This is a genomic window from Pinibacter soli (assembly GCF_029961145.1).
Taxonomy (GTDB): Bacteria; Bacteroidota; Bacteroidia; order Chitinophagales; family Chitinophagaceae; genus Pinibacter; species Pinibacter soli.
This window is the reverse complement of the sequence record NZ_JASBRG010000007.1, coordinates 288,582-403,924: the sequence shown is the minus strand read 5'-3', so window position 1 is coordinate 403,924 and position 115,343 is coordinate 288,582. Positions and strand designations below refer to the sequence as shown.

General features: G+C 42.1%; 89 protein-coding genes (2 of these 89 cut by a window edge). 58 read left to right on the top strand and 31 right to left on the bottom strand.

All coding sequences use genetic code 11. The features are described 5' to 3' along the window. The 7 genes from QJ048_RS12630 to QJ048_RS12600 form a co-directional block, all read left to right on the top strand. Positions 1 to 746, top strand: partial view of a hypothetical protein gene (locus QJ048_RS12630; protein WP_282334722.1) — the 3' portion only. 139 nt of this gene lie to the left of the window's left edge; 746 of the gene's 885 nt are visible here — the last part of the coding sequence; its start codon lies off the left edge, out of view; it ends in the stop codon at positions 744 to 746. Between the two features lie 169 nt (positions 747 to 915). Further along, on the top strand, positions 916 to 3,252 hold the full coding sequence (locus tag QJ048_RS12625; protein ID WP_282334721.1) for a beta-galactosidase: 2,337 nt from the start codon (positions 916 to 918) through the stop codon (positions 3,250 to 3,252). A gap of 45 nt (positions 3,253 to 3,297) precedes the next feature. After that, entirely contained in the window at positions 3,298 to 4,902 is a 1,605-nt protein-coding gene (locus tag QJ048_RS12620) for a glycoside hydrolase family 43 protein (RefSeq protein ID WP_282334720.1), read from the top strand. 8 nt (positions 4,903 to 4,910) lie between these two features. Beyond that, the gene (locus QJ048_RS12615; RefSeq protein ID WP_282334719.1) at positions 4,911 to 7,967 is read left to right on the top strand and encodes a glycoside hydrolase family 2 TIM barrel-domain containing protein; all 3,057 of its coding nucleotides are present in this window, start codon (positions 4,911 to 4,913) and stop codon (positions 7,965 to 7,967) included. 327 nt (positions 7,968 to 8,294) lie between these two features. Further along, positions 8,295 to 9,482: a pectate lyase gene (gene pelA / locus QJ048_RS12610; RefSeq protein ID WP_282334718.1), complete on the top strand. Its 1,188-nt coding sequence runs from the start codon at positions 8,295 to 8,297 to the stop codon at positions 9,480 to 9,482. 290 nt (positions 9,483 to 9,772) lie between these two features. After that, positions 9,773 to 10,357, top strand: coding sequence for a Crp/Fnr family transcriptional regulator (locus tag QJ048_RS12605; RefSeq protein WP_282334717.1), 585 nt, complete (start codon positions 9,773 to 9,775; stop codon positions 10,355 to 10,357). A 134-nt stretch (positions 10,358 to 10,491) separates the two neighbouring features. Then, positions 10,492 to 11,406, top strand: coding sequence for an NAD-dependent epimerase/dehydratase family protein (locus tag QJ048_RS12600; RefSeq protein WP_282334716.1), 915 nt, complete (start codon positions 10,492 to 10,494; stop codon positions 11,404 to 11,406). A gap of 276 nt (positions 11,407 to 11,682) precedes the next feature. Here QJ048_RS12600 and QJ048_RS12595 read toward each other — a convergent pair whose 3' ends face one another. Then, positions 11,683 to 11,838: an MmcQ/YjbR family DNA-binding protein gene (locus QJ048_RS12595; RefSeq protein ID WP_282334715.1), complete on the bottom strand. Its 156-nt coding sequence runs from the start codon at positions 11,836 to 11,838 to the stop codon at positions 11,683 to 11,685. A 6-nt stretch (positions 11,839 to 11,844) separates the two neighbouring features. Between QJ048_RS12595 and QJ048_RS12590 the strand changes: the two genes are divergently transcribed. Both QJ048_RS12590 and QJ048_RS12585 read left to right on the top strand, forming a co-directional pair. After that, on the top strand, positions 11,845 to 12,813 hold the full coding sequence (locus tag QJ048_RS12590) for a DUF6807 domain-containing protein (protein WP_282334714.1): 969 nt from the start codon (positions 11,845 to 11,847) through the stop codon (positions 12,811 to 12,813). 52 nt (positions 12,814 to 12,865) lie between these two features. Beyond that, positions 12,866 to 13,534: a Type 1 glutamine amidotransferase-like domain-containing protein gene (locus QJ048_RS12585; RefSeq protein ID WP_282334713.1), complete on the top strand. Its 669-nt coding sequence runs from the start codon at positions 12,866 to 12,868 to the stop codon at positions 13,532 to 13,534. A gap of 114 nt (positions 13,535 to 13,648) precedes the next feature. Here QJ048_RS12585 and QJ048_RS12580 read toward each other — a convergent pair whose 3' ends face one another. Beyond that, entirely contained in the window at positions 13,649 to 14,416 is a 768-nt protein-coding gene (locus tag QJ048_RS12580) for a DUF72 domain-containing protein (protein ID WP_282334712.1), read from the bottom strand. 75 nt (positions 14,417 to 14,491) lie between these two features. On the opposite strand from QJ048_RS12580, the gene QJ048_RS23465 reads away from it, so the two are divergent. Next, positions 14,492 to 14,848, top strand: coding sequence for a KTSC domain-containing protein (locus tag QJ048_RS23465; protein ID WP_425607790.1), 357 nt, complete (start codon positions 14,492 to 14,494; stop codon positions 14,846 to 14,848). Here QJ048_RS23465 and QJ048_RS12575 read toward each other — a convergent pair. Beyond that, a complete protein-coding gene (locus QJ048_RS12575) occupies positions 14,752 to 15,393 on the bottom strand; it encodes a hypothetical protein (protein ID WP_282334711.1) in 642 nt (213 codons plus the stop codon). The two genes, QJ048_RS23465 and QJ048_RS12575, sit on opposite strands and share 97 nt — an antisense overlap. 317 nt (positions 15,394 to 15,710) lie before the next feature. On the opposite strand from QJ048_RS12575, the gene QJ048_RS12570 reads away from it, so the two are divergent. From QJ048_RS12570 to QJ048_RS12560, 3 genes are all read left to right on the top strand, one after another. Further along, positions 15,711 to 16,286 carry a hypothetical protein gene (locus QJ048_RS12570; RefSeq protein WP_282334710.1) on the top strand — a complete coding sequence of 192 codons (576 nt, stop codon included), beginning with the start codon at positions 15,711 to 15,713 and terminating at the stop codon, positions 16,284 to 16,286. Between the two features lie 44 nt (positions 16,287 to 16,330). Next, entirely contained in the window at positions 16,331 to 16,576 is a 246-nt protein-coding gene (locus tag QJ048_RS12565; protein WP_282334709.1) for a hypothetical protein, read from the top strand. A gap of 125 nt (positions 16,577 to 16,701) precedes the next feature. Continuing rightward, positions 16,702 to 17,037, top strand: coding sequence for a zinc ribbon domain-containing protein YjdM (locus QJ048_RS12560; RefSeq protein ID WP_282334708.1), 336 nt, complete (start codon positions 16,702 to 16,704; stop codon positions 17,035 to 17,037). A gap of 85 nt (positions 17,038 to 17,122) precedes the next feature. Here QJ048_RS12560 and QJ048_RS12555 read toward each other — a convergent pair whose 3' ends face one another. Further along, positions 17,123 to 21,934, bottom strand: a complete 4,812-nt coding sequence (locus tag QJ048_RS12555) for a RecQ family ATP-dependent DNA helicase (RefSeq protein WP_282334707.1) — start codon at positions 21,932 to 21,934, stop codon at positions 17,123 to 17,125. Positions 21,935 to 22,071: 137 nt separating this feature from the next. Between QJ048_RS12555 and QJ048_RS12550 the strand changes: the two genes are divergently transcribed. Both QJ048_RS12550 and QJ048_RS12545 read left to right on the top strand, forming a co-directional pair. Beyond that, positions 22,072 to 22,428, top strand: coding sequence for a hypothetical protein (locus tag QJ048_RS12550; protein WP_282334706.1), 357 nt, complete (start codon positions 22,072 to 22,074; stop codon positions 22,426 to 22,428). Positions 22,429 to 22,620: 192 nt separating this feature from the next. Further along, a complete protein-coding gene (locus QJ048_RS12545) occupies positions 22,621 to 23,775 on the top strand; it encodes a TIGR03118 family protein (protein WP_282334705.1) in 1,155 nt (384 codons plus the stop codon). Positions 23,776 to 23,919: 144 nt separating this feature from the next. On the opposite strand, the gene QJ048_RS12540 is transcribed toward QJ048_RS12545, so the two are convergent. The 5 genes from QJ048_RS12540 to QJ048_RS12520 form a co-directional block, all read right to left on the bottom strand. Continuing rightward, complete coding sequence (locus QJ048_RS12540; protein ID WP_282334704.1) at positions 23,920 to 25,392, bottom strand: T9SS type A sorting domain-containing protein; 1,473 nt, start codon at positions 25,390 to 25,392, stop codon at positions 23,920 to 23,922. 352 nt (positions 25,393 to 25,744) lie between these two features. Then, positions 25,745 to 26,779, bottom strand: a complete 1,035-nt coding sequence (locus QJ048_RS12535) for an alpha/beta hydrolase family protein (RefSeq protein ID WP_282334703.1) — start codon at positions 26,777 to 26,779, stop codon at positions 25,745 to 25,747. 152 nt (positions 26,780 to 26,931) lie between these two features. Further along, on the bottom strand, positions 26,932 to 27,552 hold the full coding sequence (locus QJ048_RS12530) for an HAD family hydrolase (RefSeq protein ID WP_282334702.1): 621 nt from the start codon (positions 27,550 to 27,552) through the stop codon (positions 26,932 to 26,934). Positions 27,553 to 27,629: 77 nt separating this feature from the next. Further along, the gene (locus tag QJ048_RS12525) at positions 27,630 to 27,980 is read right to left on the bottom strand and encodes a hypothetical protein (protein ID WP_282334701.1); all 351 of its coding nucleotides are present in this window, start codon (positions 27,978 to 27,980) and stop codon (positions 27,630 to 27,632) included. Positions 27,981 to 27,995: 15 nt separating this feature from the next. Next, positions 27,996 to 28,391: a VOC family protein gene (locus tag QJ048_RS12520; protein WP_282334700.1), complete on the bottom strand. Its 396-nt coding sequence runs from the start codon at positions 28,389 to 28,391 to the stop codon at positions 27,996 to 27,998. A gap of 18 nt (positions 28,392 to 28,409) precedes the next feature. Here QJ048_RS12520 and QJ048_RS12515 point away from each other — a divergent pair, with 18 nt between their 5' ends. Further along, positions 28,410 to 28,565 carry a hypothetical protein gene (locus tag QJ048_RS12515; protein ID WP_282334699.1) on the top strand — a complete coding sequence of 52 codons (156 nt, stop codon included), beginning with the start codon at positions 28,410 to 28,412 and terminating at the stop codon, positions 28,563 to 28,565. Between the two features lie 34 nt (positions 28,566 to 28,599). On the opposite strand, the gene QJ048_RS12510 is transcribed toward QJ048_RS12515, so the two are convergent. Continuing rightward, on the bottom strand, positions 28,600 to 28,947 hold the full coding sequence (locus QJ048_RS12510) for a hypothetical protein (RefSeq protein ID WP_282334698.1): 348 nt from the start codon (positions 28,945 to 28,947) through the stop codon (positions 28,600 to 28,602). Positions 28,948 to 29,227: 280 nt separating this feature from the next. Further along, positions 29,228 to 29,353, bottom strand: coding sequence for a sigma factor-like helix-turn-helix DNA-binding protein (locus tag QJ048_RS12505; RefSeq protein ID WP_282334697.1), 126 nt, complete (start codon positions 29,351 to 29,353; stop codon positions 29,228 to 29,230). Between the two features lie 204 nt (positions 29,354 to 29,557). On the opposite strand from QJ048_RS12505, the gene QJ048_RS12500 reads away from it, so the two are divergent. The 4 genes from QJ048_RS12500 to QJ048_RS12485 all read left to right on the top strand — a co-directional run bounded on the left by QJ048_RS12500 (position 29,558) and on the right by QJ048_RS12485 (position 37,539). Beyond that, a complete protein-coding gene (locus QJ048_RS12500) occupies positions 29,558 to 32,071 on the top strand; it encodes a ligand-binding sensor domain-containing protein (RefSeq protein WP_282334696.1) in 2,514 nt (837 codons plus the stop codon). After that, complete coding sequence (locus QJ048_RS12495; protein ID WP_282334695.1) at positions 32,068 to 33,639, top strand: hybrid sensor histidine kinase/response regulator transcription factor; 1,572 nt, start codon at positions 32,068 to 32,070, stop codon at positions 33,637 to 33,639. Before QJ048_RS12500 ends, QJ048_RS12495 begins: the two co-directional genes overlap by 4 nt. A 443-nt stretch (positions 33,640 to 34,082) precedes the next feature. After that, entirely contained in the window at positions 34,083 to 35,603 is a 1,521-nt protein-coding gene (locus QJ048_RS12490) for a glycoside hydrolase (RefSeq protein ID WP_282334694.1), read from the top strand. A gap of 55 nt (positions 35,604 to 35,658) precedes the next feature. Then, on the top strand, positions 35,659 to 37,539 hold the full coding sequence (locus QJ048_RS12485; protein ID WP_282334693.1) for a glycoside hydrolase family 35 protein: 1,881 nt from the start codon (positions 35,659 to 35,661) through the stop codon (positions 37,537 to 37,539). Positions 37,540 to 37,977: 438 nt separating this feature from the next. On the opposite strand, the gene QJ048_RS12480 is transcribed toward QJ048_RS12485, so the two are convergent. Both QJ048_RS12480 and QJ048_RS12475 read right to left on the bottom strand, forming a co-directional pair. Then, positions 37,978 to 38,541 carry a hypothetical protein gene (locus QJ048_RS12480; protein ID WP_282334692.1) on the bottom strand — a complete coding sequence of 188 codons (564 nt, stop codon included), beginning with the start codon at positions 38,539 to 38,541 and terminating at the stop codon, positions 37,978 to 37,980. 255 nt (positions 38,542 to 38,796) lie between these two features. Next, the gene (locus QJ048_RS12475) at positions 38,797 to 39,291 is read right to left on the bottom strand and encodes an Lrp/AsnC family transcriptional regulator (RefSeq protein WP_282334691.1); all 495 of its coding nucleotides are present in this window, start codon (positions 39,289 to 39,291) and stop codon (positions 38,797 to 38,799) included. A 157-nt stretch (positions 39,292 to 39,448) separates the two neighbouring features. On the opposite strand from QJ048_RS12475, the gene QJ048_RS12470 reads away from it, so the two are divergent. Both QJ048_RS12470 and ppsA read left to right on the top strand, forming a co-directional pair. Beyond that, positions 39,449 to 40,447, top strand: coding sequence for an NAD-dependent epimerase/dehydratase family protein (locus tag QJ048_RS12470; protein ID WP_282334690.1), 999 nt, complete (start codon positions 39,449 to 39,451; stop codon positions 40,445 to 40,447). Positions 40,448 to 40,476: 29 nt separating this feature from the next. Then, positions 40,477 to 42,918 (top strand): phosphoenolpyruvate synthase, encoded by a 2,442-nt coding sequence (gene ppsA / locus QJ048_RS12465; RefSeq protein WP_282334689.1) that lies wholly within the window; start codon positions 40,477 to 40,479, stop codon positions 42,916 to 42,918. A gap of 275 nt (positions 42,919 to 43,193) precedes the next feature. Here ppsA and katG read toward each other — a convergent pair whose 3' ends face one another. After that, positions 43,194 to 45,461: a catalase/peroxidase HPI gene (gene katG / locus QJ048_RS12460; RefSeq protein WP_282334688.1), complete on the bottom strand. Its 2,268-nt coding sequence runs from the start codon at positions 45,459 to 45,461 to the stop codon at positions 43,194 to 43,196. Positions 45,462 to 45,904: 443 nt separating this feature from the next. Between katG and QJ048_RS12455 the strand changes: the two genes are divergently transcribed. After that, positions 45,905 to 47,101 (top strand): OprO/OprP family phosphate-selective porin, encoded by a 1,197-nt coding sequence (locus QJ048_RS12455; protein WP_282334687.1) that lies wholly within the window; start codon positions 45,905 to 45,907, stop codon positions 47,099 to 47,101. A gap of 91 nt (positions 47,102 to 47,192) precedes the next feature. On the opposite strand, the gene QJ048_RS12450 is transcribed toward QJ048_RS12455, so the two are convergent. Beyond that, entirely contained in the window at positions 47,193 to 49,439 is a 2,247-nt protein-coding gene (locus QJ048_RS12450) for a DUF5703 domain-containing protein (RefSeq protein WP_282334686.1), read from the bottom strand. Positions 49,440 to 49,668: 229 nt separating this feature from the next. On the opposite strand from QJ048_RS12450, the gene QJ048_RS12445 reads away from it, so the two are divergent. Together QJ048_RS12445 and QJ048_RS12440 are read left to right on the top strand one after the other, a co-directional pair. After that, positions 49,669 to 51,726, top strand: coding sequence for an alpha-glucuronidase (locus tag QJ048_RS12445; protein WP_282334685.1), 2,058 nt, complete (start codon positions 49,669 to 49,671; stop codon positions 51,724 to 51,726). A 109-nt stretch (positions 51,727 to 51,835) separates the two neighbouring features. Further along, positions 51,836 to 53,119 (top strand): family 8 glycosyl hydrolase, encoded by a 1,284-nt coding sequence (locus QJ048_RS12440; RefSeq protein WP_282334684.1) that lies wholly within the window; start codon positions 51,836 to 51,838, stop codon positions 53,117 to 53,119. Positions 53,120 to 53,346: 227 nt separating this feature from the next. Here the strand turns inward: QJ048_RS12440 and QJ048_RS12435 are convergent, their stop codons facing one another. Further along, positions 53,347 to 55,269: a sialate O-acetylesterase gene (locus tag QJ048_RS12435; protein WP_282334683.1), complete on the bottom strand. Its 1,923-nt coding sequence runs from the start codon at positions 55,267 to 55,269 to the stop codon at positions 53,347 to 53,349. Between the two features lie 347 nt (positions 55,270 to 55,616). On the opposite strand from QJ048_RS12435, the gene galB reads away from it, so the two are divergent. Beyond that, a complete protein-coding gene (gene galB, locus QJ048_RS12430; RefSeq protein WP_282334682.1) occupies positions 55,617 to 58,325 on the top strand; it encodes a beta-galactosidase GalB in 2,709 nt (902 codons plus the stop codon). Between the two features lie 309 nt (positions 58,326 to 58,634). Here galB and QJ048_RS12425 read toward each other — a convergent pair whose 3' ends face one another. Next, entirely contained in the window at positions 58,635 to 60,968 is a 2,334-nt protein-coding gene (locus QJ048_RS12425) for a S9 family peptidase (RefSeq protein WP_282334681.1), read from the bottom strand. Positions 60,969 to 61,181: 213 nt separating this feature from the next. On the opposite strand from QJ048_RS12425, the gene QJ048_RS12420 reads away from it, so the two are divergent. The 23 genes from QJ048_RS12420 to QJ048_RS12310 all read left to right on the top strand — a co-directional run bounded on the left by QJ048_RS12420 (position 61,182) and on the right by QJ048_RS12310 (position 91,903). Continuing rightward, positions 61,182 to 61,790 carry a TlpA family protein disulfide reductase gene (locus tag QJ048_RS12420; protein ID WP_282334680.1) on the top strand — a complete coding sequence of 203 codons (609 nt, stop codon included), beginning with the start codon at positions 61,182 to 61,184 and terminating at the stop codon, positions 61,788 to 61,790. Between the two features lie 181 nt (positions 61,791 to 61,971). Then, a complete protein-coding gene (locus QJ048_RS12415) occupies positions 61,972 to 63,348 on the top strand; it encodes a TlpA family protein disulfide reductase (RefSeq protein WP_282334679.1) in 1,377 nt (458 codons plus the stop codon). A 214-nt stretch (positions 63,349 to 63,562) separates the two neighbouring features. After that, entirely contained in the window at positions 63,563 to 64,153 is a 591-nt protein-coding gene (locus tag QJ048_RS12410; protein ID WP_282334678.1) for an RNA polymerase sigma factor, read from the top strand. Positions 64,154 to 64,264: 111 nt separating this feature from the next. Continuing rightward, positions 64,265 to 65,275: a FecR family protein gene (locus QJ048_RS12405; RefSeq protein WP_282334677.1), complete on the top strand. Its 1,011-nt coding sequence runs from the start codon at positions 64,265 to 64,267 to the stop codon at positions 65,273 to 65,275. A 44-nt stretch (positions 65,276 to 65,319) separates the two neighbouring features. After that, positions 65,320 to 68,838, top strand: coding sequence for a SusC/RagA family TonB-linked outer membrane protein (locus QJ048_RS12400; protein WP_282334676.1), 3,519 nt, complete (start codon positions 65,320 to 65,322; stop codon positions 68,836 to 68,838). 19 nt (positions 68,839 to 68,857) lie between these two features. After that, complete coding sequence (locus QJ048_RS12395; protein ID WP_282334675.1) at positions 68,858 to 70,303, top strand: RagB/SusD family nutrient uptake outer membrane protein; 1,446 nt, start codon at positions 68,858 to 68,860, stop codon at positions 70,301 to 70,303. 17 nt (positions 70,304 to 70,320) lie between these two features. Continuing rightward, positions 70,321 to 71,082: a DUF4843 domain-containing protein gene (locus QJ048_RS12390; protein WP_282334674.1), complete on the top strand. Its 762-nt coding sequence runs from the start codon at positions 70,321 to 70,323 to the stop codon at positions 71,080 to 71,082. Positions 71,083 to 71,171: 89 nt separating this feature from the next. Next, positions 71,172 to 72,707, top strand: a complete 1,536-nt coding sequence (locus QJ048_RS12385) for a PKD-like family lipoprotein (protein ID WP_282334673.1) — start codon at positions 71,172 to 71,174, stop codon at positions 72,705 to 72,707. A 230-nt stretch (positions 72,708 to 72,937) separates the two neighbouring features. Then, on the top strand, positions 72,938 to 73,432 hold the full coding sequence (locus QJ048_RS12380) for a hypothetical protein (protein WP_282334672.1): 495 nt from the start codon (positions 72,938 to 72,940) through the stop codon (positions 73,430 to 73,432). Beyond that, a complete protein-coding gene (locus QJ048_RS12375; protein ID WP_282334671.1) occupies positions 73,429 to 75,006 on the top strand; it encodes a Na+/H+ antiporter in 1,578 nt (525 codons plus the stop codon). The genes QJ048_RS12380 and QJ048_RS12375 overlap by 4 nt, the downstream gene beginning before the upstream one ends. Positions 75,007 to 75,409: 403 nt before the next feature. Further along, complete coding sequence (locus QJ048_RS12370; protein ID WP_282334670.1) at positions 75,410 to 75,973, top strand: RNA polymerase sigma-70 factor; 564 nt, start codon at positions 75,410 to 75,412, stop codon at positions 75,971 to 75,973. Between the two features lie 156 nt (positions 75,974 to 76,129). Further along, positions 76,130 to 77,260 carry a TlpA disulfide reductase family protein gene (locus QJ048_RS12365; protein ID WP_282334669.1) on the top strand — a complete coding sequence of 377 codons (1,131 nt, stop codon included), beginning with the start codon at positions 76,130 to 76,132 and terminating at the stop codon, positions 77,258 to 77,260. Between the two features lie 473 nt (positions 77,261 to 77,733). Beyond that, positions 77,734 to 78,936 (top strand): FecR family protein, encoded by a 1,203-nt coding sequence (locus tag QJ048_RS12360; RefSeq protein ID WP_282334668.1) that lies wholly within the window; start codon positions 77,734 to 77,736, stop codon positions 78,934 to 78,936. Between the two features lie 313 nt (positions 78,937 to 79,249). Beyond that, complete coding sequence (locus tag QJ048_RS12355) at positions 79,250 to 82,576, top strand: SusC/RagA family TonB-linked outer membrane protein (protein WP_282334667.1); 3,327 nt, start codon at positions 79,250 to 79,252, stop codon at positions 82,574 to 82,576. A 37-nt stretch (positions 82,577 to 82,613) separates the two neighbouring features. Next, entirely contained in the window at positions 82,614 to 84,116 is a 1,503-nt protein-coding gene (locus QJ048_RS12350; RefSeq protein ID WP_282334666.1) for a RagB/SusD family nutrient uptake outer membrane protein, read from the top strand. A gap of 27 nt (positions 84,117 to 84,143) precedes the next feature. Next, positions 84,144 to 84,968, top strand: coding sequence for a DUF4843 domain-containing protein (locus QJ048_RS12345; protein ID WP_282334665.1), 825 nt, complete (start codon positions 84,144 to 84,146; stop codon positions 84,966 to 84,968). A 97-nt stretch (positions 84,969 to 85,065) separates the two neighbouring features. Further along, on the top strand, positions 85,066 to 86,478 hold the full coding sequence (locus QJ048_RS12340; protein WP_282334664.1) for a PKD-like family lipoprotein: 1,413 nt from the start codon (positions 85,066 to 85,068) through the stop codon (positions 86,476 to 86,478). A 402-nt stretch (positions 86,479 to 86,880) separates the two neighbouring features. Continuing rightward, positions 86,881 to 87,396 (top strand): hypothetical protein, encoded by a 516-nt coding sequence (locus QJ048_RS12335; RefSeq protein ID WP_282334663.1) that lies wholly within the window; start codon positions 86,881 to 86,883, stop codon positions 87,394 to 87,396. A 71-nt stretch (positions 87,397 to 87,467) separates the two neighbouring features. Further along, entirely contained in the window at positions 87,468 to 87,734 is a 267-nt protein-coding gene (locus QJ048_RS12330) for a hypothetical protein (RefSeq protein WP_282334662.1), read from the top strand. Then, positions 87,712 to 88,068 (top strand): hypothetical protein, encoded by a 357-nt coding sequence (locus QJ048_RS12325; protein WP_282334661.1) that lies wholly within the window; start codon positions 87,712 to 87,714, stop codon positions 88,066 to 88,068. Before QJ048_RS12330 ends, QJ048_RS12325 begins: the two co-directional genes overlap by 23 nt. Positions 88,069 to 88,276: 208 nt before the next feature. After that, entirely contained in the window at positions 88,277 to 88,978 is a 702-nt protein-coding gene (locus tag QJ048_RS12320) for a sugar transferase (RefSeq protein WP_282334660.1), read from the top strand. Positions 88,979 to 88,996: 18 nt separating this feature from the next. Then, positions 88,997 to 90,661 carry an ATP-binding cassette domain-containing protein gene (locus QJ048_RS12315; protein WP_282334659.1) on the top strand — a complete coding sequence of 555 codons (1,665 nt, stop codon included), beginning with the start codon at positions 88,997 to 88,999 and terminating at the stop codon, positions 90,659 to 90,661. Between the two features lie 186 nt (positions 90,662 to 90,847). Next, positions 90,848 to 91,903 carry a glycosyltransferase family 4 protein gene (locus QJ048_RS12310; protein ID WP_282334658.1) on the top strand — a complete coding sequence of 352 codons (1,056 nt, stop codon included), beginning with the start codon at positions 90,848 to 90,850 and terminating at the stop codon, positions 91,901 to 91,903. Here QJ048_RS12310 and QJ048_RS12305 read toward each other — a convergent pair. From QJ048_RS12305 to QJ048_RS12295, 3 genes are read right to left on the bottom strand one after another with little or no spacing between them, the layout of a single operon-like run. Beyond that, on the bottom strand, positions 91,835 to 93,010 hold the full coding sequence (locus QJ048_RS12305; protein WP_282334657.1) for a glycosyltransferase family 4 protein: 1,176 nt from the start codon (positions 93,008 to 93,010) through the stop codon (positions 91,835 to 91,837). The two genes, QJ048_RS12310 and QJ048_RS12305, sit on opposite strands and share 69 nt — an antisense overlap. Continuing rightward, positions 92,994 to 94,184, bottom strand: coding sequence for an amidohydrolase family protein (locus tag QJ048_RS12300; protein ID WP_282334656.1), 1,191 nt, complete (start codon positions 94,182 to 94,184; stop codon positions 92,994 to 92,996). Before QJ048_RS12300 ends, QJ048_RS12305 begins: the two co-directional genes overlap by 17 nt. Next, positions 94,171 to 94,914, bottom strand: coding sequence for a class I SAM-dependent methyltransferase (locus QJ048_RS12295; protein WP_282334655.1), 744 nt, complete (start codon positions 94,912 to 94,914; stop codon positions 94,171 to 94,173). Before QJ048_RS12295 ends, QJ048_RS12300 begins: the two co-directional genes overlap by 14 nt. Before the next feature lie 235 nt (positions 94,915 to 95,149). Between QJ048_RS12295 and QJ048_RS12290 the strand changes: the two genes are divergently transcribed. The 4 genes from QJ048_RS12290 (at position 95,150) to QJ048_RS12275 (ending at position 100,249) form a co-directional block, all read left to right on the top strand. Continuing rightward, entirely contained in the window at positions 95,150 to 96,658 is a 1,509-nt protein-coding gene (locus tag QJ048_RS12290; RefSeq protein WP_282334654.1) for a B12-binding domain-containing radical SAM protein, read from the top strand. A 129-nt stretch (positions 96,659 to 96,787) separates the two neighbouring features. Then, a complete protein-coding gene (locus QJ048_RS12285; protein WP_282334653.1) occupies positions 96,788 to 97,840 on the top strand; it encodes a radical SAM protein in 1,053 nt (350 codons plus the stop codon). A gap of 136 nt (positions 97,841 to 97,976) precedes the next feature. Continuing rightward, complete coding sequence (locus QJ048_RS12280) at positions 97,977 to 99,434, top strand: B12-binding domain-containing radical SAM protein (protein ID WP_282334652.1); 1,458 nt, start codon at positions 97,977 to 97,979, stop codon at positions 99,432 to 99,434. Further along, positions 99,431 to 100,249 carry a class I SAM-dependent methyltransferase gene (locus tag QJ048_RS12275; protein WP_282334651.1) on the top strand — a complete coding sequence of 273 codons (819 nt, stop codon included), beginning with the start codon at positions 99,431 to 99,433 and terminating at the stop codon, positions 100,247 to 100,249. Before QJ048_RS12280 ends, QJ048_RS12275 begins: the two co-directional genes overlap by 4 nt. A gap of 256 nt (positions 100,250 to 100,505) precedes the next feature. Here QJ048_RS12275 and QJ048_RS12270 read toward each other — a convergent pair whose 3' ends face one another. From QJ048_RS12270 to QJ048_RS12255, 4 genes are all read right to left on the bottom strand, one after another. Next, positions 100,506 to 101,438, bottom strand: a complete 933-nt coding sequence (locus tag QJ048_RS12270) for a hypothetical protein (RefSeq protein WP_282334650.1) — start codon at positions 101,436 to 101,438, stop codon at positions 100,506 to 100,508. Positions 101,439 to 101,622: 184 nt separating this feature from the next. After that, entirely contained in the window at positions 101,623 to 103,983 is a 2,361-nt protein-coding gene (locus QJ048_RS12265; RefSeq protein ID WP_282334649.1) for an eCIS core domain-containing protein, read from the bottom strand. A gap of 144 nt (positions 103,984 to 104,127) precedes the next feature. Next, entirely contained in the window at positions 104,128 to 105,228 is a 1,101-nt protein-coding gene (locus QJ048_RS12260) for an AI-2E family transporter (protein WP_282334648.1), read from the bottom strand. A gap of 183 nt (positions 105,229 to 105,411) precedes the next feature. Continuing rightward, positions 105,412 to 105,615: a hypothetical protein gene (locus QJ048_RS12255; RefSeq protein WP_282334647.1), complete on the bottom strand. Its 204-nt coding sequence runs from the start codon at positions 105,613 to 105,615 to the stop codon at positions 105,412 to 105,414. A 539-nt stretch (positions 105,616 to 106,154) separates the two neighbouring features. On the opposite strand from QJ048_RS12255, the gene QJ048_RS12250 reads away from it, so the two are divergent. From QJ048_RS12250 to QJ048_RS12230, 5 genes are all read left to right on the top strand, one after another. Continuing rightward, positions 106,155 to 106,634, top strand: coding sequence for a GtrA family protein (locus tag QJ048_RS12250; protein WP_282334646.1), 480 nt, complete (start codon positions 106,155 to 106,157; stop codon positions 106,632 to 106,634). Between the two features lie 64 nt (positions 106,635 to 106,698). Continuing rightward, the gene (locus QJ048_RS12245; protein WP_282334645.1) at positions 106,699 to 107,880 is read left to right on the top strand and encodes a BamA/TamA family outer membrane protein; all 1,182 of its coding nucleotides are present in this window, start codon (positions 106,699 to 106,701) and stop codon (positions 107,878 to 107,880) included. Between the two features lie 223 nt (positions 107,881 to 108,103). Further along, positions 108,104 to 108,643 carry a YbhB/YbcL family Raf kinase inhibitor-like protein gene (locus tag QJ048_RS12240; RefSeq protein WP_282334644.1) on the top strand — a complete coding sequence of 180 codons (540 nt, stop codon included), beginning with the start codon at positions 108,104 to 108,106 and terminating at the stop codon, positions 108,641 to 108,643. A gap of 138 nt (positions 108,644 to 108,781) precedes the next feature. After that, the gene (locus QJ048_RS12235; protein WP_282334643.1) at positions 108,782 to 109,369 is read left to right on the top strand and encodes a TetR/AcrR family transcriptional regulator; all 588 of its coding nucleotides are present in this window, start codon (positions 108,782 to 108,784) and stop codon (positions 109,367 to 109,369) included. 61 nt (positions 109,370 to 109,430) lie between these two features. Continuing rightward, complete coding sequence (locus QJ048_RS12230) at positions 109,431 to 110,171, top strand: SDR family oxidoreductase (protein WP_282334642.1); 741 nt, start codon at positions 109,431 to 109,433, stop codon at positions 110,169 to 110,171. A 198-nt stretch (positions 110,172 to 110,369) separates the two neighbouring features. Here QJ048_RS12230 and moaCB read toward each other — a convergent pair whose 3' ends face one another. The 7 genes from moaCB to QJ048_RS12195 all read right to left on the bottom strand — a co-directional run. Then, on the bottom strand, positions 110,370 to 111,281 hold the full coding sequence (gene moaCB / locus QJ048_RS12225; RefSeq protein ID WP_282334641.1) for a bifunctional molybdenum cofactor biosynthesis protein MoaC/MoaB: 912 nt from the start codon (positions 111,279 to 111,281) through the stop codon (positions 110,370 to 110,372). Between the two features lie 2 nt (positions 111,282 to 111,283). After that, positions 111,284 to 111,721: a molybdenum cofactor biosynthesis protein MoaE gene (locus QJ048_RS12220; RefSeq protein ID WP_282334640.1), complete on the bottom strand. Its 438-nt coding sequence runs from the start codon at positions 111,719 to 111,721 to the stop codon at positions 111,284 to 111,286. Beyond that, complete coding sequence (moeB, locus tag QJ048_RS12215; protein WP_282334639.1) at positions 111,714 to 112,799, bottom strand: HesA/MoeB/ThiF family protein; 1,086 nt, start codon at positions 112,797 to 112,799, stop codon at positions 111,714 to 111,716. Before moeB ends, QJ048_RS12220 begins: the two co-directional genes overlap by 8 nt. A gap of 159 nt (positions 112,800 to 112,958) precedes the next feature. Continuing rightward, positions 112,959 to 113,189 carry a MoaD/ThiS family protein gene (locus tag QJ048_RS12210; protein WP_282334638.1) on the bottom strand — a complete coding sequence of 77 codons (231 nt, stop codon included), beginning with the start codon at positions 113,187 to 113,189 and terminating at the stop codon, positions 112,959 to 112,961. Positions 113,190 to 113,199: 10 nt separating this feature from the next. Continuing rightward, entirely contained in the window at positions 113,200 to 113,721 is a 522-nt protein-coding gene (locus QJ048_RS12205; RefSeq protein ID WP_282334637.1) for a molybdopterin-binding protein, read from the bottom strand. Positions 113,722 to 113,756: 35 nt separating this feature from the next. After that, the gene (locus QJ048_RS12200) at positions 113,757 to 114,500 is read right to left on the bottom strand and encodes a sulfite exporter TauE/SafE family protein (RefSeq protein WP_282334636.1); all 744 of its coding nucleotides are present in this window, start codon (positions 114,498 to 114,500) and stop codon (positions 113,757 to 113,759) included. 16 nt (positions 114,501 to 114,516) lie between these two features. Beyond that, positions 114,517 to 115,343, bottom strand: partial view of a molybdopterin molybdotransferase MoeA gene (locus tag QJ048_RS12195; RefSeq protein WP_282334635.1) — the 3' portion only. 358 nt of this gene lie beyond the right edge of the window; the window shows 827 of its 1,185 coding nt (coding positions 359–1,185); the start codon falls outside the window, past its right edge — the gene reads right to left on this strand; its stop codon occupies positions 114,517 to 114,519.

The following is a 115,343-nucleotide window of genomic DNA, read 5'->3' as shown; positions in this document are numbered from 1 at the left end:
CGATCAGCCTGGTAAATAAGGCTATACAACAGGACATCTCATGGAACGAAGACGCCGATGCTTACCTGGCGCAGGTTGCAGCAGACTATAAAGCAGGCTTGATCACTAAAGAAGAATTTGAAAAAGAAACCGACCTTGTAACAAAAGGAAAAAGAACTGTAACGACTCAGTTTGTCGGATCAAAGCAACTACCTTGGTTCCTTCAGCTGAAATTTCACGTGGTGGTAAAAGATACAATTGAACAGAACAACTGGAAACCATCCGTCCTTGGCGACCCCGGAACTGATTCCATAGCTGTTTTAGATGAAAAAGGATATTATTCCATCAACTATCATCTTAGTCCTGAACAGGTATCGAAACTAAGAGCAGGAACTTATAAAGTAGAAGTGGAGCTAGAGGGTGTAACATCGAATGAAGTAACCGTTAAAATAAAACCCGAAGACATTCCACCCGGAAAACTGAACAAAAGAGACATGCAGCTTCGATTGGGAAATTATTACCTGGAAAGAAAAGATGCAAAAAAAACACTGTACTATGCAAATCTTATACTGCAAGAGAATCCTTCCGATATTAGTGGCCTGATCCTGAAAGGAGAGGCCTACATATTGCAGCAACAATACAAACTTGCACTCTCCGCATTTACAAAAGCACAACAGCAGTATAACAAAAATAACAAGCGCTCGCCTGTTAATGAACCTCCACTGTACCTCATTGCTACGATTGCGTGGCTACAGAAAAAAGTATAAAAGAGTCAGGTAAAAAATCAACAATAAAAAGTTTGGGGTGATGTCACTCCAAACTTTTTATTTACACAAACGTTTGCGTAGCACTTTCTTAATACATGTTTATACATTTAGAGTTTGACAACTTAATGTCGCAAAAGATTGAAATAGAATAATTGATTTAACTAGTAAAATGAAAAAGATACACCTATTGTTGCTGGCATGCTTGTGCGGTACACTTGTTTTTGCGCAGCCGTCACAAGTGAAAAATGCCAATACATTTGCCATTGGTAAAGAAAGTTTTCTGCTGAATGGAAAACCATTTGTAATAAGATGCGGTGAAATGCACTTTGCCCGTGTGCCGCGTGAATACTGGCTCCACAGACTGCAAATGGCAAAAGCAATGGGTCTCAACACTATTTGTGCTTATTTGTTCTGGAACGTACACGAACCAAAACCCAATGAATTTAACTGGAGTGACATGGCAGATGCAGCCGCATTTTGCAAACTTGCACAACAGGCAGGATTATATGTTATTCTTCGTCCGGGCCCATACTCCTGCGCGGAGTGGGAGTTTGGCGGCTTCCCATGGTGGCTGTTAAAAAAGAAAGACATCAAACTCAGAACACAGGACCCATATTACCTTGAGCGTTGCAAAATTTATTTGAAAGAAGTTGGTCGCGTGTTAGCTCCATTGCAAATTTCAAATGGTGGTAACATCATCATGACACAAGTAGAAAATGAATATGGTTCTTATGGAAACGATAAAGAGTATATTGGAAAGATCAGGGATTACCTGGTGGAAGCAGGTTTCACCATTACTTTGTTTACATGTGACGGCCCGAGCCAATTAAAGAGCGATGTGCGTGACGATATATTTAGTGTAGTAAATTTTGGCGGCAACCCAGAAGCGAGCTTCAAATACCTACGTAACATCCGCGCAGAAGGACCATTGATGTGTGGCGAATTCTATCCCGGCTGGTTCGATTCATGGGGCAACAAACACCACATGGGTTCAACGGGTGGCGTGATAAAAGATATCAAATATATGCTCGACAACAAAGCTTCTTTCAGCATTTACATGGCACATGGAGGCACCAGCTTTGGTTTATGGTCAGGAGCGAACTGTCCGCCTTTTCTGCCACAAACATCAAGCTATGATTATGATGCACCGATCAGTGAAGCTGGCTGGACGACAGATAAATTTTATGCGTTAAGAAAACTGTTCGGGCAATACCTTCAGGAAGGAGAAACATTACCAGAAGTACCGGCGGCAAATCCGATGATCTCCATTGCTCCGTTTAAAACAACGGAAGTTGCGCCAATATTTTCGAATCTCCCCAAGGCCATCAATTCTGTTGAGATAAAAAATATGGAGGAATTTGACCAGGGTTTTGGCGCCATTTTATACAGAACAAAATTAACGGCAGATGCAAAGAATGTAGACTTGAACATCAAAGAAGTGCATGACCTTGCCTATATTTTTCTTAACGGGAAAAAAATTGCAACGCTTGACAGAAGAAGAAATGAAAGCGTATGCAAACTAGCCTCTGTGAAAAACGGCGATGTGCTCGACATACTTGTTGAAGCCATGGGCAGAGTAAACTACGGCGGCTATTTACATGACAGGAAAGGCATCACGCAAGGTGTAAACATTGTCGATGCAAACGGCAAAAGCAAAACCGTTGAGAACTGGCAGGTGTTCCCAATTGAGCTGCAGAACAATAGCATACCAGCGAATCTGAAATTCACGAAGGGTAGCAGTAACATGCCTGCTTTTCACAAAGGCACTTTTACTGTTAGCAAACCTGGAGATACCTATTTAGACGTGAGCCAGTGGGGCAAGGGACTTATTTGGGTAAATGGTCATTGCCTCGGAAGGTTCTGGAATATAGGTCCAACCCAAACCATGTACCTGCCAGGACCCTGGTTGAAAGAAGGGGCGAACGAAGTAGTAGTGCTGGATTACATCGGCGGCAAGAATGGTTTACAGGGTCTTGAAAAACCAATTCTTGACAGCCTGACTGAAAAAGTAGAAAACAAAAAACACAGGAAAGAGGGCCAGACACTGGATGTCAGTAATGTACCAACAACTTACGAAGGCTCTTTTGCAAACGGTATTAATCAGCAGACTATAGAATTCAATTCAAGTACAGAAGGAAGATTCTTTTGCATTGAAGCATTGAATTCGCAAAATGGCCGACCTTATGCATCCATTGCAGAATTGTACTTGCTGGATGAAAAAGGTAAAGAATTGCCACGTTCAAAATGGAAGGTTGCTTATGCTGACAGCGAAGAATTATCAGGCGAAGACGGCAAAGCAGATAATGTTTTCGATCTTCAAAGTACCTCGATCTGGCATACACAGTGGCAGGGATCTGCTCCTAAATATCCGCACTACCTTGTTATTGATCTCGGTACTGTTCAAAAAATAAGTGGTTTCAAATACCTGCCAAGACAAGATGCAGATAACGGTAGAATAAAAGATTACAAAATATTCATCAGTAACACAAAGTTTAAAGGTCTGTAGCAGTAAATGCTACAGACTTCACTCACATAACACTCCTTCGTTGTTATGAACAGAAAGCTATTAGTGGTAATGGCCTCTATTATCATGTCGCCTTTGTTCGCGAAAATTGTTGCCCAGCAGAAATCACTACAAAAATGGACCGCAGATAATGGTAATGGCACCTATAGAAATCCTATACTTTGGGGTGATTGGCCGGACCCTGATATCATTCGTGTAGACGATGATTTTTATTTCATTTCAACCAGCATGCATTATGTGCCGGGCTGTCCCATACTGCATTCCAAAGATCTTGTGAACTGGGACATAGCGGGCTATGCAGTCGATCATTACACAGAGGATGAGCGTTACAATATGCAGGGAGGGAATATGTATTTGCGTGGTTCCTGGGCGGCAACCATCAGGCATCACAACGGCTTATTTTATGTTGGCTTTTGCACCCCAAACTGGGGTAAGGAAAAGAGTAATTTCTCTATTTGTACTGCAAAAAATATTAAAGGACCATGGACAAGAACCATATTTCCCGAATATCTCTACGATCCTGGATTGTTCTTTGATGATGATGGCAAAGTATATGTGGTGCACGGGCAGGGAACGTTGTATTTGACGGAATTAAATGCAGATGCACTTTCAACAAAATCAAAACCTGTAAAAGTATGGGACAAGCGATTCAACTTAGATGCTACATCGGGTGGCGGCTATGGTATAGAAGGCTCTCACATGTACAAGATCAATGGTAAATACTACATCACTTGTGCTGGCGGTGGCACCGAAGGCTGGCAGGTATGTTTGCGTTCAGATAGTTTGCATGGACCTTACGAACATAAGATCATTGCAAAAGATGATTGTGGCTATCCCGGTAACGGCCTGCACCAGGGCGGGTTGGTACAATTGAAAGATGGAAGCTGGTGGTTCATTATCATGCAGGACAGAGGTGCCATAGGACGAGTACCGCACCTTGAACCTGTTGAGTGGAAAGATGGATGGCCAATGATTGGCAAGAACGGAAATGGCAAAGGCGTTACCACTTATCAAAAAACAATTGAAGGAAATAAAAACAAGATAATTCCTGCCACCACAGATGAGTTTCACAAATCGCAACTCGGTTTGCAATGGCAGTGGAACCACAATCCGGATAATGCATTATGGTCCTTAACAGAAAGAAAAGGGTATATGCGGTTACATGCATCACTTGCAACTGATCTCACCAACGCACGCAACACGCTCACGCAAAGAGTGCAGGGGCCTTACTCGGAAGCTACAGTAGAATTGGATGTGACAGGTTTGAAAGACGGTGATGTCGCGGGGTTTGGCATTTTTCAATCGCCTTATGCATACATCGCTGTCAGAAAACTGGGAGCGGAAAATAGTTTGATCATGGTGAACAATGGAACAGTGATCGATAGCATCACACATTTCTCGCCAAAAAAAATATGGCTGAAAGCAACTGCCACAGACAAAGGATTCGAAGGAAAATTTTTCTACAGTATAGATGGAAAGAAGTTTTCCCCATTTGGCAACACGCTCAAAATGGCACTGGGCTATGACTGGACAGCCAATCGCTTTGCACTGCTGAATTTCAGCACAACACAAAATGGTTTGCATGGCTACGCAGACTTTAACTGGTTCAGGTTTCAAGGTATTAATGAATAATGTATAAAGTGAAAAACAGCTTTCTCGCAAAAGAAATTCGTGACGCCATGGCTCGTGTCTTCACGAACCGTACATTTTCGCAGTTCGTGAAGACACGAGTCGCGACACCTGGCATTCTTGCAAAAATAATTTCAGCCTGTACATTATGTGTGCTGAACTTCAGCTTAGCAATTGGCCAAGTCAACACAACTGACTCCAAAAAAGATGCAGGCATAAGAACTGTGTTAAACTTTAACACACATTGGGCATTTTACAGAAACGATGTGCCGCAAGCAGAAGCCGTTGACTATAATGATAAAGATTGGTATGCTGTAACTGTGCCGCATGTAATGAGACTTGAAAAAAAACACAACGGTGGTAACCAGACATATCAGGGTATTGGCTGGTATCGCAGATATTTCAAAATACCTTCTTCTTTCAAAGACAAGAGACTGACCATTTGCTTCGACGGTGTACAAATGAACTGCGAAGTGTTTTTGAATGGAGAAAAAGTAGGCACACATAATGGCGGCTACATAGGATTTGTAGTGGACATTACCAACAAGATAAAATTTGATCGTGATAATGTGTTAGCTGTTCGCGTCAGCAATATAAACGATCCCAAAACGCCCCCGGGAAGGCCACAGGAAAAGCTCGACTTCATTTATTACGGCGGCATTTATCGCGATGTAAAACTGATTGCAACCAATAAGATGTATATATCAGATCCTTGGGAAGCAAATAAAATTGCCGGTGGAGGATTGTTTGTTACTTATCCAAAAGTGACGAAACAATTTGCCGAAGTAAATATAAAAACACACGTTGTAAATGACTTCGATACAACGCAACAGGTAAAGCTTGTCACTATTATAAAAGATAAAAACAACAAGACGGTTGCACAAAGTATTGTATCAAATACTGTTCAGCACGAGCAGGAATTTGTTCAGACACTTTCTATGAACAACCCATCACTCTGGCACCCTGACCATCCCTATTTGTACCACATTGTTTCCAATGTGTATATTGATAACAAACTAGTGGATGATAAAATTACCAACATCGGGATCCGTACCATTTCTTTTACCTCATCTTCCGGGAAAGCTGACGGATTTTATATCAACGGCGAAAAGCTTTACCTGCGCGGGGCAAACAGGCACCAGTGTTATCAAACCATTGGCGACGCAGCATCCAACTCCATGCAGTACCGCGATGCTTTGCAATTGAAGCGTGGTGGTTTCAATGCGGTAAGAGCTGCGCACTATCCGCAGTCACCTGCTTTCTTAAATGCATGTGATGAGTTGGGGTTGATGGTCATAGAGTGTGAACCAAGCTGGCAATTTTTCAGCAAAGATTCTGTTTTCATTAATAGAACATTCAGAGATATAAGAGAAATGGTCCGCAGAGATCGTAACCGGCCGTCCGTTTTCTTGTGGGAAACGTCATTGAATGAGTCGCCGACGCCCGCTTCATGGGCAAAGCAGGCAGTAGCCATCGCTCATGAAGAAATGCAAAATGATCAAATGTTTACGGCAGATGATTTTTTCGCCAACGGCAAGAAATATTATGATGTGTCTTACAAAGTGATCAATCAAGATGGCTCGGACCCTATGCCGCAAATGCCTGTTATTACCCGTGAATGGGGCGATACATGGACTGCGAATCCCGCTAAGGAAAATGGATTGCGTGCATCCAGAATGTTCACAGAAAAAGGACTGATCAAACAATGTATACTGCGACAAAATGCATTAGACGGAATAGTAGGGGAAGACGCTGGTTATTGGGATCACGCAAAACTGGACGCCAACAATCGTATGGCGGGATATTTTGTTTGGAGCTATAACGATGTTACAAGGGGCTCAGATCGTGTAACTGCTTTTTGCGGTGTGGTGGATGTTGATCGCTCTGAGAAATTTGGGTATTATCAATTGATGGCCATGCAAAGCGCACGCAATGTCAACTATGGCCCAATGGTTTTTGTTGCCAGTTTCAACAATCGCCCGGACATTGATACCAGCATCATTGTTTTTTCCAATTGCGATAAAGTAAGGCTTTACAGGAACAAACATTTCATCAAAGAATTATCACGTGAAGAAAATGCAGCAACAGCGCCGTTTGTAGCAGCTAAAGGAGGAAGCCCTTATTTCCGCTTCGATGTAAAAACATATGAAGCAGGCGAACTCAAAGCCGAAGGCTGGATGGATGGGAAATGTGTTGCCACACATATCATTGCGACGCCGGGTGTTGCCGATCATTTGGAGATTGTGTTGGACGACAGCGGTATAAAACCGGTGGCAGATGCCGTGGACATGATTCCATTTCATGTAAAAGTTTGTGACAAGAATGGAACACTTATATCAAACAGCAAACCGTTCAATACATATTCAATTCACCTTGCTGTGAGCGGTGCCGGATCACTAATCGGCGCTGATATTGCAAGGGTAGAAGCGGCTATACAACATACTGAAGGCGGTATTGGATATGGCATCATTCGCACAACCGGTAATGCCGGAAATATTATCATAACGGCAACATCGGATAGTTTAAAGTCCGCCAAAAGAGTAATCACAACCATCAAAAGCAACGAGCAGTTTGCGCAAGACGGCAAGCACTATGTATGGCAGACAGAAAAGGAAAACGATACGGTGAAGGAAGAAAATAGTGTCGCAAATGAGCAGCTCGTTAAACTTACACCTTCAATGCTTAAATTGAATGATAATAAACTTTCTGCAGGCATCGAAAAAATAATAGATGGAAACTATTCAACCGTATGGATCGACGAAAGCAATATCTCTCCGGTCGAACTGACAATTGATCTCGCAAAACTGCATCCTGTAAAAGGCTGCAGAATAGTGTGGGGAAAAGACAGCGACTGGTATACCTATAGCTTACAGGTTTCTGCAGATGGCAAAGAATGGCAAACAGAAGTTGACAACTTGAAAAGTTCAGGACAGGAATACAAACCTTTGCCATTCAAACATCACAACGTCAGGTATGTCCGGCTAATACTTTCGGACGTCCAATCTTCGCAAAGCAAGATAGCGATCAAAGAGTTCGAGCTAATTGCCGATGAAAGTAAAAAGGATTGAAAAGAGCAGAGGATGCATGAAAAACGGGTCATCAGCAATCATAGTGACTTCATGGAAATTGGAAAAGCGATCAAGGAATTATTTGGTTAAAGTGCCGGGGAAAAGTTGTTGGTTGTTAGTTATTAGTTGTCAGAGTTCAATTTCAAATATTTATTACTAAGGACTAACACCTAACAACTAACAACTTTCTACATAATAACTATTGGATAACAACCGAACAGGACAGATCAAGACGCAGAATTGATTCGAGGTCGTAATTTTAGCTGACCGGGAGGTACATATCATACCATCCGGTAAAGATTTGCACATCAAATACGATCAAAACATATGAAATTCCCGATAGTCCTGATTGGCTTTCTTGCTTGGTTGAACCCATACAATTGCAGTGCGCAAAACAGTTCGCAAAAAACTCCAGATAGCATTGCGCCTGGCCCTTTTGCAGATAATTCAAATCACTGGTACATGGGTCCTGATAAAAGCCGCATGATCAACCCGTTGCCTGGAAAGCCGCGCTATCAGCCAACACAGCTCACTGAGATAGGGGACAATATTTTGCTTTTTCAGAAAACCAACGGCGGATGGGCAAAGAACTATGACGTGTTCGCCATTCTTACGGAGGCACAAAAAGACTCCATTCGTGAGCGTCGCAATGAGTTAAACACCACTTTCGACAACGGCACGTGCTTCACACAGATCGCCGCACTTTCCATTGTTTATAAATCTACCGGAATAAATAAATACAAAGAAGCTGCTGTGAGAGGCATCGACTATTTGCTGTCTGCTCAATATGCCAACGGCGGCTGGCCGCAATACTATCCGCTGGAAAAAGGTTACAGCAGGGAAATCACCTACAACGACGGAGCTTTCGAGGGCATCATGCAGTTGTTGAAAACCATTCTTGATGGTTCTCCGCAATACGATTACCTCGATGTAAAATACCGCAAAAAGATTGGCGAAGCTTTTACCAAAGGACTTGATTGCATTGTAAAAACACAGATCAATGATGCCGGTGCTCCAACCGCATGGTGTCAGCAATACGATGAACACACCCTTCAACCGGCATGGGCAAGGAAGTTTGAACCAGCCAGCATAAGCAATGGCGAAAGTTCCGGGATCGTTCTTTTCCTTATGAGCATTGATCATCCCGATGCGCATGTGGTAGACGCCGTGCAGAACGCAGTAAAATGGTTCCAGGATTCTAAAATCTATAACACGAAAGTTGTGACGATTCCTGCACCAACAATGCAAACGCCTTTTCGCACATCTACATCTGATCGCGTAGTGGTGGCAGATTCAACTGCTCCTCCGATCTGGACACGTTATTATGAACTTAAAACGCACAGACCTTTATTCTGTAATCGCGATAGTAAAGTTGTATACTCGCTGGCTGAAGTAGATCGCGAAAGGCGCGACGGCTATGCGTGGTACACCTACGCGCCGCAAAAAGTATTGGACAAATATGCAGCATGGCAAAAGAAATGGGCTCCGGGAAAAGATGTGCTGGAACATAAGTAAGAGATGTTTCGCATCTCAAGAACTACCACTAAGACACGCAGGACTCTAAGGTTCACTAAGAGTTTTTTTAACCACGGAGTTCGCAGAGTTTTTTTTCAAAGGGGAAAGGAGGATGACCTTCGAAAGAGATACAGGGTTACGAAAACACAAGGAAACAGAGGAGTGCACTGGATTCATTTTTCCCCTTTTAAAAGCAACTATTTGTTTCCTAAGTACTTCTCCTTACCTCTGTGAAAAAGAACTCCATTCCTCTGTGGTTAATAACTGCCGGCTATTGCTTATTTTAGTATATGGATTCATTTCTACAGACCATCCGGTCATATGCTCCGATCTCTCAGGCTGAGGGAGAATATTTTTATTCATTCTTTCGTAAAGTAAAGTACAAGAAGAACACATTATTGCTTGAAGAAGGCAATGTTGCTCATGAAGTATTTTTTGTAGAGAAAGGAAGCCTGCGACAATTTTTCTTTACTGAAAAAGGAGTGGAGAAAACCTGCAACTTTGTATTCGAACAGGAATTCATCACCGACCTTGAAAGCTTTTCGCGCCAAACCAGGGCTACCACCAACATCATCGCACTGGAACCTACGGAGTGCCTCGTAACAACCTGCAAAGACCTTGTTGAATGCATGGCGGCTTCACCCGCCGTTGCATCTTTCTTCAATGTTATTGTTGAAAATGTAGCGACTGCCAATATCAGGCGTATTCAATCATTGTTATCACAATCTCCTGAGCAGCAGTTCGAAGTATTGCTCCAGAACAATCCAAGAATATTACAACGTGTACCGCAACGTTATATCGCGCAATACCTGGGCATCGCTCCCGAAAGCCTTAGCCGCATCCGCAAGCGTGCATTGGTAGCGGCAAAATCTTAACCCGTGTTATCGTTTTTTGCACAGTTGGGTATTAGTTTTGAGTTATGAGTTTTAAGTACTGAGTCGGTTGAAAATTCAACCAGACCGATTAATGCACGCAGCGCTAAACTCATAACTCAAAACTCATAACTATCATGACACAGGTAATTCTCGGCGTTGGTGGTGACATCGGCAAGCCTCTGGCAAAAGAACTAAAACAATATACGGACAAAGTAAGATTGGTATCGCGCCATCCCGAACAGATAAATGGAGACGATGAACTTGTGTCCGCAAATCTATTGTCAGCTGAACAGGCGGACAAAGCCGTTGCAGGTGCTTCGGTAGCTTACCTTATTGTGGGCCTGAAATACGATCTGCGTGTATGGCAAAAAGATTGGCCCGTTATTATCAACAATGTAATTAATGCGTGCCTTAAACATGGAACCAAACTGGTTTTCTTTGATAACATTTATATGTATGACAAGAATGCCATTCCACACATGACCGAAGAAAGTCCATTGAATCCTCCATCTAAAAAAGGCAAAGTGAGATTGCAGATTGTGCAGGCAATACAGAGCGCCATTTCACAAAAAGGTCTGAAGGCATTGATCGCCAGAAGTGCTGATTTTTATGGCCCCGAAGCAAAGCACGGCCTTCTTAACGTTCTGGTATTGGACCCGCTTTCGAATAGCAAAAAAATGAGCTGGCAATCCAATGTACATAAGACGCATTCCTTTACTTACACGCCCGATGCAGCAAAAGCAACAGCGATTTTGGGCAATACAGACAGCGCCTATAATCAAACATGGCACCTGCCAACTTCTTCACAGCGATGGACAGGCGAAAAGTTTATTACATATGCCGCTTCCATGAAAGGAGCAAAAGCGTCTTATAATTTGTACACCCCATTGCTTCTTTCTTTAGCAGGATTATTCGACAGAACAATCAAAGAACTGGTTGAAATGCAGTACCAGAACAACCAGGACTATTTTTTCGACAGCCAAAAATTTTGCAAAGCGTTCAATTTTACGCCAACCAGTTATGAAAAGGGGATGAAGGCAATAATTTGAAAATTTGACGATTTGAAAATTTGAAAATATGGGGCGCAGATGCTGAGCCGATGATTTGTTGAATTATTGAAGAAAATCGCGTCGTCATTGCGAAGCCTGCAGAGCTTGTTGCTTGAGTTTGTAAAACGGCTTAAAGTTCGGAAATCGGCAGAAGCAATCTCCACACGCAGCCCGCATAGATTGCTTCGCCCCGCTCTCTGCGATTTTGAAATTGTTTTGATATTACAACCATTCGTTTTCAGCCGGGTCTCGCAATGACGGTCTGGACTTCTTCAGTTATTCAATTGTTTCCTTGACCTTCTTCGCCACCAACGCGTAGGAATGATCAATCATTTCGCACAGCTGATCAAAATTAATTACTACTTTTCTAAAGACGCTTTTTTTGCTTTGCCCCGGCAATCTTTCCTTATCATTGTGAAACATTCTACTCATTTTGTTATGCGAATAATTTACCTTTCTTATTGCCTTGTGCTGGCTCTGTCAATGTTAAACAATGCCACGGCACAGAAAATTTCGTTGCGAAAGGATACATTGGCAAAAGAGCTAAAAGTATTTGCCGGAGACAAATTATTCACTAGCTTTTGTTACAGCGATACACTTACAAAGCCCATTCTGTATCCGGTGTGCAATGCTGATGGTACAACTATAACGCGTGGCTTCCCTTTTCAGCCGCGAGCCGGAGAACCAACAGATCATCCCCATCACCAGGGGATCTGGTTCAATTATGAGAATGTAAACGGCATAGATTTCTGGAACAACTCATATGCTATTCCTGAAGCGAAAAAACATTTGTATGGATCTGTTAAAACGGAAAGTTTTACCTCGCAGATGCAAAACAAAAGTGCGGTTATCAATTACACTGCTAGTTGGAATGACATTAACCAACAGGCTTTGATAAAAGAAAAAACGATATTGATATTTTCTGCAAGAAACAATATCCGCATCATCGATCGTACCACAATATTGCAGGCAGAAAAAGACGTTGCATTTAATGATACCAAGGATGGATTGATCGCTATGCGTGTTGCCCATGAATTGCAAATACCGGTAAAGGGCGACACGATAGCCAATGGCAACTATATTACCAGCGAAGGAAAGACCGGCGATTCTGTTTGGTCAACACGTGCAGCATGGTGCATGTTGTATGGAAAAATAGGTGGCCACGTTACAAGCATTGTGATGTTTGATCAAAAAAACAATCCGGGTTATCCTACATACTGGCATGCAAGAGGTTATGGTTTGTTTGCCGCAAATCCTTTAGGACAAAAGGTTTTCAGCAATGGCAAAACTGCATTGAACCTTCGTCTTGCAAAAGGAGAGAGCGCGACGTTTCGATACAGAATTGCGATCGCGGCGGACGAAAAACCTTTGAGCCGCGAACAGATTGAGCACCTGTCGGATTTTTAACAAAGTCTGGTGTACACCAGACAACTTGATACACTAATTAAAGAAACAGATCATGAAACTTCTTCTTACTTCAGCTGGCATCAGCAATACAAGCATACACAATGCGCTGGTTGAACTAATGGGTAAACCTGTAGCGGAAGCTAATGCCCTTTTTGTTCCCACGGGTTTATATGGTGTTGCCAACGGCGGAAACGTTGCACGAAGAGTGATCTGCGGAACATTAGGAGATCCATATTGCGACATGGGTTGGAAGTCTTTGGGATTGCTGGAACTCTCTGCATTGCAAACGCTCAGGCAATCGCATTGGCTTTCTGCATTGCAGCAAGCAGACGCTTTGCTTGTTGGCGGCGGCGATTGTCAGTATCTTACTTACTGGATGCAGCAATCCGGCCTGGCAGATCTTTTGCCGTCACTGCTGCAAAAGATCGTTTATGTTGGCTTAAGCGCCGGTAGCATGATAATGACAACGTATGGCACTACTTATGGAAATCATACGCTTCCGCAAGAAAGTAAGAAGTCGTTGGGGTTTGTTGACATTGCGATACACCCTCATTTGGATTACCATGCCTTTCCACAAAATTCTATGGAGAATCTTGAACAGTTAGCAGCTACGTTATCAATGCCGTCGTATTTGATCGACGATCAGACCGCTCTTAAAATTATTGATGGAGAAATTGAAGTTATTACAGAAGGCAACTGGAAGCTGGTGGAACTAATGTGAAAGTATGGGAATTTGAAAATGGAAAATGCGGCACCCAAAAAAAAAGGAAACAATCCTGACGTTAGCGAACCATTTCCCGAAGGGAATTAACAGCAAAACCAGATGCCAGTGCAGCTATACTTCACGCACATACTTATTAAGTGTAAGCGCATTGTGAATGGCAGCTCCTATGGTATTGTTGAAGTATGCAAACACAGGTATTTTTTCATCCAGCCATTCGCGTATAGCTACTGCATGTTCGCGAAGAAAATCATCAGAATATCCGCCGCGATAATCTCCTTTTTCTCCGTGAAAGCGGAGATAAACAAAACTTCGCTCCATGTCAATTATTGGAGTGTGTGACTTTGGCATATCGTGCATAACAACACCGGCTTTATAATACTCCAACATTTTATAGACCTTGTCGTTATACCACGACATATCGCGAAACTCTATGGCGAAGTGCCAGCCATTCAACTTTTCTGTTGACCTCATAATTTCAAACAATCGACGGACCTTTTGAATATAAACCACAGTAATGCTTGCGGGGAATTGTACAATTATGCAGCCTTTTTTGTTACCAGCCATTTCTATAACATCCATAAAACGATGAACATCTGCAACTTCGTAATGTAGCTCCCTTACGTGAGTTACGGTTTTAGAAAGTTTGAATGTAAACCGGAATGCATCAGGGACTTCATTCACCCATTTTTCAACCGTGCGTGGCATTGGTAGTTTGTAGAATGTGCTGTTTATTTCAACACTGTTTAGAAGCGATGAGTAATAATTCAATCTTGATTTTGCCTGAAATTCCTGCGGAAAAAATGATTTGTTAGATACAGGAAGAACAACATTACTTGTCCCGCAATAAAATAGGTTTTTCTTGTCGGGTTTTAACTTCATTGCGGCACATTTTTTTAGCAATTTTCCTTACAAAGAAATTGACGAATTATTCTTTCAGGAGCAAATGCAATTGTCATGCCTTCAACTGTTACCTCACATTTTACTTATAATGCCGCGATAAAAGCCCTGCGCATTACATTCGTTTCAGGAATCGTTTATGAATATGAAAACGTGCCGGAGTTTGTTTATACAAATATGAAAGAGACAGGAGCGAAATGTTTTTTTTCAATAAAGGGATTAAAAACAAATACAGGTTTAAGAAAGTTATTGTTTGATAACTCTACTATTGGAAAACAAACAAAAAGCGCCACAAGGCGCTTCCGTTATATTTCAGCTTATTTCAACTTAAATGTCAAACCGCCGCCAAGACCAAACTGGTACATGGTGGAATATGTAGAGACACCTGCGCCCGCGCCGCCTGTACCGAAATAAAAGCCGCCGCCAGCTGCCTGAACGTTTGAAAGTAATTGCGCCTGCAGCTTAATTCCCACTTTATGCGATGCCCAGAAATTTCCTCCCAGGCGAAGTCCCCATGCAAAGAAAGTTTTGTCGCCGCTCTTGTTACCATTAGGATTTTCAAGGTGCATGAAATTCGCGCCAAGTAATAAACCTCCATAACCTTCTATTTTCTCATTGTGCCCACGAAAATAGCGTGTGCCGCCAATCATTGCGTAGTTCATTTGCAGGTCAAATTCGGTGTGCTGAGCTTCAGAGGTATAATAATTCATTGGAGCTTTCGTATCCTGGTGCAGGTATAACAATTCAATCCCATTCTCCTGATGTACGGCAAACTCCACGCCCGCGCCCCATACCAAACCGCCCTTAATGGTTCCATTATAGTAGTTGGTAGTGCTGTAGTATGAGTCAACACCATCGTCGAATGCACCTATGGCATAACCATTTAACCTGACACTTTGCCCAAAAGAACAAATAGTAAGCAGGGTAACGATTGAAAGCAATGTAAGTTTCTTCTTCATATTGTATTTGAGTTTTTGGAAAAGGATAAGGCCATAATAAGACAAATCGCCGCAGACGAAATGACCTCTTGTGATTACATTGTGAATTTACAGGTAAACCTTAGTAGCTTTTTAGGGCAAACAGGTTTTACGGATAAACGGACAATGCATTTAACCGTTTACTCAAGGGCGTTTCGAACAATCCTGGCATGTTATGCTCTCCTTTTTTAATACGTGACGATACCCATGAAAAACTTCAGTTTTCCGGATGTCGTTAGTCATAACAACAGCTGTCCTGAATCTTCATTTTTGCACAGTGAACATTACTGGATAAAAAAATGAAATACTACCAACTACTAATAATCAGGGGCATAGTGTCCCTTGCCTTTCTATTGCCAGGTTTTATTGCCTTTACTCAAGAAAAAGAATCGCCGTTCAAACCCAGGCACAGCGTTGGAATCAACATCGGCCATGAGCATTCATTCGGTGGCATCGATGAAAATGGCAATAAAGAATCGATCATATTACCTTATTGGGGAATTGATTACAACTTTCAGTTCTCACGAAAATTTGCAATAGGACTACATACGGATTTTATCACGGAATCCTTCAAAGTGGAGAGAACAGTCGAAGGCGATGAACAGGAAATAGTCGAACGTTCCTCGCCCATAGCACCTGCAGTGATGGGGTTCTACAAACCCACTGAGCACTGGAGCTTTGGAGTAGGAATGGGCGGAGAATTTGCCAAAGGGGAAAATTATGTCCTCAATAGAATTGCAGTTGAGTATGGGGTAGAAATAAAAAAGGCCTGGGAAGTTTTCGGCGCTCTGCAATATGATGTGCGATGGAAGGCTTATGATACGTGGACGATAGGCTTGGGTATCTCAAAAAGTTTCGGCGGACAACCAAAATAGATTAGATTTTTTTTAAATTTCATTTCTCCATTATTTTTGCAGTAATGGAACACTATTTTGAACTACCTGTAAATTATGAGGGAAATGAACAATCGTTCAAGGGGCGTTTGGTAACATTCGGCTATGATTATAAATTTTATATTGTGGTAAATGGACACGAGGTCGTTTTCGAAAGCGATGAAGACGGTTCGTACCGCGCCGTGACCAAGCCATCCGAACATATCAAGCCCATTGACACGAAATTGTTGGAAGCGATTATTTTTGCCCTGCATCAAATCTCACTCTCTTAAAATCTTAACCCTTTCCAGCAAACAAACAGAAGTCTTAATAGAACAGGGTTGCCACTGTGGTTAAAATTTATGGACCGGTTGCTTTGTTATATTTTTTACCTTTGCAGCCAATAAATTTCAAAGAAATGAGTGAATTCGCTCCATGTCCTCAGTGCAAATCAACTTATACGTACCAGATGGAAAATCTACTTGTATGCCCGGAATGCGGACATGAGTGGAATCCTGAGGAACAAAATACTGAAGATGCATTTGTTGTGAAAGACGCCAATGGCAACATACTTCAAAATGGCGACACCGTAGTCACGATCAAAAATCTTCCCGTAAGAGGCTCATCACAAAGCATTAAAGCAGGAACCAAAGTAAAAAATATCCGCCTCGTAGACAGCGACCACAATATAGATTGCAAGATAGATGGGTTTGGCGCAATGGCGCTGAAGTCGGAGTTTGTGAAGAAGGCCTAGGCAATTCACAGTGGTGTAATGATAGTTTTTTTCAAAGCTGCTAAAGGCAGCTTTTTTCTTTCTGCTATTTGTCTGAAAACAGACTTTATATCTGACTATTCTTTTCAAAATAAACCTCAGGAAGAAATATTTTAATTTCCTGACCTGTTTCTTCTTTCTTCCAATAAAGCACAAAATTTACGCAGGCGCCCGTTACTATAAAATTCTGAGCTTTTCTTGACTCAATTTTCTCTTGAAAAGATTTCGAGAATTTCAAAACGGATTTTCCGTTGGACGTAAAGCATTCCTGTCCATTTACAATGAGCCGATCTCCGCTCACTAATTGATCTATTAAATCCTGCTTATAGATAAAATAGTCGAGCCATACATCCGAATGCGTCAAATGCATGCTCAACCTGTTTGGCGCCATAAAAGTGCGATCGTCCGTTAACCGTTCTAGATTTTCTGTTGTAATGCTATCAAGAAAATTTGTATTCACATGAATTGCAAGGTGTTGTTTTGCCCTGGTCATTGCTACATACAATTGCCGCTTAGCTTCTTCTGTTGCGAGAAAAAAATTATCAAGGATCAGGAATACATTGTCAAACTCTTTTCCTTTGCTTTTGTGGATCGTTGAGACCAAGATGGCATTACCATTACCCCTGAAAAAATCTTCGATCTTTGATTCTCGAATAAAAATTTCAAGGTCAGATTTATATTTCTTTTTTTGATTAATCTCTTGAAAATCTCTGATTAGATTTTTGCAAACCTCCAACTTCGAACTTCTGCCAAATTTGTCAACCAGTTGGCGCTTAGCATGCGCCCAACTGTCTTCACTAATAATGCAGACGTCGTCTTCCAAATTCAATTCATTAAGAAAGAACCTGATTTCTAACAGATCGTACAAGTTAAACTTATCATTTGCTTGGATCAGCTTTGCAGGAGTGCCATTTGTTCGAAGCAGTCCCACAATCTGTGCGGCTTCATCATTTGTGCTTGTAAGAATACAAGTCGTTCCTGTCAGCATAGAACTGCAGACACTATGAACAACTGGAGAAATAAGGTGATCACTGTGATATCGCACTAATTTTAAGGATCCTGTGTCCTGTTGCATCGCGACTATCGGCGTTTGTTTCATGCGATGTGAAATCGTTTTAACAAACTGATTGGTAAAATCAACAAGGTTACTTTTACTTCGATAATTTTCTACCAATTCATATTTGGTAGCATTGTTGTTTGAAATAAAATTTTCAAGATATTTTGAATTTGCTCCTCTAAATTCAAAAATGTTTTGATCATCATCTCCAACGGCAATTACCCTCATATCTTCGTTCTGCTCCATCAACGCATTTATCAATTTGTATTCGTCTGCATTCATATCCTGAGCTTCATCTATCACAAGTACAGTTTTTGTGATACGGCTAGCTTCAACTTCTTTGTTCTCTATTTTTCGGATCGTTTCTTTCAGAATACTGTCTGCCTTTTCAAGAGTTCCAACTCTACCCAGCAAGTCAAAACAATAAGCGTGAAACGTTTTTATTTCAACGAAACTGGCGGTGTTATCAATGAGCGCAATCAGTCGTTTTTTAAATTCAGTAGCCGCTGCCCTCGAAAAAGTAAGCATCAATAGTTGCTCTGTTTTTACATCTTCCATTAAAAGCAACGAAGCCAATTTATGAACCAGCACCCTTGTTTTTCCACTGCCTGGGCCTGCCGCAACAACGATGTTTTTGGACTCACTGTCTTTTATAATTTTAAGTTGGGCAGGCGAGAGGTCGCCAAAAAGCTGCCTGAACTTTGCAGGCGTCACCATTCGTTTGATTTCATCTTGCCGACTGCCTTTGAAATATTTGTTTAAAAAAGAAGAGTAAGTCAGTCGGAAATAATCATCGACAAATTGGAGGGAATCTTTATAATCGTCAATCATTTTCTTCGCATATTCACCCACAATATGAATCTGCTGTACCTTGTTTTCATAGTACTGATTTAGCTTTTCATAATCTTCAACCTTGTATTTTTTTCTATTATCCTGTTCAATCCGTTCAATAGTTAGGCGGTTGTATAAAACCAGGAAGCCTCCTTCTATTTTTATTGCTTCTATCCTTGACAGATAAAATAAAGTGTCCTCAATATCCTCAATCGTAATATTCAATTTAAACAGATCTGCGCTGTTTTCATAAGCTTGCTTCAACTCATGAACAGAAAATTCGACCAATACCTCTTCTTTATTTTGTTCATCATTTATCGAAGTAGCTTCACTTTTTTCATACAAAAGTGAAACAACAAACTTTGCCAGGGCATGTCGTTTTTCCAATTTCTTTTTGAGTGCTTCTTTGGTTTCAAGGCAAAACACAGCAAAATGATTTTTAGAATACGCCAGGTTTTGTCGTTTGATCCAATTTTTGATCACCCAAAAATTAATGATTGTTCTTATCCGGTTAGGCGTTACATCATCACAGCCTTTCTCTTCGGCTTCTTCGTTCAGCTCTTTGATGTGAAAGTTTTTTTCCAGTTCTCCGAAAGCCGACAGCAGAAAGTTCTCAATTTTGCTAAATGCTTCAACAATACCGAGAGAGCGGTTTTTATTTCCTCCCTTCTTTATAAAAGCCATTAAATCCTGAGTATCAGCCAAAATTTTTTCTTCTCTGAGAAGGTTAATAATATTGATGACTTCTTCCCTTGCAACACCCAAATGATCGCTGATATAATCCACTCTGGATTCAGCAGAATCGTCGCCTGCCCGTTTCTTGTTTTTACTGGAAACGAGTTTCTTAATAATCCGAGCAGCTTGTTCCTTTTGCATTTCAGAAAACAGAACTGATGTATTTATCTTATCAATTGCCTCCTGCGCGTTTTTTGTCAAAATACTGTTGGCATATACCCTTGGCATATTCTGTTTTCGTTTTACATAGCCAGCATCTTCCAGGGCATTGATCGCTGTTTTTACTCTTGTTTCTATTTCAACAACATTATCATCCCACCCAGCTTTTCTTGCAATCTCCAATGCGGAATGAGAAACTGTGGAGCGGAACTTTGTGATGTCTTTAATGGCTTTCCAGATCTGTTGGACTTCTTTGATGGACAATTTGGTTTGATTCAGCATGATAAAGTGCTTGCTCAGATCATCTTCATTAAACAAAATGAAGCAATCAGCTACAATATTTTCGTCACGCCCAGCTCTGCCAGCCTCCTGGATGTAATTTTCAAGTGAGTCAGAAATTTCGTAATGAATCACCAACCCTACGTCTTTCTTATCTACCCCCATGCCAAATGCGGACGTCGCAACCATAATTTGAATTTCTCCGGAAGTAAATGCATTCTGATTTGCCATCTTCTCTTTAATGTCCATCTTTCCATGATATGGCTTTGCATTGAAACCGTCTTTTGACAACCTTTCCGCGAGCTTGTATGCACTATTGGTTCTTGAAGTATAAATGATAACCGGACAATCTTTCTGCGTTATCAAATCTCTTATGGCCTGATATTTTTCTTCTTTATCTCCTTTTTGAAAAACACGGTATTGAAGATTTGTCCTTGTTGCTTTTGAAGAAAACAGTTCCATTTTGATGGAAAGTTTTTCGTAAAAATAATTCTGGATATCTTCAATTACCTTTTGTTTTGCGGTGGCTGTAAAACAAGACACAGGAATCGTCTCTTCCATATTTTTCTTTTCCTGTATCAATCTGATAAAATCACCAATGTATAAATAATCTACTCTGAAATCCTGCCCCCACGCAGAAAAGCAGTGCGCTTCGTCTATTACAAAACGGACGATCTTTCTGCCCAGTAAAAGCCGTTCGATTGTGCGTGAACGCAAAGATTCAGGAGATATATAAAGAAGACTTGCTAAACCATTTTCAACCCTTTCGAGACTTTTGGCTCTCTCAATGGGATCAAGCATGCCATTAATAGTTACAGCCTCTGTAATACTTAGTTTTTCCAGATTATCAACCTGATCCTTCATCAACGATTGCAGAGGCGAAATCACAACCGTCAAACCTTTAACGCTTTCACCGCTGATCAAAGCCGGCACCTGGAAAGTAATGGATTTGCCACCGCCGGTCGGGAACACTGCTAAAAGTGACTTATTGTCAATAGCGGCTTTAACCGCGAGCTCCTGCAATGGCTCATCTCCATATTTTCTAAAACTGTTGTAGCCAAAAAAACGCTTTAACCCTTTGTGTATATCCAGCGCGTTGCTGCAATATCTGCAGCCTTTAATACAAGGGTTGTTTCGCAATTTGTACATGATGCGCTCGACTTCAGGATAATTCATTAGCACCCATGGAGGAGTTATTGAGTAGCGACTATTCGCATTTATCAGTACCAAACAATAAGACAACTCGACGGGATGCTCAGAAATCAGCTTTGTAAGACCAACATCTTCGCAAATTCTTTCCGCAAATTTTTGACGAATAAGAGGCTCGACATCGACCGCCTCAGCATTGTACCCGACAAAGCGAAAAAATGCCTGAAACTCCTTTTGATTACCTAATAATGAATAAAGAATAACTTTGAGTACTTCATCGAGGTGCCGGAACTGTGCCACTTCATCATAGAACAAATCCCTTGCTTTTATCGAATCGTTTAAAGGATTGTTTAATTCGTCAGTTTGTAATTTGTCGTCTTTAAGTAAGGAATGATATGGTGTGGTTGGAAACAAAAGGGGAGACAGTTGCAAAGTGTCAATGATATTTTTAGAATCCACATCTGCTTGATCAACAACATGCCGGATATACTTTAAGTCATGGTTAAAAATATTGTGTCCACAAATAAACCAGGTTCCCTTAATAAACCGGGAAAACTCCCCAAGCGAGGCACTATGATAAGTACTTCCATCATCTTTGATACCGCCAATATCAAGAATCTGCAAGCTGCTTGGATCAATTTCTGTATCAATGAAGGTGATAAGGTTCATCTTATTGAATGATAGCAAACGAATTTTAGTTACTTAGGTTCAGGCTTCGTTTCTATTAAGATAGGAAAAATTTTATAAACACCCACATAAGAACTTGGCAGGGGTTAGGCTCACTTGCAGGTAGAAGAATTCTACTCATGGGTATGGTATTATCCCGACGAAAAATCTGCTTTAATGATGATTACACAGTGCCATTTTCAAAAGCAGTTGCTTTACAAAACAGCGACCTAGATAAATACACTGGCACTTATTCTTCAAACGATCTGCCATTTAAAGTGGTTTGCAAAAAAGTCAACAACAGAATAATTTTCGATGCCGCCGGAAAAACAATGGAAGCAGAACCTATGGGCACAACTTATTTCATGAATTTAAAAACAGGTACTTTCTTTGAATTTGTTCCCGATAAAGATGAGCTGCAAATCAAGGAAACAGACAATGTCTATTATTTGCATAAGAAAAGTAACTCTGCTGTCTACGCGAACATGCTCGTTTGACAATTCAAGCCGTTTCAAGCATTGCTTTTTCTATCCTTATTATTTACCTTTATAGGCCTCGTGTTTTATGTGATTTTAAGTACAATTCCCCACCACATCATTTCCCTGAAATACCGACTTACACACCAATTCCTAATGCAGGCCTCTTCCGATACCTCTGAGGATTTTTTTCATCAATTAAACACACCTTGTATGAAACAGACATCTTACTTTCACAGTCTATTTTTTTTAAAAGGACTGTTTCCGCTTGCTTTTGTTACCTTATTCCTACTAACTGGCTGTAAAAAAAATGAGTTTATTACCGCGAAGAATGATCTGAAAGATTTTGGACAAACAAACCTTGTTGCGAATAACAACGAGTACAATGCGGCAAGAGTTGCCCCCAAATTTCAAAACGCATGGGGGCTGGCGTTTGCAACTTCCGGTGTACCCTGGGTAAACACAGAAGCCACCGGCCTTAGCTATGTATTAACTGCTGCCGGCGCCGATGCAAGACCACCTGTGTTGATTCCTTCACCTACAGACACCATGGGTGGTGCGCCTTCAGGAATTATTTTCAACGGAACCACAGGTTTTAAACTCACCAACAAGAATCCTGCAAGATTCATTTTTGTGGGTACGGACGGAGTTATTTCAGGATGGAACGGCGGTAATAAAGCTGAACGGGTTATGAACAATTCAGCCTCTGCTTCTTATACCGGCCTCGCTATAGGCGCCAGCAACGGCAAGAATTACATTTATGCTGCTAACTTCAGGAAGGCAATGATTGAAGTGTACGACAGCGTTTGGGGCAAAGTATCGATGGCCTTCAAAGACCCCGCGTTACCTTCAGGATATTCTCCTTTCAATATCCAGGCAATTGACAAATGGCTGTTCGTTATGTATGCAGCGCAGGATCCTACATCTCCGGATGATGAACTACATGGTGCAGGTAAAGGCTTCGTAGATATTTTCGCCACCGATGGTTCGTTTGTGGCACGCTTTATTTCAAGGGGCGAACTAAATGCGCCATGGGGAATTGCATTGGCACCTGAAGCATTTTTTGAAGACATGAAGGACATGAAAAATGACAACAACGGTAATGACATGGACAAAAACATGAAGAACACCCAGATCATATTGGTCGGCAACTTTGGCGATGGCCGTATCAACGCATACAACATGGCGGGCGTATTTCTAAAGGCGCTTCAAACACATAATAAAGCCATTGTGATTGAAGGTCTGTGGGCCATTGCTTTTCCACCTTCCACATCTACAAATGGTGTTGATCCGAATGCGCTTTATTTCACTGCAGGTCCTGACGACGAAAAGGATGGACTATATGGATATATTAAGAAAACCAATTAGAATGATGCAGGCACATGTATTCAAAGTATTGTAATTGTAAATTCCATAATACACAGAGCACAAATCATAAAGTCCGCAAACAGTATGTTTCGCGGACTTTATGATGCTTATAAGATAACATCAGACTCGCGCATGCTGTTGATCTCACTCCTTCAACACCCGGAAGACCGTATTTTCATTAATGATCAGGAAATATATTCCTGAAGGATATCTGCTCAAATCAATTGATGCCTCATTTTTATTTCGCCATACTGCCAAAGTATTGCCAAGGCTGCCAACAAGTTTAATTGTATTTGAATTGGTCCTTATGCCATCAATATGAAGCAGTTGTTTAACTGGGTTTGGATAAACATTAATAACAGTAGCTCCTTCGCAAGCACTCTCAATTTTTATAGTAACAGAATAAACATAATTACCGTCAATGTCAATCTGCTTAAGCCTGTAAAAGTAGTTGCCTGAAACTCCAACCTTATCTTCAAAATTGTATTGCTGAATATTGGCGTTGTTGTTTTTCGCAAAAACAAAACCTACTTTCTCAAAACTTGTTCTGTCTTTGCTTCTTTGCACTTCACATCCTTTGTTGTTCGATTCATCAGCCGTTTTCCATTCCAGTACATTGTAATTGCATTGCAACGATTTGCCTGTAAAACTTACTATTTTCACAGGCAATGGATTAAAAATAGCGTTTAGTTCGCTTACTGCTTTTGTCGATACCGGCCAGCGCCAGCTGGTAAAGAGATCAGAGAGATTGGAATTCGCAGCCTGGGAAGACGCTACGATAAAATTATCAACAGCATCCTGCGTAGTAGCCGCATCGGGCCTGAGACCCGCATATCTCCAAACGTTCTGCACCCAGTTTTGACCACCATAATTTTCTTTCAGATAAAAACAAAATGACGCAAACAGATCCGTTGCACCCCAGTTGTTAGGAACACCTTGCCCTACACCAAGGGTATTGTTCCAGTTTAACGATGTATTATTCAGGTAGGTATTGAGCAACGCTTTGATTTGAGTTTGAAAATCGGTAAAGGGTAAAGATCCGTTGAACGGGGCGCCGTTCACACCTATGTATTCCATCGACATGAATCGCATAAACACCGCGTATCCGGTAACGATTGGGTCATTGCTCTTGTAGGCCAATTGTGGAGAATAGAACCAAAAGTTTCTTCCAAATTCATAAAAGACTTCCTGATCATATTGGTTGTTACCCAAAATAAAATTGTAAGTGTTATTGAAATAGGTCGTCTGCATCTCTATTCCCGTGAAGCCCAGGTAACCACAGCCGGCCCCGCATGTAGATGGAACCTGTGCAATAGTGCTCTTGTTATTAATATAGGTAGGCGGCCAGAATGAGGGTTCTTTACCCGTGCATAACGCATAGTAGTTATAAGTTTCGTCCATTTTCTGCAACCAGTTTGTCATTGTGGTTTGATCGAGTGTAGAGGAAGAAGACAGCAACATAACCTTGTTGCCTTCCCATTTGTACAGATTGTACAGCGTGCCATCAATGGCTGTATATGATTGCGGTGTCTGCGCTTTGCAAATGCTTATAAACAATAAAAAAATGGCAACCAAAATTTTCCTCACCGGTAATTTTACGGGTAAATATGTCTTCATCAATACTTGTTTTTTGCAATGACGACGAAAATTATTTGTGGCAAAAAGTTGCTACTGAAAAGAATGCCGGAGCTTTTAAAGGGGTGGGAGCGTTAACGGTGTTAGTTTTATAAACCTAAATAAAATATTTAGAAAATTCAACAGAAAGATATTTGCTGTGTTGCGATTACATTGAGAAAGATGTACGATGTTGAAAAGCGGAAGCAACTGCGTCTTCAAACTTTCCTGATAAAAGCATGACTGATAACAACAATCCAAAAAATAAATTTTGTAAATAAAAGAGACTTAATAAGGGAGGCAAGATTTAGCTGGGCCAAATAAAATACCAATAGCAGAATATTCTCCAAAAAAATCAATCTGGTTTTTTACTCAAAAAATGATCATATACCCAGTCATGAATCTCTTGCTTCGCTTGCATGGATAGCGGAATATCATTGAATGAACCGTGATAACATTTGTCGGCCAATTTAAATGGATGAATTGCGCCTTTAATTATCGTTGTTTGAATGTTTGAAGGAACATTATTGTCGTAAAGTTTGTCAAGCGCAGCCATACTTTTCTGTGGTGATACCAATGGATCGTTTTCACAAAACATCAACAGCAGCGGTTTCTTTAGATTCTTCAGGTAAGCCGAAGGTTCGAAGTCCTTGATAATGCTAAGTTGCTTCCAATCTTGCTGAAAAGGAAAAAGACTGGTAATCCAAAAACCAACCCGCACTTGTTTCGCGGCTTTGGTATACGCGTCCGGTTCGGATAGATTCTCCCTACACTTAAAATTGCTGGTGTAATCGTTGATTACCTGCTCCCTTACACCAAAAGTAGGTCCCGCCATAGAAATAGCGCCGGCAAAGCTTTGCGGATATTTCGAGAGGCAAATCTGCGCGATCCAGCCGCCCTGGCTATGACCCACGACTATGATCTCGTTTGTATCAATAAAAGAAAGCGAACGCAAATAATCGGCAGCAGCCTTTACATCATCTGCTCTGTCTTCAAATGAAGCGGAATACCAGTTGCCCTCAGATTCTCCAACGCCACGTTTATCAAAATATAAAAACACCATACTGTCCTTAGCAAAATTCTGTTCATACAATGTATCCAAAAACGAAGCGTAGTAATAATCGGAGTAGGATGATTGCCCACCGGAACCGGGACTAAAAATAATTGCAGGCAGTTTCTTTGAAGAATTTGCCGGAGCTTTTAACCTGCCGTACAAAGTATTTGAACCGCTTTTGAATGATATTTTTTTACCACTGTTAAGTGCACTGCTATTTAACCATTTGATGGGCTGTTTGAAAAAAAACAATGTAGGGTGCAGGAAATTCGCATACAAAGAAAGTGCAATAAAAAACAGTACGGTGTAAAGAAAAATTCGACCGGTAAATTTCATAACGGGTAATAGGGTTAGTGTAGTATTGAAACACCAAAGATACATTTCTCGTACATACAATAACGTTAGTTGTATAAAATTGACTACAAGGTTCAAAAAGTATTAACCTTGATTTGTATCTAAATTGAGATTCACATCTTCCTTGCGATCATCTACAAATAGTCGTTCAATTCCTCATAGTGCGAAATAATGTTATAGCCGGCAGGTTCGTTGGCACCATTAAAATTATAGACAACCGCGTCAATACCTAAGTCTTTCGCGGCCTGTATTTCAGAATGAATATCATCCCCCACAACCAAAATATCTTCAGGCATTAAATTATATTTCTTCATGATATCGTTGAACACATCTTTCTTTGAAAGATCAGAAACCGCGGGATCAACAATATAGTAGGCTTCAAAATCATTTTGCAAACTCAATCGCCTTATTTTGCTTTCCTGCAGCTTCTTAAATCCTTTGGTCACCAGAAATTTCAGGCAATCAATATTTCTCGTCAGTAAATAATCATCAAATGGTTTGATCACATCATTGTATTCTATGTCGGAGAGCAGCTCCAGTCCGGCCTTTGTAAGATCATCGCTGAAATGAAATGCTTTTGCCACGTCCTGAAAAGGTTTCCGCTGTATGGCGCCTTTAACATCTTCGATAGATCCCTGAAAACCTTTGTCTTTTTCCACTAATTGAAACAATCCGTCAAAAAGTTTAACACCAATAGATGCAACGGGATAAATCGTATTGTCTAAATCAAATATGATCGCTTTCTTTCGTTTCATGCGTTTAGTACAAATTTTTAAAGGGAAAATTTTAAAAGTAAAAAATAGTGCGCCGTCGTGAACGTCTTTTTGAATTTTTACTTTTGACTTTTATATCGAAAATACGCGGAAGATACAGGCAGGAAAAGCAACACAGTCACAACTATCAAAAGGCCAATATGCACAAACATCTCAGACTTTGAATGCAATGCGCCAATTATCACGTGGTAAAGTAACCAGATAACGGCGAGCCACCTGGCCCAGTCAACCCTTAAAAACAAAAGAACGCCGCACATTACGCCCAGCAGGCGAATAACTAGCACCCAAATCAATTCCGACAATTTGGAATCGGGTTGGGAGAAATCCTTTACATGATATGCAATTCCCAGGCAGCCGGCCAGTATAAACAGCATGCCAACAATAACCACTGTGATAGGACGATGCACCATGTTTTTCAATTTAGATTATATACGCGTTTCAATTAGCCACTGATGCCCAAACGGATCCTGTATTGTTCCCTGCCGATAACCATGCTCGTAATCCTGCGTTGGAGTTATTGGCATGGCACCGGCATGCAGCGCTTTGTCCATCACCTCATGAACATCTTCAACAAACAAACCTACAATGGCCGTAATGCCTTTTGTTCTAGTTGGTTCAAATTGTCCTTTTTCGGAGTGTTCTTCATGCAAGTGAAAAACGGCTCCGTGAATGGAAAGCTCAGCAACGTGAATGCTGCCATCATCGTTTCGCCATGACCGGAGTTCTACGGCATCAAATGCTTTTGCATAAAATGAAATATCAGTAACACCGTGTGGAATGAAAAGTTGCGGCGCAAAAAAGGTTGTTTTGTTTGATGCCATAGGAGAGTTGTTTAAATCATGAAAAACAGAAGTGAGGTAAAGTTCGCAAAAGTTTTTCCTATAAAAAAACGCAGGTTGTTGGTACCCCACACACGTTATACAGCCTTACACGCCAACATCGCCTACTTCCGCTGCCTCGGCGAAAATAGTTTTGCGCCATCGCTTCACCAGTAATTGTTGCTTTATGAGATACTCATTTTTACTTCTTCTATTTTATCCTGCCATCCACAACCCGAAACCTTTTTTCCACCACGGCAAGCTTTTCTGTTTGTGTCGCATTTAGATTGGCATACTTCTTTTTTAAACCATCCAGTTCTATTACAATGGATTCTTTTGTTGCAGTTAACTTTTTCATAGCCTCCACATCGCCAGCAAGCGTTTTGTCAATTAGCACTTCATACTTTGTAATGGAAGCATGACAGTTATCTATTTCCTGTTCAAGTGTCACAAGAGAACGATTACTAAGAGAAGTGAAGGCCGCATCGGCCTGATTGCTTTTTGATTGATAATTACATGAGGCGAATAGCAATACGGCAATAACTAATTTTCTTTTCATAGAGGTTTTTTAAACGTAGCATCACACAGACGCCCGATCATTGCCGCAAAAATATAGTCATGCCGAGCATCTTCAGATTTGAAAAAGGCTAAATAATATTCTATAAAGGACAGTTTTAAAATAAGAAAAAGGGCATTACCGCATGTCTGCAATAACACCCTGAAAACTCAAGATATATTCATAGGTTTTTATCCGCGTAAATCACGCATTACCCGCTCCTCCATCTTATCACAATACACCAGGTTAAATTCAAAAATTTCTCCAGGCTGGTAATGTTTTTCTATTTCTTTTCGAAGCATGCCTTTGGTACGACTGAGCCGGTTTTCACGTTGGCTTCGCTGATGTTGAGCGTCTCCGCAGTTTCCTCAACGCTAAACCCATTGATCTCGCGAAGAGAAAATACCATGCGGTAATCGCGGCTGAGATGTGTTAATGCATTCTCTACAATGTCGACTACAATTGCGAACGCCCCGGTTAATTATTAATTTATTAATTGTTAATTCTTATTTGTATTCAGAAATCTACTCCAAAAAACCGCTATCATCCCAAAATCCCTTATTTTTAATTGTTATTTTGACAGTTAATATTTTGATGTTAACAAACGCTTGCTATGCTGCTTAGAAAAACATTGCTTATAATTCTTGCTGCTATTGTATCGTTAGTAGCAGATGCAAAAGACTTTCCTGTTCATTACCTCGGTATAGAACAGGGACTTTCCAATAATGCGGTCACAGCCATTTACCAGGATTATCGGGGATTTATGTGGGTTGGCACCTATGATGGATTGAACCGTTTTGATGGTTATTCCTTCCGTGTTTTTAGAAATATTATCGGCGACAGTACTTCTTTATCTACCAATATGATCAGCAGCATCGACGGTGATGCGCAACACAATACCTGGATCGGCACGGACAATGGCGTGAACGTTTTTGATCCTGTTACTGAAACTTTTTACAAACCTGGTTATCGCTCGTCAAACGGTTCAATACAACCAATACAAGGTGAAATTCCGGTGATCAAATCCATTGATGGAAGCACTCTATTGATCGGTACAAGACGCAGTGGCCTATTGGTTTTCACTAATAGTATCCGCGAAGGCATTCAGATCCCGCTGGAAACATCAAACGGAAAGATATTCAACTACCACATACACACCATTGAATACGACGCGGTTAGAAAAAGGGCATGGATATTTGTTGAAGATCATGGTTTGTTTCTGTACGACTTGCAGCTACAACGTTTGCAAAAAATAAACGGCGACATCCTGCAGGCATATAGCATGAAGGCTGATATACAGGGTAACCTGTGGATCGGCACTGAAAAGGAGCTGGTTCATTACAATGTAGCCAACAACAGTTTTACAAGAAATTATTTACCCGTAAAAGGAACAGTTGTTACACTATGTATTGACGCACAGCAAACACTTTGGATAGGTTGCGATGGGGCTGGAGTGTTCAGGCTTTCTCCGGGATCCAATCTGGCAGCGCCTTTCAGATCGACAGATGGGGCGGCGTCACCAATTAACAGTAATGCCGTTTATGCAATTTATGGCGACAAAGAAGATCGCAAATGGATCGGAACCATGCGCGGCGGATTGAATATCGTAGAGCCGCATCCGCTATTGTTTCAGCATGTTTGGTATGAGGACAAAAAGAATGATCCCACGGAAAATTTTATTCTCTCTTTTTGCGAAGATGGTGACCATAATATTTTCATTGGTACGGATGGAGCCGGCTTACGTTATTGGAACCAGCACAACAATTCTTACATTTCCTACAAACATGATCCCGCGAACAACGCATCCATCAGCAGTAATTTTATTACCAATATTACCAAAGATGAATTTGGCGACATATGGATCTCTACATGGTTTGGCGGTGTCAACAGGTTGAAAAAGAACAGTCGTTCATTCGAACATTTCTCTTTGGTCAACGGTAAAACAAAATCGCCGGAAGTCAATTCCTGGCTGGTATTTGAAGATGAACAAAAAAATATTTGGGCCAGTACTTCCAATGATGGAAGTCTTTATTTGTTCAACAGATCACTAAATAAATTTGAAAATATCGACCCCGCTATTGTCAACTTACAAAGCATTGCAGAAGATCACAACGGCAATTTGTGGGGAGGAAACTATACTTCACTTATAAACATTGATAAGAAAAACAAACAACATCGTTTCTTTAATATCGGCCACACGATCCGCTACATTTACGAAGATAAAAAGCAGCGTTTCTGGTTGGGCACACAAGATGCCGGTCTTTTGTTGTTCGACAGAAAGAATGGCACTTACAAACAGTTCACAACTTCTAACGGATTGCCGAGCAACACTGTGTTACGCATGCTCGAAGACAAACAGGGCTATCTCTGGTTAAGCACTTATAATGGTATAGCAAAATTTGACCCTGAAAGCGCCACCTGTACAAACTTCACCCATTCAGATGGTCTGCAAAGCAACCAGTTCAGTTTCAATGCAGCGCTGGCGCTAAGTTCCGGCGAGTTTTTATTTGGGGGAATAAAGGGCTTCAATATTTTTTATCCAGATAGCATATTATACCAGCAACCTAAAAAGAACATCTTTCTTACAGGTATAAAAGTTGACAACAGGCCCATTGAAAAAGAACAATCGCTGATCACGGGAAGGGACTTGGAAACAATAAAAATAATTACGCTTCCGTTCGACAAAGCCACTATTTCGCTTGACTTTGTAGGTCTTGATTATTCTGATGCAGAGAAAATAAAGTACGCTTATTTTTTGCAAGGCTGGGATAAAACATGGAATTATTTAAAAGGAAGCAGAACCGCCAATTACTCACGCTTGCAGGAAGGCAAATATATTTTCAAAGTAAGAACTTCGAGGGCAGATGGAAGCTGGAGCGTGGAAACGCAACTGTTGGAGATAATTGTTCTGCCACCGTGGTATCGAACGTGGTGGGCATACATCGCATACCTCGTACTGGTGTCAACGCTCATTTACGCATACATTCGTCATACACGCAGGCAGGAACGTTTGAAGTACGAAGTAAGCTGGCGCATCTTGAAAACGAAAAAGACAAAGAACTCACTGAAAAGAAGCTGTCATTTTTTACCAACATTTCACATGAATTCAGAACACCTCTTTCGTTGATTATTGATCCTTTGAAAAAAGTGATTGAGAACCATGATGAAAATCCATACAAAGATGAAGTGAATGTTGCCTATAGAAATTCAAGACGCTTGCTAAGCCTCGTTGATCAGCTATTATTATTTAGAAAAGCAGACAGCGGCGCCGATGTGTTGAAGATTGCTAAACTTGACACCAAAGAGCTTTGCACCGATGTGTTCCAATGTTTCTGTCAGCAGGCAAAGGCCCGCAATATTGATTACAAATTAACAATGGACGACGATATTGACCCCTTATATGCAGATCAGGAAAAGATAGAAATTGCCTTATTCAATTTGTTGTCAAATGCATTTAAGTTTACACCCGACGGAGGCTCCATTGAATTCGCCGTTGCTCAAACAGCAGACGAAATAAAAATGACAATCAGCGATTCCGGCTGCGGCGTTGCGGAGTCCGATGTTTCCCGAATATTCAACAAGTTTCAGCAGGCAGTTACTTCGCATAATCAAAAGACCGGTTTTGGCATCGGTTTGTTTTTGGTGAAACACTTCATTGAAAATCATCACGGTAGCGTGACACTAAAAAGTGAGTTGCAAAAAGGTTCAATCTTTTCCATAACGTTAAAAAAAGGAACCGCGCATTTAAATGGTCACATCATTTTAGAGCAGAACAATCGCAGTCATCAATTGCTCGACGAACTCTCTGTAGAAACACCGGCAGTTTTCCAAAAAGAACCGCCTGTGCCGGTTGAAAAAGGCAAAACCGCGGAAGAGGTAATCACCGACAAAAAAACTATTCTCATTGTAGACGATAACACTGAGATCGCAGAATATCTGAGTCACATTTTCGAAGACAAGTATTGCTTGTATGTTGCGCAAAACGGACTCTCAGGTTATGATATGGCAGTTGAGCATCGCCCGGATTTGGTAATCAGCGACATTAACATGGAAGGAATGGATGGCCTTGAACTTTGCGCTAAAATTAAACAGTCGGAATCACTCGGACACATCCCTGTAATTCTGTTAACCGCAGCCTCTTCCCCCGAAACCAGGTTGAAAGGCATTGAAGGCGGCGCGGATGATTACATTACCAAGCCATTTGACAGCCAGTTATTACTGGCCAAAGTGGAAACGATGCTGAAGAACCGCAGCCAGCTGCAGAAATACTTTTTTGACAATATTACCCTTCATGAATCTAATGTTAAAGTGCCCGCCGAGTACAGGGATTTTCTTCGTGAATGCATAAAAGTAGTAGAAGAAAATCTCGACGACGATGATTTCAATGTACTGAAATTTGCAAAATGCATGGGCATGAGCCGTTCCTCATTATATGATAAAGTGAAACTAATTTCCGGCCAGTCGCTAAACGCTTTCGTTCGCTCGATCCGTCTGCGACGAGCGGCCGTTTTAATGATCAAGCACAACATGAATGTGAACCAGGCCGCGTACCAGGTTGGCATTGCTGACTCCCGCTATTTCCGCGAGCAATTCAATAAATTGTTTGGCATGGTTCCATCGGAATACATCAAAAAATACCGGACGGCCTTTACCGGAGATATGAATTTGCTGAAGCCCAAGGCAAAGAAAGCGTAGAGAGGCATTGAATGCGTCTCCCGCAGCCCATCTTTTTTAGAATGGATGGGCTTTAGTATTTTTTATGTCCCCGGCGATAGAACTACTATTTAGCTTTTGTTGCGTCGCACACTTGTACTTTTAGTTCTTTATTCAGCCGCTCGCTTTGAGTCATCACAATAGCGGTCAGCATGGCGACCATTGGTGCAGATATGCAGCCCGGCCCGTGCGAGCAGTGTATCTTGCGCCCACAATGCAATCAACAACTGTATTTGTAGCAATTTGCCCCCTATATTTCATTTATTTGTCCCCCATCGCACCAGCGTTTTCACTACTAACTTAGCACAACAACAAATAGACAAAGGAATCGAACACAACGACAGATTTAATCAAAGCACGGATTAACCAAGTACAAAACAAGGTCCTGCTGTTGGCAAGTCAGCAGGACCTTAAAAAAATAACCAATGATGCTAAGAACGATATTGCTGGCCGGCTTACTCTTGTGCTGTTTGCACAACAACGCTCAATCTACGAGTGACATAATATTTGTTTTCAATACTAAAAAAACGCATCAAACCATTGACAACTTTGCGGCCTCGGACGCATGGTCGTGTCAGTTTGTGGGCAGTTGGCCAGCTGCCAAAAAGAATGAAATAGCCGATTGGCTATTCAGCATGGATACCGCTGCAAATGGTACCCCGAAAGGAATCGGGCTTTCCATGTGGCGCAATAACCTTGGCGCAGGAACCGCACAGCAAGGTAATGAAAGTGGCATACGCGATGAATGGAGAAGAGCGGTATCTTTCCTGGAAGCAAACGGCACATACAACTTCAACAACGCAGCCGGGCAGCAATGGTTCCTTACTGCCGCAAAACAACGAGGTGTTGCAAAATTTCTCGCATTTGTAAACAGTCCCAACGTGCAGTTTACAAAGAACAAAAAAGCGTATGCAGAAAAAGGGATAAGTAACCTTGACAGCACTCAATACCAAAATTTTGCAAAAGACATTTGCCAATCTTTGGAAGGTTTGCGCAAAAAAACAGGCATTACATTTGACTACATCAGTCCCGTAAATGAGCCACAGTGGGACTGGAGCGACGGCGGGCAGGAAGGCACGCCTTACAGCAACAAAGAAGTATCGGCACTAACAAAAGTATTGGGCAACACGTTGACAGCACAAAAGCTTTCAACAAAAATATTGTTGGCAGAAGCGGGAATGATCACCTACCTGTTTGCCGACAATGACAAACCGGGACGGGGCAACCAGGTGCACGACTTCATGGAAGCATCTTCACCATTGTACGTTGGCAACCTAACATCTGTTGCTCCTGTATTGTGCGCCCACAGCTATTTCACAACATCTCCCTTTGCAAAATCTATTGAGTTAAGAAAACAACTCGCCGCTAAAATTGATTCTATAAACGGCTTGTCTTACTGGCAAAGTGAATACTGCATCTTGGGAGATAATCATGGAGAAATAAACGGCAACAAACGCGACACAGGCATGACAGCGGCATTGTACCTCGCCAGGGTAATACACACAGATCTCGCGGTTGCGAATGCTGCAGCATGGCAATGGTGGCTTGCCATTTCCCCCTACGATTACAAAGACGGACTTATTTACATCGATAAAAACAAAGCAGACGGCAACTACTGCGACAGCAAAATGTTGTGGGTATTCGGCAACTACAGCCGCTTTGTGAGACCCGGCATGAAACGAATAGAACTTGCGTCTTCAATCACAGATAGTAGCTTGCTCGCATCAGCGTATATCGATCAGAAGCAAAAAACAATTGTTGCTGTGATAATAAACAGCAGTAAAGAAAAACGAAACATTAACATTCAAGGGCTTTCAACCAATAAAAAGAAAGCGCAGATGGAAACATACACAACAGATGCAACGCGAAAACTCACAAAGCAAACAACAACGGGTGCTGTAACAATCGATCCCCAAAGTGTTACCACATTGGTGATTCATTTGTAAACACATCCGCGTCTGACGTCTTTTAAAAAATTTTCTGACAAAATAGACCACAAAAATGAAATTAGTTCGCTACGGAAAACGAACCCTGCAAGCATTGTTGCTGATGACATTGTTGTCATCCGGACGCGATGTAATGGCACAAAAATCAACACATACATTCGCGATCGGAGATTCCACATTTTTACTCGATGGAAAACCGTTTCAACTCATCTCGGGTGAAATACATTACCCGCGTGTGCCCCGTGAAGCATGGCGCCAAAGAATGAAAATGGCGAAAGCAATGGGCCTGAACACCATTGGTACTTACGTATTCTGGAATGTGCATGAACCACAAAAAGGTCAATACGATTTCAAAGGCAATAACGACATAGGCGAGTTTGTACAAATGGCGCAGGAAGAAGGATTGTGGGTGGTATTGCGCCCAAGCCCTTATGTGTGTGCGGAGTGGGAGTTTGGCGGCTATCCGTACTGGCTGCAAAACGAACAGGGATTAATCGTTCGCAGCAAGAACCCGCAATACCTGCAGGCATATAGAAACTACATCATGCAGGTTGGCAAACAATTACAACCACATTTGATAACGCATGGCGGTAATATTATTTTGGTGCAGGTGGAGAACGAATACGGTTCTTATGCAGCAGACAAAGAGTATTTGGACATCAATAAAAAAATGTTCCGGGATGCGGGTTTTGATTGCGACCTGTACACTTGCGATCCGGCAAAAGATGTTGCAAAGGGAAGTCTGCCCGGCTTAATGCCTGCTGTCAACGGTCTTGATGAACCTGCACAGATAAAGGCTTTGGTGAGAAAATACAACAATGGCAAGGGTCCGTTCTATGTGGCTGAATGGTATCCTGCATGGTTCGACTGGTGGGGACAAACGCATCACACTGTTGCAGCGGAGGATTATGCAGGCAAACTCGACACGATGCTTGCTGGCGGCATTTCCATCAACATGTATATGTTTCATGGTGGCACTTCCCGCGACTTTATGAACGGCGCCAACTGCTACGACTCATCTTTCTACGAGCCGCAAACGAGCAGCTATGACTACGATGCACCGCTTGATGAAGCCGGCAACGCGACAAGAAAATTCATGATGTTCAGGCAAGCAATTCAAAAGAATTTACCCGCAGGAAAAACATTGCCTGAAGTACCTGCTGCAAAACCAACGATCATCTTACCATCTATACATTTTGCGCAGTCAACAGATGTATTTTCCATTTTGCCTGCCGGAAAGCAATCACCAACACCGCTTACATTCGAAGCATTGAAACAACCTTATGGATTTGTGTTGTATCGCACCAAACAAAAAGGTGGTACAAAAGGTATGTTGTCTGTAAAAGAATTGCGTGACTACGGCATTGTATTCATAAACGGCAAAAGAGTAGGAGTGCTTGACAGAAGATTAAAGCGGGATAGTCTTGAAGTAACGTTACCGGCGGGTACTGCAACAATCGACATCCTTGTTGAAAACATGGGCCGCATCAACTTCGGGCCAAATCTATTAAAGAACAATAAAGGCATAACGTCGCATGTTTCGTTAAATGGAAAAGAATTGAAAGATTGGACAATGTATTCATTGCCGTTCCAAAACGTAAATAACATCTCATTTGCGCAAAAGCAAAATGCAACTGCATCACCTGTTGTAAAGAAAGCCACATTTGATCTTGCCACCACGGGCGACACTTACCTAGACATGCGCGACTGGGGCAAAGGCTCCGTTTGGATAAACGGCCACAACCTCGGCCGTTACTGGTCCATCGGCCCGCAACAAACATTGTATGTTCCGGTTGAGTGGTTGAAAAAAGGGAAGAATGAAATCGTAGTACTGGAACTTTTAAAACCTGATCAGGAAAATTTACAAAGCTTAGATAAACCGATTTTAAGTGAGTTGAAACCTGTGGGGTCTGATTTGTCGAGTGTGAAAAAATAGTCGCATGTTGCAAAGACCTGACAGGTTTTAAAAAACCTGTCAGGTCTTTGCAGTCCCCAAACATTTAGACTACCGCTGTTGACGTGTAGGGCAGTTCTGTGAGTTGGCTCACTTTGTAGAAAAAAAATGAAAAAAACAAGATTGGTTTTAATCTTCACCTGACGACGGCATTACAACATAATCAATAAGCTTGTAGCCATCAAATACATTTGCCAGCTTACGATCAAGCGCTTTGATGAACGACCCATCACCAATGTTAGATGCCGGTTCATACCAGTCAAAATATTAACACGGCATTTTCCAATTGTAGTGCGCTTGTCGACGGATGCTTATTTTTTGGGAAGCAAGTTCTATTTCTGATGAATAAGTATAAACGTCTGTGGGTGATATTTTTGGTCTCTGTTGAATATATTATCCTTAACAATTGCCGTTTCCCCCTCAAAAAAACTTCACCTTCGGCAGCACCTCCAACTTATTCCCCGCAATTCTTTTCAGATCATCATAGTTATCAATTCCTAGTTCCGATTTAGAATAATAGATTGCTTCATAAATATCCTTCTCCGGAATTATAAACAAAGAGTCTTTGTTTTCCGCCCAATACTTGTAATACTCCCATTTTATTTCAGATGTATGGGATTCAGTTTTGAATAGAAGTCTTTTTTCGTCGAAGTAAAATTTAATGGCGCTATTTACTTGAGAAAGTTTGCGAATAGTGCGTGTTTTCCAATGATCTCTTTTTTGTTTTTTAACAAGAAAAACAAAAAACATTATGACTAAAAAAAGAAGCAGCATAGAAAGCATTCCGATTGTTACTACTCTCGCATTGACGACAGTTTGAGTTTCTCTCAGAAATAACAATTCAACAAAAATCAGGAGGAGTGCTGCGATCATATAGATCAGGTTTCTGTAGCGGAAGTATTTCACATACATTTCCCTTCGTATCAAAAAGGAAAGCTGGTCGTTCAGCTCCGGAGTTACGCGGGGTAATTCGAGTGGTTTCATAGTGATATGGAATTGGAAATTGAACTTAAGAAATTTTGTTGAAACTTGAAAGCAAGTACATAGAAACACTTATGTAATTGAAAATGGAAAATGAACAAGATACAGGAACGCAGATTTTCATAATTGTGATGATTATCATGATCTCTAAATCGTTCAGGTAAGATCATAAAAAGTCATAAACAATTATGAAAATCTGCGTTCCATTTTAGCTTTGCCCCTACAACCCATTTTCAATTTTCAACTTTCAATTTTCAATTATTTCTTCGTTTTCGTCTTCGCTGGTTGCCTCAGCGGAAATGCCGTCTCTACTTTACCTTCCGATAAAACAAACACCGATTGAACTGTGCTAACATTCGGAAGGGTTGCGAGTTTGTTTATCAAAAATTCATTGTACTCCTGCATGTCGCGGATAGCGATTTTCAAAATAAAATCAAACTCCCCCGTCATGTGGTAACACTCCATCACTTCGGCAAAATTGCTTGACTCTTTTTTGAAGTTGTTCAGCATCGTTTGCGAGTGCTCCTTTAGGTGAACAAGCGTAAAGCCGATCAGGCCCCTGTCGACCTTTGTGCGATCAAGCAGTGCTACATAGCCCTTAATAATTCCTTCTTTTTCCATGCGGCGAATGCGTTCATAAACGGGAGTGGGAGTCTTGCCTATTTTATCGGCTATTTCCTTGGTGGTCAACCTCGCATCGTGTTGCAATAACTGCAAAATCCGGATATCATCATCCTGGAGTACGTATGACATAACAGATATTTTTTCTACAAATATGAGAAATGATGGAAAATAAAATTGGTTTTATCTAAAATAATTGACCTTTTTAGATTTATATGCTGCCAAATCATACTTAAAAAGTTAATTCATCCAAATGTCTAAAATTTGAGGTTCTAACGAGATTCAAATTATGAAACAGGAAAAGATCCTTGTAATTGGTGCTTTTGGTCAGCTTGGAACCGAGCTTGTGCCTGCACTCCGTGCCCTTTATGGTGAAGCTAACGTAATCGCTTCAGATGTTCGCGAACCATCGCCTTTGAATTCCATTCAGGGGCCATACGTATCCTTTGATGTACTGGATAAAAAAGCACTGGAAACAGTGGTAAGACGTCATCACATCACTCAAATATATTTGCTGGCAGCCATGCTCTCAGCAACGGGCGAACAGTTCCCCACAAAAGCCTGGGATCTGAACATGCAGAGCCTCATCAACGTACTTGAAGTGGCCAAGGATCAACATCTCAACAAAGTTTTCTGGCCAAGTTCAATCGCTGTTTTTGGAAAGAGTTCTCCTAAAAAAGATTGTCCGCAGGATGGTCCATTCGACCCAACAACTGTTTATGGAATCAGCAAAATTGCAGGCGAACACTGGTGCAATTACTACTTCCAGAAATATGGTGTAGACGTTCGCTCCATTCGTTATCCGGGCCTCATCAGCTACACTGCAATGCCAGGTGGAGGAACAACCGATTATGCTGTTGATATTTTCCACCAGGCACTCGCTAAAAATGAGTACACCTGTTTTCTCCATCATCAAACGGCATTGCCTATGATGTATATGCCGGATGCCGTTCGTGCAACACTAGAACTCATGGAAGCACCTGCCTATTTAATTAAGAACCGTCATTCATACAATATCGCAGGCGTCAGCTTTACCCCGGCTGAACTTGCAGAAGCTATCCGTACCTACCTGCCTGATTTCGTCATGAATTATCGTCCGGACAGCCGCCAATCCATTGCAGATTCGTGGCCGGATTCCATCGATGATACTGCCGCTTTCAGGGATTGGGGATGGGAGGCCCGTTATGGAATTTCAGCCATGACAAGGGAAATGCTTCAGCACCTTGCGGCGCGTTATCCCTCAACCGGTGAACGTTCAGAGCTCCTACACCCAGCCGTATTCGCGTAGCTTTTCTTTCACCTATAAATTGCTTGCTTATGATGGATCAACGCATCATCCTGCCGCTTGAACAGGTTGGCGTGCAGGATATCGCTATCGCCGGTGGCAAATGTGCCTCTCTCGGCGAAATGATTAAAAATCTTTCCGGTCTCGGCGTTGAAATTCCCGGAGGTTTTGTGATCACGACGGACGCCTATTACCAGTTCCTTGCACAAAGCGGATTGGGAGTTATGATCAAAGAGGAAATTGCACGAATTAATTTCGACAGCGTAGAATCATTGAGACGCAGCGGTTCACGCATCAGGCATGCGATCAGCAACGCGAAGTTTCCGCATGAACTGAGCCATCGCATTATTGCAGCGTATGAAGAATTGTCGCATCGTTATGACCAGTTAGGTACAGACGTGGCCGTTCGTTCTTCCGCCACTGCAGAGGATTTGCCGGATGCATCTTTTGCCGGTCAGCAGGAAAGTTTCCTTAACGTCCGTGGCCCTGCCGCATTGATCGACGCCGTGCGTAATTGTTTCGCATCGCTCTTTACTGACCGTGCGATCAGCTATCGTCATCAGTTCAATTTCGACATTTTAGAAGTGGGCCTTTCTGTGTGCGTACAAAAAATGGTGCGTTCAGATCTGGCTTCATCAGGTGTTGCATTTTCCATTGATACGGAGTCAGGCTTCAAAGATGTGGTATTGATCAACGGCGCGTTTGGTCTTGGCGAGCCAATTGTACAAGGTGCCATTTCACCGGACGAGTTCCTTGTTTTTAAACCAACACGTCGCGCAGGCAAAGCGTCTATCATAGATAAAAAACTGGGCGTGAAAGATCAACTCATGATCTATGGTGATGACACCGATTCACGCACACGCATGATCCCGACAGATAAAACGCAACAGCAAACCTTCTGCTTAAAAGATGAACAAGTACTTCAACTGGCAGACTGGGTAATGTTGATCGAAGACTACTATACAAAACTAAAGGGCCACTGGAGCCCGATGGATGTGGAGTGGGCAGTGGACGGCCTTTCAGGCAAATTATATATTGTACAGGCAAGACCAGAAACGATCCATTCACGCAAAGCCGCAGGAAAATTCACCAGGTACGAAGCAGATACTTCATCCGCAAAATTGCTTTGCAAAGGCATTGCAGTTGGAGACGGCATTGCTTCCGGACGAGTGAACATTATGTACTCGCTAGACAAAAGAGTAGAAGGACATGAATTCCAGGCGGGCGATGTGCTGGTGACCGATATGACAGATCCTGACTGGGAGCCGATCATGAAAAAAGCGGCGGCCATTATTACTAACAAAGGTGGTCGTACATGCCACGCGGCTATTGTGGCTCGTGAAATGGGCGTGCCGGCAATCGTGGGTTGTGGCAACGCAACTGATTTGCTGCAAGCACAACAACTCGTTACCGCAAGCTGTGCCGAAGGCGATGAAGGTTTTGTGTACGATGGCGAAGTGCCTGTTACTACAACAGTTTCAGATATCAACGATCTTCCGTCAATTGAAACACCTTTGATGCTGAACATCGGTTCTCCTTCAATGGCATTTAAATATGCGCACCTACCGCATCGCGGTGTGGGTCTGGCCCGCGAAGAATTTATCATCAATAATTTTATACAGGCGCATCCTTTGGCATTGCTCAATCATCAAACCTTGAATGATGTAAATCTGAGTAATTCCATTCGTAAGCTAACCCGTGGCTTTGCAAGTGAAAAAGAATATTTCATTCAGAAATTATCTTTCGGTATCGCGAAAATTGCTTCTGCATTTTATCCCGAAAAAGTGATCGTTCGTTTCTCCGATTTCAAGAGCAACGAATATTATAACCTACTCGGCGGACACTATTATGAACCATCCGAAGAAAATCCGATGATCGGTTGGAGAGGAGCGTCACGTTATTATTCGAAGGACTACAAACCTGCGTTCGGACTCGAATGCGAAGCCATTCGCTACGTTCGCGAAGTAATGGGATTGGATAATGTAATCGTGATGATTCCGTTCTGCCGCACCGTTGAGGAGTTAATGAAAGTGCAGGAAGTAATGAAAGAATATGGTCTTGAAAGAGGCAAACATGGTTTGCAACTTTACCTCATGGCAGAGATTCCAAGCAACATCATTCTCGCACGCGAGTTTGCAAAACACATCGATGGTTTCTCCATTGGTTCAAATGACCTAACGCAGCTTACACTCGGGCTTGATCGCGACTCTTCGCTGGTAGCGCATCTTTACAACGAACGCAATCCTGCGGTAAAAGAGTTGTTGCGCATGCTCATTCGCACGGCAAAGGAATGTGGCGTAAAAGTGGGCATTTGCGGACAAGGTCCTTCCGATTTCCCTGATTTTGCCCAGTTCCTCGTGGAAGAAGGCATCGACAGTATTTCCGTAACACCGGACTCTGTTTTTAAAACCATCCAGGCGATCCATAACATAGAAAAAGCACCAGACAAGCAAAAAGTCAGGTTGTTTGTTTGAGTTTCAGTTCGGCCCCATTTTGGGGCCATTTTTTTTGAGAGAAGGAACGCAGATTTTTATGATTATGATGATTTGAAGGATTTTTTGATTTGAGATTTGGAAATAATCGATGCTCTCCGAAGCTTCCAGCTTCGGAGTACTATTTTGTTGCCTCTGGCAACAACTTCATCGCCGGAGGCGATAGAGTAACCATCCGAAGCTGGAAGCTTCGGAGAGCACTAAATCATAAAAAATCATGACAATCATGAAAATCTGCGTTCCGTTTTTATCAATTCCTAAAACCTATCCGCATTCATCACTTTCGTCCACGCTGCTACAAAATCATTTACAAATTTTTCGTTTCCATCAACGCTTCCGTACACTTCTGCAATTGCTCTCAATTCAGCATGCGAGCCGAATACAAGATCTGCACGTGTTGCTGTCCATTTCACTTCACCCGTTACACGATCGCTGCCTTCAAACAATTCTTTATCTGCAGAAACCGCTTTCCATGCAGTGTTCATGTCCAGCAGATTTGCAAAGAAATCGTTAGTAAGCTGACCGGGACGCTTTGTAAAAACACCATCTTTTGAGCCATCAAAATTTGTATCAAGCACTCGCATACCACCTAACAAGGCTGTTAACTCCGGAGCTGTAAGCGTTAATAAATTTGCTTTATCAATCAGCAAAGCTTCAGTAGTTGCAGGAATTTTTGCCTTGCGATAATTGCGAAATCCATCCGCGATTGGTTCAAGGAAACCAACTGATTCAACATCTGTTTTGTCCTGCGATGCATCCATACGACCTGCAGTAAAAGGCACGGTAACATTTTGTCCCGCATCTTTAGCTGCCTTTTCAATAGCTGCATTGCCACCAATCACAATCACATCAGCAATAGAAACTTTCTTACCACCAGATTGAGCACTGTTAAAGTCTGACTGAATTTTTTCCAATACATCCAACACTTTTTGTAACTGTACAGGATTGTTCGCTTTCCAATATTTCTGCGGAGCCAAACGGACACGTGCGCCGTTTGCACCGCCACGTTTATCAGAACCCCGGAAAGTTGACGCAGAAGCCCACGCGGTAGAAACCAATTCCGATACGGTTAACCCAGATGCAAGAATTTTTCCTTTCAGATCAGCAATATCATTTTCATTTACCAATGCGTGATCGACTGCGGGAATCGGATCTTGCCACAACAATTCTTCCGCAGGAACATCGGCGCCCAGGTAACGTGCACGTGGTCCCATATCACGATGCGTCAGCTTGAACCATGCGCGGGCAAAAGCATCTGCGAATGCATCGGGGTTTTCCAAAAAGTGTCTTGATATTTTTTCATACACCGGATCAAATCTTAACGACAGATCAGTTGTAAGCATTCTTGGCAGATGCTTTTTTGAATTATCGTAAGCATCGGGAATAAACGCGTCTGCATTTTTTGCTACCCATTGGTGCGCACCTCCCGGACTCTTTGTAAGTTCCCACTCAAAGCCAAATAAGTTCTCGAAAAAGTTATTGCTCCATTGCGTTGGCGTCTTCGTCCATATTACTTCAAGACCGCTTGTAATAGTATCAGCACCTTTACCGGAACCATAACTATTGCTCCAGCCAAATCCCTGCATGTGGACATCAACTGCTTCAGGTTCTTTGCCCACGTTTGTTGCAGGAGCCGCGCCATGTGTTTTTCCAAAGCTGTGACCACCCGCTATCAGCGCTACTGTTTCTTCATCATTCATGGCCATGCGGCCAAATGTATCGCGTATATCTTTAGCCGCAGCAATAGGATCGGGGTTGCCATCAGGTCCCTCAGGATTTACATAGATTAAACCCATTTGCACTGCAGCGAGCGGATTCTCCAAATCGCGTGAATGAATATCGCCATCTGCGTTATCATCAGAAACCGTAACGCCATGCGCCTCTACTACACCCTGCGAGCCATGCGCATAGCGAATATCTCCGCCGAGCCATGTTGTTTCTGCCCCCCAATACACAGACTCATCCGCTTCCCATGCATCTTCGCGACCACCGGCAAATCCGAAAGTTTTAAAACCCATTGATTCCAATGCAATATTACCAGCGAGGATCATCAGATCAGCCCAGGAAATTTTGCGACCATATTTTTGTTTTATTGGCCAAAGTAGCCGGCGAGCTTTATCGAGACTCACATTGTCGGGCCAGCTGTTAAGTGGAGCAAAACGTTGCTGACCAGCACCAGCGCCTCCACGACCATCTTGTACACGATAGGTTCCGGCACTGTGCCATGCCATGCGTATGAACAAACCTCCATAGTGACCAAAATCTGCCGGCCACCAATCCTGGGAGTCGGTCATAAGCGCATGTAAATCTTTTTTCAATGCTTCAAGATCAAGCGTCTTAAATTCTTCGGCATAGTTGAAATCGTTAGCCATTGGATTTGATAACGACGAATGTTGGCGCAGTATATTTAATCTTAGTTGATTCGGCCACCAATCACGATTGCGTGTACCACCACCGCCAGTACTGTTTTTCAAACTGCCATTGTGAAATGGGCATTTACTGATGTCGTTTGTTTCTTTTTCCATTAGTAGAATTTTATGGTATTAAATGACTTTTGATTGAGTGTCACACATTGTACAGGTTGTAAAAGTATGGTTTTGAGCATATAGTCAAAATCGATTGATTCTATATTCAGATAGCCAAAAACTATATCAATTTGAAAATTTGAAGATTGACAATTTGACAATTACGGGTGCGTCCGGCTAATAACAGTTGAGGCAGGGAAAGTGTTCTGTTAATTTGAAAATTTGAAAACCAGGGGAACACAGATTGTGATGATAACTCATTATTTGTGTTGTAAATCCTAGTACGTTTTATCCGGCATTGTCTTGCATCACCCTTGTAAAAGATCATAACAAATCTTCACAGTCATAACAATCAGTGTTTCTTCTTCATTTCTCAAAAATTATCATTTTTTCAATTTTTCAAAATACGCAACAATTTGCTGGTGCCAGACGTATTGCAAGCAATGAATAAAATCCTGTATTTTTTTACATTTCTTTTACTCTGCAATTGCTCGGTCGCTCAAAAAATCCTGAACGATACAAGCAAAGCAGTATCAATAAAGTATGGCGAAAAGGGCTTCGAATTCAACACAAAAGATGACAAGTTTCAATTGCAGATACAAGGCCGTTTGCAGTTTCGCTTTGCAACTCCTGAAGATCAGGACCCGGTAACTTTTGACGACTTTAGTGGTGAAAAAAAACCGTCACTTAAAATCAACCGGGCCCGCCTGAAGGTAGGAGGTCACGCATTTCAGCCGTGGATAAAATATTACTGGGAGTATGAGTTGAGCCAGTCAAACCTGTTGAACTTTACAATTGCCATCGAAAAGTGGGAATGGCTAAAATTTCAAATAGGACAATTTAAAGTAGAGTACAGCCGCGAAAGAAGAATAAGCAGCGGAGAACAACAAATGGTGGACCGTTCCGTGATCAATCGCGCTTTTACACTTGACAGACAACAAGGCGCTGAAGTTTATGGACACTTGAAAGGTAAGGGCCTGACCGATTTTAATTACTGGTTCGGCGTTTTTACCGGTACTGGTCGCGGCAATACCGCAAATGATGACAGCCACCTGATGTACTTTGGGAGACTGCAGTGGAACTTCATGGGTCGCTCTCTCGATTTTGAAGGAAGTGATCTTGAGATTCATGAAAAGCCCGCAGGAGTGCTTGCCATTAATGGAGTTACCAATCAAAGCCCTTACACACGTTTTTCACAAGCAGGAGGCGGATCACTTGAAGGATATGAAAACGGACAGCCCGGACAGTACAGAGTGAACCAGGCAAATATTGAAACGGCTTTTATGTACAAAGGTTTTAGCTGGCAAAACGAGATACATTGGAAACAGATCATTGATAAATTTAACAACGACCACACCGACAACCTGCGGGGTTATTATGTGCAAGCCGGTTATTTTTTTCATGAAGTTTTTGACTGGTGGCCCAAGCCGCTTGAAGCCGCGTATCGCAATGCCGGCTACTTTCCTAATAGCGAAGAGGACCAGACAAAGAAAAGAGAAAATTCACTCGCGTTCAACTGGTTCTTTAACGGACACAAAAACAAGTTAACAGCAGAGACAAGTTATTTCAACTACGATAAAACGGGAAACATTCCTGCGGATGAGTGGAGGTTTAGGCTGCAGTGGGATATCTCTTTTTAATTTAAAAAGAGGGAACGCAGATTTTCATGATTGTCATGATTTGTCATGATATTTTCTGAATCATAATAATTATGAAAATCTGCGTTCCTCTTTATTTTGTTTTCAAGAGAATATCTTTCTTCCTCGCCGCGGGCAATACGTCAAGCGTTGAAATAGTTTCTTCTTTGCTTACTATTCGAACGGTTGTATTGTCAAACGCATGGAGTTTACAATCGACATTCCATGACTTTGGAAGAGCGGGTAATACAAGTATCTGCTGATTTACATTTTGCAACAACATGTTTTGTAAGCCCATAGCCAGAGCGCCGCCATTATCGAAATCAGGAACGTAGTCACTGCCTGGTTTCCAGAACGCAGGGAAGCGCACATCTTTTTCAAGCGAGTTTACATTCTTCAACAAATATTCTTTCGTTTCATCAGCAAGTCCCAAAAGTGGTGCCTGTATTACATCCTGTGTCCAGCAGTTGGATTGTTTGAAAATACGTTCGTTGAATGTGTTCAAAGCCACATCAAGATCAGGACGTCCAAGTCCATATAATTTAAAAGGAAAAATTACATAGCATTCAGGGTTCTCGAAGTTGTGTCCTTTGCCGTATTCTTCAGCAGGTAAAATTTTCTTTTTGTCATGCGTCATTGGTATCGGAGGTAGAGAAGCGAGACAGTTGTTCCATTCTTTTTTTAATGCTGGTGAAACAAAGTTTGCTGGCAAAGAATCGAGCTTTGTAATTGTATATTTCAATCCGGCGATATAATCAACCGGATTCAAACAATCCCAAAATTGTTCGGTTGCATTTGCGGGAATAAAGCGTAAGCTTTGATTAATGCGCGGCCAGTGCTGGTCAAAGAAACGGATTGCCTGCGTGGCAAATGGCACGATGTATTGTTGAGCAAATGCGGCATCCTTTGTGTAATCGTAATAGTCCAGCATTTCAGAGAGCATTTCCAATGCACCGGAGTAATGGTAACGTATCCATCTAGTGTCCGACGCTTTGCCGGGATTGTCCCATCCCCAGTCATCCTGGATATACATGCCGAAAAAATTATAGGTCTCGGGGAAAAAAGCACCGCCATGTCCGTAGTAAGCATTCGTGATATCGGTCTGCAGCGGCAACATTTTCATGTACATATCAAACCACGGTTTCTTCAAATCAAAATCTCCGGATGCGGTGAGCGGCCAATAGAACAGACGCGTGTTTTGGTACCAGTAACCCGGCCCCCAATTGCGGTAATCACCATTTTTTCCTTTATAGTCAAATGTAAAATTGCCACCGTTGAATTTCGCAGGATAAGCGCCACGACTCTGACAGGCAATCATAAAACGTTGCAGCAAATAAGCTCTCGTAACTTTCGTAGCATCTTCATCTCCGCTAAGAAATATCCAGCTTCTGTTCCAGAATGCATCCCACCACGCATAGTGATTGCTGTGCGCTGATGGAAGACTTTCTTTGTCGATATTCGAAATGAGTTGCTCAAGTTGCATGCTCCATTCATCGATTGTTTGCGTTTGCGCTGTATAAGGATAAACCGCAATCGTAAAATTTTTTCCTTGCTTAACAGACGCCAGCGTGCTGTCGTCTTGCGGCTGCATGTTGCTTCCTTTTATAACTCCACCGAATGTGCGATGCATGTAAGGATCGGCATATTTGCTGATAAGGGAAGAGACATTTTGCTTCGCCAGAATCGTTTCGAAAAAAGACGTTTCATTGCGATGGTACCATTGGATCCTGTCAGATTTTTTAACCAGCACATCAGCACTTTCTGAAGGTTTAACCGGACTACCCAGCAATCCTCTGAAGCTCGAAGCAATCGGATCATCCGGAGAAGTTAATGTAAAAGGCTGTGGACGCATCAGCTCTGTTGTACAGCTTATCGAAATATGTTTATCGGAAGATGTTTCTATGCGAACCACCGGCTGATTGGCATCAATCCATATTTTCAACTTCAACCTGTTTCCTTTTTTACCTGCAGAAATTTCGATTTCACCCTTGTATAGATTTAGTGTCTGTTCAAAATTTGTGTCCGTGGTAAATGGATTCGGCGACATTTTCACTCTTATCCTTCCCACTTTCAGCAAACGTGTTGCTTCACTCCATGTGTCAGATTTTCCGATATACAACATCAGGTCGCCGCCTTTTTCCACCCACACATTCGCAGTAATATCCCCGTTACCGAGAGGCATCGACTCCATTGAACCCATCGTACTAAGCGTGTTCCATGTCTCATTGTACCCATTCAGTTTTTTCAATACATCATCAGGAAGTTGTTTTCTAGGAGCAGTGTTTGCAAAAGAAAAGTTTACAATCGTAACGAGCATTAAAAGGACCTGCAGTTTTTTCATATCAGCATTTAAAAGTGAATGCCGCGAAAATAGCGTTTGCTTCTTAACAGGGCAGTTAATTAACGCTTAACCGGGGAATTAACTGAAAGTTGTTAGTTAATTGTTGTTAATTGTTAGGTGATAAATGTAAAAAACCAATCAAAGTGCTGGCCCGTCACTAGTAAAGAATATTTGAATTTCAAGTCAAACAACTAACAACTATCGACCAACAACTATTAAATTGCAACATATGAAATTTCTATTTTCCTGCATTCTTCTTCTTGCCACATTGACACTTCGTGCACAGGACGGACATTCACTTTGGCTGCAACATAAGACACCAAAATCAGTGACGATTATTTGCGCTAAAAAATCCCCCACATTATCTATAGCCATTCAGGAATTGAAAGAAGGCTGGCAAGGTAAAGCAGACGCAACAGTTACGTTGACGATTCCAAAAAATAAAACGATCGGGTTCGACGGATTTAAACTAACTGAGAACACCATCGAGGCTAATTCGGACAATGGCATTTTATATGGCGTGTATGAATTGCTGCGAAGACAACAAACACAGGAAGCGATTACCGGCGAAGTGAATAACCCTTCTTATGAAATGCGCATACTAAATCATTGGGACAATCCCGATGGCTCAGTGGAGCGCGGATATGCGGGCAATTCTATTTTCTGGCGAAATAATGATGCGCTGGTTGTAACGGAACAAGACAAAAAACTTTGGCAGGAATACGCCCGTGCAAATGCAAGCATTGGTATTAATGGCACTGTGCTGAACAATGTAAACGCATCACCATTGATACTAACTGCAGACTATCTTAATCGTGTAAAAGCCATCGCAGAAGTTTTGCGCCCTTACGGTATTAAAGTTTATCTCTCTGTAAAATTTTCGTCCCCTGCTTTGTTGGCCAAATTAAAAACATCCGATCCTTTAAACACAGAAGTGATTGAATGGTGGAAGGCCAAAGTAAAAGAAATATACAGCATCATTCCTGACTTCGGCGGATTACTGGTAAAAGCCAGCAGCGAAGGACAGCCGGGCCCGCAAGACTTTGGCCGTACGCATGCTGACGGCGCAAACATGCTGGCTGATGCGTTGAAACCATTTGGTGGCATTGTAATGTGGCGTGCATTTGTGTACAGCCCAAATGATAAAGACCGTGCAAAGCAGGCCTACAACGAGTTTATACCACTCGATGGAAAGTTTAGAGACAATGTGATCATACAAGTAAAAAATGGTCCGATCGATTTTCAACCAAGGGAGCCATTCAGTGCATTGTTTGGTGCCATGAAGAACACTTCTGTGATGCCTGAGTTCCAGATAACGCAGGAATATCTTGGACATGCTATTCATCTCGTATTCTTATCACCGATGTGGGAAGAATGTTTGCAAAGCGACACTTACCAGGAAGGCGAGGGCAGTACTGTCGCACGTTGTACAGACGGTAGTATTTTCAAACAAAAACATACAGCAATTGCAGGCGTTGCCAATATTGGTCTGGACTCAAACTGGTGCGGAAATGATTTTGCGCAGGCAAACTGGTACGCATTCGGACGCCTCGCATGGAACGTAAATTTGAAAAGCCAACAGATCGCAGACGAGTGGCTGAAGCTAACATTTTACAATGCAGCTTCTAATGAAACATCTGCAACAAATTATGCAACAGAATGGGCCAACAATTTCCTTTTGCCTGTCCGGCAAATGATGCTCGACAGCAGAGAGGCTGCCGTGAATTATATGACCCCGCTTGGTTTGCATCACATCATGGCGGCCAACGAACATTACGGCCCGCAGCCGTGGTGGGCGCCCAAAGATTGGAGACCGGACTGGACACCACCGTATTATCACCAGGCTTCAAAAGATGGCATAGGGTTTAATCGCACAACAACAGGCAGCGATGCAGTTGGCCAATACCACGAACCACTTGCTTCACAGTTGAATAATCCCAAAAACTGTCCTGAAAAATTCTTACTATGGTTCCATCATTTACCATGGAACTATTCCATGAAAAATGGTCGTACACTGTGGGATGAATTGTGTTATCGATACGACAGTGGAGTGCAACAGGTTCGTTCATTTCAAAAGACATGGGACAAGGCGCAACCTTATGTTGACAGCGTTCGCTTCATAGCGGTGCAACAAAATCTGCGTATGCAATGTCGCAATGCAATCTTGTGGAAAGATGCATGTTTACTATATTTTCAGCAGTTTAGCCAAATGCCGATCCCCTTTCACATTGAGCGTCCCGTTCACAATCTTGATGATATTATAAAGAACGACAGGCGCAACTATTGATGAACGAAAAGAAGAAAAACAGAGCCTGTTTTTGATTTAAAAATTCTGCGTATTAATTTAACCTGTATAAAATTATCAACCTAAACGTTCTTCAATAAACGAAGCCATTATGATAAAGTATGCAGTTCTTTTGTATGCGCTGACTGTCTTTTGTGTTACAGGCAAATTATTTGCCCAAAAACAAAAAACCAAAAAATCACACCAATCAACCACCGGAGCATTTTATACCGGCACTTATCCCAATCTTTTTAAGCAGGCAGGCTACAGTCAAACGGACATTGATAACAAACTTGCAAAAGCATATCACGACGTTTTCGAAGGACCAAACAAAGTCTATTTTGAAGTAGGCGATTCCATGCCATATGTATCCGACGTAAAGAACCATGATGCCCGCACAGAAGGACTTTCCTACGGAATGATGGTCGCAGTGCAGCTAAATAAAAAAGAAGTTTTTGATCGCATATGGCGGTGGACAAAAAAATACTTGCAACACCAGGATGGTCCGAGAAAGGGGTATTTTGCATGGAGCATTGAACCAAAATCGCTGAAAAAAAATTCTGATGGAACTGCTTCCGATGGAGAGCTATATTTTGTTACCGATCTTCTATTTGCTTCCAATCGTTGGGGTAATAACACCGGTATCGACTACTATCATGAAGCAAGAATTATTCTCGATGCGATGTGGAGCAAAGAGGGAACAGGTGGTATATACAATATCCTCAATACCGCTCACAAACAAATCACTTTTACACCTGAAGAAAAGAATTATGGCTGGACAGATCCATCTTATCACTTGCCTGCATTCTTTGAAATATGGGCCATGTATGCAAAGGATGGTCACGAACAATTTTATAGAGACTGCGCTGATACGTCAAGAGTATTCCTGCACAAAGCTTGCAAAGCCGCTACCGCATTGAATTACGACTATACTGGATTTAGCGGCGAAGCCCATGCCACACCCTGGATGCCACCAGCATTTCGTTTTGATTCATGGCGGGTGCCAATGAACATCACGATGGATTATGTTTGGTTTGGAAAAGATAAAGAATGGCAGCAAGACTACGCCAAACGCTTTCAAAACTTCTTACGGTCAAAAGGCATTGAGAAGTTTGATGATCAATTCAACATTGATGGATCAGCGCCTGAGTTTATTCTTCCAGCGGGTGGTATAAAAAAATTACGTCACTCGCTTGGCCTTGTTGCTACATCTGCAGCCGCTTCCTATATGGGGCAAGATAAAGACTTCGATTTTGTTCATGCATTATGGAACGCAAAACTGGAGCCATATGAAGATGGCTATTTCGATCCTTATTATGATGGCTTGTTGTACTTGTTTAGCATCATGCAATTGAGTGGAAATTATAGGGTCATTAAGCCAGGAGGAAATAACTGAATTATTGAGTGAAGATCGCCCCGTCATTGCGAGGCCTGTGGAGTTTGCATATCAAATATAATAAACAAAGGCCCACGCTTATGAACGGCCGAAGCAATATCCGTTGCGCAGTTGAGATTGCTTCGCCGACCCCCAAATTAACAAAGTTTCATTTTGTATTGCAGTCATCTTTCTCCGCCCGGCTCGCAATAATGAGGCAGCACTCACTCAGCAATGCAGTTATTCAGTTATTCGACCCCTCCCTCAAACGGCGATGCGGGCAACCCTTCCTTGTTATATAAGTTCGGATTCACCGGATTGTCTGCCCATGCATAGCGAACATATTTGGGATCTTTAACATCATCACTCCAAACAATTATTTTATCACCTTCTATTTTTGCATTTGCCCAAACAAATTTCTTATCTGCTCCTGCTATCGCAAATTCCTGCAAAGCCTCGCCATCATTGGTTGTGAGGCCGCTTCCAATATTGGTAAAAGAAATAATCATCTTGTTGCTTTCAACATGTGCCGACTGATACAGCGGTCCGGAATAAACGATATTTTCATTGTATGCAATCTTCTCCGCGGCGAGTGCAAGTCTATCGCCAACTTCTTTTTTGTGATCAGGATGAATATCGTTCCATTCACCAAGATCAACAGTCACGGCCATTGCAGTGTTTGGAACAACCAGCGATTTGCGCTGCATATTACGAAATGCCGCCCATTGACTTTCCGAAGGAAGATAACTCATATCCATAAATCCCGGTAACTGCACATACAAAAATGGTGCGTTGAGACTGTTCCATTTTGTCCGCCAATCATTGATCATTGAAGGCAACAACTTTGCATACTGCGCTGCATTCCCCGTATTTGCTTCTCCCTGGTACCACACAAATCCTTTGATGGAATAACCAATGGCAGGAGCTATCATCGCATTGAAGAGTGCAGCAGGTTGATAGTGCAATGCAATGCCGCCACCAAGACCTTTGGTTGGCAAAAACACTTGCCCCACTTTGTATTGCCAATAACCCTTAAGATCAATCGTATCACTGCCTGCAATCAACTGGTAAGGCTTGTCAGGCACAAAACCTCCTTTGTCAGAATTGTTTGTCACCTTTATGACAAACAAATTTTTGCCGGGTTTCAAAACGTCTGCAGGTACAGCATAGCGGCGCTGCGGATACATGTAAGACGTACTGCCAACTTGTTTGCCGTTGATGTATAAAACATCTGCATCCACAATTCTGCCAAGAAAAACTTTCGCAGGTTTGCCGGCCATCGAAGCAGGCACGTCAATTTCTTTTCTGTACCAAACGACACCATCAAGATTTTTCACACCCTGGTCTTCCCAATAGCCCGGAATGTTAATCGTGCGCCAGCCCTTTGGTTCATATGCAGGATCGTACCATTTCGCCTGCCCGGTAACTCCTTTATCTTCAGAAAGCGTCGCCACTTTTGTTTGTACCTTTCTGTTTGCTTCATTCACATAAGCCGTGTCCTTATTTTTTTCCAATGTTGAAAGGGTAGAAGGAAATTCCCTGAAGCCATCTTCGCTGATCCACGCTTCAATAGGAGTACCACCCCAGCTAGCATTGATCAAACCTATGGGCACATGATATTTGTCGTATAACTTTTTAGCAAAGAAGTATGCAACAGCTGAAAATTGCAACACATCACTAGGGTTGGCAGACTTCCAATGTGCTTCCGGAAAATCTTTTTGCTGAGCCTGTAAGTTAGTTACAGAAGGCACCAAAAATTGTCTTATTTCCGGATAGTTTGCCGAGGCAATTTCATTCGCGTACAGTACGCTGTGCAGGCTCATCTGATGTACCATATTCGATTGTCCGGAACAGAGCCACACATCGCCAATCAGAATATTGTTGAGCAAAAGATGATTGGTGGCATCAATGTTCATCGTGTAGGGGCCGCCTGCTTTCATTGGTGGCAGAAGTAAAGACCAATTGCCGGCCGCATCTGCTTTGGCGTTAAACTTTTTCTTGTTAAAAGAAATGCTGATTTTTTCATTTGGCGATGCCCAACCCCATATTTTAATTTTAGCGTCCCGTTGCAGCACCATGCTGTCTTTAATCAATTGAGGCAGTCGAACCTGCGCCTGTGTGTACAGGCAGCACAATAAAACAAAAGCAATCGTATTGGTAAGTCTTTTCATTCTAATGAATTGGCTTTGAGTGAAATTACCCATTGTTAGGTTCAAAAATATAAAAAATCATAATCATTGCAATCGGTTGCATATATTTGTTGAAAATAGTTTTTAGGTGTCGCAAGTACACTTAATTTTAAATACCACGACGTTACTACAGCTGGGAGGCAAATAAATTAACAGCGACGTTTTTGTCACCCCGAGGAACGCGGGATCTGCGACGAACACTGCCAAACGCTTTGCGCAATACTCAGATCCCTCGTTCCTCGGGATGACAAACGACCTTGTTGATTGGTTTCAGACATCTGAATAACTCTTCCTTTCTGAATTTGTAATGTCGGCACAATACACGGCCTATGTACATTAATCAACGATTCTTGCGTCTTGCAGCTTGCCTGTTACTGGCAGCACTTTCAGCTGCTTCCAACGCCCAAATCCGCCAGCGCATCAGCCTCAACGATGGTTGGAAGTTCATGCGTTATGACACAGAGCCTGACAAATTAATATACGACGAGCGTCCTGTTGTAACAGATAAAAATGATAACAAAGTTGCCGATACAAGAGCCGCAGAATCAGGTGTGGCAATCACTTCAAAGGATGCATTAAAAGCCTGGATATTGCCTACGGCAAATGATTTCATCAAAGATGCGTCTAAACATCATCAACGTCCGCAGAACGATCCCGGCAAAGATTTTCCTTTTGTGCAAAATAACTTCAACGATGCACAATGGCAAAGCGTAACGCTTCCACATGATTGGGCCATAGACAAACCGTTTTATAAAGAAGAAAATGCGATAGTTGGCGGTGGCATGGGACGCCTGCCTATACAGGGTGTTGCGTGGTATCGCAGAAAACTAAACATCTCTTCGGCAGATCTCAACAAATCCATTTACCTCGATATTGACGGAGCGATGTCTTACGCAATGGTGTGGTTAAATGGAAAGCTCGTCGGTGGCTGGCCCTATGGTTATAATTCATTTCGACTTGATCTTACACCTTACATAAAACAAGGAGAAAATCAACTGGCGATCCGTTTGGACAACCCCGCGAATTCATCACGCTGGTATCCCGGAGCCGGCTTGTATCGCAACGTGTGGCTCACCAAAGTTGATCCGGTGCATGTGGCACAGTGGGGCACGTTTGTCAGTACGAAAAATATTTCAACAAGCGCCGCAACTGTTGATCTTTCTGTTTGCGTAACAAATACTTCGACAACCGATCAGCGCTTGAAAGTATCAACAGACATCTATTCGCTGAACAACTCGTTTGTAAAAACAGGAAATGCAACCGCTTCCTTTCAATCAACAGACATAACTGTAAAAGCAGGGGAGAAGCAAACGATAGAAAAATCTATTTTACTAAATAATCCAAAACTCTGGCAGCCGCTACCGGCAAAGGATCGCAATATGTATGTCGCGGTTACGCGTGTGTATAGAAATGGAAAAATTATTGACGAGTACGAAACACGTTTCGGCATTCGCACATTGCAATTTGATCCTGTAAAAGGTTTATCCGTAAACGGAAAACCGGTTCGCATCCAGGGCGTAAACCAGCACCACGATCTTGGCGCATTGGGCGCAGCATTCAATGTACGTGCGGCAGAACGACAGTTGGAAATGTTGCGTGACATGGGTTGCAACGCGATTCGCCTTGCACACAATCCTCCGGCTCCTGAATTACTCGATCTGGCGGATCGCATGGGGTTTCTCGTGATTGATGAAGTGTTTGATTGCTGGGAAAGAGGAAAAACACCGCTCGACTTTCATTTAATATTCAGCGATTGGCACGAGGCAGATATCCGTTCGTTCATCAGACGAGATCGCAATCATCCTTCTGTTATGGCGTGGAGCTTTGGCAATGAGGTGGGCGAACAATACACCAGCGATGAAGGTGCGGCCCTGGCCAAACAACTACACGATATTGTAAGAGATGAAGACAGCACACGCCCGGCAACTGCATCGATGAACTATGCAAAGCCCGACATGCCGTTTCCAAAACAAGTTGACATCATTAGTTTGAACTACCAGGGAGAAGGCATTCGTGATGCACCGGCCTACAGTCATTTGAAAGGCATACGCACATCACCTTTGTATCCGGCATTTCAAAAACAGTTCTCCAATAAAATGATCGTTAGCAGTGAAACGGCCTCTGCGCTTAGCACACGCGGCACTTATATATTTCCTGTGACCGATGGCATCAGCGCACCGGTGAGCGATTCAACTGGTGGCGATCCGGTAAATAAAGCAGTGAGTGCTTATGATTTGTACTCTGCGGCATTTGGCGCTTCACCCGACAAAGTATTTTTCGCACAGGATCACAACCCTTATGTGGCTGGTGAGTTTGTTTGGTCGGGCTGGGATTATATCGGCGAACCTACGCCTTATTATTCTGCACGCAGTTCGTACTCAGGCATCATTGATTTGGCAGGTTTTAAGAAGGATAGATTTTACCTGTACCAATCACGCTGGTGCCCGGAGCTGGCAATGGCGCATATCCTGCCGCATTGGACATGGCCCAATCGCATAGGTAAGATAACGCCTGTGCATGTGTACTCATCAGGAGATGAAGCTGAATTGTTTTTGAATGGCAAATCATTGGGTAGAAAAAAGAGAGGGCAATATGAATATCGTTTCCGCTGGGATGAAGTGGTGTATGAACCGGGGACATTAAAAGTAATCACTTACAGGAATGGAAAAAAATGGGCAACCGATGAAGTGAAAACTGCCGGTGCGGCATATAAACTTTTATTGACTGCAGACAGAAAAAATACAAATGCAAATGGAAAAGATCTTTCATTCATTACCGTTTGCGTTGTTGACAAAAACGGAGTAGTAGTTCCTGAAGCCGGCAACAGCATTAAGTTTGAAGTATCCGGTGCCGGTGAAATTGTAGCAACAGATAACGGCGACCCGGCAAATCTAGTTTCGTTTGCATCAAAAGAAAGAGCTGCATATAGTGGTTATGCGTTGGCAATTGTAAAAGCAAATGCGAAGGCAGGAACGATAAAAGTGAAAGCAAGTGCAGAAGGTTTGCAGAGTGCGGAAATTGTTGTTACAACCAAATGAGATGGCACGCATATGACGCAGATTAGACTGAGTTACGCTGATGTTGTGCTGAATCTTTGATTATAAAAAAGTGGTTGATTGACGGAAGTTTGCAACATGCATCGGCGACTAAGACCTGACAGGTTTTCAAAACCTGTCAGGTCTGGTGCAATAGCGAACGAGTTGCGGTAAAAGATTTACGCAGATGTTGCGTTGAATCTTTTCATTAAAAAACATCGTTGATTGATGGAAGTTTGCCACATCATCGGCGACTAAGACCTGACAGGTTTTGAAAACCTGTCAGGTCTTAGTCGCAACACCTAATAAACGCTACATCACACGTCTGTCGCCAGTTACCTGCAACTTATATTCCTTTGGATGCTCGGCACCCAGGAGATTTGTTACAAAATAATCCCAGCGGCGACGCATCATGTAATATGAATTTTCACCATAGCCGTGGTGGGCCTGCGGAAATACGATCAGATCAAAATCTTTTCCTGCTTTTTCCAAAGCATCTATCACCAGCATCGTGTTATACGGAGGCACGTTGTCATCCATCATGCCATGTGCCAGCAACAATTTTCCCTTTAATTTTCTTGCATAAAGTTGATTGGCCTGCGCAGCATAATTGTCGCTGCCATCTGCATTTTTCTTAAGCAAACCAATATAGCGTTCACCCCAGTCATCTTCGTAATTCCGATTTTCATGATTTCCACTTTCGCTGATGCCTACTTTAAAGAAGTCAGGATAGTTGAACATTGCTGCCGCCGTTGCAAAACCGCCACCAGAATGTCCCCAGATACCAATTCGTGTAGTATCCAAATATGAATAACGCTGAGCCAACTGACGAATACCGCTAACCTGGTCGGGTAATGTGTTGATGCTTAGATCAGGGAAGTACATGTCTTGGAAACTCTTGCTGCGCAAGGGATTGCCGGTTCCTTCAATTAAAACAACACAAAATCCTAATTCTGCCAGCGCCTGGTTATCGCCGCGGGCCGATGAAAATTCCCACGTTCCGTTCATGCTGCCTCCCTGCGGACCAGGGTATACATAATCAATAACAGGATATTTTTTGGAAGGGTCCAAATGCGTTGGAGTAAACATCAAACCATATAGATCAGTTACTCCATCATGTGCCTTCACAGTGATTGGTGTTGGCGCTTTCCAGCCAATCGCATCTTTCAAACGTGACACATCGGTGCGTTCCACCTCCATCATTTGCTTACCATTTTGATCAAGCAAAACGGTAACAGGAGGGACGTCAAGTTTGGAATAAGTATCCACCATATATTTTCCGGACTTGGCAAAGAATACGGTGTGGTAACCTTCGGCCGGACTAAGTACGGTCATACCTTTTCCATCAAAACCAATTTTATACAATTGTCTGTAGTAGGGGTTTTCTTTTTCCAAACCGCGTGCGTAGAAATAAATAACGCGGCTTTTTTCATCCACTTTCAGCAAATCGCTCACCATGAAATTGCCTTTGGTAATCTGGTTTTTCACTTTCCCGGTAGCCGCATCGTATAAATATAAATGGCCCCAGCTATCTCTTTCAGAGAACCAAATGAGTTCATTTGTTTTTGGCAAAAATTTCCAGTTGATAGTTCCCCAGCCGGATTGATACTGCGTAGTCACATTTTCTTCAAACACTTCACGCACCTCGCCTGTATTTGCATTGGCAATACGGACCTTTTCATTTTTGTGGTCACGCGAAGTAGAAACAAACGCAAGCCAGTTGCCGTCTGTGCTCCAATCTACATCATCAAAAGTTCCGCTGCTGGCAACGTCATCACTTAGCGTGGCGCGGTGTGGATCCGGTGCAACATTTAACGTAATAACTTTTGGATTTTCTACTTCAATAACCACTCTTGTGATCATAGGAATATGTTCATCGCCTGGCAACGGATATTTCCATTGTTCCAATTTAGGATGTCCAACATTGGTAGAAACGAGATACATTTCGCCAACTTGCCTTTGATCCTGTTTAAAGGTGGCGATCTTTTTGGAGTCAGGCGACCAGCGAAGAATGGCATTGTTGCTATGTTTCCAGCCCGCATTATCGGTTGAGTATCCAAAGTCTTTGATACCATCTTTAGTAAGTTGCGTTTCTTTCCCTGTTTTGGTGTCACGCATCCAAAGGTTCCAGTCTTTAATGTACGCGGCTTTGCTTCCATCAGGTGAAACTACCTCGGGAACATTATTTGCACTGGCACTGTTCTGATCCGCTGACTTTTCTGCAGCGATGCTATAATCCTGCAAATTTACTTTCCATTGTTGCCTGAATGCATAGAAAGAAATAAAACGGTTGTCATCAGAATAGGTGAAATAGTTGAACGGCAAAGCATCTGGCAAAACACCAATAGGTGCAACGGATGATAATGCCGCCGCCAATCGCGCCGCATCAAAGGCCGGTGCTTTTGTTTTTTTAACCGGATCAACCAATATAAATTCACTTCCCTTTGGAGTAAGCGTGCGATACCAGAAGCGATCGCCGGATATCCAGTTGGGAGATGAAAAAGTACGGTCAAGATACTTGTGGGTGCTATAACCTAAAAAACTTTCCGCACGCTGATAGTCTTGCAACGTAACAGCGTTTTGAGCAGAGCTTGTTAGAAAAGAGCCGCATACAAACGATGCAGCAATGAAATGCTTTATAGTCATATTTAATCGTATAGAAGGCCGCAAAATAAGGAAAGTTTGAATCCTGAATTCGTTTTTTGGATGAACATGCGTTATTGCCTGATGCTTGACGAAATGCCTAACGCAGAACGTGTTTCCACGGGCCGTAAGCGTTGGTTTTCAGCGTTAAGCAAAAAAAATGATTTCCGTGGGGTAAAATGTCACCGTATATTCGTCTACAACAAAACCCTTGACATGAAAAAATACCTAAAACCCTTACTGCTTTGCGTACTCTTTCTCTTGCTTTTCTTCTTTGGCCGCAGTCTATATCTTTCTAAAACAAACAATCAACCTTCGCAGCCGGCAAGTGAAGCAATTTTGAAGCATGTGGGAGAAAAGTTTGATCCGTCTATATTTACAGACATTGAAGGTCATAAAACTACATTACAACCAACCACACCAATAACCATTGTTGACTTCTGGTTTAAAGACTGCCCGCCTTGTATCAATGAAATGAATCAATTTGACAACTTGCTAAAGCAAAATGACAATTCGAAAAAAATTTCGATTGTCAGTGTTTCAGTAAATAGTTACCCGGTTTGGAGAGATTTATTTAAAAGTGAAAACCCGCGATTTGCGTCACTTAAAATAAAAAATTCTAATTGGCAGCACCTTACACTAACATCAGCGATAGATACTGCTCTTCATAATGAAGTACCCTCAGACAATCTAGCATTGATGGAAAGAAAATTCAACTCTCATACCTTTCCAACTTATGTTGTAATTGATAAGGAGTTCAATATTATCGCCATGCCACAAAGTGCGGTAGAATATATTCAATCGAACGCAGGAGCGAAGAAATAGAATTGCATAGTCGAAGCGCAATCACTAAACAGACATTGCAGTATTATCGCGGAGCCAGACCTGACAGGTTTTCAAAACCTGTCAGGTCTGGTGCGACACAGAAAAAAAATAAAGCCACCGTGGGGTAAAATGGTTTCATGGTTTCGTCTTTGAAAATGTCATGAAACATAAAAGCTTTATAATGAAGAAATGCTCTGCTTTATTGCTGCTGTTGATAGCAGCTTGCTACACAACTGTACACGCAACAGTACCGCCTGCGAAACTATTTGTACTGACTGGCACTTTTCAAAAAAGTTACACAACCGATTTGATGCTCATGAAAGTGCATGAAGGCAAACGTATTCCTATTGCCACTGCAAAACCCGGCAAGGACAAAGATTTCGCCTTCGCACTCTCGAATCCAGAAGAAGGTTTTTATTACATTGCTGAGGGCAAAGGCAATAACCCTATAAGAATCTACATCAAAAGTGGAGATGCTTTGTCTGTCGAAATAAACAACGAAGGGTACAAAATGCTAAGTGGCTCTCAGGAAAACAAACTGTTGGCAGATTGGGCCACAGCATCTTCCGTTATTGCCCGACCTGCGTTTCAGTTTTTAAATGTTAACATGGAGTACCAGGAGTACTTTAAAAATCTGAATGGTTTTCTACCTGAGGCAAAAAAATTCAATCAAAAGATCACAACGCCCAACAAAAAATTCAACACGCTAATGAAGATGGCGGTTGACATGGATGTGGAACTCGACGCGATGCATTACTTGCTGGTACCACATTCCAAGCATCCAACAAAAGCTGAATACCCTGAATTTTACTCTCAAATCATAAAAAGTCCAAAATACACTTCTGCTTCAATATTGCAGATAGGAGAAACCGTTGAATACATGGGTAACTACTCAACCTTCTTCATCCTCATGGGCGACAGAAACGGGCCGGCACCTGCAAACCGCACTGAATGGGCCGCTAACCTTTTTGGCAACGACACCTTGAAAGGCGCTTATGTTGCCAACAATATGAGTCGCTTCAAATCATACGAAGAATTTACCAGCAACATTGATCCTTTAAAAAAATACCTGGTAACAGATTCGATGAAAGCCGCCTATTTCAACACCATGAAGGCGATGAACAATTTCAAGAAAGGAAGCGCTTCTTATAATTTTTCCTATGAAGACATCAATGGCAAAAAAGTAAGCATGAACGATCTTAAAGGAAAAGTAGTGCTGATCGATGTTTGGGCCACCTGGTGCGGCCCGTGCAAAAAGGAGTTGCCTTTCCTGAAAACATTGGAGGAAGAAATGAAGGGCAAGAATGTGGAGTTTGTAAGTATCTCTGTGGATGAATTGAAAGACAAAGAGAAATGGCAAACCTTTGTGCAAACCCAACAACTGGGCGGCACACAGCTGTTTGCAGCAGGCTGGAGTGATATCGCTAAATTCTACGACATCACCGGTATTCCGCGTTTCATGGTGTTTGACAAAGAAGGAAAGATCGTGACAGTAGATGCGCCGAGGCCTTCGGATGCGGCGTTGAAGACGTTGCTGAATGAAACACTTGCCAATTAATAATTAATAATTAAAAATTAACAGGTGTTGCATTCGCGGAAGAATGTCGTGCTATGTTAAACATAAAACAAGCGGTCCTCATATTTCTTTGCTGCACCTATTAATTTTTAATTATTAATTATTAATTACTTCAAAAGCGCTGGCTCACCGCCAGTGCTTTTTTTGATATAAAGCAACTATATGCTATCTTCATTTGCTAACTGCTGAGAATCCAATGAACGACTCTGGTATGGAACAGCCGCAGGAGATGTGGGCTGCATTTTTAAAGGGCGATGATGGTGGTCTGGAAAAGCTTTACCAGCTTTACTTTGATCAATTGTACGCATATGGATTCAGATACTGCGCCGACGCAGTATTTGTTGAAGACGCCATCCAGGACTTGTTCATAAAATTTATCAACACCCGCCACAAACTCACCACTCCTTCCTCTGTTAAAAATTATTTATTCGGCTCATTTAAAAATCTCTTGATCGATAAGCTGCGGGCAGAAAAAAGACAAAGCGCCTACGATTCTCCGTTTGAGTTTTCCCTTGCAATAGATGATAAAGTAATGGAAAAAGAACAGGCCATGTTGTTGCATAAAAAGTTGCAAAGAGCAATGGAACAACTCACGGCCCGCCAGCGGGAAGCCATCTATTTAAGGTTCTATGAAAATTTTTCCTACCAGGAAATTTCCTCTATCCTTGATCTCTCACCCAAGGCCACTTATAAGCTAATGGCCAGAGCCATTGAGGCTTTGCGGGCCATTTACAAAATAGGAGCAGCCTTTATTTTATGGACGCTGCAGTCTGCCTTTTTATCTTAAGTAGCGGCAGAGTTGGGAAAGGAAAAAATATTTTTAAAAAAAGTTGTGAGCCCGTGGGGTAAAATAATAACTGTAAACCGTCTTTATAACAATTACACTCCTTTGAAACGTATGAAGCAATACCGGAACTATACTGTAGAAGATATTTTGCTGGATGATGATTTTCTTTCCTGGGTGCATGGCCAACAAAATGCACAGGAGCAAACATGGGCAAGGGCAATGGAGGAACATCCGCAATTGAAAGCGTTCTCAGAGGAAGCGAAGGCTTTACTTGGATCATTACAACCATCAAACATACAAGCTGCACCAGGAGCGAAGTCCAGGGTTTGGAACAATGTCGTGGCAATGGGAGGCAAACAACCTGCCAAACTAGTAGGAATGAATAAATGGTGGAAATATGCAGCTGCTGCCGCAGTTGTCATAACAGCGGGAGCAGGCTACTGGTGGGGATCTAATCGCGATGTGACGGTGACGACGAAATATGCGGAGAAGAAAAAAATCGAGTTACCGGATCATTCCATCGTTACACTGAATGCAAATTCGACACTACGTTATTCAAATAAATGGAACGCCGGAAAGCCGCGTGAAGTGTGGATTGATGGAGAGGCTTTCTTTGAGGTAAATCACCCAAATGGATTTGATGTTACAAAAGAAAGCAGCCGGTTCATAGTACATACAGACCAGTTAAATGTACAGGTACTGGGCACTTCCTTTAACGTAGACAACAGGCACCAGGTAACCACTGTGGCGCTGAACAACGGTAAAGTGCAACTCGATCTAAAAAACGATGAAGGCTCAAAAATCGTTCTGGCACCTGGCGATGTGGTAACATTTTCTGCCGCAAAAAAAATACTGCTGAACCAAAAAGCAGTGCCGGATAAAATAAGTGCCTGGAAAAACAACAGGCTCGAGTTCGACAAAACACCAATGAAGGAAGTGATTACAATGCTTGAAGATAATTATGGTTTTAAAGTGAGAGTGGAAGACGATGAGGTGTATAATAAAACCATATCAGGTGCTGTTTCCACGGAAAATGATACGATATTGCTTGCTTCCATCAGCGCTGCCATCAACATGCAGCTTGAGAGGAAAGGAAAAGAGATCGTGATTCGCAACGAATAACCTTACCTGCTTTTTACATACCTTTTTTCAAACCAAAAACTGACATGAGAAAACATCTTCTGTGTTTTATCGCATCCGCATGCGTTGCGGTGTCACCCGGGTACATACCAGCCCAAAACATAGCCTACACCCTGAACATGAACAGCCGCCTGCAAACAGTGACAGCTGGGACGGACAGTTCTCTCAGGGATATGTTGCAACTTGTGCAAAAACGCTATCACATCAACTTACTGTTTGAAGATAAATTAGTGAATGGCATTTCCGCCAGCTATGACCTTGCTTCATCAAACGAACCTGTGGAAACCGTTTTAAAGAAATTGGTACAACCACATGGATTAAAAGTCATTAAAATTAATGAGACCAATTACAGCATTGTGTCTGGCAGAAAGAAAACAACATATGCCAAACCGACAACGCTCTACAATGTTGCAGACACAGGCGGAGAAAGGGTTATCGTAAGATACCCCAGCACCAGCGATATTGTTACAGTTCAATCTATTGCCGCCAAAGTCAACGGCGAAAAGATCTTAATAACGGGAACAGTTGTGAATGAAAACAACGAACCATTGGCTGGGGCTTCAGTTTTTGTGAAGGGCCGCTCAAACAATGTTACAAGCCCCAGTGGAGCAATAACGGTCGCTAATGCAAGAGCGTTTGGCGGCATCACAAATGAAGCCGGGGAATTTAAAGTATACGTTCCCGATGATACCAAAACCATTTATGTGCAGTATGTAGGGTATGAAACGAAAACCATTGAAGTAGGCGGCAAAACGCATTTCGTAGTTGCGTTGAAGAAAGCAGGCAAAAAACTTGACGATGTTGTTGTAACAGGGATGTACGCCCGCAAGAAAGAAAGCTTTACCGGAGCTACAGCAACATTTACCGGTGAGCAATTAAAAGTAGTAGGAAACCAAAATCTTATTCAAAGCCTCAAAACCCTTGACCCGTCCTTCATTGTAATGGACAACAACCTGCAAGGTTCTAACCCCAACTCTCTACCAAACATTGAAATCCGCGGCCAAAGCAGCCTTAGCAGCAATGCACTAAAAGACGAATTCAACTCAGACCCCAACCAGCCATTGTTTGTTCTTGATGGCTTCAGAGTTTCCCTCCAGATAATCAACAACCTCGATATCAACAGAATTGGAAGTGTTACCATCCTTAAAGATGCAGCCTCTACCGCATTGTATGGTGCACAGGCAGCAAACGGTGTTGTAGTTATAGAAACAAAAAAGCCTCGTCCGGGCAAAATGCGTCTTTCTTACTCAGGCGATTTCAATGTGCAGGCACCCGATCTTACGGGCTACAACATGATGAACTCTACGGAGGAATTGCAGTTCGAAAAACTGGCGGGCCGTTATACCATGGGACCAAACACCGCATCCTGGGCGAACCAATACTATCTTGATGATCTGTACAGTAAGCACCTGGCTTTGGTACAAAAGGGCACAGACACTTACTGGTTAAACGAACCTGTTCAAACAGGCTTTACTTCAAACACGAATTTGTATGCGGATGGCGGAGACGCTACAACCCGCTATGGCCTTGGGTTCAACTATAAAAATATTTCCGGCGTAATGAAAGGTTCCGGAAGACAAAACTATGGTGGTAGCTTTGATTTCAGCTATCGCAAAGGAAAATTCAACCTTTCCAACAAACTCTACCTTAACGGCTACAATGCCACAGAGTCGCCTTATGGTTCTTTCTCGAGCTACGTAAAAGCTCCTGCCTATTTTCAAAAAAGAGATTCATTGGGCATCGCGCAAAAATACCTGGAAATAAGCAAGGACTATCTGGGATCGACATTCTATGTGTTCAACCCATTGTACAATGCATTGCAACCCAGCATCAACACTACAAAGTCGTTTGGATACAATGAAAACCTGCAACTCATTTACACCATTCTTCCTGAGTTGCAATTACAGGGAGCCATTTCGATCAACCAAAATACAAGTACCGGAGTTACTTTTATTTCTCCTGAAAATACAATGTTCCAGGACAGCAGCATTTTCACCAAAGGAAAATACACCAATAAAAAGATCAACGGATTTAGTTACCAGACAAACGTGATGCTTACCTACGGTAAACTATTTGCCGGGGTGCACCAGGTAACAGCCAATCTTCGTGCAGAGGCCGAACAGTCAAGAAATGAAATGATTGCTTTTACTGCAGTAGGTTTTCCTGCAGGAAGCAAAGGGAACCCGGCGTTTGCTTTCAGCTATCAGAACAATTCAAAACCAAGTTCCACAACCTCTGTTTTCCGTCGTAACAACCTGCTTGGAAGTTTAAACTATTCGTTTGACAACAGGTATTTTGCAGACTTTACGTATCGTCTCGATGGGTCGACTGCTTTCGGTTCCGAGAACAAATACAGTCCTTTCTGGTCAGTGGGAGCGGGATGGAACATTCATAATGAAGCATTCCTGAAAAAAGCAACCTGGCTGAATACATTGCGTTTAAGGGCCTCTGTGGGAACAAGCGGTAACCAAAGTTTTGGAAGCATTACTTCAATAGCTACGTATGTTTATGACAGTTATATCAACCTTTACGGTCAAGGTGTTGATCTTGCAACGTTGGCAAATCCAAATCTTACATGGCCACTTACAACTTCTAAGAATTTGGGTCTCGACATACAGGCATTTGAATCCAGATTGTCATTAACGGGTAACGTCTATACCAAAGTAACCGAACCGATGATCGTTCTGGCGCCGTTGCCTTCTTCCACAGGTATCAACTCCTATCCACTGAACACCGGCACATTAGTCACAAAAGGAATGGATCTGGGTGTTGGTTATAAGATTATCAACAACCTTAATAAAAGGATCATGTGGACGCTTGGTGGAACGATTGGTATGCTGGAAAGCAAATATCAAAACTTCAACAACACACTGGCTGGCCTGAACAAACAGAACCAATTGAGCAAATCGCTGGAAAGATATTATGATGGCTACAGCCCGACAGACTTATGGACCGTGCGTTCTGCAGGTATTGATCCCGCAACAGGACAGGAAGTATTTATTAAAAAAGATGGACAGTACACATTTACTTACGATGTAAACGACGTGGTAAAAGTAGGCAACTCTCAGCCGAAAGCGCAAGGTGTTCTAAGTACCTCCTTCCGTTATAAAGGTCTTACGTTTAGCGCAGCGATACGTTACAGCGTAGGTGCAAGCGTGTTGAATTCTGCGCTGTACAACAAAGTTGAAAACATCAGTTATCTCTCTGTTGGTACCAACCAGGACAAACGTGCATTATATGACCGCTGGCAAAAACCTGGAGACAACGCTTCGTTCAAAGGAATTTACCTGGTTACTATAAAAGGAGAAGGTGCTACTGCTATGTCATCCCGCTTTGTACAAAAAGAAAATTACATCTCCGGAGAGTCATTCAGTCTTGGATACGATTTCCTTGGTCAGAAATGGATTCAAAAACTGGGCATGGAAAGTTTCAGGATCACTGCTTACGCAAATGACATTTTCCGCATATCGACGATACAAAGAGAAAGAGGCATTGACTATCCTTTCGCCAATACATTTTCCTTCAGTTTAAACGCAGCATTTTAACCCTTAAACAATTGTAAGAATGAAAAAACTAACACTATATATTTCAGTTCTGCTGCTGATGATAGCGTCACTATCTTCCTGCAAAAAATGGTTGGATGTAAAACCTGAGAATGTGTTTACGGAAGAGCAAATATTCAGCACGCCACAAAGTGCGTATCAGGCACTAAATGGCATCTACCTGAGCATGTCAAAGTCCAGCCTGTATGGCGGCAACCTTACCATGTTCTTTACCGATGTAATGGCGCAATACTACAACGTTGGCTCCAGCCATAAATACTATAACTATTCGTCGTACGGCTTTACCCAGGATGTAGTAAAAGCAACAGCCGACGACATTTGGTCTAACGCTTATGTGTGCATCACCAACGTTAATAGTTTTGTTTCACAGCTTGACAAATACAAAGGCGTGGTTACACCTTCGCAGGATTCAATACTAAGAGGTGAGGCGATAGCGCTGAGAGCATTTTTTCACTTTGATCTGTTCCGTTTATTCGGGCCAATGTACAGCACAGCAGATTCTATTTTACCATCAATACCTTATTACAAAAAAACAGGTTCCTCTTACAATGCTTATCTGCCGGGAAACAATGTATTGGACAGTGTGATGGATGATCTAAAAACAGCCGAGGCCCTTTTATCAAACGATCCTGTTATAAACTTCGGTACAGCGGGAAATCCTGATCCCAACGTTGATGCATTTTTCAAAAACAGGAACTACCGCATGAATTATTATGCAGTGAAAGGGTTACAAGCGAGAGTGTACATGTATAGAAACGATAAGACCAATGCTTACCTGGCTTCACAGTTTGTAATCACCAATGCACAGAAATATTTCCCCTGGGTAACTTCCACAGCAGTGATTTCAAACAAGGACAATCCGGACAGAATGTTTTCTACCGAATTGCTCTTCGCTGTTCAAACGCTTGATATGTATGGTAACTACAGCAAATATTTTGGACCGTCAAATACAGACGCTTCGATACTTGCACCGTTGGATGGACGTCTCACTACCATGATGGAATCTGCAACCTATCCAAATGATTACAGGCTGAACCCTTGCTGGATCTATCCCACAGCGACTGCCAAAAGCTACAGAACTTTTTACAAGTTCGCCGATGTAGCCAATATCAACATGACTTTCCGTTATATGATGCCATTGATCCGCATGAGCGAAATGTACTATATCGCAGCAGAAACGACTCCAGATAATACCACTGCATTTAACTTGTTGAACACAGTGCGCTATAACAGGGGAGATGCTAACATTCCAACCACTGCGGTACTGGCAACAGAAATAAAGAAAGAATATCAAAAAGAATTTTACGGAGAGGGACAGCTGTTCTATTACTATAAAAGAACAAAGACTACATCAATTCCGAATGGCTCTGCCACTTCAGGCAATGTCACAATGGATAAAACAAAGTATGTAGTGCCAATTCCTCAGTCTGAAACAAATTTTCATTGATCTTTTAAAACAGAAATATGCAATTGCTAAAATATACAGGCGCTTTAACGTTACTCTTGCTGATGTTTGCAAGTTGTAAAAAAGAAGGCATCATGACCTACGAAGGTACAAATGATGTTTACTTCAGAGCCAACTATCTAAACAGTGTAGATACCGGTGTAGTATCATTTGGTTTCACACTCTCAAGTATAAAAGACTCCATTGTAAGAATTCCTGTTGCTATTATGGGACAGGTTTCCAACCAACCACGTTCAGTGAAAGTGATCATTTCTGACAGCTCTACAGCAATTGCAGGAACGCATTACGATGCACTGGCAGATTCATTCAAAATAAGAGCAGGCAGAACGGTCGATACATTATACCTGAAAGTGCACCGCACCGCAGATATTCAACAGAAAGGCGTTAGCATCATTCTGTTGTTGCAGGACAACAGCAATTTTTCAACAGCGATGAAAACGAAGATCACTAATAGCATAACAGGCGCAAGTTTCAGCTATGTTAAGTACAGGATCGTTCTCAATGATATTTTAGAAAAACCAACACAATGGCTCACCACGTACCTGGGTACATTCAGCCGTGCAAAAGTATATCTGATGTCGCAGGTACTCGGTTTAACGCCAAAAGAGATCAGTGATGTAATAGGCCTAAGCACTTCCATACCCGTGCAAAACTATTACGGCCGTACGGTGCAAATATATCTCAACCAACAAAAAGCAGCAGGAACGCCTGTTTACGAAGACGACGGTACATTGATGGCAATGGGCGCATCTGTACAATAGAAGTAAGGAATTAGAAATTAGAAATTAAGAGCCGGGATGCAAGGCAACCTTAACTTAAAACTCAGAACTCAAAACTTCAAAACGAGCTTATGTATATATATAAGAAAACCTATTGGCTGATTGCTATAACAATGCTCACAATGCTGGGCGCATGCTACAAAGACAAAGGCAATTATTCGTACCATGATATCAATGAGATTTCCGTAACGCTGGATAGCAGCTACATCGCTACATATGGCGATAAGCTTAGCATCAAGCCAATTCTGAAATTAACAATGGACACAGAAGCCAACACTTACGATACAACAAGATATTCGTACGAGTGGTCAACACTGGATGCCGCAGCATTGTATGCCAGTCAAAGAAAAATACTGGCAACAACGCGTGACCTTAACGCTACCGTTGTTATTCCGCCGGCATCAAGTTATACGTTGTACTACAGGATCACCGATAAGAAGACTGGCGTTCAGGCGCAAGGTACTGCAAAACTTTCCGTTGTAACGAGCATATATGAAGGCTTTCTGGCCCTGTGCGACGTGAACGGACAAAGCCGTCTCGACATGGCTTCATATGCTAAAAGCGCCTACACTGTTATCCCGGATGTTTTAGGGTACACCGGGTCTCAGCTACCGATGACTGCGAAACCTGTTGGTGTGACGTATTTCTTCCTGGCACCCCTGACCAATTCCTCTGCCACAAAAGGCATCTATATCAGCACGAACGATGGTACAAACCGCATAGACCCTGAAACTTTCAAATGGGATCTAACAATGAATATCCAAACTGATATGTTGTCAAAAGTGCCGTCAAATTTTACTGCAGATTCATTTATGCCAGCCAGTGACTGCAGCTTCATGCACAGCACTGCGGGAAATATTTATTATTACTACCGCACTTATCAATTGTATTTTTCCAGTATTATCAACATTGTAACCGGAGAAACTGATCCATTTACGGCGTCGCCGTTTATGGCCGCAGCACCTACACAAACCAGCCTATACGGGATGGTACTATACGATACAAAAAACAAAAGATTTTTGCGTCATGTTCCGGGAGCTACAAGCTGCTCACCAATGCCAACAAGCATGCCGTTGTTTAACTACAAAACAGGAATGGACCTGGTTTACATGGAATGGACACCTTACAATGGTGGTGAAGTAATGGCGGTATTGCGCAATGTGGAAGCTGGCAAAACGTACATCGCTAAATTTACATTGGCATCAGCTGTCAATCAAACTTATTATGCAGAAATCACTGCAACAGATTTTGACAAAGCAGAAAAATTTGCGGTAAGCCCTGACTTCAGTTATTTGTTTTATAACGTAGGAGGAAAAGTGTATGAATATGATTTGGGATTGAAACAAAGCATCCTGATGATCAATCAGGCAAAGCCTGTAACACTTTTAAAGTTCCAGCATTTTTTCAGTGGTGCCTATACTTCAGGAACCGCAGGCAAACAAGTACTGTATAACAAGCTGATCGTTGCTAGTCATGACGGCGTGAGCGCTACATCCGGTGGTACACTCGACTTCTACAACGTGCCACAAGCAAATGGACAGTTAACATTGTTCCAAAGCCTGACAGGATTTGGAAAGATTAAAGATCTGACGTACAGGGAAAGGTAGACAACACTGAAAGCTTAACGCTTAACGCAGAACGCGTAGGCAGAATGTAAGGCTGAGCTTGTCGAAGCCTTATTCAACCAAAGGATTAATTGCCTCAAATATCTCTCGTGTGTGTAAGCCCGCTGCAAAGCGGGCTTTTTGTTTTGCAATAAAAACAAGACCGCATCGTCTTTGCGAGGCCTGCAGAGAAAGAATGGCCGAATCTAGAATGAAACTCAAACAGTCGGCGAGTGGCCGAAGCAATCTCTGGTGGCGACTCGCAGGAGATTGCTTCGCCCCGCTCGCTGCTATTTGCAATTGTTGTAATCATTCAACCATGCGCTCCGGGCAGGGGTCTCGCAATGACGTGCGGCATTTATATGTTGCCAGGCCCGCTGCAAAGCGGGCTTTTTGTTATTTTACCAAACGTAAATGGAGCAGTGAGTTTACAATTTGTAATAACGGTCTGCTCATTAAAAACACAACAAAACCGCAACGTCATTGCGAGGCCTGTGGAGAAATGTGGCATGCGTTTAGAATGTAACTCAAACAGTCGACAAGTGGCCGAAGCAATCTCTGGTTGCGAGTCGCAGGAGATTGCTTCGCCCCGCTCGCTGCTATTTCCGATTGTTGTAATCATTCAACCATGCGCTCTCGGCAGGGGACTCGCAATGACGTGCGGCATTTATATATTACATAAAAGACATTCCTTAAATTTACTCCAAACAACAAAACAACACCCGTGATTGAATATTTTCCTTTTTACCTGCTTATGATCCTTGCGATTGTGCTGATCATCATGCTGGCAAACAAATTGAAAGTGGCTTATCCTGTACTGCTTGTGGTTGCCGGTTTGCTGACAAGCTTCGTACCGGGCATTCCGGCAGTTCACATAGATCCATCTTTGATCTTCATAATTTTTCTGCCGCCACTTTTATATGAAGTTGCATGGGCAATATCGTGGAAAGAGCTGTGGCACTGGCGCCGCATCATCACCAGCTTTGCGTTCATCGTCGTGTTTCTCACTGCACTTACCGTTGCATTCGCGGCGAATGCATTCATACCCGGATTCTCCCTGGCTCTCGGCTTTTTGCTTGGCGGCATCGTTTCGCCACCCGATGCAGTAAGTGCCAGCGCCATTTTAAAGTTTGTGAAAGTTCCCAAGCGCATGGTCTCCATACTGGAAGGCGAGAGTTTGCTGAACGACGCATCATCATTGCTGATCTTTCGCTTTGCATTAATTGCTGTAGGCACAGGGCAATTCATCTGGTACCATGCAGCGTTGAGTTTTAGCTGGATGCTGGTTGGCGGCATAGGCGTTGGTTTATTGATAGGTTTTATTTTCATGAAAGTGCATAAATACCTGCCCACAGATGCCAACATGGATATTGTACTAACCATCATCACACCATATATAATGTACATGGTTGCAGAGGAGGTGCATAGCTCCGGCGTGCTGGCTGTTGTAAGCGGAGGGTTGTTACTGTCAAACAAAAGACATCACTTTTTAAGCAGCGTGTCGCGACTGCGTGGTGCCAATGTTTGGGAAAGTTTTGTGTTTGTATTGAACGGAATCGTGTTCTTGCTCATCGGCCTCGACCTGCCGGAAATCGTAGCAGGTTTGAAACAAGAGGGAATAAGTGTTGGTTCCGCATTAGGGTACGGATTGTTAATTACTGCCGTTCTGATTGTCATACGATTCGTTTCTACGTTTGGTGCAGTCTTCACCACACTGATTGCCCGCAATTACATTACAGTTGCAGATCGCCGGCATCCCGGTTGGAAAGCGCCGATACTGCTTGGCTGGACGGGCATGCGCGGAGTGGTTTCGCTCGCCGCCGCATTGTCTATTCCGGTGGAAATAAACGACGCTCCGTTTCCTCAAAGAAACCTGATCCTCTTTATTACTTTCATAGTCATCTTAACCACATTGGTAGTACAGGGCTTAACGCTTCCATATCTGATCAACAAAATGAAACTGCCTTCGTTTGACGATTACATTCCGGAAGAAGAAGAAGAAATTATCATCAAAAAAGAATTGGCAAAGCATTCATTGAATCACTTAACCACCAACTACGATGGGCAAATAGACAACCATAGCATGCTCCGGCAAATGGCCCTAAAGTGGAAAGAGAAAAGCACAGAAGATTACGACGAAGTCATTAACGCTGAAAGCAAAGCGATCTATCTCGACGTACTGAACCAACAACGAAAATGGTTGCTCAATAAAAACCACACCGACACACGCTTCGACGAAGACGTGATCCGTAAGTTTTTACACCAGATAGACATAGAAGAGGAGAAGCTGAAATTAATTTGAAAATTTGAAAATGGGAGAGAACGCCCGCCCGAACGACTTCAGTCGGGCAGGCAGATTTTCATGACTATCATGATTTATTATGAGTTCAAAAACGGGGGTCGCATTCCCATTTTACAGTCCTAAAATTTGGGCAGAAGTTTTTTGTAGTCGACTGTGTTAATGCTATTGGGCTTTGCTTGCGTCGCACACTTCAGCAGTTGTTTTTTAAATCAACAAAGGAAAGTCTATTGATTATATAGACATTTACACACAAAGAATTTTCAAATTTTCAAATCCTCAAATTTTCAAATGGTTAATTATCAGTAAATTATCATACTAACCGAATCGGCTTCTGCAATCGATTACTCAAATTGACGAATTTTGGCTTATTTTAGATTCCTGAATTATCACCATGTAAACTGCTATGGCTCAAGAAACTAACATGCAAATGGAGGAAAGTGCGTTCCGTGAACTTTTTGATCAATACAACAAAAGAGTTTACGGTTATGTGCTGGCCATAGCGAAATCACATATTGCTGCAGAAGAACTCACACAGGATATTTTCATCAAACTCTGGTTAAGCGCACATCTCTTACAAAACGTTACCAATCTTGACAACTACATTTTTACGTTAGCAAGGAACAGGACACTAAATTATTTGCGTGCCGTTGCCAACAATGATAAACTAATCAGCGAACTGCAATCGTACCTGGAACCTAACCACTACAGGAACAACGTTGACGATCATATCACCAGCAGTGAATATCTCCGCATTTTGCAAGAAGCCTTGTCGCAACTGCCTCCGCAGCAAAGGCGTGTATATGAATACAGTCGTAATAAAGGTATGAACACGCAGGAAATTGCACTTGAAATGGGCATAGCTCCAAACACTGTAAAAAAGCATCTTACAGAAGCCCTGCGTTTTATCCGCACAAAAATGCCACTCAGCAAAGCCGCTATTATTCTAGCGATCTTCCTAATTTCTTAGAACAGGATTTCAAATTTGAGATTGTAAACCCAGTTCACGAAGTTGCACACCAATTTTCAAATTTTCAAATTCCCAAATTTTCAAATTTCTTCCTTCTGACTACTACCTCCGTCGCTTTCACGTGTCTGGCTATAACAAACAAATTTTTAACACAACATGATCAACGCGAAACAAGCTGCATATACACTATTGCTGGCCGGCGTATTTTGCTCCACAAATTTTACTGCAGATGCGCAGAAAAAGGACTTCACACTTACTGGACACATAACGGGACTGCCGGATGGTGAATTGTACCTCGCATACGGCACCATGAAAACGATGAAAGCTGATACAGCAGTAACAAAAAATGGCGATTTCGTTTTTAAAGGAAAAGTTTCTGAGCCAAGCTACGCCATGCTTTTCAACAAAACTTATACGGTGAAGATTGATTTGTATGTAGATGCCACGGCACCGGTTATTATCGAAGCAAACATCGACTCATTATACGATGCAAAGGTGCAGGGTTCGCCAGTGGTGAATGAATATGCAAAATACAACCAGGCGCAAAATGACACACGCAAGCCAGTGCAGGTGATATACGAGCAATGGATGAAAGCCTATAATGACAAGGATTCTGTATCTGTTGAAAAATATAAGTCACAGTTCAACAGAGCCAGAAACGAGCAAAGCGATATGTCAAGGAAGATGCAATTGGACTTCATTCAGGAGCATCCAAATCACCCGGGAGCCGCATGGGAACTGATGCATTACCTCGATGGAAAAACCTTGGAAAAGAGCAAAGGATTGTTTGGAAATTTAAGCAAATCAGTACAAGCATCCGAGCAAGGCAAAGAAGTTTCTGCACGCATTGCCACCTTAAGCAGAATCGCTGTAGGTCAGATGGCGCCTAACTTCCAGCAACTGACGACCGAAAGTGCGCCGGTTACTTTAGCTTCTTACAAAGGCAAATATGTGTTGCTTGAATTTTGGGCAAGCTGGTGCGGACCTTGCAGAGCAGAGAGCCCGAATTTATTAAAAGAATACAAGCACTATAAAGACAAAGGCTTTGATGTATTAGCGGTATCTCTCGATGACAAGAAAGACAAATGGGTTGAAGCGATCCAAAAAGATGGCATGCCGTGGACACAGGTTTCTGATCTCAAAGGTTGGAAAAACGAAGTGGCCGGATTGTATGGCATCAACGCCGTTCCTGCAAATTTCCTTATCGACCCAACAGGCAAAATAGTTGCACGCGACTTAAGAGGCGAGGAGCTGGGTAAAGCGCTGGCAAAGATTTTCCCAATGTAGAAGAGAAAGAAAAAATCAAAAGTAAAAAGTAAAAAGCGTGTCGGATTTATCAGGACCTGGCGGGTTTGCAAAAACTTTGCCGGGTCTTTTTTAGTCCTTCGGGCATCGTGTTTGTGCAGCCTCTTTTAACCACAGAGGGCAAGGAAATTTTTTTCACAGAGTTAACGGAGAGAGGGCGGTGTGAAGAATATTTAGTAGCAGAAGGAGGATAGAGGAAAATAGCTGTATCCTCAGAGGCTAAGACTTAGACAGTTTTTCGCGATTTGTCAGGTCTGATGCGGCATCCTCCTTTCCTCTGTGAAAAAAATCTCCTTGCCCTCTGTGGTTAAAAAAACTTTCCCTCTCACTACTACCAACCAACTTTTCAAGTGTCTTGCTATAGAGGACCACGATTTTGCTATCCATATTAAATAACCAAAACCGCTTTCAACTGCCGTTAAAACGCAGCAAAGCAAGTTGAAAAACGTCACTGCATGACAAATTCGAATGACAGACTGGACCATCTTTTTCGTCGTTATATAAATGATGAGGCAACTGCTGCAGAACTGCAGGAGCTGCTCGACATCATTAAAGAAACTCCCGGCAACGAGCTTGCAGACAGTCCCGCACGCGAACTCTGGCAACAATTACAAACCGATCAGCAGGATTATTCAGTTGATTGGAACGTAATGTACAGCAGCATTACAGCAGAGAGCAAGACGCCTGTTTTACCATTACATACTTACCAGAAAAAATCTTCGCGCAGTCGTAAATGGTTGGCCGTATCAGGCGTTGCAGCCATGTTGCTCATTTCCGCAGGCATTTATTTCCTCTACAACAAAAAGGAAACGCCTGATGTCGCTGTTCAATTGAAATCAAAATTTGGAAATGACGTAGCTCCAGGCGGCGACAAAGCAATGCTCACACTCGCCGACGGAAGCGCCATTGTGCTTGATAGTGCCAACAACGGTTTGGTTGCAAAACAAGGCAACAGCAAAATTGAAAAGCCCGGAAACGGACAACTGGTCTACAACACAGAAAAATCGACAGATATTGCTGCCATTCAGTACAACACACTTACCACGCCAAGAGGCGGCCAGTACCGCATCGTATTGCCAGACGGCACAAAGGTTTGGCTGAATGCCGCATCATACCTGAAATTCCCCACCGCATTTACCGGCGATAAAAGAAATGTGGAGCTGAAAGGCGAAGCATATTTTGAAGTAGCGCAAAATGCCGAACAACCATTTGAAGTAGCCGTAAACAATATGCAGGTGCAGGTTTTAGGTACCAGCTTCAACATTAACTGTTATGATGATGAAAGCAGCATCAAGACTTCTCTCATCGAGGGGAAAGTGAAAGTGGTAAGTGAAAACAATGCCAGCATTCTCGCGCCAGGGCACGAGGCTATTATGAATAAAAATACCAATGACATTAAAGTTGCAGCAGCTGATGTAGAAGATGCTATCGCATGGAAAAACAATGTATTCTCTTTTCAAAATGCTGATATCCCAACCATCATGAGACAGATTGCAAGATGGTACGATGTGGAAATAAGCTATGAGGGGAAAGTGCCGACGGAAAAATTTGTAGGTGAAGTATCACGCAACAGCAATGTATCAGAAGTCTTGAAAATACTGGAACTGAACAAGGTTCATTTTAAAATAGACGGCAAGAAAATAACTGTATTACCATAGGGTTTTAAGTAGTAAGTTTTAAGTTATAAGTAATGAAATCTCTAAGAACTTACTACCTACTTAAAACTTACTACTTAAAACTTAAAACTTTAAAAAAACAACCAATGAGTTAACAAAAACACAACCGCTGAACTCCCCATAAAAACAAAAGCCGGAAGTGCTGCTACACGACCGGCGGAAGTTGGGGATCATCAGAAATTTTGAGACAAAACTGCTATTGACTAATCCCAACCATTACAAAAGTATGAATTTAACTGCTTTTAGCAGGCACGTGCATATATGTGACCTCGCGAAAAACAAAATTTTCACCGTGATGAAACTCACTGCTATTATTTTACTTGTGGGTTGCTTACAGGTATCTGCCGCAGGCTATTCACAAAAAGTAACCATTTCGAGGAAGAACGCTTCCCTGGAAACGGTATTTAAGGACATTAAGAAACAAACAGGTTACCTGTTTTTCTACAATGCCAGAATACTGGAAGCCGCACACGAAGTAGACATCTATTTGAAAGATGTTCCACTAACTGATGCGCTGAAGGAAACACTGAAGGGACAGCCATTTACCTACAGTATTGTAAACAACACCATTGTCATCACTTATAAAAAAGAAGAAGCGGCACCACAGCTAGTCGCGGGTGTTGTGATATCGGATGTGCGTGGTAAAGTAATCGATGATAAAACGGGGCTGCCAGTGGCTGGAGCTACCGTTTCTTTAAAAGGCGGCAAACAGATTATTGCCAGCAACGGCAAAGGCGAATTTGCCATTCCTTATACTGCAGGCATGACCGTCACGGTAACCTCTGTTGGCTATGAAAGCCAGGAAATAAAAGTTACGGACAGCAGTTTCATAACAGTAAGGCTCGCTCTAAAACCGGAAGCGCTTGACAAAACAATTGTAACCGGTTACCAGGTGTTGAAGAAAGACAACTTTACCGGAACTGCAATCACTGTTTCCGGCGAGGACCTTAAGAAAATGAATCCGCAGAACATGCTGCAGAGTATTTCTGTATACGATCCTTCATTTAAGATTGTCGAAAACAATATAGTGGGATCAAACCCAAATTCGCTTCCAAACATTACCGTTCGCGGAAGTACCGCATTGCCTTCAGGCTCAAATGAAGTGCTGAGCAGAGATAACCTGAAAAGTAATGTGAACCTGCCGACTTTCATTATGGATGGTTATGAAGTGAGCCTTGAAAAAGTGTATGACCTTGACGTTAACCGCGTGCAATCCATCACCATTTTGAAAGATGCTGCTGCTACTGCCGTGTATGGCTCACGTGCTGCAAATGGAGTAGTGGTGATCACTACAAAAGCACCGAAAGAAGGAAAGCTTGCAGTGTCTTACAACTACGAGTTAAATGTAACAAGCCCTGACCTTAACGACTATCACGTTTTAAATGCTGCAGATAAACTGGAGTATGAACGACTGGCGGGACTTTACAGCCAAAGCCATGTTCCCGGCGCTTCGCAGGATGAATTGGATGCACTTTACTATCAAAGGAAACAATTGGTTGTTGGCGGCGTAAACACATACTGGCTCTCGCAACCATTGAAAACTGCCATCGGCAACAAGAACTCGTTATACATTGAAGGAGGTACAAGCAACATGCGTTATGGCCTTGAGCTTCGTTACCAAACATCCCCTGGCGTTATGAAGGGTTCCGGCAGAGACAGGTACAGCGCGGGTCTTAGCCTTTCTTACAATCCCGGCAGAAAGATCATGTTCCGCAATGCACTGACCGTAACCCAGGTAAATGCAAAAGAATCTCCTTACGGAAGTTTCGCAGAATATGTATCGATGAACCCTTATTATCCAAAAACAGATTCTGCCGGTAACATCATCAGAGTGATCGACAAATGGCCGGGAACAGGCTTGGTAAATGGTGGCCAGGTGCTGAATCCAATGTACAACGCAACACTCGGAAGCTTTAACAGAACAAAATATCTCGAGTTGATCGATGCGCTTTCATTGGAGTGGAACATCACCAACAATCTGCGTTTGCGCGGCTTGGTAAGTTTGACCAAGACAAAAACAGACCAGGATGCCTTTACTTCTCCATTTGCCAACGAATTTTTCTATTACTCACCGCAGGACATTAAAAAGCGCGGACGATATACCTATGGTAATGAAGACATGACTGCTGTTGATGGAAACATCATGCTGACCTATAACAAACAGCTTGGCGGTCACTATCTCAACTTTGCTTTGGGATCAAATATCCGTTCTGTGATCAATGATTATAAAGCGTTCACTGCTATTGGTTTTTCGAACGACAGGTTCAGCAATATAGGTTATGCAAATGCATACCCTGAATCATCAACTCCTTACAGTTCTTACCAACAGGAGAGATTGGTGGGATTCCTTGCAACGCTTAACTACACCTATAGAAATAAATATTTGCTTGACTTTTCGTTCCGCGAAGATGGTTCTTCAAAATTCGGAAACGATAACAAAATGGCGCCATTCGGAGCGCTGGGCGTTGGCTGGAACATTCATAAAGAAGACTTCTTCAGATCAAATGTCTTTAGCCAGGTGAAGCTTAGAGCCAGCACAGGTGTGACAGGTGCGGTTTCTTTCCCTCCGGATATGGCCATCACCACCTATAATTATTATACCAACAACTGGTATTCAACAGGCGTTGGAGCGGCGGTAAGCAATATTGGCAACAACAATTTGCAATGGCAAAAAACACAAAACTTCGACGTTGGTCTTGACCTCGGTTTGCTGAAGGACCGCATCATCATTTCTCCGAGATATTATTACAAATACACAAAGGGAATGTTGTCTGACATCGTATTGGCACCGTCAACCGGCAGTTCTACACAGAAAGCCAACCTCGGTGATGTAGAAAATTATGGTGCAGAGTTAAACATCAGAGCCATAGTTTACAGACAAAAGAATTGGAACATCAGCGTGTTTGCCAACATGACCGCAAACAGAAACCAGGTTACAAAAATTTCCAACTCGCTTAAAAAATACAACGACAATGCCGATACCGCGCAAGTGGGCTCTATGAAAGGCGTTCCGCTTGTACGTTACGCAGAAGGTCAGTCGCTCGATGCAATTTACGCAGTAAGATCAATGGGTATCGATCCTCAAAATGGTAGAGAGATCTACATGAAGAAAGACGGAACGCTTACTTACGATTGGGATGTAAAAGACAATATGCCTATCGCAGTAACCACGCCAAAAACTGAAGGCTATTTCGGTACCAGTATTTCCTACAAAGGATTTATGCTGAATGCTACATTCTACACAAAGTTTGGCGGTTATCTCTACAACCAGACATTGGTTGACAGAGTAGAAAATGCCGATCCTAAAAAGAACGTGGACCAAAGAGTGTTTGATGAAAGATGGAAAAAATCCGGCGATAGAACTTTTTACAAAGACATTGCTAACCATGATCAAACACAAACCACATCAAGGTTTATACAGAAAGACAATGTTTTGCAACTGCAATCATTGTACTTCTCTTATGATTTCGACAAGAAAGTATTTGAGAAGATCGGCATGAAAAATCTGAGAATTGCTTTAACAGCAAACGACGTGTGGCGCTGGTCATCCATCAAAGCAGAAAGAGGTATCGATTATCCGTTTGCAAGAAGCTTCAACTTCTCACTGCAAACTTATTTCTAAACCGGTGTGAATGTAGTTAAACACTAAAAGGTAAAGCATGAAAAAAAATATTCTAATCATAACAATAATAATTGCAACGGCATTTACATCGTGCAAAAAATGGCTCGATATAACTCCGCAATCGCAAGTATCGGAAGAGGATCTTTTTAAAACAGAACAGGGCTTTGAAGAAGCAATGAACGGCATTTACTCCCGTTGTGCATCAGGCGACCTGTATGGCACTGAGCTTACATTTGGCTTCCCGGACGTACTGGCACAAAACTTCTCTATTGAGTCCGCCTACGATAAACGTAAATATTTGCAAACATCTTTGTACAACTATAAAGATGCAGACTTCATAAACAGGAAAGACAATGCATGGAAGGGTTTGTATAACGCAATAGGCAACTGTAACCTGATACTGGAAAATATTGACAGCAAGAAGAACCTGTTTACAGACAAAGGGCATGATCTTATTAAAGGAGAAACATTGGGGATGCGTGCCTATCTGCACTTTGATGCGCTGCGTTTATTCGGGCCATCATTTGCAACCGGTGCCAGCACAAAAGCAATTCCTTATGTAACAAGCTTCACGAACAAAGTAACAGATCTGTCAACCGTCACAGAAAGCATTGATAAAATGATTGCAGACCTGTTACAGGCAAAAGAATTATTGAGACCTGTAGATCCCATCATGAGCGCATCTTACAGAGTTAACTATCCAAACATTACCGATACACTTAAATACACGGAAGAATCATCAACCGATCTTTTCCTGCAAAACAGAAGACACCGCTTCAACTATTATGCGGTGTGCGCAGAGTTGGCAAGAGTGTACCTGTACAAAGACGACAAAGTGAATGCACTTGCAAACGCAATGGAAATAATCAACTCAAAGAAATTTCCATTTACTGACAAAGGAGACTTCATCAACTCCGACATCAAGCTCAAGGACAGGATCAACTATAAAGAATTAATCTTTGCCTTTTACATTCCGGACATGGTCGACGATCTTTCAAAGTTGTTTGACCAGGGAAATGAAAGCATACTCATAAAAGAAGATGGCGCCACATTTCTATATGAAGTTGCAGGAGTAGGCGGAACTGACAACCGTTACAAACAATGGTTTGCATCTGTCGATGCCGGGGTAAGGAACCTTGCGCTTCAAAAATATGTACGCAATCCGGACGCGAAGGACGATGATCTCACAGCGAACAGACATCCATTAATGGCGCCTGCCTTACGATTGAGCGAAATGTATTACATCGCCGCCGAATGTACCTATGATGCGAATCCGAAAGCAGCGCAAGGGTTTGTTGACTCAGTACGATTTGCACGAAATATCGGCGTCAGTCTGGTCACCGCATCCAAGAATGAATTTTTGAATGAACTGGTGAAAGAGGCCCGCAAAGAGTTTTATGGTGAGGGACAAATATTTTACATGTACAAACGTCTCAACAAAGCCATTGTAGGACTTAATGGCGGATCGTACGGTCCATCAAGCAACATATTTGTGCTGCCTTTACCAAATGATGAAATAGAATTCGGACAAAGAAATTAACAGCGTATTCATTCAAAAATTTTGAGCATGAAAAAATTATTTCCCATTATACTACTTGTACTTACAATAGCTTCCTGCAAAAAAGCAGAAGAGCTGAAGTACAACAGCCCTGACAATATTGTTTTCAATTTTAGCTCTGACGACAAAGACAGTATTCTATACACATTTGCCTACACACCGGACATGGCACTTGACACCATCATGATACCTGTACGCATCTCCGGCGTTCAAACAAACACCGACAGGAAATTTGTCATCAAAGCGATGCCGGACTCTTCCACTGCAGTGCCGGGCAAACATTACGAAGCTTTCAAAGACAGTTACGTTATGCCTGCAAATAAAGGCACCGTATCCATACCATTGGTTATTTATAATACAGATAGTGCGTTGCAAAATAAATCTGTCAAGCTCAGATTCAAACTATATGCAAATGATTACTTCGGCACAGCACTGGTAAAAGAAATCAACGGAACACTTGTGTTTTCAAGCACTTTGGAAAAACCAGACTGGTGGTCGGACTATCTCGGCGATTATTATTCCCGTACAAAACATTTGCTTTTTCTTATTGCTACCAATGGTGTAAGAGAATTGAGCCGTATTCAGGATGCCAGCCCCAAATTTGAAATTCCTAAAAATTTATACATTATAAGTCTGCTGACAACATTCATGGCCAATCCTGCAGCTTGGGTGAAAAATAATCCGGGACGCGGTTATGTGCTGGAAAAAATACCAAACAGTGACGACTACGATTTCTATAGCATTAATAATCCTGCAAAAAAGATATTGTACAAGAAAGATGCCGGTGCCAGCACTTATCATTTTATTGATGAGTTTGGGCAGAGGATAAATTAAGTAAAAAATCAAAAGTAAAAAGTAAAAAAACTTAGCGAGACGGCATTACAGCCTTTTGAATTTTGCCTTTTGCCTTTTGACTTAAAATTTAAAAAGCATGAAGAAACTATTAATCATCATATTTTCAATTTCACTTGCAGTTGCTTTCAATTCCTGCTACAAGGACAAAGGCAACTATACATACGATATGCCTGAAGAACCAGTGGTTACACACCTTGATACGGTGTACAAAGCCGTGGTTGGGGACAGCCTTATTATTACACCGACTATTAGCGTAAAAAACAATGCCTCATTAAGTTTCGACTGGCGCATTGGTGGTCCTAATGTAGCCGACCAGCATTTCTCAGGCTCTTCTTTACGCATGCTCTTCGGGTTGGGTACCGGCAGGTTTTATGGTCGCTTAACCGTTATCAATAACGATAACGGCATGCATTATTTCCACGACTTTAAAATAGATGGTGTTACCAATTTCAGCCTCGGAACAGCCGTGTTAAGTGTTGAAAATAATGTAACACAATTTTCATTTATTAAACCCGATGGTGCAGTTCAGGCCAGGATATATGCAGCAATACAAGGAGAGAATTTGCCCGCAAAACCATTGGCAATGGTGCCGACAGTTCATCAGCAGATCTTACCCGTAACCATTTCCAGTTATTGGGTATTGACGGAGAACGGCGGCGTGCAAATCGGTGCTGATTCTTTGAAACGCGCAAAAGACTTAACCGGTAATTTCTTTAATGCTCCGGATACAACCAAAGTAACACAAATGTCCGGCACCCAGCTTGGCGTGATAACAGGTGTTATCAACCATAGGCTATATGCGGGTTTCTGGCAAACATGGAACAGGGCGCCCATTTATGGTATGTTTGGCGTAGCCTGTGATGGTGACTACACTTTAGACAAGGGCCTCATTTATGCCAGCGGCAGTACCGGTGATTATTACATAGGATATGATGCCGTGAAAAAGAATATCATTAGATTTAACGTATATGGACAACCGATGTATTTCGGCACACAGTACAGTGTTATCGGCACAGCGTTTGACCCAACCAACGTTGGCCTGGATCTGGTAAACATGATGCAGGTAAACAAAGGCAATTGCTTTCTCTTTGGTAAATCATCCGATGGCACTCTCTATGAATTAAAATTCAGTGTAAACTTCACAGGGCCGTTCCAGGTAACGACTTTATACAAGCGCGCATTCAGCCAGCCTTCATTGATTACAGAGAATACAAAATTCCAGGCCACAGATGACGAGATGTTTTATTTCAACTCTGGCAGCAAGGTTTACAGATACAACCCAACCAACCAAAACCTTACGCCGCTTACTGCAGACTTTGGTGGCAAGAATGTAACGATGATCAAACTGGTTGATCAAAACACATTGGTAGCGGGTGTTGAAGGTTCGTTGTATTATCTCAACATCAGCACAGGCAAGAACGGCGATCTGATCAAGAAAATAGACGGCATTCCGGGTTCTCCCGTTGATATAGCGGTAAGAGCGCAGTAGTTCTTTCTTCTTATGCATTTAAGTGTGTTTTTTCCACGGCCCATTCATTAAGGATGGGCCGTTTTTTTGGAGGTCAGCTGTAGAACAACTATTGAGCTTTGGTTGCGTCGCACACTTCAGCCGTTGTTCTTTATTGAGCGCTGGCATGCTGTCCTTTTGCAAACATCTTGAAAACGTAAGTCGCTCTTTCACCACTAAGCCCCTAAGGGCACTAAGATTCACTAAGGGTTGTTTTAATGTAGACTTCTCTTAGTGGAACTTAGTGCCCTTAGGGGCTTAGTGGTAAATATTAGAGACGCTTTAAAGCTTATGTTCTCGCATATCTGTTCGTCGGTTTATTTTTCTCCACAGCAATTAATACATAACTTTAATTTCATCTTAAACCTCATAAATCCTAATTTGATGATTGCAATCCGTAGACTTCTTTTTTTATCTTTACTAAATGTATCAATAGTTTCATGCGAACAACACGCAAAAATTATAGTTCAAGATGTCCGGATAACAGAGTCAGTAGATGATGTAGCACCACCTGCACCAGAAGAGGTTTCACATTTCAAAACCTTACAGGATTGGCTGGTTAATGTTTGCGACAGCAGCAAACCACAAAAGACAATCGACAAATTCAAGCTTGGAATTTTTGAAGGAGAAAACGAAAAGATACTTTATCTCGTAGGTACCAATACTTACAAAGAGGGAGAAAATCAATCTGCAATACGCATTGAATTTGAACCTGCACACAATTATTTGTTGCTACCCGAAAAAGAATACAATCTTGCACACAAAGAGCTTGTAGATAAACTGACAGGTCAGCTAAAAGATTTCACCAACACAAGCACATTTCAAAATTCATTTCTCACAAAAGCAAATACAGTTGTTTTTGAAACCAATGGACAAGTGATCTGGAAGAAAGGAAGCTAATTGAAATACAGGATAACAATGGGGTTTGAATAACAACCGACAATTCTATCCAAAACGACGACTTAAAAAATATGAAATCAGCGGAAATTTCACAAGAGACGTTTGTTGAACTTACTAAGAATGATCATAAGAAAATAATGTTGAAAAAGTATATGAGCAGCTTTTCGCTTGTATATAAAATGAGCAATGACGAAATACTTGTAAACCACAAAGGGCTTTGCAGGATATGCGAAAACACTGCGGATCTCGAAACCTGGCTCGCTGAATTGTTAAAGAACGAGTCCTCTAACGAAATTCTTTATCAAAAGAATCCATATGGTACTGGCATTAGCCATTGATTCAGATCACATTACGAGCGACTTCTTAATTAAAATTGATGAGGCTATTAATGAAACTGAAGAGCCTGAAAGCTTTCGACACAAATACTTTCTTCACCTGATAAGCCTCGTCGGCGAGGCAAGCAACAAAGACTTCAAGAGTGCCTGGGAAATGGAATTATCAAGTAGTGATTTTAATACCTGGTATCCAAATTTGCAATACAAAAATCATACGATTCGATACGTTGTATACTTATATGAAGATATGTTTTTGGACAATAAACAATTTATAAGAACTCCGCTGTTTGAAAGTTATAAGACCATTGAAGGAATAATAAAAACAAATTTGGATTAATAGTGGCTTTTCCTATCACAAATATCACATCCCCCGTTCTGATACAACCTAATAGCAAAATACCTGACAAATGCCAGTCCCCCAGGAGCGATTTGTAAGAAACAAAAGAAAAAAATATAACCTCAGGCAACTATTCCTGAGACTTCTCGTATATACTGGTAAAGACGGATTCCTGAGAGAATGATCATCCATTTATAGCACGAACAATATGAACGGACATGCCGATTCTTATACAGATGTGGCTATACAGCCAACATCCATTCCTTTGCGCTCCGCTGAACTCAACGTTGTTTACCGCGACGAAAAGTTGGGATCGCCTTTGGAAAAGACATACAACAAAATATTAAAACGTACAGTGGACATCCTTACGTCGATGTTTGCTATCATCTTTATTCTTTCATGGATGGCGCCACTGGCTGCCATCATCATCAAAATAAATTCCCGCGGGCCGGTATTTTTTATACAAAAGCGCCATAAGAAAAATGGACAGGTTTTCAATTGCATCAAATTCAGAACGATGATCGTAAATGAAAATGCTGATAGAGTAGGGGCGTATGAAAATGATAAAAGAATCACCCTGACCGGCCGCATATTTCGCAAAACACATTTGGACGAACTGCCTCAGTTCCTGAATGTATTAATGGGAGATATGTCATTTATCGGCCCGCGTCCGCAAATGATAGCGGAGAATGAACGCAATGAATTATTGATCGGCTCGTATTCATCACGACATTTTGTAAAGCCCGGCATTACCGGCCTTGCACAGTCATTTGGCCAGTACGGATATACGGAAGATATTGAAACACTGAACGAACGCCTGGAAATGGATCTGTTTTATATCACGAACTGGTCGCCTAAAATGGACATGGCGATCATTGTTCGCACGATCTCTACAGTTTTCTTTTCTTAACTCATAATCGCCTCCCACGTGAAACTCATCATCAAACATATTTTTAAAGCACTCACAAAAGAGGAGAGAAAACAGCTTTGGTCCATGATCTTTCCCGATATCCTGTTAAGCTTGCTGGACATAGGTTTCATGGCAGTGCTGGTGTGGCTCACGGCTATATATGCGGGGGCAAACAATGCATCTGTGGAAGTGTTAGACAATTTCTTTGGAAAAAATTCTCTGTGGCCAATTGCTATTTTTTTAATACTGTTCATTACGAAAAATGCTTTTGCAGGACTAGTACTCACACAACAGTTTCAGTTCATTTATAAAGTCGCGTTGCGAATTTCCCGCAGTAACCTCATCAACTATTTCCATTCAGATTACGCGGAACATGTGCAAACTGCACCGGCGATCTATGTAAGAAAAGTTTCCCAGGAACCGATTGAGTTTTGCTACTATGTATTGCGAAGTTTTCAGCAAATGATCGCACAGGTCATTTTGATATTGGTAACTATTATTGCCGTGTTGTTGTACAGCCCGGTTATTTTTTTATTGTTACTGATTGTGCTGCTGCCGCCTATAATTATGTGCTCATCGCTGATGAAACGCAAAGTGGACAATGTCAAAAAGGTAGTAAAGAAAAACAGCGAGCAGTCGTTGCAATATTTATACGAGGCGCTTGCTGCTTTTGTAGAAAGCAATGTGTACAATGCGCAATCATTTTTTACAGAGCGCTATGTTAACCATCAGCAGCTAATGAACGAAGGGTTGGCATCGCAACAAAGCATACAAGCTTTACCTTCAAGATTCATCGAAGCTTTTGCGGTCGCCGGGTTATTCATACTCATTGTGATCAATAAAACATTGTCCGGAACGGTGCACTTGGAAGTCGTGACACTAGGCGCTTTCATCGCAGCCGCGTATAAGATCATTCCCGGTGCCGTGAAGATATTAAACAGTATTGGTCAAATAAAAGCCTACGAATTTACCATACATCCAATTACGCAGCAACCTGAAAAAGCCGGGGTAAATGATGACGAGCCGCTTGAAAAGGGTATACAGCATGTCGAGTTCGAAAATGTTTCATTCGCCTACAGACCATCAATGCCTCTGCTGAGTTATTTCAATCTGTCGCTGTATTGTGGTGATATGGTGGGCATTCACGGGCTTTCCGGTAAGGGCAAAACAACGGTCGTTAATTTATTGCTTGGTTTTTTGTCACAATCATCCGGTTCTATTAGTATTAACGGGGTTGCCACTACGACAGAAGATCGTAAAAAAATAAGGCATCTGATCGCCTATGTAAAACAACATCCTTTTTTATTCAACGACTCTATTTGGAACAATATTACACTGGGTAGAGAGCAGGGCGAAAATGCTGAAGTAGAAACCGTGCTTCACGCTACCAGCATGCAGCAAATTGCTTCGACCGGTTTTGATGCGCAACAAATTCATATTGCAGACGCAGGCAGGGATCTTAGCGGTGGCCAGCGCCAGCGCATAACCATTGCCCGTGCGCTTTACAGAAACGCCGACCTTATCATACTTGATGAACCGTTTAAAGAACTGGATGAAGCCTCGGAGATAAAGCTGCTGAACTATTTCCAGGAATTGGCGTCTCAGGGAAAGATCATTATATTGATCACACACAATAAAAGCAGTTTGCACTGGTGCAATAAAGTAGTGGAGATTGAAGAATAGCGCGAATTAATTAATAATTAGTAATTAATAATTAAGAGTTGTTGCAGATTGCTAAGGATACATTCTTTATTATTTAGCATATGAAAATGCAGCATGTGATAACAGGTGTAACCCTATTAATTTTTAATTATTAATTATTAATTGGCTTTAATGCCTGTTGTAGATTATTCATAACTCCAAATCATCATGACATCCAAAACCCTCATAATTCTCACACCCGGTTTTCCTGTAAATGAAGCTGACACAGCCTGCCTTCCTTCCATCCAGGTATTTGTAAAAAACCTGAAGAAAAATTATCCATTGCTCAACATTGTGATCATCACTTTTCAATATCCTTTTGTCGCAAAAAAATACACCTGGAACGGCATCCAGGTAATTGGCATAGGCGGCGCCAACAAAGGAAAATTGTTCAGGCTAAGCGTTTGGATAAAAGTATGGCGCATCCTGAGTGGTTTACAAAAACAACATCACATCATTGGCATCCTCAGCCTTTGGTTGGGCGAGTGTGCCTTACTAGGCAAGCAGTTTGGCAAAAAATATAGTATCAGGTACTATACATGGTTATTGGGTCAGGATGCAAAAAAGAACAACCGTTACAAAACACTAACGCGATCTTCAGGGCATGAGCTCATTGCGATTTCAGACAGTGTTTCAAAGACTTTTGAAGAGCATTACGACATCAAAATTACAAATGTCATTCCCATTGGGATAGACAACACGTTGTTTGTAGATAAACAATCAGAACGTGATATTGACATAATGGCGGCGGGCTCTCTCATTCCACTAAAACAATATGATGTACTTATTGAAGTGGTGAAACACGTAAAAGAAAACGTTGGCAAACTAAAGGTCATGCTTTGTGGCGAAGGCCCTGAGAAGGCAAAATTACATGACCTGGTTGAGCGATACCATTTACAGGACGACATCACATTAACGGGTGAATTGCCACATGCAGACGTACTCGCCAATATGCGGCGGACAAAAATATTTTTACACTCTTCTTCATATGAAGGCTTCAGCACCGTTTGTGCAGAAGCGGTCGGAGCCGGCGCACATGTCATTAGTTTTTGCAAACCTATGCGGCATGAAATACCACACTGGATCATTGTTAATTCTGTTGAGGAAATGGTTGAGCGGACTGTTTCTCTTTTGAAAAATCCCCAGCTGGAACACTCAGGCGTTACTGCTTACCATATCGATGACACGGTCACCAGCATAATGCGATTGTTTGGCGGCGAGTAGCGAGGTGCAAATATCATAAAACGAGCTGGCTATTTTTTCAAATGAATAAGTGGTCCTGAAATGATCCGCTACTTTCTGTGACATTTCTTCAATATTGTATTGATCAAGAATTGTGAGCAGCAGACTCAGAACTTCTACATCACCGGGTGGAAACAGGAACCCGGTTTCTCCATGTTGCAGATATTGTTGCATGGTTGAAATATTGGTAACTATTGGCACACAGCCGCAAGCCATTGCTTCGAGCAAAGCGAACGCACCGTAGTCCCGGTGGCTCCCCGTGATGAAATAATCAGCGGCGTTGTACCACATTTCCAGGTGATTTCTATTTATTTTTCCAAGCAAACGAACGTGGCCACGTAGTAGATCGTTTTGATTCAGCAGATCAATTATAGCGGGACGCAGATCTTCCGTTTGATAGATCATGTACAATTGCGCATCAGCATTGTGTGAAAGATATTTTGCGAACGCGTGCAAAATCGTAAGAGGATCCTTGTTGTCATTTAACCTTCCTACCCACAAAAAAACTGTGCCTTCAGATGCAATACCAGCTTGCAGTCTCGCTTCCTGTTTGTTTTTTTTTCGAAAAGTGTTAGAGCCTTCCGGCAATAGCATTATTTTATTTTGACTGCTTATTAACCCAAGCTGCAATCTTTCATCTGCATATGATGGCGTATTAAAAAGATATGCGTCAATGCATTTATCCGCCCATTGCTCAATTATTCTTTTTATCATTGAACGGCCACATCTTTCTCCATGATGTTGTGCAATGATGCGTGTTTTGTGCACAGCAAACAATCGCAACATCAATACCTGGAACGGAAACGAAAGGCCCTGTGTCAACACAATGTCCGGCTGCCGCTTACGTATGTGCCAAAGTGTTTTTAACGGAAAACTGAAGAAATGATTATTGCTTTTGAAGAAATGATATTGCAAACCGTTTTTTATTACACGATGCTCTTTTTTACTCATGTGTTTCACAATCTCAATGCTCACACGCTCTTTGATATGCCTGAGATATCCAAGCGAAGCCGCCTGCGATTCAATGAGTGCTGAACCGCTGGTAAACTCTTTGTTGGCAAAGAATGTAAGATCAATGAGTGTGAACATGAAAGGGTGATTTTGTTTGAACAATTTCTACCGGAATGATCGCTTCCGAGTGATAAGAGCGAATATTGTTAATGAGTTGATGAATATTGCCCCGCACATATTTTATGACTCCATTTATTGATATAGGTTTAAAATCACTAAAAAAAATATTTTGCTCACACAATTGATGCAACAATCGCTCATCAAACAATTGAATTTCCCCTTTCTTCATCACGAGTAAAATCGCTTCTGGTAATATCGACAACACAGCATCCCATCCTTCATTATTTTTTTTATCAGCGATAACAATATCGGCTTGCCGGTTCTTCTCAATTTTTCCTGCATCTTTCATTTTCCAAATTTCTGCAGGCGTTGTGGTAAGCGACTCAAACAGTTCTTTGTCAGTAAGGGAACCATCCTTTCTGGCTGCGTTTATATGCTGCCAAATATCCCAGCTTGAGGTTAATGTCGAATCACTCCCGAAAAGAACAGGCGTAAAGCGCTTGATATGACCGACATCTGCTGTTTGACCAAACATAAAATAATTCGATGCAGGGCACCACACCAATGCTTTGAATTTCGTTGCATTCGTGGATGTCATTGCTATTCCGTGCACAGCAATTATCTTCCGTTTAATGTAATTACTGTTGAGCAATGTTTTAATTTCATCGTACGCACTGGCATCAATACCTTCGCCGACGTGTATCACCACCGGCTTTTGAATGTTGGAAATATTGTTCAGCTTCATGCGCCAGTTTTTTTCAAATGCAACAGAATGCAGCGACTGGCAATGTTGAAATACTTCTATAACCGGCTGCTCAAATGAATGCTCCACGCCATGATCAACAACTGTTGTTACACCGCAAAGCAGATTTTTATACAATCCCCATTTTGCACGCAAAGCTTGCGGTATCTGCAACACTTCGCCAATCTCTTTTTTGTATACTGAGTGGATGTGCACCGCCCATTCCTGGTAGTTGTCATATTTTATATCGCCGAATTGCGGGAACAAATTAAAATCCAGATGATCGTGCGAATTGATAAGTCCCGGGATCGCCACAGCGTTGTTAAAGCTGATTGCAGTTTCTTCAGCAGCATCGTTGTCTGCCTCAAATACAGAAACGATTTTATCACCGCACAATTGAATATCGGAGGCTTCACTTTGATTGGCAATATGGACATTACGCAACAGCATCGACCTTTTTTAAGTGCATGCCATAAATGATAGGCGTGTTGAGAAATCTTTCATACACATGCAGCGCATTTTTCTGTTCGTAGTACGGGCGGTGTGCTTCTGAAATTTTAATATGCCGGAAATGAGCGATACGCAAATCATTCACTGCAGCCAGCTGCCGTACAAAGGCAATTGGGTGCACAAAGTTGCGAATGCTTATCGAGTGGTTCTTGTATGGGAAAGTCCTTTTGCCGCCCTTTGCCAGCGCTTCGGGGTGGTAATCCGTAAAAAAGATATCGCCACAGGGTTTTAACAGCCTGTTCCATTCCGCAAATGTCTGGTCCATCCGCTGCATATGCGCAATGGTGAGCGTACAAATTATCACATCAAAAAAACCATCCGTAATATCTGGATAGGCGTCGCTATTCGTCTTTCTGACGAGCGCATTCGGATATTTTTCTTTCAGCTTTTTCAACATCCCTTCAGACACATCAAATCCCACTAACAGTTCGGGTTCATAGGATAACAGTTTTTGCCAGTGCCTTCCCGTGCCGCAACCAATATCTGCAATCCTTTTTCCTGCAAGATCAATATCGTCGAGTAGATCGTATAGCACTATCTTGTCGAGTTCCAGCATAAGGTTGCCGGGTTGCTCATCATAAGAAGCCGACCAAAGGTCATACGCTTTTTCCGGTTCCTGATCTTTGGCCTTAGAAGTAAACAACCGTTTAAAATAGGAGGAGATTTGCATGATAGTATATACGGAGAAAGTTGGGTGGGAGTTGCCTGAACCGCAAGGAATTAATAATTAATAATTAAGAATTAATAGGTGCCGCGGCCCAATAACAGCCTGGGTTACTTATGCTTAACAAAATGGATCGCCTTCAATTAGGAATGCCACCCAGTTAATTATTAATTATTAATTATTAATTCGCTCCGGCAACCTTTTCCAATTTTTCCCGTATCTATTAGCATAATCGAACCTCATGGCTGCCCATAATAAGATTTTACTGTTTAATCCAAGGAGTGCAAAAATCACTTTTCGTGTACCCAATTCAATCCTAAACATCGCCGCATCAGTAGAAGGCAAATACGACTGGATGGTCGTAGATGGGAACAGGGAAGATGATCCCATGGGAAAAATAAGCAGCTATCTTTCCACGGGAAGTTTCAAATACATTGGCTTCACCGTAATGCCGGGCCCGCAACTCAGGCAGGCTGTTGCATTTTCTAAGAAAATAAAAGAACTGTATCCCAAAACCATTATGATCTGGGGTGGTTATTTTCCCTCACAACAATACAATGCGGTCCTGAAATCGGGCTATGTGGATTTTGTCGTGAACGGTCCCGGCGATCATTGTTTTCCTCAATTGATCGACGCATTGGAAAATAACACACCTTATGAACTGATCAAAAATATTATTTACCGTTCGGGAGATGACATTATCAAAACCCGGAAAGAGGACCTGATTGAGCAGGATACTTTACCGCCATTGCCGTACGACAAATTGCATACGATGTATTCAATGGAAAACTATCTCGGCAAAACCTATCTCGGTAAAAAAACTTTTGCTTATCACTCCAGTATCGGTTGCCCTTTTACCTGCTCATTTTGTTCGGTTGTGCCCATTTACGAAGCAAGATGGAAAGCAAAATCTGCGCAACACATTTACAACGATTTAAAGTACATTAAAGACAAATGGGGCGCTGATGCTATAGAATTTCACGACAATAATTTCTTTGTGTCCGAAAAACGAGTGGTTGAATTTGCCAAACTGATTAAGCCGGAAAAGATGACATGGTGGGGCATGGCACGCATTGATACCATGAACAAATTTTCCGACGAAACATTGTCGCTGATTCGGGAAGCTGGTTGCAAGATCATTTTCTTCGGCGCAGAAAGCGGCAATGACGAATTGCTTAAACGCATGGACAAAGGCGGTACACAAAGCGGCGCACAGATCGCTGCATTCGCAGCAAGAATGAAACAGTTTGACATCATTCCGGAATATTCATTTGTATTGGGCATGCCTGCTCCAACACCTGAACAGGTGGAGAAACAAATTGACGATGACATTGCTTTCATAAAGAAGATCAAGCGCATTAACCCCACTACCGAAATTGTTTTGTACACCTACAGCCCTGTTCCCACAGAGGGTTCATCGCTGTTTAAGGAAGTTCAAAACAATGGCTTCCGTTTTCCACAAACACTGGAAGACTGGGTGAGTCCGCACTGGGAGAATTTTGACATGCGTAAAAATCCACTTACACCATGGCTCACACCAGCAATGATTGACAAAATCAGAAACTTTGAAACTGTGCTGAATGGTCGCTATCCAACAGTTACAGACATTCGTTTAACAAGTTTAAGAAAGAACGCTATCAAAGCGTTAGCAACTTTACGATATAAAATAAATATTTACCAATATCCATATGAAATCAAGCTATTGCAACGCATTTGGAAATACAGGCAACCGGAGATCCAGGGATTTTAGGAAGTTGAAAATGGAAAGTTGAAAATGGTAGGGGCGAATTGCATTCGCCCTGGTAATTGAAAAGTTTTGAGTTACTAAAAATTTAAACACGCACAGCCAAACAACTATCAATTAACAATCAGAAAAAACATGCAACAATCCCTATATCAAACATACAAGCGTTATAAAACTTTGCGGACAAATGTGATCACTACTTTGCCGATCGTTATCCTAATGCCGCACAGCGCATGCAATTGCCGCTGTGTAATGTGTGATATATGGAAGCACAACAATCATCTCAAACAATTAACAGAACAAGACGTAGAGAACCTTCTTCAATCACTGAGAAAATTTAAAACAGTCGAAGTAGTAATGTCCGGCGGAGAAGCGATCCTTCATCCGGCATTCTTTTCATTGTGTGCAATTCTGAAAAAGCAACACGTAAAAATCACTTTGCTCACGAGTGGACATGCCATTAAACGTCATGCAGAAAACCTTGTAAAATATGTTGACAACATCATTATTTCAGTTGATGGAAATGAAGACATGCACAACAGGATCAGAAACATTGAGAACGCATTTGCAAAAACGAAAGAAAGCATCAAGGCAATAAAGGCTCTGCGACCTGACTTCAGGATCACCGGCCGCACGGTTATTCATCAATTGAATTTTCGCGTCTGGCCGCAGATCATTGATGCTGCAAAAGAGTTGCAACTTAACAGCATAAGCTTTTTACCTGCAGATGTAACAAGCAATGCGTTTGATCACACGGAACAATGGAAAGAAGAGAACAAGGACAAACTGCTGATTGATAACGAGTCATTGCCGGAACTAAAATCAATTATCGAAAGAATGCTCGAAACCCATGCAATGGATTTTGCAAAGCGGTATGTGCTTGAATCGCCTGGAAGGATTTGGAGCATTCACCAGTATTATTCGGCATTTGCCGGACTTGCAGATTTTCCTTACAAGCGATGTAATGCACCCTGGGTCTCCGCGGTGATTGAAGCTGATGGTTCGGTAAAACCTTGTTTCTTTCACGAAGCATTTGGCAACATAAAAGATGATTCACTTAATAACCTTGTAAATAATGAACTGGCTCTTCACTTCAGAAAAACGATAAACATGGCAGAGAATGAAATATGCCGAAAATGTGTCTGTTCGCTGTATTTGCCGCCGACGGTGAATCCGGGGAGAACTTAGGAATTAGAAATTAGGAGTTAGTAATTAGTAATTGTTTATGTGCTGCTTTGGGCATGCTTATCAACCATCATTATGTTCGGGTCTTATCACTCAAAACTCATAACTCATAACTCACAACTCATAACTGAGACAAGCAATGAAAAAAATCTTATTTACGCACTCATATTTTTTGCACTTTGATAAAAAGCAGGAGGCCATTGGCAAGCCATATGCGCCATTGGCTACGTTGTATGCTGCCGCATTGATGCGTGAAAATGGTTATGAGGTTTCGCTTTTCGATACCATGTTTGCTAAAGGTGCAGATGAATTGATCGACGTATTAAAAATGGATATGCCTGACCTGTTGGTTATTTATGATGATGGATTCAATTACCTCACAAAGATGTGCCTGACCAATATGCGTGAGGCTGCATTCCGTATGATCAATCTTGCAAAACGATGTGGCATTACGGTGATCATGTCCAGCTCTGATGCAACGGATCACTATGATCAATATCTGCAAGCGGGGGCTGACTTCGTTTTGATAGGGGAAGGAGAGATGACTTTATTGGAACTTACAAATGCCCTGGCGTCCGGCACAACTGACTTTCACAATATTCAGGGAATTGTTTTTCGTGAAAATGGAACAACGACACAAACGGCGAAAAGAATAGTATTAAAAGACCTCGACAGTTTGCCGCAGCCCGCCTGGGACCTCGTTGACATTGATCGCTATAAAGCAACCTGGATGAAGCATGCAGGTTATTTTTCCATCAACATCGTTACCACAAGAGGATGTCCATTCAAATGTAACTGGTGCGCAAAACCTATTTATGGCAACCGCTACAATTCGCGTTCTCCGCAAAAGGTCGTAGAGGAGCTGAAGTATTTAATGGAAAATTATGGCTTCGATCATGTCTGGTTCTGCGATGACATTTTTGGGTTGAAACCAGGATGGGTAGAGGAGTTTGCCAATCTTGTCCACAAGGAAAATCTGAATTTTAAATTCAAGATACAGTCACGGGCAGATCTGCTTTTGCAAACGGCTTATGTAAGTTCCCTGCAAAAGGCAGGTTGTGAAAATGCATGGATGGGGGCCGAAAGCGGTTCACAAAAAATACTTGATGCAATGGACAAAGGCATCACCGTTGCACAAATACACGAGGCAACAAACCTGCTGAAGTTTTACAAAATAAAACCTTCACTGTTCATTCAATTTGGTTACCTGGGAGAAACAAAGGAAGACATAAAGCTCACTATAAAAATGATCAACGATCTGATGCCGCATGAAATTGGTATCTCTGTTTCTTATCCCTTGCCGGGCACCGGCTTCTACGAAAAAGTAAAAGCGGCGATGCAGAAAAAGCACAACTGGACAGACTCTTCAGAATTGGCACTGATGTTTAGAAATACTTATGTCCCATCGTTTTACAAACAACTACACCGCTATGTGCACAACAATTACAAAAAACATATTGCTACGATAAAATGGCGCGAATGGTTTAAGCAATCCGGGAAAAGCGATGTAAAGAAAATGCTTTCTGCATTCTACTATTTTCCGGCAACATGGTATAACAGGGTTATACTTTTCTCACTGCAACACAAGAAAGCATGAACGAAATGATTCAACATAACGAACAACTTGCCGCCGCTGCTTTCAGTAAACAGTCTGCCGTTTTTGACGCTATATACAGCGCCAACACGATCGTACAATACAAACGGGAACGAGTGAGGGACGCAGTAATGAGATATGTGCCGCAAGGTTCACATATTCTTGAACTCAATTGCGGAACTGGAGAGGACGCTATTTTTTTTGCACGCAATGGGTATGCTGTTCATGCTACCGATATTTCAAAGGGCATGCTTGATAAAGCGGCTGCAAAAGTGGGCCAGCAGGGACTTGAGGATAAAATTACTTTTGAGCAATGTTCCTATACAGGTTTGCAATCGCTCAAAGAAAGCAAACAGTATGATGCGGTCTTTAGCAATTTTGGAGGATTGAATTGCACAAATGAACTGAACAAAGTGTTGTCGTCCCTTAACACCATTTTGAAACCTGGCGGTGTTGCATGCATGGTTATTTTGCCAAAGTTTTGTTTGCTCGAAACTTTGTTAATTTTTAAGGGAAAATTCAAAACTGCATTTCGTCGCTTCTTCAGCAGCAAAGGAAGAACGGCACGCATCGAAGGGGAATTTTTTACCTGCTGGTATTATAATCCATCCTACGTGAAACGCCTGTTGAAAGATAATTTTACTGTTGAAACAGTTGAAGGCCTGTGCACCTTTGTTCCTCCTTCTTATATTGAACATTTTGCGGAGAAATATCCGCGAATGTTTGCATTCCTGCGAAAAGCAGAACAGCGTTTTAAATCAACATGGCCGTGCCGCTCGATTGGCGATTATTATATCATTGTGCTTCGGAGAAAGTGAGCACACAGATGACGCTGATTTGGATGATTTGCGCTGATTTTTTTCTTAAATGCAGCGCCTCTGATGAATTCTAAAAGAGCTTTTTTTAAAACCCTTTCATTTACCACTAAGGCACTAAGGACACATAGCCGCACTAAGGGTTGTTTATTTTCAGTTAGTGTTAACCAAAATCAAGTCTTAGTGAAACTTAGTGTCCTTAGTGCCTTAGTGGTAAGTATGGGCGACCAGAATGGTAAAGCATGTAGTCTGTGGTTAGTCATCCCATTTCACCTGCACTTTTCATTGCGTGCAATTGCTGAAGTTGCAATAATTTTTCCTGATGTTTTGCCAGCAACTTTATTGGAAAGCCTGTGGGATCTGGCTTTGAGTAATGTTTGTGCGCGGTCATACTCATAACATAACCATGATCGTTCAACTGACCGGACATTGTTTTTTGCTGCCATCTTTTTGCCGTTATCTTCATCAGGTAATTGTCGAGGGTATTTCCGAAATTTCCCCTAAAACAGAATTCTAAGAATTGTTTGACCGGATTTGAACTCATGTCTTTTTCCCTGTAAACACGCTTGAAATGATTGGGAAGAAATTTCGCTGTCCAGTTATTGGTTTTAAAAAAATTATCAAAGGCCTTAGTGCCCTGTAGTGGCATGAGCGTAACAATTTCAGTTGCGGTAAAAATATTCTTCTCCACTATATCCAATTCCTTTTCATCAATGTAGTAATTCATGCACATGTAATGTTGCTTATTGAAAAGATAACTAAGCTTCTTAAGTAAATGAGTAAAAGTGCGCGCCAGCCAGACGCGGTTGTGCGATGTAATGATGAACAGATCAATGTCTGCTCCTTCTTCCGCAAAATACTTTGACAAAGAACCTGAAATAGCAATGCCTTTGACAAAAGGAAAATGGCTGAGAAGTGCAGCCACACGTTTTCCGGTATCAATAAGCTTTATTGCCTTCGCATACCCTTCGTTGCGGCGGCTGGCATATTGCTCATCCTTTACAAGGCTGTAAAATTGTTGCACCCTGTAAACATGACCCGACAACAAAAGTTCACGCAGCTCATGTTGCAGCGTGTCTTTTGTGCACTGTACAGGTAGAAACAAAAAAATCTCTTTTTGCGTTAGCGGGTACCTGAAGTTGTCAAAATAGGCGAGTGTCGCCACTATCTCTTTTTGTAAATCGGTCACCATTTCATTTCTTTAGTAAGGGCTGTACTAGTACATACGAGTTCACTAAAAAAAGGTTGCTTGCAACCTGCAATAAAATAATTCTTTAAGTAGTTCAATAACAAATGGGAGGAGTGTTGGGTGTACGAAGTACCATGTACTATATTTTTTTGGATGGAGCGCTCTAATGATTTTCGTACATCGTACATTACAAAGTGCTTCTTTCTATTCTAATCTTCTTATGCGCCTGTAGTACAATTTCCGGTTCTGATGGCGGCGCAAAATTCAAATTATCGTCGTTGAGCGTTTCAATTGTTATGAAATCTGCATTGGTAGGTTCAATGACCTTAACTGGTATCGTATAGGAGTAGACATCGCTTTGTCCTCTTAAACGGAAAGTGACAGTCATGTTGAACGATTGACCCACTTTCGCGTCTTTGTCTATGCCTCCTCCATAACCGGATGGATACGCTTGCGGTGGATTGGTCTTTGCTTTTGTTGGAGTGGCTCTTTTGCTTTTCACAGTGCCCCCGGGTCCGGCGCCACCTGGCCCGGAGCCTCCGGGTTTTGTAGTGACTTTCGGGGCCGGCCTTCTTACCTCGGCTCTAATGTACCATGCGTGTCGATGCTCTTCAATAGGCGTTCTGGTGCCGGGGTTGATACATGTATCTACCGGATAGCCATTGAACTCCAGGAACCATGTTCTCCTTACTTCCCGCGGCGGATCCCAGGGTCCGAATGCCGGCTGGTCAATACCAAAATAGTGGCAGCCGTCTGACTGAGTACTAAAAAATCTATCGATAAAATATTCACCATCGCCATCTTCATCTCTTGTATCGGTCAATCGTGGAGGATTCGACCTGTGGCCGTACTCAGTATTGGGCAAACAAAGTCCATCCTCATGAAATGTATTTTCTTCAAGATATATTCCTGGCATCAGGCAGTGGTTTCGCCGACTAACAGTTCCGTCTGTAAATTCAGTTTCCATGTATCCTCTTACAATTTGCTCGTACTCTCCACAAGAGCAATAGCAACCCTTTTCAGGGTTGTCTTCAAAATCTATTTCCATACGGAACGGCCCATGTAAGATCATTACATTCCACTCTGCGAATACCGGAAGCCTGCCGCTTGGTAAGTAAACATGTTCAGGACAGGCATGCGGCTTTTTCTTTTTTTCATCATCATCTGTGCAATCCTTGTAAAACTCAATGCATGCTTCCGGATTCTCCGCGCCAAAACATTCAATAGCAAGCCTTGCACACTTGGGCAGCCAGAAGGGGAAGATAGGAAGATGAATATCTATGCAGGACCAGAAGTGTGGACAATCGTCGGTCGTTTCTCCTTCCCATAATGTATCTTGGTAAATTTCCGGCTTGTAAAAATGTGCATACGCCGGAGGAAGATCAGGATTGTTTTTTGGCACAGGCGTTGGATCATCGTGATGCGATGAACGGATTTCAATATCCACCCTTCGATTGCGTGATCTTCCCGTATCTGTTTCATTCGCCACAAAAGGATTGTTTTCACCTTCACCCTCCATCGGATATTTTTTACCGGTCAAATCTTTAAGAAAATTTCTCACGCTTGCTGCCCGATGTACAGACAAAGGATCATTGATGGCAGGCGACCCTGTTGAATCTGTATTTCCAACGATATAGAGGGTTAATGCATTGCTCTTGGACGACTGTAGCAATTTGCTCAATTTCTTCAGCGCCGCTCTGTGCTCATTTTTCAGATAATACCGGTTGATAGCGAAATTATAAAGGCTGATACCAAATGGATGCGCAATGGCCTCATACTCTCCGGGTGTATCGATAGATTGTTCTATTTCTTCATAACGCGTCAGGGGCCGCTTTGCATCATCGCCTTCTTTTCTGTTGATCGTGCCGGCGATCGTACCTGCAGACCCTTGCTGCACGACGTGCGTTAATTCATGCGCAAGCAAATGTTTCCCTGATTGTGTTTGCGGCTGGTATTGTCCGGTGCCAAAAACAATGTGGCTACCGTGCGTATATGCGTAAGCATTGATATCGGAAGAGGAGCGGTGCGCCATTGAATCGTTGTGAATCTGCACACGACTGAAATCATAGCCAAACCTTGACTCCATGAATGTTTGCGTAGCAGGATCAAGCGATTGCCCCGTTGACTGCAATACATCATTAACAGATGAAGAAATTTCAGGAGAAGCGGAGGTCATCTTCTTTCTTTGAAGATGTTTTTCCTCTTCCTCACAATGTGCACATTTCCTTTGTAAAGGAAAGTCCATTATTGGTTTCGTCATCAATATGCCATCATCTTCCTTTTCTTTGCGTTGCAATTTATCCTCCTCTTCACATGCTGCACATTTACGCTGTATATTAACTGGTGCTGGTTTCGGGGAAACGATGTCATGATCTGCCATGCGCATCACTTTGTCGGCAGTAGCATTTGCCTCACGTTCATAATGATCATCAACGGCGCCAATCGTAAGCTTAGGTTGCACGGCAACAGGAGTAAAAAAAGGTTGCAGCTTCTTTTTATTTACAAAAGAAGAACTGTTTGTTTTTTCTGTAGTAGCGTGCGTTTGCATTTTCGCTTTGGGTGATTCGTAAACAAACTTTTACGCGTTTTTACAGGGAAGGAGATTATGAGAGGAAATCAAACTTAAGATAAGAAGTAAATGGGTGAAATGCAATGAATGTGCATTCATAATGAAAAGCTTTGGCGTGTTATTTTAATTGTCTCCTACATCTCCAGATATTTGCGTTTCCCTTTTTCTCGTTTTCTGCAACCATGAATTGAAAATGGTATAAAACACTGCGAGTATAATTGCACCTTTAAACATGCCCGTAAAGCCCCACGCCACAAGGCCTCCGATCACGCCAAGGAACAAAACAAGAAAGGGAAGTTTGCCGCTTCTGGCTATGAGAACCGGTTTTAGAACAGCGTCAATAATGGACACAGCAACGCCCCATACCCCAATAAAAATAGCGCCGCCGGTATGCCCCTGCATCGCAAGCCAAACAACGACCGGTATAAACACGATCAAAGGCCCCAACTGTATAAGCACCAAAAAATAAACGACGGCCGCGAGCCCCAGCGCAAAAGGAATTCCCTCTATCGCAAAACCCGCCCATGAAAATATCGCTGCTATAAACGCCGTGCCCATCACGCCGATAGCAACACTTTTAACCGCTTCAGCGGTAGCATCGATCAATGCATTACCATCTTCTTTGCCAAACATGTACGTGAGCGTAGCATCTATAGGTTCCATTATTTTTCGACCACTTACCAAAAAAACTGCTGATACAATGATGCCCGCAACAAATTCTAAAACAACACCCACCATTCCGGCACCACTCGTCACCACGCGGTGCAGTACCGGTCTGAGTTGAGGTTCATATGCGCTGACTGCTTCCTTCGGCCTGTCCTGTAGCTGCTGCCAAAAGGCTTTTATATCCTCACCTACAAAAGGAAGGTTTGCGATCCAATCCGGAAGCGGCGGCAATCCGTTTTCCCTTACGCTGCTAATCCAGTGAATCGTTTCCCGCACATGCGAGCTCAATGAAGATATCATGTAGATTACAGGTACAGCAACAATTGCGATCAGCAAAATAGAATAGACAACGGCCGCCAGCTTTCGTCTTTGTCCAAAAAACTTCACCAGCCTTTCAAATGGTTTTGCAAACGACACCGCAAATATGATAGCAAAAGTAAATACACCAAAGAAAGCCTGCAGTACAGTAAACATGGCATAGATCAATCCCAGCAACAAAAGGAGGATCAATACTGTTTCTGTTATTCTTCCTGAATTTGGATGTGAAGGCTCGCTCATAATGATGGGTTTCGGTAAGTGTAATTAATGTACAAATTATAGTTGAGAGGCAAAAGACAATTGAAAATTGAAAGTTGAAAATGATTCTGAACCTAAAGCCCGCGGTTTCCATTTTCCACAAAAAAAAGAGCGCCAACAGCAACTTCAGGCCGTCAGCGCTCTTTCAAGCTATAGTAAGTTTATTTATTCTGGTAAAATGGGACCGAAGCGTAGTTTTTTGGCCGCAATTGTTTTACTTGGATACAAAATATCATGTGCCGTTTCATAACCTTCGTCAGACGCTTTTCTAAGTTTACGTTGTGTATTCATTTGTTTTGATGCATACGCTACAAAAGCAATCAGGGCAAACGAAGCAACTCCAAGCAGGAAAGAATCTCTCTTTTTCATAATAATAATTTTTCAGACAGTTAAGCCATTATAGAATTGTTTTCCGGGCTCAGACATTATTACCAATTACGTGCCACGATTGTTTAAAGCAGAACGCCTAATTCTTAACGCAAAATGCAGACTCTTTTATCCCAAAACCTAAGCGTTATGCGGCATGCGCTAAGCCTTAGGAAGTACTTTAATTTACGAAAAAAAAGCCACTCTGCAATATTTTCATGATAAAATAGCGGTTAGATATGCATTGGGTGACTATATGCCCAATAAAGGAAACTTTAACAGATTTTCCTTTGTTTGTATGTTAGTAATCCGCCGACATCTTTTTTATATACCTGCTTTGATTGGTGCTTATCACAGCTTGCAAAAGAGTAAGTACAACGAACAAAAATCGCCAGGAAGCAACACCCGGATAACTGTCGTACCCCGTCCACTGAGCGACAAACCTCAAACCTCGCACCTCCCCGCAATAACATTAATTCTTCGTTATTAATAACAAATTCCCTTACAAACGCCTTATATTCGCTCCGCAAAATCAAAATTGTTTGAAGAATAACATTACTGCATTTATCGATTTTTTCTATCCTCCGTTTCGCAAGTTTATTCCCATACAAACTTTCCGTTACCTGGCCTGCGGTGGCAGCAATACGCTGCTCGACATTTTTGTTTACTTCATCAGCTACAATTTTATCTTACATAAGCAGAACTTTGTTTGGGGGCCGCTGGTAATCAGTCCTTATATCATGGCGTTCATTATGTCGTTTACAGTAAGTTTTCCAACGGGCTTTTTTCTTATGCGCAACGTGGTTTTCCACGACTCCAACCTGCATGGAAGAGTACAACTGTTCCGTTATTTCATGCTGGTGATCGTTTGTATCTTCATTAATTATGTGAGCCTGAAAGTATTGGTGGAGAACTTTCACATTTACCCAACCATCGCTAAAATCATTACCACATTTATCGTTGTATGTTTTAGCTACCTTACGCAGAGAAACTATACATTTAAGGTTAAGCAGCAAAGCTGAGAAAGGTTAGTGATTTTTTTGAACAAAAATGTCGATGTAATTGTCTGTATATGAGACTCTTTACATGACAACAAGAAAAAATCTCAAGCAATTCATTTGCACGGCTATCCTTATTGCAGCAAGTACCCTGTTACAAGCACAGTTTTTGAAAAAGCTACAGAATGATCTGTATGTTAAAGATTCCACACGCATTGCTCAGAAAAAACCACTTTTCCTTCCATTCCCGGTTATAGGCTATGCACCGGAAACCAAGTTTCAGTATGGTTTTGGCGCAGTTTATAGTTTTTATTTGGACAAAACATCAGACATCACCAGGCCATCTTCTTTGTATTCCTACAACATGTTTACCGTGGAGAGCCAGATACAACTGATCCTGCAGGGAAGTTTGTGGACGAAAGATAACATGTGGCATATGTTTGTCAGCGGCATCTACAACGACTTTCCCGCATACTTCTACGGCATTGGTGCGCACACCCATGAGGCCGACAAAGACCTGATCACAGCGAAGAGATTCAGTTTACTAACGGGTGTGGAGCGCAAGTTGGGCAAACATTTTTATGCCGGCGGCGGACTTGGCTTCCAGTCGGACCATTTTACGGACCACGAAAAGGGAGGTATTTTTGATACAACCGCATACATTGGCAAAAACGGCGGCAATCTTGCAGTTATTGGTTATGAGGGTATTTACGACTCTCGTGATTACGAAAACTGCACAACGAAGGGGACTTATTTCAGAGCAATAGGCTGGACAAACTTTGCCTACAGCGACTTCCACTACACTGCCATTACGCTTGACGCAAGGCATTTTATCCGCATCAACCCAAAGCAGACGTTGGGTTTCCAGGCAGCATATCATACCACACAGGGTAGTAGCATTCCATTTTATGCAATGTCCAAACTCGGGAGTTCCAGCTATTTGAGAGGTTATTATGCATGGCGGTACAACGATCAGAATTTGCTGGCCGGGCAAGCTGAATGGCGCTTTCGTCCGTGGGCCACGAAAAGAGATAAAGGATTTGTCTCTGACACGAGGATAATATTTGCATTGTTTGCAGGAACAGGAACGGTGTATGCCAACAACAAGCTTACGATCAGCGATTTTTATCCAAGCTTTGGTGGCGGCGTCCGGTATATGTTTGACCCGTTGGCAAGGCTCACGTTGCGTTTGGACATGGCAGTCGGAAATCAGAAACCTGGTGAGGACCGCAGCAAGGGATTTTATATTTCTTTAAACGAAGCATTCTGAAAGAAGCTGGAGTTTTAGTTATTGAAATAATTTTTTTTGCAGTCGACATATTAACTCTTTCTTCGCGGCCTTTTCAATAGTCTTTTCGAGGACGTACTCAATCCACTGTAATGCGGGCTTTAGCCAACGGTTTCATTAGGATAAAACCAAACAGCATTACTAACAACACATTGATTTTTGACTTTTTACTTTTGCCTTTATACTTTTGACAAAAGTCATTGAAATGAAACGAACAATCACCATTGCTGCACTCTTGTTTTTAGTGGGCAAGATTTCCTTTGCACAAACCTTCACTTTAAAAAGTAGCGACGTAGGCGGACAAGCGACGCAAAAACAATTTGCGAATTCTTTTAACTGCCACGGACAGAATATTTCACCGCAGCTTTCATGGGAGAATCCACCTGCGGGAACACAAAGTTTCGCGGTAACCATTTATGATAAAGATGCGCCAACCGGCAGCGGTTTCTGGCACTGGGTGGTATTTAATATTCCATCGAATGTAACAGAGCTTAAATCTGGCGCAGGTGATGTATCGAAAAATCTGATGCCGGCAGGAGCCATTCAAAGTAATACAGATACAGGAGCGCCTGGTTATGTTGGCCCTTGTCCGCCTCCGGGCGCGGCTCACGAGTATCTTGTAACGGTGTATGCGCTAAACAACAGATTGCAATTGGATAAAAATACACCTCCCCCGTATGTTGGCTTCTATCTTAATTCAAGCGTGCTGGCAAAGGCTTCGATTGTGTTTTATGCGAAGCAATAATTGAATAAACTGAATAACTGAGTGGTTGAAGGTCGAAGTACAAAAATGATAATCGACCTTTCAGTTATTCAGTTATTCAATTATTTTTTTGGAAAATAATACCAACTGGTATACTTTTACATCCGCAATCACCCAGATATGAGCAAAGCGGAAAGAACAAGAGAATTTATAGTTGAGAAAACAGCTCCTATTTTCAACGTAAAAGGTTACGCAGGTACTTCCATTTCGGACCTTACCGAAGCAACGGGATTAACGAAAGGAAGCATCTATGGCAACTTTGAAAACAAAGACGAGGTTGCTTTGGCGGCGTTTGATTGCAACTACAAAAAAATATCTTCTTACCTCAAGGCAGAAATGGATAAGCATTCTTCGTACAAAGAGAAACTGCTTGTACATGCAAGCTTCTACGAAAACTTCTTTAAGGCACCGTTCCCGGATGGTGGTTGCCCGATCCTGAATACCGCTATTGAGGCGGATGACACACATCCTCAACTTCGTGAAAGAGCAAGCGAAGCAATCACTTCCTGGAAAAGCAAGATTATGGAGCTGATCAAAAAAGGAATAGACAATAAAGAATTCAGGTCGGATGTTCAGTTGGAACAAACTGCTATCTCTTTGATAGCGCTGATCGAAGGTGGGATAATGATCGCAAAACTTACGGGCAAACTCAACTACAGAAAACTCATTATGCAGTCGGTGGAAAAAGCGATTAATGATTTGACTTGATATTTTTTTGAACAAAAACATACCGATCGGTATTTTATATAAACAATAAAACAATAATAAAATGAAAACATCAGGAAATACGGTGCTCGTTACAGGTGGCAGCGCCGGAATAGGTTTTGAGATCGCCAGATCATTTGTACAAAAAGGAAATCATGTAGTCATCACAGGACGAAACAAAGAAAGACTCGATAAGGCCGTGGCCAAATTACAACAAGCTACAGGAATCGTAAGTGACGTGAGCAACGAAAAAGATGTCGAGCTGCTCGTTTCCAACATCGAAAAGAATTTTCCAAACTTGAATGTTGTGATCAACAACGCCGGTTATGCTTCTTATTACAAACTCGATGCAAATGCCGGCGCCTATGAAAAAGCATCGAATGAAATGCTTACAAACTATCTTTCTATTATTCGTTTGAATGAAAAATTGTTGACGCTCTTAAGCAAACAAAAAGATGCAACCATTGTAAACGTTTCTTCTATCGTTGCATTTTCGCCTAGCCATCGTTTGTCAACTTATGCAGCAAGTAAGGCTGCTTTGCATTCTTACACTCAATCGTTGAGATTCGCCTTAAGAGCCACTGGCATCAAGGTGTTTGAACTAATGCCACCTTTGGTCAATACAGAATTTTCGCAAGAAATCGGCGGCGAAAACGGCATTCCACCATCACAGGTTTCTTATGAGTTATTCGAGGCGCTTGAAAATGATGATTATGAAATTCATGTCGGCCAAACCGCAGATTTGTACAGATTGTTTTTGTCGTCCCCGGCAGAAGCTTTTAAGACAATGAACGCTGTGGAGTAAGTAGCTGCGTTAGTCTTCTGGATTTTTTTACCACTAAGACACTAAGGACACTGAGCCACTAAGGATTTTTTTAAATTCAGGAATCTCTTGGTGAAACTTAGTGTCCTTAGTACCTTAGTGGTAATAAAAAAGAGAGCTCCTATAAAAGATCATCATAATCATGACGATCTGCGTTCTCCTCATTTTCAAATTTTCAAATTAGTCATGTCTCATGCCTTCCGCCACTTTAAAAATATGCAGCACATAGGGAAACAGCGCCTGCATGGTTTCTTCTGCACCGCGTGTGGAGCCGGGTAGCGTTATGACGAGTGTGTTTTTAATGAAGCCTGCAACGCCACGTGAAAGCATAGCATAAGGGGTGCGTTGTTGACCATAACTGCGGGCCGCCTCCATAATGCCGGGAATGGCGCGGTCGAGGAGTGGAGTAATGGCTTCGGGAGTTACGTCGCGGGGCGATAAACCCGTGCCGCCGGTGATGAGAACAAGGTTGTAATTCTCTTCGCTTAATTGCAAAACTTTTTCCTGGATCAATGAGAATTCATCAGGGATGACGCCATAATAATTTGTTTGTAAACCATGGTGCTGAAGGATCTGCATAATGGCCTTGCCTGCACTGTCTTTCTTTTCCTGTGCGGCAACACTGTCTGAGCAGACTACTACCGCACACAACAATTGTTTATTCAGGCGATCACTATAATCTGATTTGCCGCCTTTCTTGTTCAATAATTTTATATGGCTGATCTCGATTTCCTTATCAATCGGTTTCAGCATGTCGTACATCGTTAAGGCCGTGAGAGACGCGCCGTGCATAGCTTCTACTTCCACACCGGTTTTATAAATGGTATGTACTTCTACTTCGATGATGATATTGAAACCGTCGATTGTGTAGGTAATGTTTGCAAACTCAACAGGCAAAGGATGACAGTCGGGAATCAGGTCGCTTGTTTTTTTGATCGCCAGCAAACCAGCGGCCCGGGAAAATTCAAACACATCACCTTTAGGCACCTGCCTGTTCTTAATGGCCTCGATCGTTTCCTGCTGCGACACGCTCACAACCGCTTGTGCAATGGCTTTGCGAAGACTGTTAACTTTGTTCGTGATGTTTACCATGCTTATTTATTTTGCTTCCATTGATAGGATTCGTTTTCAAATATCTCTTTTCCCCACACCGGTAATTCTGCTTTGATCCTGTTCACTACTTCTTCACAGGCATCGATGGCTTCTTTTCTATGAGCAGAAGAAGTGAACACAAATAAACATATTTCTCCTGCGTTTACAATGCCAAGGCTATGATAAATATGCATGCAGGTAAGCGGATATTTTGCAAAAATTTCTTCACGGATCTCATGCATTTTTTCCAGCGCCATGTCTTTGTATGTCGTGTATTCAATCGCCGCAACTTGTTGCTCATTGATTACGTCTTTTCTCACCTGACCGAGGAAAATACTGTGTGCGCCAATCTCTGTTTTTGTTTGATGCTTGGCAATGCTATCCGCGATCATAGCCGGAGGGATGGCGCCTTCAATAAAAATGTCTTTGGGTTTATGCATGGTCCATTTTGTTTAACGTGAGCCAGTTATTGAAGCCTCCCTGTAGGCTAACAACATTCTTGTATTTCCTTGAAAGAAGCGCCGCTGCTGCTTTGCTTCTGTGTCCGGATTTGCAAATGACGACAATAGTTTTGCCAGCCGGCAGTTCTATATTTTCATCAAAAACACTGAAAGGCATTTGTATGCTTTCAATTGTCGGCGTTTCACTTAACTCATATTCTTCACGAACATCTACAACAATGGTGCCCGGTAAACTGCGTATTTCTTCAAAAGAAGCGACGTCAATTTCCCGTACAGAAAATACATCGCAAACTTCGCCATAGTCAGCATTCTCAAATGCTTTTTCATCGTCAGGTAAAAATGAAGCTGCCAGTGGATTTGCTGAAATGTTGAATTCATACAGGCTGTTCTGCAGCATATTGTAAGTAATCAATTTACCAGCCGCAACTTGACCTATTCCTGTGATTATCTTAATGGCTTCTGCTGCCTGCAAACTTCCTATTATTCCCGGCAACACACCGATAACACCGGCCTCGTTGCAATCAGCAATCTCATTTTCTTTTGGTTGTTGTGGAAACAGGTCCCTACAGGTAATGTTTGTGTGGTAATTGAAAACAGCCAACTGTCCTTCAAACCTTAAAATACTTCCGTAGATCAGGGGTTTTCTGAGCAGGTAACACGCGTCATTAACAACGTATCGTGTCGGAATATTGTCTGTCGCATCAACTACCACATCATACAAATGAATGATGGGCAAAATGTTTTTGTTATTCAGTCTTGCAATGTGGTGATTGATTTTTACAGTGGAATTCATTTGCTGCAAAACATCTGCAACAACTTCAACTTTTAATTTGCCAATATGATTTTCTTTATACAATACCTGGCGATGCAAATTGTTGAGGGCAACAACATCATCATCTGCAATACCGATCTCCCCAACACCGGCCGCCGTCAAATACTGTAATACCGGACAGCCCAGGCCTCCGGCACCAATGACCAATACCTTTGCCTGCAACAGTTTTTGCTGCCCTTGCTCACTAAGTTCTTTTAGTGCAGTTTGACGTTCGTATCGATTCATTAGAAGTAAAAAGTCAAAATTAAAAAATCAAAATGTTCTGGCTCTGTGTGGCGGTTGCGCATTGCTCTCCAAAGCATCCAGCTTCGGAGGCTTATTCTGTTGCCTCTGGCAACTTTGTTTCTGGTGCGGCGGGAGACGCATGCAATGCGTCTCTACAGTTTATCCCCCTGAAAATGGCGGCAGCAGCGCCACCACAGCATTTTCCTTTAAAAACGTGTTGGCTGTTATCGTGGTTTTATCAACCGCCATTGTATAGCGAACATATTGCAGTGCCGGGAAAGCCTTCTCCAATGAAAGTTTAAGCGCATCAGTATCCGATACATGATCAAACGAAAATGCACTGCCCGTAATTTCCGCTACTTGTCCGAATGCTAAAATTGACAACCTCATGCATTTGTTTTTATTGAATTCTTTTAATCTCGATTGAAGACACCGATTTAGTAAAACGTCGTCCGGTGTTGTAATCACTTGGTGTAATGATCGCTATCTTATCCTTCATTTGCGAAAGTTGCTGCCCATCTTTATCTGTTACAATGTAAGTAGCATCTCCGGTGGGCGAATTAAATAACTCATTCCATGAATACACTACTGTATAATCATCTGTACACTTTACAACGATGCAAAACTCGCTAAACCGTTTAAAGCCGCTCTCATCCAGCTCCGCCTTCGCCAGCAGGTCCTTCAGCAACACACCCCGTACATTCATCAATGTATCTTTCGGTTTGCCTTCATGGTTCTTTATCACTACGTTTCCCAAAGTTACTTTCTTATAGGCAGAAAGCGATGCCGGCGTAATAACCATCTGTGCTTTTATATTTCCCTTCACCACAATACTATCACTAGTCGCAAATGCTTTTTTCTGTGCAAAACCAATTGACGAAGTCGCCACTATTAAAGTAAGTACTACAATCAGAGTTCTCATTCTTAATTCTTAATTATTAATTTTTAATTGATTTTCTACGCTTTTGTAAACAATAACTTGTACGCCGCAATCGCCAGCGCACACGACAAAATGCTGCGCAAAATTGTTTGATCAAATTTCTTTGAACCCATGTAAGCGCCTGCAAGTCCGCCCGCAAATGCGATGGCTACATATAGGTACATGTCCTGTGTAAACTGAATGCCCTTTGTAAGTTGTCCCATCAATCCGGAGACAGAGTTTACAAAGATGAATATGGCGCTAACAGCTGCAGCCTGTTTTTGATCTGACCATTTGAGCAACAACAGAACGGGCGACAAAATAATGCCTCCGCCAATGCCGATCATTCCTGAAAGCAAACCGATAACACCGCCAATCAACAATGAAAGGCCAATGCCGTTTTCTCTTGTTTCAGTTTTTTGCAACTTGTTGAAAAACGTAAATCTAATAACGGGTATAAGCAATAACAGACCGAGAATTCTTTTGTAGGAAGTGCCGTCTACCGACATCAAACCACCAACGTACGAAAAGGGGATAGATGCCAGCGCGAACGGCCAGAACAATCGCCACTTAAAGTGCCCGCCCCGATAGAATTGAATGAACGAAACCATCGATACGAAAAGGTTCAGCAACAATGCGGTGGGTTTCATAACAGCGGGAGCGAAGCCAAACACTGCCATCAAAGCGAGATAGCCGCTGGCGCCGCCATGACCAACAGAAGCATATAAAAAAGCAACGATGAATAGTAAGCTGTAAAATACCAGTACAAGACTTTCGGACATTCTTTTCTTTGTTTTACTATATGGGTAACAAATGAACTTCAACTAAAGATCCTTTTTTATAGACGGTTTCATTTTCGGCAAGGCATATCAAACAATTGGATTTTGCGAAAGATGACATTCTGAAAGACTCCTGCGCACCGCAGGGAGCAACCGTTTTATCAGTACAAATTCCTTTCAGGAAAAATGTAAGGCCAGCTTTTTTTTGTACACCTTCCGTTAATTCTACTATTTTGGTAGACATTAGCGGCACGAATGTCGATGTTAATTTTGACATTGACAAGGTTACGTACTCATAAAAACAAGTAAGCACGGACGCTGGGTTTCCGGGCAATCCAAAGAAAATTTTGTTCTCTTTCTTACCAAAGAACAAAGGCTTTCCTGGCTTTTGTTTGATCTTATGAAAAAGTTTTTCAACGCCAAAGTTTGCAAGCGCTTGTGTTACAAAATCGTAATCACCAACGCTTACACCGCCTGTCATTAAAATAATGTCAGCTTGTGCGGAAGCTCGTTCAACAACATTCATGACGTCAACAATATCATCACTTGCATACAAAGTAATCACGTTGTGAATGTGCAATTGCTGCAATGCAGCTTTCAATGCAAATGAATTTGATTCATACACCTGTCCATATTTGAGCGCTGCGCCAGGCTTCTGCAATTCATTACCTGTAACAATTATTGCGACTGTTATTTTTCCATACACTTCCACTTCAGCAATACCCATATTTGCTACAAAGCCAATGGCAGCAGGAGTGAGGCGCGTACCGGATTTTAGCGCCAATGAACCCTTGGCAATTTCGGAGCCTTTCAAGCGAACATTGGCTCCCTTTTGTAAAAGCTCGT

What these genes read in the sequence shown, in the direction of transcription:
- QJ048_RS12565 (WP_282334709.1), top strand. Translation starts at nt 16,331, where the DNA reads ATGGAACACTATTTTGAACTACCTGTAAATTATGAGGGAAATGAACAA.
- QJ048_RS12590 (WP_282334714.1), top strand. Translation starts at nt 11,845, where the DNA reads ATGCGAATAATTTACCTTTCTTATTGCCTTGTGCTGGCTCTGTCAATG.
- QJ048_RS12265 (WP_282334649.1), bottom strand. Translation starts at nt 103,983, where the DNA reads ATGCAAACGCACGCTACTACAGAAAAAACAAACAGTTCTTCTTTTGTA.
- galB (WP_282334682.1), top strand. Translation starts at nt 55,617, where the DNA reads ATGTACATTAATCAACGATTCTTGCGTCTTGCAGCTTGCCTGTTACTG.
- QJ048_RS12485 (WP_282334693.1), top strand. Translation starts at nt 35,659, where the DNA reads ATGAAATTAGTTCGCTACGGAAAACGAACCCTGCAAGCATTGTTGCTG.
- QJ048_RS12595 (WP_282334715.1), bottom strand. Translation starts at nt 11,838, where the DNA reads ATGAGTAGAATGTTTCACAATGATAAGGAAAGATTGCCGGGGCAAAGC.
- QJ048_RS12550 (WP_282334706.1), top strand. Translation starts at nt 22,072, where the DNA reads ATGGGTATGGTATTATCCCGACGAAAAATCTGCTTTAATGATGATTAC.
- QJ048_RS12410 (WP_282334678.1), top strand. Translation starts at nt 63,563, where the DNA reads ATGAACGACTCTGGTATGGAACAGCCGCAGGAGATGTGGGCTGCATTT.
- QJ048_RS12355 (WP_282334667.1), top strand. Translation starts at nt 79,250, where the DNA reads ATGAAACTCACTGCTATTATTTTACTTGTGGGTTGCTTACAGGTATCT.
- QJ048_RS12260 (WP_282334648.1), bottom strand. Translation starts at nt 105,228, where the DNA reads ATGAGCGAGCCTTCACATCCAAATTCAGGAAGAATAACAGAAACAGTA.
- pelA (WP_282334718.1), top strand. Translation starts at nt 8,295, where the DNA reads ATGAAATTCCCGATAGTCCTGATTGGCTTTCTTGCTTGGTTGAACCCA.
- QJ048_RS12585 (WP_282334713.1), top strand. Translation starts at nt 12,866, where the DNA reads ATGAAACTTCTTCTTACTTCAGCTGGCATCAGCAATACAAGCATACAC.
- QJ048_RS12360 (WP_282334668.1), top strand. Translation starts at nt 77,734, where the DNA reads ATGACAAATTCGAATGACAGACTGGACCATCTTTTTCGTCGTTATATA.
- QJ048_RS12330 (WP_282334662.1), top strand. Translation starts at nt 87,468, where the DNA reads ATGAAATCAGCGGAAATTTCACAAGAGACGTTTGTTGAACTTACTAAG.
- QJ048_RS12505 (WP_282334697.1), bottom strand. Translation starts at nt 29,353, where the DNA reads ATGGTATTTTCTCTTCGCGAGATCAATGGGTTTAGCGTTGAGGAAACT.
- QJ048_RS12390 (WP_282334674.1), top strand. Translation starts at nt 70,321, where the DNA reads ATGCAATTGCTAAAATATACAGGCGCTTTAACGTTACTCTTGCTGATG.
- QJ048_RS12400 (WP_282334676.1), top strand. Translation starts at nt 65,320, where the DNA reads ATGAGAAAACATCTTCTGTGTTTTATCGCATCCGCATGCGTTGCGGTG.
- QJ048_RS12425 (WP_282334681.1), bottom strand. Translation starts at nt 60,968, where the DNA reads ATGACTATAAAGCATTTCATTGCTGCATCGTTTGTATGCGGCTCTTTT.
- QJ048_RS12340 (WP_282334664.1), top strand. Translation starts at nt 85,066, where the DNA reads ATGAAGAAACTATTAATCATCATATTTTCAATTTCACTTGCAGTTGCT.
- ppsA (WP_282334689.1), top strand. Translation starts at nt 40,477, where the DNA reads ATGATGGATCAACGCATCATCCTGCCGCTTGAACAGGTTGGCGTGCAG.
- QJ048_RS12530 (WP_282334702.1), bottom strand. Translation starts at nt 27,552, where the DNA reads ATGAAACGAAAGAAAGCGATCATATTTGATTTAGACAATACGATTTAT.
- QJ048_RS12625 (WP_282334721.1), top strand. Translation starts at nt 916, where the DNA reads ATGAAAAAGATACACCTATTGTTGCTGGCATGCTTGTGCGGTACACTT.
- QJ048_RS12525 (WP_282334701.1), bottom strand. Translation starts at nt 27,980, where the DNA reads ATGGTGCATCGTCCTATCACAGTGGTTATTGTTGGCATGCTGTTTATA.
- QJ048_RS12510 (WP_282334698.1), bottom strand. Translation starts at nt 28,947, where the DNA reads ATGAAAAGAAAATTAGTTATTGCCGTATTGCTATTCGCCTCATGTAAT.
- QJ048_RS12310 (WP_282334658.1), top strand. Translation starts at nt 90,848, where the DNA reads ATGACATCCAAAACCCTCATAATTCTCACACCCGGTTTTCCTGTAAAT.
- QJ048_RS23465 (WP_425607790.1), top strand. Translation starts at nt 14,492, where the DNA reads ATGCCTTCAACTGTTACCTCACATTTTACTTATAATGCCGCGATAAAA.
- QJ048_RS12455 (WP_282334687.1), top strand. Translation starts at nt 45,905, where the DNA reads ATGAATAAAATCCTGTATTTTTTTACATTTCTTTTACTCTGCAATTGC.
- QJ048_RS12230 (WP_282334642.1), top strand. Translation starts at nt 109,431, where the DNA reads ATGAAAACATCAGGAAATACGGTGCTCGTTACAGGTGGCAGCGCCGGA.
- QJ048_RS12535 (WP_282334703.1), bottom strand. Translation starts at nt 26,779, where the DNA reads ATGAAATTTACCGGTCGAATTTTTCTTTACACCGTACTGTTTTTTATT.
- QJ048_RS12350 (WP_282334666.1), top strand. Translation starts at nt 82,614, where the DNA reads ATGAAAAAAAATATTCTAATCATAACAATAATAATTGCAACGGCATTT.
- QJ048_RS12300 (WP_282334656.1), bottom strand. Translation starts at nt 94,184, where the DNA reads ATGCTGTTGCGTAATGTCCATATTGCCAATCAAAGTGAAGCCTCCGAT.
- QJ048_RS12405 (WP_282334677.1), top strand. Translation starts at nt 64,265, where the DNA reads ATGAAGCAATACCGGAACTATACTGTAGAAGATATTTTGCTGGATGAT.
- QJ048_RS12515 (WP_282334699.1), top strand. Translation starts at nt 28,410, where the DNA reads ATGAAAAACAGAAGTGAGGTAAAGTTCGCAAAAGTTTTTCCTATAAAA.
- QJ048_RS12480 (WP_282334692.1), bottom strand. Translation starts at nt 38,541, where the DNA reads ATGAAACCACTCGAATTACCCCGCGTAACTCCGGAGCTGAACGACCAG.
- QJ048_RS12245 (WP_282334645.1), top strand. Translation starts at nt 106,699, where the DNA reads ATGACAACAAGAAAAAATCTCAAGCAATTCATTTGCACGGCTATCCTT.
- QJ048_RS12290 (WP_282334654.1), top strand. Translation starts at nt 95,150, where the DNA reads ATGGCTGCCCATAATAAGATTTTACTGTTTAATCCAAGGAGTGCAAAA.
- QJ048_RS12570 (WP_282334710.1), top strand. Translation starts at nt 15,711, where the DNA reads ATGAAATACTACCAACTACTAATAATCAGGGGCATAGTGTCCCTTGCC.
- QJ048_RS12235 (WP_282334643.1), top strand. Translation starts at nt 108,782, where the DNA reads ATGAGCAAAGCGGAAAGAACAAGAGAATTTATAGTTGAGAAAACAGCT.
- QJ048_RS12255 (WP_282334647.1), bottom strand. Translation starts at nt 105,615, where the DNA reads ATGAAAAAGAGAGATTCTTTCCTGCTTGGAGTTGCTTCGTTTGCCCTG.
- QJ048_RS12240 (WP_282334644.1), top strand. Translation starts at nt 108,104, where the DNA reads ATGAAACGAACAATCACCATTGCTGCACTCTTGTTTTTAGTGGGCAAG.
- QJ048_RS12620 (WP_282334720.1), top strand. Translation starts at nt 3,298, where the DNA reads ATGAACAGAAAGCTATTAGTGGTAATGGCCTCTATTATCATGTCGCCT.
- QJ048_RS12220 (WP_282334640.1), bottom strand. Translation starts at nt 111,721, where the DNA reads ATGCATAAACCCAAAGACATTTTTATTGAAGGCGCCATCCCTCCGGCT.
- QJ048_RS12450 (WP_282334686.1), bottom strand. Translation starts at nt 49,439, where the DNA reads ATGAAAAAACTGCAGGTCCTTTTAATGCTCGTTACGATTGTAAACTTT.
- QJ048_RS12475 (WP_282334691.1), bottom strand. Translation starts at nt 39,291, where the DNA reads ATGTCATACGTACTCCAGGATGATGATATCCGGATTTTGCAGTTATTG.
- QJ048_RS12555 (WP_282334707.1), bottom strand. Translation starts at nt 21,934, where the DNA reads ATGAACCTTATCACCTTCATTGATACAGAAATTGATCCAAGCAGCTTG.
- QJ048_RS12270 (WP_282334650.1), bottom strand. Translation starts at nt 101,438, where the DNA reads ATGGTGACCGATTTACAAAAAGAGATAGTGGCGACACTCGCCTATTTT.
- QJ048_RS12600 (WP_282334716.1), top strand. Translation starts at nt 10,492, where the DNA reads ATGACACAGGTAATTCTCGGCGTTGGTGGTGACATCGGCAAGCCTCTG.
- QJ048_RS12520 (WP_282334700.1), bottom strand. Translation starts at nt 28,391, where the DNA reads ATGGCATCAAACAAAACAACCTTTTTTGCGCCGCAACTTTTCATTCCA.
- QJ048_RS12200 (WP_282334636.1), bottom strand. Translation starts at nt 114,500, where the DNA reads ATGTCCGAAAGTCTTGTACTGGTATTTTACAGCTTACTATTCATCGTT.
- QJ048_RS12440 (WP_282334684.1), top strand. Translation starts at nt 51,836, where the DNA reads ATGATAAAGTATGCAGTTCTTTTGTATGCGCTGACTGTCTTTTGTGTT.
- QJ048_RS12395 (WP_282334675.1), top strand. Translation starts at nt 68,858, where the DNA reads ATGAAAAAACTAACACTATATATTTCAGTTCTGCTGCTGATGATAGCG.
- QJ048_RS12295 (WP_282334655.1), bottom strand. Translation starts at nt 94,914, where the DNA reads ATGCAAATCTCCTCCTATTTTAAACGGTTGTTTACTTCTAAGGCCAAA.
- QJ048_RS12575 (WP_282334711.1), bottom strand. Translation starts at nt 15,393, where the DNA reads ATGAAGAAGAAACTTACATTGCTTTCAATCGTTACCCTGCTTACTATT.
- QJ048_RS12365 (WP_282334669.1), top strand. Translation starts at nt 76,130, where the DNA reads ATGATCAACGCGAAACAAGCTGCATATACACTATTGCTGGCCGGCGTA.
- moeB (WP_282334639.1), bottom strand. Translation starts at nt 112,799, where the DNA reads ATGAATCGATACGAACGTCAAACTGCACTAAAAGAACTTAGTGAGCAA.
- QJ048_RS12385 (WP_282334673.1), top strand. Translation starts at nt 71,172, where the DNA reads ATGTATATATATAAGAAAACCTATTGGCTGATTGCTATAACAATGCTC.
- QJ048_RS12420 (WP_282334680.1), top strand. Translation starts at nt 61,182, where the DNA reads ATGAAAAAATACCTAAAACCCTTACTGCTTTGCGTACTCTTTCTCTTG.
- QJ048_RS12370 (WP_282334670.1), top strand. Translation starts at nt 75,410, where the DNA reads ATGGCTCAAGAAACTAACATGCAAATGGAGGAAAGTGCGTTCCGTGAA.
- QJ048_RS12415 (WP_282334679.1), top strand. Translation starts at nt 61,972, where the DNA reads ATGAAGAAATGCTCTGCTTTATTGCTGCTGTTGATAGCAGCTTGCTAC.
- QJ048_RS12470 (WP_282334690.1), top strand. Translation starts at nt 39,449, where the DNA reads ATGAAACAGGAAAAGATCCTTGTAATTGGTGCTTTTGGTCAGCTTGGA.
- QJ048_RS12545 (WP_282334705.1), top strand. Translation starts at nt 22,621, where the DNA reads ATGAAACAGACATCTTACTTTCACAGTCTATTTTTTTTAAAAGGACTG.
- moaCB (WP_282334641.1), bottom strand. Translation starts at nt 111,281, where the DNA reads ATGGTAAACATCACGAACAAAGTTAACAGTCTTCGCAAAGCCATTGCA.
- QJ048_RS12580 (WP_282334712.1), bottom strand. Translation starts at nt 14,416, where the DNA reads ATGAAGTTAAAACCCGACAAGAAAAACCTATTTTATTGCGGGACAAGT.
- QJ048_RS12325 (WP_282334661.1), top strand. Translation starts at nt 87,712, where the DNA reads ATGGTACTGGCATTAGCCATTGATTCAGATCACATTACGAGCGACTTC.
- QJ048_RS12305 (WP_282334657.1), bottom strand. Translation starts at nt 93,010, where the DNA reads ATGTTCACACTCATTGATCTTACATTCTTTGCCAACAAAGAGTTTACC.
- katG (WP_282334688.1), bottom strand. Translation starts at nt 45,461, where the DNA reads ATGGAAAAAGAAACAAACGACATCAGTAAATGCCCATTTCACAATGGC.
- QJ048_RS12210 (WP_282334638.1), bottom strand. Translation starts at nt 113,189, where the DNA reads ATGAGGTTGTCAATTTTAGCATTCGGACAAGTAGCGGAAATTACGGGC.
- QJ048_RS12205 (WP_282334637.1), bottom strand. Translation starts at nt 113,721, where the DNA reads ATGAGAACTCTGATTGTAGTACTTACTTTAATAGTGGCGACTTCGTCA.
- QJ048_RS12490 (WP_282334694.1), top strand. Translation starts at nt 34,083, where the DNA reads ATGATGCTAAGAACGATATTGCTGGCCGGCTTACTCTTGTGCTGTTTG.
- QJ048_RS12280 (WP_282334652.1), top strand. Translation starts at nt 97,977, where the DNA reads ATGAAAAAAATCTTATTTACGCACTCATATTTTTTGCACTTTGATAAA.
- QJ048_RS12500 (WP_282334696.1), top strand. Translation starts at nt 29,558, where the DNA reads ATGCTGCTTAGAAAAACATTGCTTATAATTCTTGCTGCTATTGTATCG.
- QJ048_RS12445 (WP_282334685.1), top strand. Translation starts at nt 49,669, where the DNA reads ATGAAATTTCTATTTTCCTGCATTCTTCTTCTTGCCACATTGACACTT.
- QJ048_RS12605 (WP_282334717.1), top strand. Translation starts at nt 9,773, where the DNA reads ATGGATTCATTTCTACAGACCATCCGGTCATATGCTCCGATCTCTCAG.
- QJ048_RS12320 (WP_282334660.1), top strand. Translation starts at nt 88,277, where the DNA reads ATGAACGGACATGCCGATTCTTATACAGATGTGGCTATACAGCCAACA.
- QJ048_RS12345 (WP_282334665.1), top strand. Translation starts at nt 84,144, where the DNA reads ATGAAAAAATTATTTCCCATTATACTACTTGTACTTACAATAGCTTCC.
- QJ048_RS12335 (WP_282334663.1), top strand. Translation starts at nt 86,881, where the DNA reads ATGATTGCAATCCGTAGACTTCTTTTTTTATCTTTACTAAATGTATCA.
- QJ048_RS12285 (WP_282334653.1), top strand. Translation starts at nt 96,788, where the DNA reads ATGCAACAATCCCTATATCAAACATACAAGCGTTATAAAACTTTGCGG.
- QJ048_RS12560 (WP_282334708.1), top strand. Translation starts at nt 16,702, where the DNA reads ATGAGTGAATTCGCTCCATGTCCTCAGTGCAAATCAACTTATACGTAC.
- QJ048_RS12275 (WP_282334651.1), top strand. Translation starts at nt 99,431, where the DNA reads ATGAACGAAATGATTCAACATAACGAACAACTTGCCGCCGCTGCTTTC.
- QJ048_RS12435 (WP_282334683.1), bottom strand. Translation starts at nt 55,269, where the DNA reads ATGAAAAGACTTACCAATACGATTGCTTTTGTTTTATTGTGCTGCCTG.
- QJ048_RS12540 (WP_282334704.1), bottom strand. Translation starts at nt 25,392, where the DNA reads ATGAAGACATATTTACCCGTAAAATTACCGGTGAGGAAAATTTTGGTT.